The 111,736-nt window shown below is 68.0% G+C and carries 114 protein-coding genes and 1 tRNA gene (2 of these 115 running past the window's edge); 61 read left to right on the top strand and 54 right to left on the bottom strand.

The window, feature by feature from the left end; genetic code table 11:
- Positions 1-177: the 5' portion of a DUF4126 domain-containing protein gene (locus WKC72_RS32675; protein WP_011597743.1), read on the bottom strand. Its footprint begins 396 nt before the window's first position; the window shows 177 of its 573 coding nt (coding positions 1-177); its start codon is at positions 175-177; its stop codon lies beyond the left edge, outside the window.
- Positions 178-340: 163 nt separating this feature from the next.
- Here WKC72_RS32675 and WKC72_RS32670 point away from each other — a divergent pair, with 163 nt between their 5' ends.
- A complete protein-coding gene (locus tag WKC72_RS32670) occupies positions 341-652 on the top strand; it encodes a hypothetical protein (RefSeq protein WP_037243687.1) in 312 nt (103 codons plus the stop codon).
- Positions 653-660: 8 nt separating this feature from the next.
- Here WKC72_RS32670 and WKC72_RS32665 read toward each other — a convergent pair whose 3' ends face one another.
- Positions 661-1,305, bottom strand: coding sequence for a winged helix-turn-helix transcriptional regulator (locus tag WKC72_RS32665; RefSeq protein ID WP_037243689.1), 645 nt, complete (start codon positions 1,303-1,305; stop codon positions 661-663).
- 136 nt (positions 1,306-1,441) lie between these two features.
- On the opposite strand from WKC72_RS32665, the gene WKC72_RS32660 reads away from it, so the two are divergent.
- From WKC72_RS32660 to WKC72_RS32645, 4 genes are all read left to right on the top strand, one after another.
- Positions 1,442-1,855, top strand: a complete 414-nt coding sequence (locus WKC72_RS32660; protein WP_370180837.1) for a VOC family protein — start codon at positions 1,442-1,444, stop codon at positions 1,853-1,855.
- Positions 1,852-2,268, top strand: a complete 417-nt coding sequence (locus WKC72_RS32655) for a DoxX family protein (RefSeq protein ID WP_037243693.1) — start codon at positions 1,852-1,854, stop codon at positions 2,266-2,268. Before WKC72_RS32660 ends, WKC72_RS32655 begins: the two co-directional genes overlap by 4 nt.
- 63 nt (positions 2,269-2,331) lie before the next feature.
- Positions 2,332-3,717 carry a sigma 54-interacting transcriptional regulator gene (locus tag WKC72_RS32650; protein ID WP_005238585.1) on the top strand — a complete coding sequence of 462 codons (1,386 nt, stop codon included), beginning with the start codon at positions 2,332-2,334 and terminating at the stop codon, positions 3,715-3,717.
- Positions 3,717-5,690, top strand: coding sequence for a VWA domain-containing protein (locus WKC72_RS32645; protein WP_037243695.1), 1,974 nt, complete (start codon positions 3,717-3,719; stop codon positions 5,688-5,690). Before WKC72_RS32650 ends, WKC72_RS32645 begins: the two co-directional genes overlap by 1 nt.
- 50 nt (positions 5,691-5,740) lie before the next feature.
- Here WKC72_RS32645 and WKC72_RS32640 read toward each other — a convergent pair whose 3' ends face one another.
- Positions 5,741-6,763 (bottom strand): agmatine/peptidylarginine deiminase, encoded by a 1,023-nt coding sequence (locus WKC72_RS32640; RefSeq protein ID WP_037243697.1) that lies wholly within the window; start codon positions 6,761-6,763, stop codon positions 5,741-5,743.
- Positions 6,763-7,743: a nitrilase-related carbon-nitrogen hydrolase gene (locus WKC72_RS32635; RefSeq protein ID WP_128639460.1), complete on the bottom strand. Its 981-nt coding sequence runs from the start codon at positions 7,741-7,743 to the stop codon at positions 6,763-6,765. The genes WKC72_RS32640 and WKC72_RS32635 overlap by 1 nt, the downstream gene beginning before the upstream one ends.
- A 161-nt stretch (positions 7,744-7,904) precedes the next feature.
- On the opposite strand from WKC72_RS32635, the gene WKC72_RS32630 reads away from it, so the two are divergent.
- Positions 7,905-8,516: a TetR/AcrR family transcriptional regulator gene (locus tag WKC72_RS32630; protein WP_005238594.1), complete on the top strand. Its 612-nt coding sequence runs from the start codon at positions 7,905-7,907 to the stop codon at positions 8,514-8,516.
- On the opposite strand, the gene WKC72_RS32625 is transcribed toward WKC72_RS32630, so the two are convergent.
- The 8 genes from WKC72_RS32625 to WKC72_RS32590 form a co-directional block, all read right to left on the bottom strand.
- Positions 8,476-10,056 (bottom strand): APC family permease, encoded by a 1,581-nt coding sequence (locus WKC72_RS32625; RefSeq protein ID WP_037243701.1) that lies wholly within the window; start codon positions 10,054-10,056, stop codon positions 8,476-8,478. The genes WKC72_RS32630 and WKC72_RS32625 overlap by 41 nt on opposite strands.
- Positions 10,057-10,111: 55 nt before the next feature.
- On the bottom strand, positions 10,112-11,002 hold the full coding sequence (locus tag WKC72_RS32620; protein WP_112300791.1) for a universal stress protein: 891 nt from the start codon (positions 11,000-11,002) through the stop codon (positions 10,112-10,114).
- Between the two features lie 34 nt (positions 11,003-11,036).
- Entirely contained in the window at positions 11,037-12,491 is a 1,455-nt protein-coding gene (locus WKC72_RS32615) for an NAD-dependent succinate-semialdehyde dehydrogenase (RefSeq protein ID WP_037243705.1), read from the bottom strand.
- Positions 12,484-14,445, bottom strand: a complete 1,962-nt coding sequence (locus tag WKC72_RS32610; RefSeq protein WP_370180836.1) for a primary-amine oxidase — start codon at positions 14,443-14,445, stop codon at positions 12,484-12,486. Before WKC72_RS32610 ends, WKC72_RS32615 begins: the two co-directional genes overlap by 8 nt.
- An 81-nt stretch (positions 14,446-14,526) precedes the next feature.
- On the bottom strand, positions 14,527-15,867 hold the full coding sequence (gene gabT, locus WKC72_RS32605) for a 4-aminobutyrate--2-oxoglutarate transaminase (protein WP_037243709.1): 1,341 nt from the start codon (positions 15,865-15,867) through the stop codon (positions 14,527-14,529).
- A 51-nt stretch (positions 15,868-15,918) separates the two neighbouring features.
- Positions 15,919-17,349, bottom strand: a complete 1,431-nt coding sequence (locus WKC72_RS32600) for a gamma-aminobutyraldehyde dehydrogenase (RefSeq protein WP_037243711.1) — start codon at positions 17,347-17,349, stop codon at positions 15,919-15,921.
- 201 nt (positions 17,350-17,550) lie between these two features.
- On the bottom strand, positions 17,551-19,224 hold the full coding sequence (locus tag WKC72_RS32595; RefSeq protein WP_037244214.1) for an amidohydrolase: 1,674 nt from the start codon (positions 19,222-19,224) through the stop codon (positions 17,551-17,553).
- Positions 19,224-20,654: an APC family permease gene (locus WKC72_RS32590; RefSeq protein ID WP_370180835.1), complete on the bottom strand. Its 1,431-nt coding sequence runs from the start codon at positions 20,652-20,654 to the stop codon at positions 19,224-19,226. The genes WKC72_RS32595 and WKC72_RS32590 overlap by 1 nt, the downstream gene beginning before the upstream one ends.
- A 101-nt stretch (positions 20,655-20,755) precedes the next feature.
- On the opposite strand from WKC72_RS32590, the gene WKC72_RS32585 reads away from it, so the two are divergent.
- The gene (locus tag WKC72_RS32585) at positions 20,756-21,379 is read left to right on the top strand and encodes a TetR/AcrR family transcriptional regulator (protein ID WP_174484741.1); all 624 of its coding nucleotides are present in this window, start codon (positions 20,756-20,758) and stop codon (positions 21,377-21,379) included.
- Between the two features lie 9 nt (positions 21,380-21,388).
- Here the strand turns inward: WKC72_RS32585 and WKC72_RS32580 are convergent, their stop codons facing one another.
- Entirely contained in the window at positions 21,389-23,038 is a 1,650-nt protein-coding gene (locus WKC72_RS32580; protein WP_370180834.1) for an amidohydrolase, read from the bottom strand.
- Between the two features lie 17 nt (positions 23,039-23,055).
- Complete coding sequence (locus WKC72_RS32575; RefSeq protein ID WP_268791183.1) at positions 23,056-24,294, bottom strand: MFS transporter; 1,239 nt, start codon at positions 24,292-24,294, stop codon at positions 23,056-23,058.
- A gap of 288 nt (positions 24,295-24,582) precedes the next feature.
- Here WKC72_RS32575 and WKC72_RS32570 point away from each other — a divergent pair, with 288 nt between their 5' ends.
- The gene (locus tag WKC72_RS32570; RefSeq protein WP_370180833.1) at positions 24,583-26,109 is read left to right on the top strand and encodes a PucR family transcriptional regulator; all 1,527 of its coding nucleotides are present in this window, start codon (positions 24,583-24,585) and stop codon (positions 26,107-26,109) included.
- Between the two features lie 24 nt (positions 26,110-26,133).
- Here WKC72_RS32570 and WKC72_RS32565 read toward each other — a convergent pair whose 3' ends face one another.
- The 5 genes from WKC72_RS32565 to WKC72_RS32545 form a co-directional block, all read right to left on the bottom strand.
- Positions 26,134-27,495, bottom strand: coding sequence for an NAD(P)/FAD-dependent oxidoreductase (locus tag WKC72_RS32565; protein ID WP_037243721.1), 1,362 nt, complete (start codon positions 27,493-27,495; stop codon positions 26,134-26,136).
- A 52-nt stretch (positions 27,496-27,547) separates the two neighbouring features.
- Positions 27,548-30,730, bottom strand: a complete 3,183-nt coding sequence (locus WKC72_RS32560) for an NAD-glutamate dehydrogenase domain-containing protein (protein WP_370180832.1) — start codon at positions 30,728-30,730, stop codon at positions 27,548-27,550.
- Positions 30,731-30,879: 149 nt separating this feature from the next.
- Positions 30,880-32,040, bottom strand: coding sequence for an MFS transporter (locus WKC72_RS32555; RefSeq protein ID WP_112300800.1), 1,161 nt, complete (start codon positions 32,038-32,040; stop codon positions 30,880-30,882).
- Between the two features lie 4 nt (positions 32,041-32,044).
- Positions 32,045-32,509 carry a hypothetical protein gene (locus WKC72_RS32550; RefSeq protein ID WP_112300801.1) on the bottom strand — a complete coding sequence of 155 codons (465 nt, stop codon included), beginning with the start codon at positions 32,507-32,509 and terminating at the stop codon, positions 32,045-32,047.
- Between the two features lie 14 nt (positions 32,510-32,523).
- Positions 32,524-33,453: an AEC family transporter gene (locus WKC72_RS32545; RefSeq protein ID WP_112300802.1), complete on the bottom strand. Its 930-nt coding sequence runs from the start codon at positions 33,451-33,453 to the stop codon at positions 32,524-32,526.
- Between the two features lie 141 nt (positions 33,454-33,594).
- On the opposite strand from WKC72_RS32545, the gene WKC72_RS32540 reads away from it, so the two are divergent.
- The 3 genes from WKC72_RS32540 to WKC72_RS32530 all read left to right on the top strand — a co-directional run bounded on the left by WKC72_RS32540 (position 33,595) and on the right by WKC72_RS32530 (position 35,783).
- A complete protein-coding gene (locus WKC72_RS32540; protein WP_112300803.1) occupies positions 33,595-34,647 on the top strand; it encodes a serine hydrolase in 1,053 nt (350 codons plus the stop codon).
- A gap of 81 nt (positions 34,648-34,728) precedes the next feature.
- Positions 34,729-35,118, top strand: coding sequence for a DUF6153 family protein (locus tag WKC72_RS32535; protein WP_370180831.1), 390 nt, complete (start codon positions 34,729-34,731; stop codon positions 35,116-35,118).
- A 71-nt stretch (positions 35,119-35,189) separates the two neighbouring features.
- Entirely contained in the window at positions 35,190-35,783 is a 594-nt protein-coding gene (locus WKC72_RS32530) for a DUF305 domain-containing protein (protein WP_370180830.1), read from the top strand.
- Between the two features lie 61 nt (positions 35,784-35,844).
- On the opposite strand, the gene rpsR is transcribed toward WKC72_RS32530, so the two are convergent.
- Genes rpsR through rpmB form a run of 4 tightly spaced genes read right to left on the bottom strand, consistent with a single transcriptional unit; the run spans position 35,845 to position 36,830 of the window.
- Positions 35,845-36,099 carry a 30S ribosomal protein S18 gene (gene rpsR, locus WKC72_RS32525; RefSeq protein WP_370180829.1) on the bottom strand — a complete coding sequence of 85 codons (255 nt, stop codon included), beginning with the start codon at positions 36,097-36,099 and terminating at the stop codon, positions 35,845-35,847.
- Between the two features lie 9 nt (positions 36,100-36,108).
- Positions 36,109-36,414 carry a 30S ribosomal protein S14 gene (gene rpsN, locus WKC72_RS32520; RefSeq protein WP_005259913.1) on the bottom strand — a complete coding sequence of 102 codons (306 nt, stop codon included), beginning with the start codon at positions 36,412-36,414 and terminating at the stop codon, positions 36,109-36,111.
- Positions 36,415-36,426: 12 nt separating this feature from the next.
- Positions 36,427-36,594, bottom strand: coding sequence for a 50S ribosomal protein L33 (gene rpmG, locus WKC72_RS32515; protein ID WP_037243738.1), 168 nt, complete (start codon positions 36,592-36,594; stop codon positions 36,427-36,429).
- Positions 36,594-36,830: a 50S ribosomal protein L28 gene (gene rpmB, locus WKC72_RS32510; RefSeq protein WP_005238644.1), complete on the bottom strand. Its 237-nt coding sequence runs from the start codon at positions 36,828-36,830 to the stop codon at positions 36,594-36,596. The genes rpmG and rpmB overlap by 1 nt, the downstream gene beginning before the upstream one ends.
- Before the next feature lie 318 nt (positions 36,831-37,148).
- Between rpmB and mrf the strand changes: the two genes are divergently transcribed.
- From mrf to WKC72_RS32450, 12 genes are all read left to right on the top strand, one after another.
- Positions 37,149-38,324 (top strand): ribosome hibernation factor-recruiting GTPase MRF, encoded by a 1,176-nt coding sequence (mrf, locus tag WKC72_RS32505; protein ID WP_370180828.1) that lies wholly within the window; start codon positions 37,149-37,151, stop codon positions 38,322-38,324.
- Positions 38,321-38,575, top strand: coding sequence for a type B 50S ribosomal protein L31 (locus WKC72_RS32500; protein ID WP_037243740.1), 255 nt, complete (start codon positions 38,321-38,323; stop codon positions 38,573-38,575). Before mrf ends, WKC72_RS32500 begins: the two co-directional genes overlap by 4 nt.
- Before the next feature lie 64 nt (positions 38,576-38,639).
- A complete protein-coding gene (rpmF, locus tag WKC72_RS32495; protein ID WP_112300807.1) occupies positions 38,640-38,813 on the top strand; it encodes a 50S ribosomal protein L32 in 174 nt (57 codons plus the stop codon).
- A gap of 24 nt (positions 38,814-38,837) precedes the next feature.
- Positions 38,838-39,446, top strand: a complete 609-nt coding sequence (locus tag WKC72_RS32490; protein WP_005238652.1) for a trimeric intracellular cation channel family protein — start codon at positions 38,838-38,840, stop codon at positions 39,444-39,446.
- A 68-nt stretch (positions 39,447-39,514) separates the two neighbouring features.
- On the top strand, positions 39,515-40,201 hold the full coding sequence (locus WKC72_RS32485) for a response regulator transcription factor (RefSeq protein ID WP_005238656.1): 687 nt from the start codon (positions 39,515-39,517) through the stop codon (positions 40,199-40,201).
- On the top strand, positions 40,201-41,679 hold the full coding sequence (locus WKC72_RS32480; RefSeq protein WP_037243744.1) for a HAMP domain-containing sensor histidine kinase: 1,479 nt from the start codon (positions 40,201-40,203) through the stop codon (positions 41,677-41,679). The genes WKC72_RS32485 and WKC72_RS32480 overlap by 1 nt, the downstream gene beginning before the upstream one ends.
- Before the next feature lie 122 nt (positions 41,680-41,801).
- On the top strand, positions 41,802-43,289 hold the full coding sequence (locus tag WKC72_RS32475; protein WP_370180827.1) for a trypsin-like peptidase domain-containing protein: 1,488 nt from the start codon (positions 41,802-41,804) through the stop codon (positions 43,287-43,289).
- Positions 43,289-43,849, top strand: coding sequence for a molybdenum cofactor biosynthesis protein B (locus tag WKC72_RS32470; RefSeq protein ID WP_005567398.1), 561 nt, complete (start codon positions 43,289-43,291; stop codon positions 43,847-43,849). The genes WKC72_RS32475 and WKC72_RS32470 overlap by 1 nt, the downstream gene beginning before the upstream one ends.
- A 799-nt stretch (positions 43,850-44,648) precedes the next feature.
- Positions 44,649-45,269: an MspA family porin gene (locus tag WKC72_RS32465; protein WP_370180826.1), complete on the top strand. Its 621-nt coding sequence runs from the start codon at positions 44,649-44,651 to the stop codon at positions 45,267-45,269.
- A 65-nt stretch (positions 45,270-45,334) separates the two neighbouring features.
- A complete protein-coding gene (locus WKC72_RS32460) occupies positions 45,335-46,036 on the top strand; it encodes an MspA family porin (RefSeq protein ID WP_037243748.1) in 702 nt (233 codons plus the stop codon).
- A gap of 251 nt (positions 46,037-46,287) precedes the next feature.
- Positions 46,288-46,908 carry an MspA family porin gene (locus WKC72_RS32455; protein WP_112300809.1) on the top strand — a complete coding sequence of 207 codons (621 nt, stop codon included), beginning with the start codon at positions 46,288-46,290 and terminating at the stop codon, positions 46,906-46,908.
- Positions 46,909-46,990: 82 nt separating this feature from the next.
- Positions 46,991-47,692: an MspA family porin gene (locus tag WKC72_RS32450; RefSeq protein ID WP_112300810.1), complete on the top strand. Its 702-nt coding sequence runs from the start codon at positions 46,991-46,993 to the stop codon at positions 47,690-47,692.
- Positions 47,693-47,760: 68 nt separating this feature from the next.
- Here WKC72_RS32450 and mscL read toward each other — a convergent pair whose 3' ends face one another.
- The 4 genes from mscL to WKC72_RS32430 all read right to left on the bottom strand — a co-directional run bounded on the left by mscL (position 47,761) and on the right by WKC72_RS32430 (position 50,114).
- Positions 47,761-48,228: a large conductance mechanosensitive channel protein MscL gene (mscL, locus tag WKC72_RS32445; protein ID WP_037243754.1), complete on the bottom strand. Its 468-nt coding sequence runs from the start codon at positions 48,226-48,228 to the stop codon at positions 47,761-47,763.
- A gap of 82 nt (positions 48,229-48,310) precedes the next feature.
- Positions 48,311-49,024, bottom strand: a complete 714-nt coding sequence (locus WKC72_RS32440; protein WP_268791170.1) for an SAF domain-containing protein — start codon at positions 49,022-49,024, stop codon at positions 48,311-48,313.
- A 97-nt stretch (positions 49,025-49,121) separates the two neighbouring features.
- Positions 49,122-49,430: an FmdB family zinc ribbon protein gene (locus WKC72_RS32435; protein ID WP_005238679.1), complete on the bottom strand. Its 309-nt coding sequence runs from the start codon at positions 49,428-49,430 to the stop codon at positions 49,122-49,124.
- A gap of 105 nt (positions 49,431-49,535) precedes the next feature.
- Positions 49,536-50,114 carry a 5-formyltetrahydrofolate cyclo-ligase gene (locus WKC72_RS32430; RefSeq protein ID WP_112300812.1) on the bottom strand — a complete coding sequence of 193 codons (579 nt, stop codon included), beginning with the start codon at positions 50,112-50,114 and terminating at the stop codon, positions 49,536-49,538.
- A gap of 105 nt (positions 50,115-50,219) precedes the next feature.
- Here WKC72_RS32430 and WKC72_RS32425 point away from each other — a divergent pair, with 105 nt between their 5' ends.
- From WKC72_RS32425 to WKC72_RS32390, 8 genes are all read left to right on the top strand, one after another.
- The gene (locus WKC72_RS32425; RefSeq protein ID WP_009478891.1) at positions 50,220-51,140 is read left to right on the top strand and encodes a UTP--glucose-1-phosphate uridylyltransferase; all 921 of its coding nucleotides are present in this window, start codon (positions 50,220-50,222) and stop codon (positions 51,138-51,140) included.
- A gap of 19 nt (positions 51,141-51,159) precedes the next feature.
- Complete coding sequence (glp, locus tag WKC72_RS32420) at positions 51,160-52,419, top strand: gephyrin-like molybdotransferase Glp (protein WP_128639424.1); 1,260 nt, start codon at positions 51,160-51,162, stop codon at positions 52,417-52,419.
- A 25-nt stretch (positions 52,420-52,444) separates the two neighbouring features.
- The gene (locus tag WKC72_RS32415) at positions 52,445-53,080 is read left to right on the top strand and encodes a GNAT family N-acetyltransferase (protein ID WP_037243762.1); all 636 of its coding nucleotides are present in this window, start codon (positions 52,445-52,447) and stop codon (positions 53,078-53,080) included.
- A 274-nt stretch (positions 53,081-53,354) separates the two neighbouring features.
- Entirely contained in the window at positions 53,355-54,095 is a 741-nt protein-coding gene (gene glpR, locus WKC72_RS32410) for a gephyrin-like molybdotransferase receptor GlpR (RefSeq protein WP_037243764.1), read from the top strand.
- A gap of 97 nt (positions 54,096-54,192) precedes the next feature.
- Positions 54,193-54,268 (top strand) — tRNA-Ala (locus tag WKC72_RS32405).
- Positions 54,269-54,832: 564 nt separating this feature from the next.
- Positions 54,833-55,738, top strand: a complete 906-nt coding sequence (locus WKC72_RS32400; protein ID WP_370180825.1) for a cell surface protein — start codon at positions 54,833-54,835, stop codon at positions 55,736-55,738.
- A 2-nt stretch (positions 55,739-55,740) separates the two neighbouring features.
- Positions 55,741-56,241, top strand: coding sequence for an ImmA/IrrE family metallo-endopeptidase (locus WKC72_RS32395; RefSeq protein ID WP_011597782.1), 501 nt, complete (start codon positions 55,741-55,743; stop codon positions 56,239-56,241).
- Positions 56,241-57,260 carry a hypothetical protein gene (locus WKC72_RS32390; protein WP_370180824.1) on the top strand — a complete coding sequence of 340 codons (1,020 nt, stop codon included), beginning with the start codon at positions 56,241-56,243 and terminating at the stop codon, positions 57,258-57,260. Before WKC72_RS32395 ends, WKC72_RS32390 begins: the two co-directional genes overlap by 1 nt.
- On the opposite strand, the gene WKC72_RS32385 is transcribed toward WKC72_RS32390, so the two are convergent.
- On the bottom strand, positions 57,241-58,659 hold the full coding sequence (locus WKC72_RS32385) for a glucose-6-phosphate dehydrogenase (NADP(+)) (protein WP_370180823.1): 1,419 nt from the start codon (positions 58,657-58,659) through the stop codon (positions 57,241-57,243). The two genes, WKC72_RS32390 and WKC72_RS32385, sit on opposite strands and share 20 nt — an antisense overlap.
- A 132-nt stretch (positions 58,660-58,791) precedes the next feature.
- A complete protein-coding gene (locus WKC72_RS32380) occupies positions 58,792-59,208 on the bottom strand; it encodes a helix-turn-helix domain-containing protein (protein ID WP_005238699.1) in 417 nt (138 codons plus the stop codon).
- A gap of 644 nt (positions 59,209-59,852) precedes the next feature.
- On the opposite strand from WKC72_RS32380, the gene WKC72_RS32375 reads away from it, so the two are divergent.
- Both WKC72_RS32375 and WKC72_RS32370 read left to right on the top strand, forming a co-directional pair.
- Positions 59,853-59,996 (top strand): hypothetical protein, encoded by a 144-nt coding sequence (locus tag WKC72_RS32375; protein WP_005561362.1) that lies wholly within the window; start codon positions 59,853-59,855, stop codon positions 59,994-59,996.
- Positions 59,997-60,136: 140 nt separating this feature from the next.
- Positions 60,137-60,976 carry an SDR family oxidoreductase gene (locus WKC72_RS32370; RefSeq protein ID WP_037243772.1) on the top strand — a complete coding sequence of 280 codons (840 nt, stop codon included), beginning with the start codon at positions 60,137-60,139 and terminating at the stop codon, positions 60,974-60,976.
- Positions 60,977-60,979: 3 nt separating this feature from the next.
- Here the strand turns inward: WKC72_RS32370 and WKC72_RS32365 are convergent, their stop codons facing one another.
- The 7 genes from WKC72_RS32365 to WKC72_RS32335 all read right to left on the bottom strand — a co-directional run bounded on the left by WKC72_RS32365 (position 60,980) and on the right by WKC72_RS32335 (position 70,729).
- Complete coding sequence (locus WKC72_RS32365) at positions 60,980-63,028, bottom strand: ABC transporter ATP-binding protein (protein WP_370180822.1); 2,049 nt, start codon at positions 63,026-63,028, stop codon at positions 60,980-60,982.
- A 76-nt stretch (positions 63,029-63,104) separates the two neighbouring features.
- Positions 63,105-63,734, bottom strand: coding sequence for a hypothetical protein (locus tag WKC72_RS32360; RefSeq protein WP_370180821.1), 630 nt, complete (start codon positions 63,732-63,734; stop codon positions 63,105-63,107).
- Positions 63,735-63,810: 76 nt separating this feature from the next.
- Positions 63,811-65,046 (bottom strand): RNA polymerase sigma factor, encoded by a 1,236-nt coding sequence (locus WKC72_RS32355; RefSeq protein WP_370180820.1) that lies wholly within the window; start codon positions 65,044-65,046, stop codon positions 63,811-63,813.
- On the bottom strand, positions 65,043-65,447 hold the full coding sequence (locus WKC72_RS32350; protein ID WP_037243780.1) for a YciI family protein: 405 nt from the start codon (positions 65,445-65,447) through the stop codon (positions 65,043-65,045). The genes WKC72_RS32355 and WKC72_RS32350 overlap by 4 nt, the downstream gene beginning before the upstream one ends.
- A gap of 107 nt (positions 65,448-65,554) precedes the next feature.
- The gene (locus tag WKC72_RS32345) at positions 65,555-66,994 is read right to left on the bottom strand and encodes an HAD-IB family hydrolase (RefSeq protein WP_112300819.1); all 1,440 of its coding nucleotides are present in this window, start codon (positions 66,992-66,994) and stop codon (positions 65,555-65,557) included.
- 4 nt (positions 66,995-66,998) lie between these two features.
- Positions 66,999-69,257, bottom strand: coding sequence for a glycerol-3-phosphate 1-O-acyltransferase (locus WKC72_RS32340; protein ID WP_370180819.1), 2,259 nt, complete (start codon positions 69,255-69,257; stop codon positions 66,999-67,001).
- Between the two features lie 17 nt (positions 69,258-69,274).
- Entirely contained in the window at positions 69,275-70,729 is a 1,455-nt protein-coding gene (locus WKC72_RS32335) for a wax ester/triacylglycerol synthase domain-containing protein (protein ID WP_037243786.1), read from the bottom strand.
- A 124-nt stretch (positions 70,730-70,853) separates the two neighbouring features.
- Here WKC72_RS32335 and WKC72_RS32330 point away from each other — a divergent pair, with 124 nt between their 5' ends.
- Together WKC72_RS32330 and WKC72_RS32325 are read left to right on the top strand one after the other, a co-directional pair.
- Complete coding sequence (locus WKC72_RS32330; protein ID WP_037243788.1) at positions 70,854-71,297, top strand: GNAT family N-acetyltransferase; 444 nt, start codon at positions 70,854-70,856, stop codon at positions 71,295-71,297.
- A gap of 50 nt (positions 71,298-71,347) precedes the next feature.
- Positions 71,348-71,842, top strand: coding sequence for a DUF2505 domain-containing protein (locus WKC72_RS32325; RefSeq protein ID WP_370180818.1), 495 nt, complete (start codon positions 71,348-71,350; stop codon positions 71,840-71,842).
- Between the two features lie 3 nt (positions 71,843-71,845).
- Here the strand turns inward: WKC72_RS32325 and soxR are convergent, their stop codons facing one another.
- Entirely contained in the window at positions 71,846-72,325 is a 480-nt protein-coding gene (gene soxR, locus WKC72_RS32320) for a redox-sensitive transcriptional activator SoxR (RefSeq protein WP_112300822.1), read from the bottom strand.
- Between the two features lie 42 nt (positions 72,326-72,367).
- Positions 72,368-72,898 carry an FABP family protein gene (locus WKC72_RS32315; protein WP_037243794.1) on the bottom strand — a complete coding sequence of 177 codons (531 nt, stop codon included), beginning with the start codon at positions 72,896-72,898 and terminating at the stop codon, positions 72,368-72,370.
- 107 nt (positions 72,899-73,005) lie between these two features.
- Here WKC72_RS32315 and arcA point away from each other — a divergent pair, with 107 nt between their 5' ends.
- Positions 73,006-74,223, top strand: coding sequence for an arginine deiminase (gene arcA / locus WKC72_RS32310; protein WP_370180817.1), 1,218 nt, complete (start codon positions 73,006-73,008; stop codon positions 74,221-74,223).
- An 11-nt stretch (positions 74,224-74,234) separates the two neighbouring features.
- Here arcA and arsC read toward each other — a convergent pair whose 3' ends face one another.
- Entirely contained in the window at positions 74,235-74,591 is a 357-nt protein-coding gene (gene arsC, locus WKC72_RS32305) for an arsenate reductase (glutaredoxin) (RefSeq protein WP_037243798.1), read from the bottom strand.
- 86 nt (positions 74,592-74,677) lie between these two features.
- On the opposite strand from arsC, the gene WKC72_RS32300 reads away from it, so the two are divergent.
- From WKC72_RS32300 to WKC72_RS32285, 4 genes are all read left to right on the top strand, one after another.
- Positions 74,678-75,361: an NAD(P)H-binding protein gene (locus tag WKC72_RS32300; protein ID WP_115948471.1), complete on the top strand. Its 684-nt coding sequence runs from the start codon at positions 74,678-74,680 to the stop codon at positions 75,359-75,361.
- A 58-nt stretch (positions 75,362-75,419) separates the two neighbouring features.
- Positions 75,420-75,794 carry a GntR family transcriptional regulator gene (locus WKC72_RS32295; RefSeq protein ID WP_016883479.1) on the top strand — a complete coding sequence of 125 codons (375 nt, stop codon included), beginning with the start codon at positions 75,420-75,422 and terminating at the stop codon, positions 75,792-75,794.
- A gap of 50 nt (positions 75,795-75,844) precedes the next feature.
- On the top strand, positions 75,845-76,276 hold the full coding sequence (locus WKC72_RS32290) for a DoxX family protein (RefSeq protein WP_037243802.1): 432 nt from the start codon (positions 75,845-75,847) through the stop codon (positions 76,274-76,276).
- Positions 76,277-76,366: 90 nt separating this feature from the next.
- Positions 76,367-77,998 carry a BCCT family transporter gene (locus WKC72_RS32285; RefSeq protein WP_370184603.1) on the top strand — a complete coding sequence of 544 codons (1,632 nt, stop codon included), beginning with the start codon at positions 76,367-76,369 and terminating at the stop codon, positions 77,996-77,998.
- A gap of 63 nt (positions 77,999-78,061) precedes the next feature.
- On the opposite strand, the gene WKC72_RS32280 is transcribed toward WKC72_RS32285, so the two are convergent.
- On the bottom strand, positions 78,062-79,570 hold the full coding sequence (locus tag WKC72_RS32280; protein ID WP_370184601.1) for a dolichyl-phosphate-mannose--protein mannosyltransferase: 1,509 nt from the start codon (positions 79,568-79,570) through the stop codon (positions 78,062-78,064).
- A 74-nt stretch (positions 79,571-79,644) separates the two neighbouring features.
- Here WKC72_RS32280 and rsmI point away from each other — a divergent pair, with 74 nt between their 5' ends.
- The gene (gene rsmI / locus WKC72_RS32275) at positions 79,645-80,475 is read left to right on the top strand and encodes a 16S rRNA (cytidine(1402)-2'-O)-methyltransferase (protein WP_037243806.1); all 831 of its coding nucleotides are present in this window, start codon (positions 79,645-79,647) and stop codon (positions 80,473-80,475) included.
- A 14-nt stretch (positions 80,476-80,489) separates the two neighbouring features.
- Here rsmI and WKC72_RS32270 read toward each other — a convergent pair whose 3' ends face one another.
- From WKC72_RS32270 to WKC72_RS32260, 3 genes are all read right to left on the bottom strand, one after another.
- Positions 80,490-81,665, bottom strand: coding sequence for a DUF2786 domain-containing protein (locus WKC72_RS32270; protein ID WP_370180816.1), 1,176 nt, complete (start codon positions 81,663-81,665; stop codon positions 80,490-80,492).
- A 108-nt stretch (positions 81,666-81,773) separates the two neighbouring features.
- Complete coding sequence (gene metG / locus WKC72_RS32265) at positions 81,774-83,333, bottom strand: methionine--tRNA ligase (protein ID WP_112300525.1); 1,560 nt, start codon at positions 83,331-83,333, stop codon at positions 81,774-81,776.
- A 53-nt stretch (positions 83,334-83,386) separates the two neighbouring features.
- Positions 83,387-84,280: an SDR family oxidoreductase gene (locus WKC72_RS32260; RefSeq protein WP_370180815.1), complete on the bottom strand. Its 894-nt coding sequence runs from the start codon at positions 84,278-84,280 to the stop codon at positions 83,387-83,389.
- 35 nt (positions 84,281-84,315) lie between these two features.
- Between WKC72_RS32260 and WKC72_RS32255 the strand changes: the two genes are divergently transcribed.
- On the top strand, positions 84,316-85,158 hold the full coding sequence (locus WKC72_RS32255) for a TatD family hydrolase (protein WP_370180814.1): 843 nt from the start codon (positions 84,316-84,318) through the stop codon (positions 85,156-85,158).
- 138 nt (positions 85,159-85,296) lie between these two features.
- The gene (locus tag WKC72_RS32250) at positions 85,297-85,737 is read left to right on the top strand and encodes a DoxX family protein (protein ID WP_370180813.1); all 441 of its coding nucleotides are present in this window, start codon (positions 85,297-85,299) and stop codon (positions 85,735-85,737) included.
- A gap of 50 nt (positions 85,738-85,787) precedes the next feature.
- Here WKC72_RS32250 and WKC72_RS32245 read toward each other — a convergent pair whose 3' ends face one another.
- On the bottom strand, positions 85,788-86,558 hold the full coding sequence (locus tag WKC72_RS32245) for an amino acid ABC transporter ATP-binding protein (RefSeq protein ID WP_112300521.1): 771 nt from the start codon (positions 86,556-86,558) through the stop codon (positions 85,788-85,790).
- Entirely contained in the window at positions 86,555-88,024 is a 1,470-nt protein-coding gene (locus tag WKC72_RS32240) for an amino acid ABC transporter substrate-binding protein/permease (RefSeq protein WP_370180812.1), read from the bottom strand. Before WKC72_RS32240 ends, WKC72_RS32245 begins: the two co-directional genes overlap by 4 nt.
- A 241-nt stretch (positions 88,025-88,265) precedes the next feature.
- Here WKC72_RS32240 and WKC72_RS32235 point away from each other — a divergent pair, with 241 nt between their 5' ends.
- From WKC72_RS32235 to WKC72_RS32215, 5 genes are all read left to right on the top strand, one after another.
- Positions 88,266-89,381: a resuscitation-promoting factor gene (locus WKC72_RS32235; RefSeq protein ID WP_037243820.1), complete on the top strand. Its 1,116-nt coding sequence runs from the start codon at positions 88,266-88,268 to the stop codon at positions 89,379-89,381.
- Positions 89,382-89,403: 22 nt separating this feature from the next.
- The gene (locus WKC72_RS32230) at positions 89,404-90,531 is read left to right on the top strand and encodes a transglycosylase family protein (protein ID WP_370180811.1); all 1,128 of its coding nucleotides are present in this window, start codon (positions 89,404-89,406) and stop codon (positions 90,529-90,531) included.
- Positions 90,532-90,541: 10 nt separating this feature from the next.
- Positions 90,542-91,432: a 16S rRNA (adenine(1518)-N(6)/adenine(1519)-N(6))-dimethyltransferase RsmA gene (gene rsmA / locus WKC72_RS32225; protein ID WP_112300518.1), complete on the top strand. Its 891-nt coding sequence runs from the start codon at positions 90,542-90,544 to the stop codon at positions 91,430-91,432.
- A 79-nt stretch (positions 91,433-91,511) separates the two neighbouring features.
- Entirely contained in the window at positions 91,512-91,697 is a 186-nt protein-coding gene (locus WKC72_RS32220) for a hypothetical protein (RefSeq protein ID WP_128639394.1), read from the top strand.
- Between the two features lie 213 nt (positions 91,698-91,910).
- Positions 91,911-92,114, top strand: a complete 204-nt coding sequence (locus tag WKC72_RS32215) for a cold-shock protein (protein WP_005255446.1) — start codon at positions 91,911-91,913, stop codon at positions 92,112-92,114.
- A gap of 89 nt (positions 92,115-92,203) precedes the next feature.
- Here the strand turns inward: WKC72_RS32215 and WKC72_RS32210 are convergent, their stop codons facing one another.
- Together WKC72_RS32210 and WKC72_RS32205 are read right to left on the bottom strand one after the other, a co-directional pair.
- The gene (locus WKC72_RS32210; protein ID WP_370180810.1) at positions 92,204-92,638 is read right to left on the bottom strand and encodes a hypothetical protein; all 435 of its coding nucleotides are present in this window, start codon (positions 92,636-92,638) and stop codon (positions 92,204-92,206) included.
- A 107-nt stretch (positions 92,639-92,745) separates the two neighbouring features.
- Positions 92,746-93,714, bottom strand: a complete 969-nt coding sequence (locus WKC72_RS32205) for a YafY family protein (protein WP_268792218.1) — start codon at positions 93,712-93,714, stop codon at positions 92,746-92,748.
- 227 nt (positions 93,715-93,941) lie between these two features.
- On the opposite strand from WKC72_RS32205, the gene WKC72_RS32200 reads away from it, so the two are divergent.
- Positions 93,942-94,784, top strand: a complete 843-nt coding sequence (locus WKC72_RS32200; RefSeq protein WP_370184599.1) for a YdcF family protein — start codon at positions 93,942-93,944, stop codon at positions 94,782-94,784.
- Here the strand turns inward: WKC72_RS32200 and WKC72_RS32195 are convergent.
- Positions 94,778-96,163: a cation:dicarboxylate symporter family transporter gene (locus tag WKC72_RS32195; protein WP_037243830.1), complete on the bottom strand. Its 1,386-nt coding sequence runs from the start codon at positions 96,161-96,163 to the stop codon at positions 94,778-94,780. The genes WKC72_RS32200 and WKC72_RS32195 overlap by 7 nt on opposite strands.
- A 138-nt stretch (positions 96,164-96,301) precedes the next feature.
- On the opposite strand from WKC72_RS32195, the gene WKC72_RS32190 reads away from it, so the two are divergent.
- The 8 genes from WKC72_RS32190 to WKC72_RS32155 all read left to right on the top strand — a co-directional run bounded on the left by WKC72_RS32190 (position 96,302) and on the right by WKC72_RS32155 (position 103,447).
- The gene (locus WKC72_RS32190) at positions 96,302-96,604 is read left to right on the top strand and encodes an urease subunit gamma (RefSeq protein ID WP_037243832.1); all 303 of its coding nucleotides are present in this window, start codon (positions 96,302-96,304) and stop codon (positions 96,602-96,604) included.
- Positions 96,605-96,612: 8 nt separating this feature from the next.
- Positions 96,613-96,927, top strand: coding sequence for an urease subunit beta (locus WKC72_RS32185; RefSeq protein WP_128642177.1), 315 nt, complete (start codon positions 96,613-96,615; stop codon positions 96,925-96,927).
- Positions 96,924-98,645, top strand: a complete 1,722-nt coding sequence (locus WKC72_RS32180; protein WP_128639390.1) for an urease subunit alpha — start codon at positions 96,924-96,926, stop codon at positions 98,643-98,645. Before WKC72_RS32185 ends, WKC72_RS32180 begins: the two co-directional genes overlap by 4 nt.
- On the top strand, positions 98,645-99,277 hold the full coding sequence (locus tag WKC72_RS32175; protein WP_112300515.1) for an urease accessory protein UreF: 633 nt from the start codon (positions 98,645-98,647) through the stop codon (positions 99,275-99,277). The genes WKC72_RS32180 and WKC72_RS32175 overlap by 1 nt, the downstream gene beginning before the upstream one ends.
- A 34-nt stretch (positions 99,278-99,311) precedes the next feature.
- Positions 99,312-100,001, top strand: a complete 690-nt coding sequence (ureG, locus tag WKC72_RS32170; protein WP_112300514.1) for an urease accessory protein UreG — start codon at positions 99,312-99,314, stop codon at positions 99,999-100,001.
- On the top strand, positions 100,001-100,654 hold the full coding sequence (locus WKC72_RS32165) for an urease accessory protein UreD (RefSeq protein WP_128639388.1): 654 nt from the start codon (positions 100,001-100,003) through the stop codon (positions 100,652-100,654). Before ureG ends, WKC72_RS32165 begins: the two co-directional genes overlap by 1 nt.
- A 73-nt stretch (positions 100,655-100,727) precedes the next feature.
- On the top strand, positions 100,728-101,663 hold the full coding sequence (locus WKC72_RS32160; protein WP_037243841.1) for a 4-(cytidine 5'-diphospho)-2-C-methyl-D-erythritol kinase: 936 nt from the start codon (positions 100,728-100,730) through the stop codon (positions 101,661-101,663).
- Positions 101,663-103,447, top strand: a complete 1,785-nt coding sequence (locus tag WKC72_RS32155) for an ABC-F family ATP-binding cassette domain-containing protein (RefSeq protein ID WP_037243842.1) — start codon at positions 101,663-101,665, stop codon at positions 103,445-103,447. Before WKC72_RS32160 ends, WKC72_RS32155 begins: the two co-directional genes overlap by 1 nt.
- Positions 103,448-103,460: 13 nt before the next feature.
- Here the strand turns inward: WKC72_RS32155 and WKC72_RS32150 are convergent, their stop codons facing one another.
- On the bottom strand, positions 103,461-104,639 hold the full coding sequence (locus tag WKC72_RS32150) for an FAD-dependent oxidoreductase (protein ID WP_370180809.1): 1,179 nt from the start codon (positions 104,637-104,639) through the stop codon (positions 103,461-103,463).
- A gap of 52 nt (positions 104,640-104,691) precedes the next feature.
- Here WKC72_RS32150 and WKC72_RS32145 point away from each other — a divergent pair, with 52 nt between their 5' ends.
- Complete coding sequence (locus WKC72_RS32145; protein ID WP_370180808.1) at positions 104,692-105,252, top strand: PadR family transcriptional regulator; 561 nt, start codon at positions 104,692-104,694, stop codon at positions 105,250-105,252.
- Between the two features lie 10 nt (positions 105,253-105,262).
- Here WKC72_RS32145 and WKC72_RS32140 read toward each other — a convergent pair whose 3' ends face one another.
- A complete protein-coding gene (locus WKC72_RS32140; RefSeq protein ID WP_370180807.1) occupies positions 105,263-106,759 on the bottom strand; it encodes an acetyl-CoA acetyltransferase in 1,497 nt (498 codons plus the stop codon).
- 428 nt (positions 106,760-107,187) lie between these two features.
- Here WKC72_RS32140 and WKC72_RS32135 point away from each other — a divergent pair, with 428 nt between their 5' ends.
- The 3 genes from WKC72_RS32135 to WKC72_RS32125 are packed head-to-tail and all read left to right on the top strand — an operon-like array spanning position 107,188 to position 108,829.
- Positions 107,188-107,664 (top strand): nuclear transport factor 2 family protein, encoded by a 477-nt coding sequence (locus tag WKC72_RS32135; protein WP_009478940.1) that lies wholly within the window; start codon positions 107,188-107,190, stop codon positions 107,662-107,664.
- A gap of 45 nt (positions 107,665-107,709) precedes the next feature.
- A complete protein-coding gene (locus tag WKC72_RS32130; protein ID WP_005238756.1) occupies positions 107,710-108,123 on the top strand; it encodes a glyoxalase/bleomycin resistance/extradiol dioxygenase family protein in 414 nt (137 codons plus the stop codon).
- A gap of 28 nt (positions 108,124-108,151) precedes the next feature.
- The gene (locus tag WKC72_RS32125) at positions 108,152-108,829 is read left to right on the top strand and encodes a pyridoxal 5'-phosphate synthase (RefSeq protein WP_005238757.1); all 678 of its coding nucleotides are present in this window, start codon (positions 108,152-108,154) and stop codon (positions 108,827-108,829) included.
- Between the two features lie 19 nt (positions 108,830-108,848).
- On the opposite strand, the gene WKC72_RS32120 is transcribed toward WKC72_RS32125, so the two are convergent.
- From WKC72_RS32120 to WKC72_RS32105, 4 genes are all read right to left on the bottom strand, one after another.
- Positions 108,849-109,355 carry a hypothetical protein gene (locus WKC72_RS32120; RefSeq protein WP_037243851.1) on the bottom strand — a complete coding sequence of 169 codons (507 nt, stop codon included), beginning with the start codon at positions 109,353-109,355 and terminating at the stop codon, positions 108,849-108,851.
- 110 nt (positions 109,356-109,465) lie between these two features.
- The gene (locus tag WKC72_RS32115) at positions 109,466-110,263 is read right to left on the bottom strand and encodes an IclR family transcriptional regulator (RefSeq protein WP_128639380.1); all 798 of its coding nucleotides are present in this window, start codon (positions 110,261-110,263) and stop codon (positions 109,466-109,468) included.
- Between the two features lie 72 nt (positions 110,264-110,335).
- On the bottom strand, positions 110,336-111,496 hold the full coding sequence (locus tag WKC72_RS32110) for an enolase C-terminal domain-like protein (RefSeq protein ID WP_370180805.1): 1,161 nt from the start codon (positions 111,494-111,496) through the stop codon (positions 110,336-110,338).
- 27 nt (positions 111,497-111,523) lie between these two features.
- Positions 111,524-111,736: the final stretch of a sugar ABC transporter substrate-binding protein gene (locus WKC72_RS32105; RefSeq protein ID WP_370180804.1), read on the bottom strand. The gene runs 1,110 nt beyond the window's last position; the window shows 213 of its 1,323 coding nt (coding positions 1,111-1,323); its start codon lies beyond the right edge, outside the window; its stop codon occupies positions 111,524-111,526.

The raw sequence follows: 111,736 nt of genomic DNA, 5'->3' as shown, positions 1-111,736 counted from the left end.
CGACAGCGCCACCAGCGCCCCGGTCGAACCGAGCCACCGCATCGACTCGTTCAGGGTCACCCCGAGCACCTCGAAGTGCACCGCGGCGCTGAGCATCAGCAACGGCAGGAACGTGCGCAGTCCCGAAGCGGCGGCGAGGCCGAGGCCGAGCAGTCCGGGCAGAACCCAGGTCTCCATGCACGGAGTGTAGAAGCTCGGCGATCACGGCAGGCGGGCATCGCGGCCGAGATCTCAGAGAAGCATCACAGAACTCACACAATCGACGATTAGCGTCTGCATCACCAGTTGTTCCAACGGATTACGTCCGAGACGAACCCCGACTCCAGGAAGGTGCCGCATCATGAACGTCGTCCAGCTGACCACCGGTGATTTCGTCGCCGCCATGTTCTCCCTCGACTTCGTCGACGGCGGATTCCGCCGGGAGGCCGTCGAGCGGATTCACCGGGGAGCGATCGACGAGTGGGTGTCTGCGCTCACCGGGTCGGGTCTGTTCTCGAACCGCGCGGTCACGGACGTCGTCCGGGCATGGCGCGACGATCCGCGAGTCCTGCTCGATTCCCTTCTGGCGGAGGCTGATCCGGTGACGTTCGAGCGCTACCGTTCCGCCTGGTACGAGTTGGACGCCGCGACCGCGTACGGTGCCGCCGCGTAGGCAGACCCTCAGGGGATGCTGAAGACCTCGGCGAACGTGGCGAGCAGCGCCGGATCGCCGGTGACGGACACGCTGCCGAGGGCGATGGCGTCCTCCGGGGTGATCTCGCGTGCCATCAGCGCCTTCACCGCCGGCCCGGTCTCGATCACGAGATCGGGCCGGTCGGCCGCGCCCTCGACGACCTCGAGTTCTCCGCGGTCGATGCGGGCGGACAGCACGATCGGCCCGAGCCGCAGTTCGTAGGTGACGGTGACGTCCCGCGCGACGTCGGGGTGGAACGTCGACCGCAGGGCCATCACCATCGAGTCGACGGTTACCGCGTCGTCCGGGTCGGCTTCGCCGAGAGTGCGGGCGCCCCACCGGCCCAGCGACTTCACGGCGTCCTCCAGTGCGTTGCCGTAATCGGTGAGTTCGTAGACCACGGCGTTCGACGGACGGGGCAGCGCGCGGCGCGCGATCACGTCGGCGTCCTCGAGTTCCTTCAGGCGGGCCGACAGGATATTGGACGGGATGCCCGGCAAGCCGTGCTTGAGGTCGGTATAGCGCCGCGGTCCGACGAGCAGATCTCGGACGATGAGCAGTGCCCAGCGTTGTCCCACGATGTCCAGGGCATGCGCGAGTCCGCAGTACTGCCCGTATGCCTGTCGTGCCATGGTTTCAACTATAGACCGAAGTTGCCTATTGATATCAATAGGTTTCTTTTTGCAACATTGGTACGTGATCTGCTCCACAAGGTCGCACGGCTCGTCACCCGAAAACACTCGGCTCCACCGAAGGAAAGAGAATTCGATGTCGACCATGATCTTCGTGAACCTCCCCGTGAAGGACCTCGGCACGTCGACGGCCTTCTACGAGGCGCTCGGCTACCAGCGGAACCCGCAATTCTCCGACGAGAACGCGTCGTCGATCGTGATCAGCGAGCAGATCCACGTCATGCTGCTGACCGAGAAGTTCTTCTCCACCTTCACCAAGAAGGCCGTCGCGGACGCCACCACGACCACCGAATCCATCATCTGCATCTCCGCCGACAGCCGTGAGGCCGTCGACGCGCTGGCCGACACGGCGCTCGCGTCGGGCGGATCCTCCTCCAACGATCCGATGGACGAGGGATACATGTACGGCCGCAGCTTCCAGGACCCGGACGGTCACCTCTGGGAGATCATGTGGATGGATGTCGATGCGGCGCAGGGGCAGGAGTCGTGAGCACCGCGACCACTTCCGTGACGGCGGAGTCGGGAACCGCGCGCAGGGTGGGCTGGGTCCTCAGCGGCCTCGTCGGCGCCTTCCTCCTCTTCGACGCGGTCGGCAAGCTCCTGAAGATCGGACCGGTCGAGGACTCGGCCGCCGAACTGGGACTGCCGGTGCACATCATCGTGCCGATCGGCGTGGTGCTGCTCCTCTGCACGGTGCTCTACCTGGTGCCGCGAACGGCCCCGCTCGGTGCGGTGCTGCTGACCGGCTACCTCGGTGGGGCGGTACTCACCAACTGGCGCGTCGAGAAGCCGTTGTTCAGCACGGTGCTGTTCGCGGTGTACGTCGGAATCGCGGTCTGGGCGGGTCTGTACCTGCGCGACCGCAAGGTCCGCGAACTGCTCCCGCTGCGCCGCGAGGGCTGACCCGGGCGGGTCGGCACGCATTAACCGCGTGCCGATTCGCTCGAACCCTCGTAGCGTGGAGTGGTGACGTCATCGGAACACAGACCTTCCACCGTCGGCGAGCTCCGCGAGTCGGGCCACATTCAACGCACCGTCAAGGAAGAGATCCGCGAGAATCTGCTCGCGGCCCTACGCGACGGTCGTGATCCGTGGCCCGGCATCGTCGGTTTCGAGGAGACGGTGGAACCACAGCTCGAACGGGCTCTCATCGCGGGTCACGACGTGGTGTTGCTCGGCGAACGTGGTCAGGGCAAGACCCGCCTCCTCCGCACCCTCAACCTGCTCCTCGACGAATGGACCCCGGTGATCGCCGGTTCCGAACTCGGGGAGCATCCCTATGAGCCCATCACCCCGGCGTCGATTCGCCGGGCGCAGGAACTGGGCGACAGCCTCCCCGTCGCGTGGCGGCACCGCAGCGAGCGGTATTCGGAGAAACTCGCGACCCCCGACACGTCGGTGGCGGACCTCGTCGGCGACGTGGATCCGGTCAAGGTCGCGGAAGGCCGGAGTCTCGGCGACCCGGAAACCATTCACTTCGGGCTCGTTCCCCGCGCGCACCGGGGCATCGTCGCCATCAACGAACTCCCCGACCTCGCCGAACGCATCCAGGTGTCGCTGCTCAACGTCATGGAGGAACGCGACATCCAGGTTCGCGGGTACACCCTCCGGCTCCCGCTGGACGTCCTGATGGTGGCCAGCGCGAACCCGGAGGACTACACGAACCGCGGTCGCATCATCACCCCGCTGAAGGACCGGTTCGGCGCCGAGATCCGGACGCACTACCCGACCCGGCTCGACGACGAAGTCGCGGTCATCCTGCAGGAAGCGCATCTCACCGCGGAGGTGCCCGAGTACCTCCTCGAGATCCTGGCCCGGTTCACCCGTCTGCTCCGCGAGTCGACGTCGGTCGATCAGCGGTCGGGTGTGTCCGCCCGCTTCGCGGTGGCAGGCGCCGAAACCGTCAGTGCCGCTGCGGTGCATCGCGGCGCCGTGCTCGGTGAGGCCGACCCGGTCGCGCGGCCGGTCGACCTCGAGACCGTCGTCGACGTCCTGCGAGGCAAGGTGGAATTCGAATCCGGTGAGGAAGGGCGCGAAATCGAGGTCCTGGAGCACCTGCTCCGGCGAGCGACGGCTGACACGGTCCGCACCCGGCTCGGTGGCATCGACCTGGCGGAACTCGTGGACGCGGTCGAACAGGGCGACCCGGTGGTGACCGGCGAGCGGATCACGGCGAAGGCCCTGCTGAACGAGCTGCCCGAACTCGAGGTCCTCGACGAGCTGGCCGAGCGTCTGGGCGCGGAGTCCGACGGCGAGCGGGCCGCGGCCGCCGAGTTCGCCCTCGAAGGGCTGTACCTGGCGCGGCGGATCTCGAAGAACCCCGACATCAACGGACAGACGGTGTATTCGTAATGTCCCGCAAGGCGGAGCGCGGACCGCACAACGCGCGGTACGGGCCGTACGAGGGCGGTGATCCGCTGGCACCGCCGGTGGACCTGCGTGAGGCCCTGGCCGCGATCGGTGACGACGTGTTCGCGGGAACGTCCCCGCGGCAGGCGCTGCGCGAGATGCTCCGGCGCGGCAACCGGGACATGCGCGGCCTGGACGAGCTTGCGGCCGAGGCGAATCGGCGTCGCCGTGAACTGCTGAAGCGGAACAACCTGAACGGCACACTCGAAGAGGTCCGGGAACTCCTCGACCGCGCGGTGCTCGAGGAACGCAAGACGCTGGCCCGCGCGCTCGACGACGACGCCCGCTTCTCGGAGATGCGCCTCGAGGAACTGCCGCCGTCCACCGCGCAGGCCGTGCAGGAACTCGCCGACTACGACTGGCGCAGTTCGGAAGCCCGCGAGGACTACGAGAAGATCCGGGACCTCCTGGGCCGCGAAATGCTGGACCAGCGGTTCGCCGGCATGAAACAGGCCCTCGAGGGCGCCACGGAAGAAGACCGCGAACGCATCCGGGAGATGCTCGCCGACCTCAACGACCTGCTCGACAAGCATTCGCGCGGCGAGGACACGCAGGAACAGTTCGACGAGTTCATGGACAAGCACGGAGAGTACTTCCCCGAGAACCCGCAGAACGTCGAGGAACTGCTCGATTCGCTGGCGCAGCGGGCGGCGGCGGCGCAGCGCCTGCGGAACTCGCTGTCGCAGGAGCAGCGCGACGAACTGGATGCGCTGGCGCAGCAGGCGTTCGGCGATCCGTCGCTGATCGGACAGCTGGACCGTCTGGACCAGCATCTGCAGGCGGCGCGGCCGGGTGAGGACTGGCAGGGCGCGCAGCGGTTCCGCGGCGACGACGGCATGGGCCTGGGCGAGGGTACCGGGGCGTTGCAGGACATCGCGGAACTCGAGTCGCTCGCCGAGCAACTGTCGCAGCAGTACGCGGGCGCACAACTCGACGACATCGACGCGGACACTCTGGCCCGGCAACTGGGCGACGAGGCGGCAGCCGATGCGCAGACCCTCGCCGAACTCGAGAAGGCCCTGCGCGATCAGGGCTTCTTCGACCGCGGGGCGGACGGCCAGTGGCGCCTGTCGCCCAAGGCGATGCGCCAACTCGGTCAGACGGCTCTGCGGGACGTGGCGCAGCAGCTGTCTTCGCGTGGCGGGCAACGGGAGACGCGCCGCGCCGGGGCGATGGGGGAGCCGACGGGTGCGTCCCGCGAGTGGGCGTTCGGCGACACCGAGCCGTGGGACGTCACGCGCACGATCACCAATGCCGTGCTGCGGGCGGCATCCGATCCGGTCGAGCGCGGTCGCGTCCCGGTCCGGTTGTCCGTGTCGGACGTGGAGGTGATGGAGACCGAGCAACGGTCGCAGGCGGCGGTCGCGTTGCTGGTCGACACGTCGTTCTCGATGGTGATGGAGGGCAGGTGGGTGCCGATGAAACGCACCGCCCTCGCCCTGAACCATTTGGTGAGCACCCGGTTCCGCAGCGACGAACTGCAGCTCATCTCGTTCGGCAGGCACGCGCAGGTGCTGACACCGTCGGAGCTGGCCGGCCTGGACGGCGCATGGGACCAGGGCACCAATCTGCACCACGCGTTGCTGCTGGCGGCCCGGCATCTGCGCAGGCATCCCAACGCCCAGCCGGTGGTCCTGATCGTCACCGACGGTGAGCCGACGGCCCACCTGGAGCCGGACGGCTTCGCGTACTTCGACTACCCGCCGAGCGCCCGGACCCTCGGTCTGACGGTCCGGGAACTCGACACCCTCGCCCGGCTCGGCGCTCACGTCACGTTCTTCCGGCTCGGTGAGGATCCCGGGCTCGCGCGGGTGGTGGACCGGATGGCCGAGCGGGTCGGCGGACGCGTCGTGGCGCCCGGGCTGGACGGTCTCGGCGCCGCCGTCGTCAGCGACTACATGCGTCGCAGGCGCTAGCCCGTGAGTACTTGTCAACCGCCCGCGGTTGACAAGTACTCACGGGTGCGTCAGCGCACGGCAGGCTGGTGCTGGGTGATGCAGTGGATTCCGCCGCCGCGCGCGAACAGTGGGCGGGCGTCGACCGACACGACCGTGCGTCCGGGGTAGGCGGCCGACAGGATCGCGACCGCTTCCTCGTCCGCGGGATCGTCGAAGCTGCATGCGATGACGCCGCCGTTGACGACGAAATGGTTGATGTAGCTGTAGTCGACGAAGCCCTCGTCGTCGCGCAGGACCGTCGGCGCGGGGACGGTGATGATCTCCCACGACTCACCGCGGGCGTCCGTGGTCTGCTTCAGCACGTCGATGACGGCCTTGCTGACCTCGAAGTCGGGGTGTTCGGGGTTGCGCTGGTCGTGCACCAGGACGACGCCGGGTGACGGGATGGCGGCGACGATGTCGACGTGCCCGCGCGTGCCGTACGTGTCCTGGTCCCGCGTCAGTCCGCGTGGCAGCCAGATCACCTTGGTGGCACCGATCGTCCGGGCGAGCTCGGCCTCGATGTCGGCTTTCGACAGTTCCGGGTTGCGGCCGGGGTCGAGTTGCACGGTCTCGGTCACCAGCACGGTGCCGAGGCCGTCGACCTGGATGCCGCCGCCCTCGTTGACGATCGGCGAGTCGACGAGTTCGGCCCCCGACCGCTCGACCACCAGTGCGCCGATCTTCGAGTCCTTGTCCCACTGAGCCCAGTCCTGGCCGCCCCAGCCGTTGAAGATCCAGTCGACGCCGCCGAGGCGTCCGTCCTCGGACAGCACGAAGGTGGGTCCGATGTCGCGCATCCAGGCGTCGTTCAGCGGCGCCTCGACGATGTCGATGTCGGCGGAGAGGTACTCCTCGGCCGCCGACACCTGACCGGGATCGACGACGACGGTGACGGGCTCGAACCGGGCCACGGCGTGTGCCACCTCGGCCCACGTGGTGCGGGCCTCGTGGTGCTCCTCGGGGGTGTCGCCCAGGGAGTAGCCCTCACTGGGGTAGGCCATCCAGGTGCGTTCGTGCAGTTCGCCTTCCGCGGGCATGCGCCAGGTCATCAGGCCCTCCCGAACGGGGAGGCGTGATCGACCGGCTCGGTGAGGACGCCGTACGTGTCGGGGCGCCGGGTCGCCAGGAACGGGAACAGGGCCAGCCAGTCCTCGCGCTGCTGGAGGTCGAGGTCGGCGACCAGTACCGCGGATTCGTCGCGTGGGGCCTGCGCGAGGATCCGGCCGTAGGGATCGGAGATGAACGACGAGCCGTAGAACGTGATGAGGCCTTCGCTGCCGTGGCGGTTGGGGACCACCATGAACGTGCCGTTCGCGATGCCGTTGCCGACGATCACCTGCTGCCACAGCGGCTGGGTGTCGAACTGCGGGTGGTCGGGCTCCGAGCCGATCGCGGTGGGGTACACCAGGATCTCGGCGCCGCCGAGGGAGTAGGCACGGGCGACCTCGGGGAACCACTCGTCCCAGCACGTCGGCAGTCCGAGCTTCGCGCCGCCGAGTGCCTCGGCAGTGTGGACGGGGTACGGATCGGTTGCGGGACCGCCGCGGAAGTAGGTGTCCTCGTAGTAGCCGGCGGTCACGGGGATGTGCAGCTTGCGGGTGCGGGCGAGCAGTTCACCGGAGGGGGCGACGAGGATGGCCGTGTTGAAACCGAGCCCGTCCTCGTACTGCACACCGTCCTCGGTGTCGTTCCGCTCGTACATCGACGCGTGGACGAGGATGCCGTGTTCCGCGGCGGCCTTGGCGGCGAACGTGAACGTGGGGCCGGTGAGGAGGTCCTCGGCGGTACGTCCCGGGTTGTCGCCACCGGGAGTCGACGCCGGGTAGCGGCTCAGCGTGAGTTCGGGGAGGAACACCACGCGCGCCCCGAGTTTCGCTGCCTCGGCAATGCCCTCGTCGAGTTCGGCCCGCAGATCCTGATCGTTCTCGTGCCAGCGGTGCTGGACGAGGCCGACGCGGAGCGGGGTGCGTCCGGTCTCGCGCGTCCTCGACAGGGACTCGGGAGGGGTGAGGGCGGTAATCGTCAACATTGTGTTTCCTCGGATGTTCGGTTCGGCGAGCGCCTAAAACGAATTGGATTCGTTAAGTATGGTGGGTGAATGCTCGGCGATCAAGGGGTGGGACGTGACGATTTCGATTCCTTCGGTATCGACCCTGGTCGCCGTGACGCACACCGACCAGGAGGGCACCCATGCCACGGCCATCACAGCGACTGCTGTCGCCGGAGATCATCACCGAAGCTGCCATGCGCATGGTGGACCTCACCGGTGATTTCACGATGCCGGGTCTCGCCGAACGGCTGAAGGTACGGCCCTCCTCGCTGTACAACCACGTGTCCGGGAGGGCGGAGATCATCGAACTGATGCGTGCCCGCATGATGGCGGGCATCGTGGTGGCGGACCCCGACGGCAAGTGGAGCGAGACGGTGGCCGGCCTGGCGCGCGAGTATCGGCGCAACTACGCCGAGCATCCTCGGCTGATTCCTCTGTTCACCGCGCACACAGTGCAATCCGGTGTGGCGTTCGGGCTGTACAACGCGCTGGCGCAGGCATTCTCGGACGGTGGCTTCACACCCGAGGAGATCCTGCACGCCATCACGACGGTGGACAGCTTCGTGCTGGGGTCGGCGCTGGACCTCGCCGCCCCCGAAGTGGTCTGGGCGACCGCGCCGGAGGCGAACGAGGCCATGCTGGCCGCCCTCGCCACGTCCGGGCCGAACCCCGGACGGGCGGATGCAGCATTCGAGTTCGGGCTGCGGACGCTTATCGCGGGCTTGGTGGCGCAGGCTCCGATCGAGCCGTGAGATCGCCCTCGTCCCGCAACGCGGACGTGTCGCGGTTGAGGGTCTCACCCCGGAAGAAGGCGGGACTGCGGAAGCGCATGACCATCATCAGCACTGCGCCGAGCAGAAGGATGCCGAAGCCGAGGTAGAAGACGAGCCCGATGCCGCCGATGGACGCACCGCTCGCGTTCTCCGGGTCCATGCTCTCGTCGATCGAGATGACGAACACGGCCAGCAGCATCAGCCCTCCGAGCAGCGGGAACGCGAACCGGAAGACGGCGTTGCGCACGCTCGTGAACAACCTGTCCCGGAAGTACCAGACGCAGGCGAACGCAGTGATGCCGTAGTACCAGCAGATCATGATGCCCAGCGCGGCGATCGTGTCGAGCAGCGTGCGCTCGGACAGGAACGTGACGACGGTATAGAAGACCGCGGTCACCACGCCGGCGACGACGGTCGCGTAGGAGGGCACCAGGAATCGCGGCGACACCTCGGCAAGTTTCTTCGGGAACGCGCCGTAGGCGCCCATGGCCAGCATCGTGCGCGCCGCGGGCAGGAACGTGGTCTGCAGGCTCGCGACCGAGGAGACGAACACGGCGAGGAACAGCAGCATGCCGCCCCAGTTGCCGAGAACCGGATCGGCGAGGGCACCGAAGACGTTCTCGGAGTTGTCCGGGTTGCCGAGGCCGAGACCGTCCTCGCCGACGCCGGCGTACATCATCGCCGCGACCGACACGAGCAGGTACGTCAGCAGAATCGTCGCGACGCACAGCAGTCCGGCGCGACCGGGGGTCTTCTTCGGGTTCTTCGATTCCTCGCCGAGGGTCAGGCAGGTGTCCCAGCCCCAGAACGCGAAGATCGAACCCGTCAGGCCGATCACGAACGCGCCGAGCGCCAGTCCCGTGAACGGGTTGAACCAGCTCAGGTCGAACGAGAGCCCGGCGGGGGCGTCCCCGTTGCCGACGTGAACCAGCGCCACCACCGCGAAGGCGATGAGCAGCACCATCTGGAAGCCGACGAGCGCGACCTGCAGGCGCTCGCTGGTGGTGATGCCGCGGCTGGCGATCCAGGTGGCCAGCGCGATGAACACGAGCGTCGTCCCGACGTTCACGAATTTGTTGCCGGGGAGATCGGCGATGCTCGGGGCGTCGAACAGTTTCGCGATGAACAGATAGAAGAACTGGACCGCGATCGCCGCGAGGTTCGAGAGCACGATGATCGTGGCGATCACCATGCCCCAGCCGCACATCCAGCCGACGTACGGACCGAACGCCTTGGTCGACCACGTGAACGACGCGCCGCAGTCGGGTGATTCGGAGTTGAGCTCACGGTAGGCGTAGGCCGTGAGGAACATGGGGATGAAGCCGGCGATGAAGATGGCGGGCATCTTCAACCCGACCGCCGCGACGATCAGTCCGATGCTGGCCGTCAGCGTGTAACCCGGTGCCACGGAGGAGATCCCGAGGATCGCCCCGGAGAAGGTCCCGACTGCGCCGGTGGCCAGCCCCTTGGCGCTCACGGCGCCGTCGGCCGACGCCGGTGCGCCTTCGCTGTTCGTCATGTCTGAACCTCCGGTCGGGAACGAGCGTGGATCCGGGGCGGGTGTCGCGGACGGTTTACTCACTGTTTTGGAACTCCTGCTTGGGGACGACCACCATGGGCACCGGCAGGACGCGGAGCATCTTGGCCGCGGTGGATCCCAGGAACAGTCGATGAGGTTGGGCGAGCCGGCTGGAGCCGACCATCACGAGGTCGCCGTCCTGCCAGTCGAGTTTGCGGACCGCCGATTCCACGGAGGATCCGTCGGCGATCGTGACGGACACGGGAAAGTCTTCGGGAAGAGCGGATTTCGCCACTTCGAGGGTGCTCTGGGCGTGGGCGACGGCCCGGTCGCGGATGTCGTCGGGGGTGTCCCGGTGATCGCGGAGGTCGTTCTGCGGGTCGAGTGCGACGAGCGAGACGAGGCGGAGCGGGGTCTTCATCCGCTCGCACGTCCGCACCGCCGTCCGCAGCAACACGTCGGCCCCGGTCCGGGTCCCGAGCGCGCAGGTGACCTCGCGGATCTTCTTCGCGGAGGAGTGCCGCGCCCCGCGAGGTGCGAGGGCCAGCGGAACGTGCGCCGAGTGCAGCAGTTCCGTCGAGACGGAGCCGACGGAGTGCCGCCCCAGCAGGCCGTCCCCGGCGGCGCCGACGACGATCGCCTGCGCCCCCAGCCGGGACACCTCGTCGATGAGACCCTGCGCGAACGATTCGTGGAAGCTCAGGTGGACGTCCACGTCGATGTCGCTCGGCACCGACGACTTCGCCTCGTCCAGCCAGCGCTGGGCGCGGGAGGCGAGGATGTCGTCGTAGCCGGTTTCTGCCGGAACTCTCGCCGGGACCGTCCGGTCCGGCGGGAGCACCATGCAGATGTCGAGCTGTGCGCCGAGACTGCGGGCGAGCTGCGCCCCGAGGGCCAGACCGTCCTCCCCGCTGGGGGTGGCGAGATATCCAACGACCAAACGCATGGTGACGGTTCCGATCTGTCTCGGGGCGGGTGGTTTACGCGAAGCCGACGTACTTGGTCTCGAGGTACTCCTCGATGCCTTCGGTGCCGCCTTCGCTGCCGAGTCCGGACTGCTTGACTCCACCGAACGGCGCGGCGACGTCGGAGATCACTCCGCGGTTGACGCCGACCATGCCGCTCTCGAGCTTGTCGGCGACGCGGAACGCACGGTCGACGTTCTGCGTGTAGATGTACGCGGCGAGACCGTATTCGGTGTCGTTCGCGGCGGCGACGCCCTCGGCCTCGGTGTCGAAACCGGTGATCGCGGCGACGGGTCCGAAGATCTCCTCGCGGACGATGCGCGCGTTCGCGGGCACCTCGTCGAGGACGGTGGGCTGGAAGAAGTACCCGGGACCGTCGACGGACTTGCCGCCGGTGCGGACCCGGGCGCCCGCGGCGACGGCGTCGTCGACGAGGGACGCCACGTTGCGGCGCTGCTTCTCGTTGACGAGGGGACCGACGTTGGTGCCGTCTTCGCTGCCCGGTCCGACGGTGAGCGCGGCGATCCGGTCGGTGAGCTTGGTGGTGAATTCCTCGCGCACCGAGTTGGCCACGATCAGGCGGTTGGCGGCGGTGCAGGCCTCGCCGCCGTTGCGCATCTTCGCGGCCATCGCGCCCTCGACGGCGGCGTCGATGTCGGCGTCGTCGAACACCACGAACGGGGCGTTGCCGCCGAGTTCCATCGACGTGCGCAGAACCTGCTGGGCGGACTGCTCGATGAGGATCTTGCCGACCCGGGTGGATCCGGTGAACGTCACCTTCCGCAGCCGCGGATCCGCGAGCAGCGGTTCGGTGACGGCGGCGGCGTTCGATGCGGGCAGCACCGACAGCACACCGGCGGGCAGGCCTGCCTCGGCGAAGATCTCGGCGAGCAGCAGCATGGTGAGTGGGGTGTCCTCGGCGGGCTTGACGATGATCGTGCAGCCGGCGGCGAGCGCGGGGCCGATCTTGCGGGTGCCCATCGCGAGCGGGAAGTTCCACGGCGTGACGGCCAGGGTGGGTCCGACCGGAACCTTGGTGACCATGATCCGTCCACTGCCCGACGGTGAGGTGGTGTAGCGGCCCTGGATGCGGACGGCTTCCTCGCTGAACCAGCGCAGGAACTCGGCGCCGTAGTTCACCTCGCCGCGGCTCTCCGGCAGGGCCTTGCCCATCTCCATCGTCATCAGCAACGCGAGGTCGTCGGTGCGCTCGATGACCTTCTCCCACGCCGAGCGCAGGATGATCGACCGCTGCCGCGGCGCGGTCGCCGCCCAGTCCTCCTGGACCGCCGCCGCGGAGTCCAGTGCGCGCATCGCGTCCTTGCCGCCCGCGTCCGCGACGTCGGCGATGAGGGTTCCCGTGGCCGGGTCGTAGACCGGGAACGTGCCGCCGTCGATCGGGTCGGTCTGGGCGCCGTCGATCCACAGACCGGTGGGCAGGGTGGCGCGGAGCCGTTCGAAATCAGTCATCGGAGTCCTCGTGGTGGGAATTGTGGTGATCGCACGCCTCCGGGGTGGGGGCGACGTCGAGGGCGGGGTTGCGGTCGAAGAATCCGACCGGCTTCAGCCAGAAGGACACGGTGTCCGCAGGCATGATCGGCCAGTCCTCCGGCCGGGGAATGTGGTGGATGCCGAACGTGTACCAGAGCACCACGTCGGTGTTCTCGATCGGCCGGTTCGCCTCGGTCCAGGCGGGAAGCCCGTGATCGACCTTGCTCTGGTTCACGAATTCCCCGGCGGGCCAGCGCTCGTCGGGTGAATTGGGTGTCACCCAGACGGTGTGGCCGATCGCGCCGGTGCGCTGGAAGATCGGCGACGCCGGGTCGAACATCGACGGGATCGCGCCGCCGGGAACGAGCTTGTAGGCGGGGGCGGTGCCGAGCCCGGTGGTCGTGTTGTCGTTGACCACCTTCCACGCCCGCTGGCTCTGCCAGTCGAAGTCCTGCCGGCCTTCGAGTTCGGTGCGCAGCGGGGTGTTCTTCTGCCGCAGCGCGAGACCCAGGGGGTTGTCCGGGCCCATCGGCACCACCTCGGTCTCGGTCGCGTACACCGTGTTCTCGGTGCCGTCCACGTCGAGATCGAGGCGGGCGACCAGGAAGTGCTGGTGGAACGGCGCGTACGTGCGGTTGTCGACGAGCGTCCCACTGGGGTGCTCCCCGCCTTCGGGGAAGTGGCTGACCACCATGATCCCGGTGGCCCGGACCTCGCACTCGATGTTGCCGTCCTGGTAGAACCGCCAGTAGACGAGATATTCGTAGTTCGCGACCGTCACGTGTGTCGACACCGTCAGCCGCCGCATGCGGCGCACCTCGGCGCCCGCATCGTGGTCGACGTGCTTCCAGAGGACGGCGTTGTCCTCCTCGTGGATACAGATCGCGTTCTCGATCGTGAACGGCACACCGTGGCTGTCGTGGAGTACTGCGTCGAGATACCGGATCTCGCCGAGGCAGTCGCAGCCCAGGGTGAGCGAGGTGGTCATGAACCCGATGCCCCACTCGCCGATGTCGAAGGCGGTGCGGCGGTAGTGATCGGTGCTGGTGTCGCGGTACGGCACCGCCATCTCCGCGAACGACATCCGGTTCGCGATCGAGCGCACCCGGCCGTTGTCGTTGTAGGTCACCGCGTGGAGGGTCATGCCCTCGCGGTAGTTGAATCCCACCCGCAGCGACCAGTTCTGCCACTCGAGCTTGTTGCCCTCGAGCGTGAACGACGGTGCCTCCGGCTGGACGATGTCCAACGGCTTCAACGGCGGCCGGGTGCTCGCGGCGCGGATCCGTTCCGGGATGTGCCGGGGCACGTACTCGCCCATGACCTCGGGACGTTCGACGCTGAACGTGTCCTCGATCTCGAGCAGTTCCATCTTGTTGACGTCGATCACGCAGTGGAAACCGTTGACCGGGCCCGCATACGGGTTGGCGCCCTCGGCCGCCCGGACCCAGGTGTCCGACCAGCCGAGCCGGCGCCCCTTGTACCTCTCCGGGGTCACCGCGTCGCCGTACGTCCAGACGTCCATGAACACCAGGCTCATGTCCGTGATCCCGCGCTTCGCGAGCGCCGCGATCACGTCCGGGTGCCCGCGGAGGAAGGCGTCCGACTCTTCCCATTCGTCCACCGTGAAATTCGCCTGGACGTCCGGGATGTGTTCCCAGGAGACCACGTTGTCTCCCGTGAGCGAGACGAGCGCCTTGTAGGTGTCTCCGCTGCCGCGGTCGAAGCACACGACGACGGCCCGGCGGTCCGGGACGGTGCCGGACGTATCGAACGCCGACACCTCGGCCTTGGCCGGTTCGGCCAGTTCGATCGACGCGAACCGCCAGCCGTCCCCGACCCCGTGTTCCCGGGCGAGGACGGCCGCGGCCTGCGCGAATTCGTCCGCCCCCAACGGGTCCAGAGGATGGAACGTGCCGGTGGTCGTCCGGGTCATGGTGTCTCCTCTGGTCGTGGGGTGGGCACTTCGTGCTCGTGCGCCTTTTCGGTCGCAATGACTACCGAAAAGGCGCACGGGTCAGACGAGCGAGCGCACGATCTGCTCGATGACGGTGAGGGCGTCGTCGAGCAGGTCGTCGCTGATCACCAGCGGCGGAAGCAGTCGGATGACGTTTCCGTAGGTACCGCACGTCAGCAGAATGACACCTTGTTCGAGCGCATGTGCGGCAATCGCCTTCGTCAGTTCGGCGTCCGGCTCGTCGGTGCCGGGCTTGACGAACTCCATCGCGAGCATCGCGCCGCGTCCGCGCACGTCACCGATGACGCCGACGTCGGCGGCCAGGGCCTTCAGCCGCGGCAGGGCCAGGTCGCCGATGTGCTGTGCGCGAGCGGGCAGGTCGAACTTCCGCATGCTGTCGATCGCGGCGAGCGCAGCGGCACACGCGACGGGGTTGCCGCCGTACGTGCCACCCAGACCGCCGGGGTGCACCTTGTCGAGGAGGTCGGCGCGGCCCGTGATCGCGGACAGCGGCATGCCGCCCGCCATGCCCTTGGCCATCGTGATGATGTCCGGGACGATCTCCTCGTGCTCGCACGCGAACCAGGCGCCGGTGCGGGAGAACCCGGTCTGCACCTCGTCGGCGATGAACACGACGCCGTTGGCGCGGGCCCAGTTCACCAGGGTGGGGAGGAATCCCTCGGCGGGAACGATGAATCCGCCCTCGCCCTGGATCGGCTCGATGATGATCGCCGCGAGTGAATCGGCGCCGATCTGCTTCTCCATCTGGCTGATGGCGCGCTGGGCGGCCTGCTCGCCGGTCAGTCCGTCCTGGTCCCGGTAGGGGTAGGACATGGGGAGCCGGTACACCTCGGGAGCGAACGGACCGAAGTGGGCCTTGTAGGGCATCGACTTGGCGGTGAGGGCCATCGTCAGGTTCGTACGACCGTGGTAGGCGTGGTCGAACGCGACGACGGCGTCGCGGCCGGTGGCGAGGCGAGCAACCTTGATCGCGTTCTCCACCGCCTCGGCGCCCGAGTTGAACAGGACGGTGCGCTTCTCGTGGTCGCCGGGGGTGAGGGCGGCGAGTTCCTCCGCCACGCGGACGTAGCCCTCGTACGGGGTGACCATGAAACAGGTGTGGGTGAAGTGCCCGACCTGCTCCCGGACCGCCTCGGCGACGGCCGGATCGGACGCGCCCACGCTGGTGACCGCGATGCCCGAGCCGAGGTCGATCAGGGAGTTGCCGTCGACGTCGACGACCACACCACCGTCGGCATCCGCCGCGTACACGGGGACGCTGGAGCCGACGCCCGCGGCCACGGTGGCGCGGCGACGTGCGGTGAGGGCCGCCGACTTCGGGCCGGGGAGCTCGGTGACCAGGGCGCGCTTCTGCGGCAGCCGGTACTGGATGTCGTTCATGATGGTGCAGTCCTCAGGGTCGTGACGTGGATGGGTAGGGGGTGGGCGACGTCAGTCGTTGGAGCTCATGACGTGCTTGATGCGGGTGTAGTCCTCGACGCCGTAGCCGGAGAGGTCCTTGCCGTAGCCGGAGTACTTGAATCCGCCGTGCGGCATCTCGGCGACGAGCGGGATGTGGCAGTTGATCCACACGGCACCGAAATCGAGTGCGGCCGAGAGCCGTTGCGTGACGCCGTGATCGTTCGTCCACACACTCGACGCCAGACCGTACCGGACGTCGTTGGCGAGGGTGACGGCCTCCTTCTCGTCGGAGAAGCTCTGCACGGTGAGGATGGGACCGAACGTCTCCTCCTGCACGATGTCGTCGCGCTGGTCGACGCCGGTGATCACGGTGGGTTCGAAGAAGAATCCCTGCTCTCCCGAACGCTTTCCGCCGGTGACGATCTTGGCCGAGGTGGGGAGCGCGGCGATCTTGGAAGTGACCGCGTTGAAGTGGTTGACGTTGTTGAGCGGGCCGTAGAACGTGTCCGGGTCGTCCGGGAGGCCGGGCTTGAGCGTCTCGGCCTTGCGGACGAGCGCGTCGACGAGCTGGTCGTGGATGGACTCGTGGACGAGGACGCGGGTGGCGGCGGTGCAGTCCTGGCCGCCGTTGAAGAAGGCGGCCTCGGCGATGCCACTGGCGGTCTTCTCGATGTCGACGTCACCGAAGACGATCGCAGGGGCCTTGCCGCCCAGCTCGAGGTGGGCGCGCTTGAGCTGGCGTGCGGCCGAGACGGCGACAGCGATGCCCGCCCGAACGGATCCGGTGATCGACACCAGTCCGAGGGCCGGATTCTCCACGAGGGTGGCGCCGGTCTCACCGTTGCCGAGGACGACGTTGAAGACGCCGTCCGGCAGGATCCCCTTGGTCAGCCGAGCCAGGACGAGCGTGCTGTTCGGGGTGGTGTCGCTGGGCTTGAGCACGATCGTGTTGCCTGCCGCGAGCGCGGGGCCGATCTTCCACAGCGCCATCATGAACGGGTAGTTCCACGGGGTGACCTGACCGACGACGCCGATCGGTTCGCGGCGCACGTACGACGTGAAGCCGTCCATGTACTCGCCGGCGGCCTTGCCTTCGAGCATGCGGGCCGCGCCCGCGAAGAAGCGGAGCTGGTCGGCGCCCACCTTGATCTCTTCGTCGGCGATGACCTGCTTGGGCTGCCCGGTGTTGCGGCATTCGGCCTCGACGAGTTCGTCGCTGTGCGCCTCGATCGCGTCGGCGAGCTTCAGCAACGCGGTCTGCCGCACGCTCGGAGTGGTCTTGCCCCACGAGACGAAGGCCCGCTCGGCAGCCTCGACGGCGGCATCCACGTCGGCCTTGGTGGAGACGGGCGCACGCCCGACGACGCTCTCGTCCACGGGGCTGATCAAGTCCAGCGTCTCCGTCGCGGATGAGGCGACGAACTCACCGTTGATGTAGTTCTCGAGTACGTCGATCGACATTCGTACCGGTTCCTCTCGTGGGGTCGAAACTCGTGGGGTCGAAACTCGTGGGCCGGAACGGACCGTCGGTCGAACGGTCCGGCCGTGTCCCGCAGTTGCAGAACATCTGAAAACAAGTGTGCGCTGCCTCACAAGCCGAGGGCAGCTGACAAAATGGTGAAAGACGCGCCCCCCGCCGCGCCGAGTTGTCCACTCCGGAGGTCACCCGTGCGAGCAGGTGTGCCCGGCGGCGCCGGAGCCGGCGAACGGCACGTCCGCGCCGGCGCTCACGGAGTCGGCGTCGTGCACGACAGCGCCGCCGACGAGGGTGAGATCGGCCCGCTGGTCCAGCAGTTGCCCGGGCTCGAGCCTGTAGAGGTCCGCCGACCAGACGACGAGGTCGGCGCGGGCACCCGGACGGATCACTCCGAGCTCGTCCTCGGCGTGCCACGCCCACGCGCCGCCGCGGGTGTACGCCCGCAACGCCGAATCCAGGTCCATCCGCTCGAACGGCGTCCAATCGGTCCGGCCGTCCAGACCGGAGCGGGTGAGGGCTGAGTACAGGCCGACGAGCGGATCCATCTCCCCGACCTGCCAGTCGCTCGAGAACGCCAGCGCCGCCCCCGACTCGGCGAGCGAACGGAAACGCCACGCCCGGTCCCACCGGTCCTCGCCGACGTTCTCCATCCACGTTCCCGCGACGAGGTCGGGCGAGCAGTGCCGCGGCTGCATCGCCGCGACCACGCCGAGTTCCCGGAACCGGGGAAGGTCCTCGGGATGGAGGCATTCGACGTGGACGATGCCGTGCCGTCGGTCGGCCGTGCCGTTCACGCGGCCGGCGTGCTCGATCGAGTCGAGCGCCAGCCGGATACCCCAGTCGCCGGTCGCGTGGGTGTGCGTCTGGAAGCCGAGGCGGTCGAGTTCGGTGAGCATCGCGGTGAACTCGTGCGGCGGCAGGCTGGGCGCGCCGCGGTGCCCCGGCCGGTTCGCGTAGTCGGAGAGCATGGCGGCGGTGTGCGGCTCGATCACGTCGTCGGCGTACAGCTTCACCGGTCCGAGCCGCAGCATGTCGTCGACGGGTGCGCTGTCGACAGCCTCCCGCAGGTCCCGGCGGAACTCGGCGTCTGCGCCGACGGGGTGGAACAGGGCGGTGATCACCCGCGAGTTCATCCGTCCCTCGGCGCGGGCCCGGTACATCAGATCGAGTTCGGCCAGCGGGACCTGCGGTTCGACGACGGTGGTGATGCCGCTCGCGGTCGCCATCTCCAGACTGGACGTGATGCGCCGATAGCGGCGGTCGGGGGAGTACATCGGGATGTCGCGCTGCAGACCGGCCAGACCGGCCCGCGTCATCGCGCTGGTGTAGAAGTCCGTCACCCAGCCGGTGGGCAGGCCGCCGTCGTCGAATTCCGGTCGTCCCCAGGGGATCTGGGTGCCGCGGTCGATTCCGAGCACCCGCAGCGCGGCGTCGTTCAGCCACACCGAGTGCTGATCGTAGGTCGTGATGAAGACCGGGCGGTCCGTGAGGCCGCGGAGGTCGGCGGCGTTCGGGCGGCGCCCGGTCACCACGGAGTAGACGGCGTTCTCGGCGCAGATCCAGTCGAGGTCGGGGCGGGTGGCCGCGTGCGCGCCGATCCGTCGCCGAACCTCGGTGAGGTCCTGTGCGCCTTCGAGGCTCACGGCGTCGGGATCGAATCCGAGGAGCAGATGGTTGTGGCTGTCGATGATGCCGGGGGTGACCAGTCGGCCCCGCAGGTCGATGGTGCGCAGGGCGACGGGGGCGTCCGCGGCGGCCCCGACGTACCGGATCAGGCCGTCCTCGATGCCGACGGCCTCGGCCCGGCAGGTGGGGTCGAACGTGCGCACGACGCCGTTGGTCAGAAGCAGGTCGAGCATCAGCAGTTCTCCTCGGGGGCGGCGTTCAGCAACAGCAGGTGGGTGTTCTTGCGCGGTCGCAGGTACAGGGCGTAGTAGACGAACCCGGCGGCGACGAGTCCGAGGGAGATGCCGAGGCTGAGCCACTGGTCCGGGTCGAGCAGCGTGACGACGAAGACGAGGCCGAGTGCGGCAATGCAGACTCCCGGGGCCAGCGGCCACAACGGCATGCGGTAGCCGGTTCGGGTTGCTCCGCCGCGGCGGTGGTTGATCGCGGCCAGCGCGATGAACAGGTACGTGAACGTCAGGGTCGACCCGGTGGCGGTGAGCAGGACGTCCAGCGGGACGAAGCACGCGGCGAACGCGATGGCGCCCATCACGACGGTGGCGAGGACGGGGACGCGGCCCTTGGTGCTGACGGTCTGCAGCGGCGCGGCGACGGTCCCGGGGAGGGCGCGATCGCGGGCGGCGGCGTAGAGAAGCCGGCCTGCCTGCAGGGTGATCGCGATGATCGCGTTGATCACGGCGAGGGCGATCGAGAGCAGGACCACCATGGCGACGGCGTGACCGGCGCGTTCGGTGAGGAACGCCTCGACGGGAAGGCTGGAACCGAAGAGTTCGGTTTGCGAGCGTGCGCCCACCAGGATCGCGATCAGCGGGACGAGTTCGGTGGCGACGGTGATGGCGGCGCTCCAGATCACGGCCTTCGCGATCGAGCGGGCGGCGTTCTTGGTCTCCTCGGCGAAGTAGACGGCGCCGCCGTACCCGTTGTACGCGAAGATTCCCTGGGTGACGGCCAGCATCAGTCCCGAGATTGCCAGCGGTGCGAGGTTGCCGGTGCCGGGATCGAGAACCTCCGCGCTGAGGAGGCTGGTCAGCGGACGTTCCATGTGGACGAACCCGAGGACGGTGAGCAGAGCCAGCGCCGCCATTTCCACGCCCAGGAAGACCCCGGTGAGCCATGCGTTCGTGCGGATGTCGAAACATGCGGTCACGGTGGTGATCACGACCACGGCGAGTGCGGTCTGCTGCGGGGACAGGCCGTGGATCGCGACGCCCAGGTAGTCGGCGACCCCGAGGGCGAAGACCGCGATGATCAGCGGCAGGGAGATGAGGCTGATGAAGAACGTGGCGATGCCGAAGGCCGGTCCGAGTGCTCGCGACACGAGCGAGTAGTCACCGCCGGCAACGGGATACGCGGAGGCGAGTTCGGCGTAGCAGAAGGCGATGAGAATGCTGACGATGCCGGCGATGAGGAAGGCCCAGAACACACCGGTGCCGAACAGGGCGAGCGCCGAGCCGCCGAGGATGAAGACGCTCGACGCCGGCGAGATCGACGACAGGGTGATCAGGATGTTTCCGCCGACGCCGATGCTCCGGGAGAGCGAGGCCTCGTAGGTGCCGGGTGCGGCGGGGGGAGTGGCGGTGGGTGGCCGGGCGGTCTGGTCCATGAGCTGTCCGTTCGGGGTGGTGAGGTGCGAAAGAGTTTTTTGACAGATCCGTCAAACAACTGGGCCGAGTGTCACAGATCACGTGGGCTAGTGTCAACGGCATGGCACGACCGAACACTCAGAAGCAGCGGCGTTCCGAGCTCATCGAGGCGACGCTGCAGGCGGGATCCGCGCACGGGCTCAGGTCGCTGTCCCTGACCGATGTCGCGAAGCGAGCGGGGCTGACGCGCGGCGCGCTCCTCTACTACTTCGACGATCTGGATTCGCTTCTCGTCGAGGCGCACCGGGCAGGCACCGAGCGCTACTGCGACCTGCGCGACGAGGCGGTGGCCGCGCAGACGTCGTACGCCGCCAAGCTGCGGACGGCCATCGACGCCGGGCTGCCGAGCGGTCCCGACGACACCCTGATGCGATTGCTCTACGAATTCGACTTCATGACAGGCACTTCGGCGCTGCACGACGAACTGGTGCAGAAGATGTACCTGCGGCAGCTCGCGACGTACCGCGCCATCCTCGGTGACGGACACAGTTCGGGGGAGTTCGCCGTGCGCGGCGACATCGACCAGGCGGCAATGAATCTGGTTGCCCTCGAAGACGCGTACGGCCTGCACATCGTCGGCGGAAACAGTCTCATCACCGTCGATGCCGCGCGCACGGCGATGCTGGGGTTCTGCGAGCAGATCGGCTGCGGCGTCACGGAAGACGCCGCAGCCGAACGGGACTGACCGGGAAGGCTACGCAGGGTGGCTGCCCGCCACCTCCACCTCGTGACGCACCGCGCCGGCCACCACGGTCAGCTGCACCCGCGCGGTGAGGAGGGAATCGGCGCCTGCGGTGAACGGATCCCCGTCGAGGACGACGAAGTCGGCGGCCTTGCCCGCGACGAGTTGACCGGTGAGGTCGTCCCAGCGGCACGAGTAGGCGGCGTCGCGGGTGGCGTGCGCGAGCGCGTCCGCCATCGGCAGGGCGTACTCGGGCAGGTTCGGCGCGAGCACCGGATCGATCGCGGACTTGCGCGTCGTCGCGATGTACATGTTGGGCAGCGGAGGATGCGGCGCCGTGGGGGCGTCGGAACCCAGCGCGAGGACGGCGCCCGCGGCGGTCATCTCGGGCCACGGGAACGCCCGCTCGACCCGATGGTCGCCCAGCATCGCCCGCCAGTTGTCCTGGATCGCCGGGTCGGCATGGACCGGCTGCATCGATGCGACGATGCCGAGGCGCGCCAGTCGCTGCACGTTGTCCTTCGTGATCGTCTCCAGGTGCTCCATCCGGTGCCGACGCGGGCGAATCCCGTTGGCGGCGATCGCCTGTTCGAGCGCGGCGAGCGCGATCTCCGACGCCTCGTCGCCGATGGCGTGCAGGGCCACCTGCAGGCCGGCGGCATCCGCCGCGACGACCACCGGTGCCAGCGAGGCGAGGTCCCAGATCGGTTCGGCATTCGTGCCGTCCGAGTACGGCTCCTTCATCGCCGCGGTACAGCTGTCGATGACGCCGTCGATGATGATCTTGATCCCGGCCATCCGCAGCCACGGACCCTGCAGGCGTCTCTGATGCTCCACAGCCTCGTGCACCTGGCGGACGTTCTCCTCGTCCGAGTCGGTTCGTTCGATCAGCCAGTGCCCGGCCACCCGGAGCGGCAGCGTGCCCCCGCCCGCGGCCAGTGCGCGCTCGAGAGCCTCGACTTCGTCCGCGCCGAGCGCCATGTCGACCGCCCCGGTGACGCCGTCCGCGAGATACTGCTCGAACGCTGCCGCGAGGGCGACATCCCGCTCGGTGTCGCTGACCAGCTTCGCGAGGGTGGGCCACACGATCTGGGTCACCGCCGTCTCGTAGAGCATGCCGGTGGCCTCGCCGGTGACGGGATCGCGCTCGATCCGGCCACCGATCGGGTCCGGGGTGTCCGCGTCGATCCCGAGTTCGCGGAGCGCGGCCGTGTTCACCCACGCCGAGTGCACATCGTTGGAATCGAGGTACACCGGTCGGTCGGCCTCGGCCGCGTCGATCATCTGCCGTGTCGGCGCGTGCCCGTCGAGTGCGGGAAACAGCCAGCTGCGTCCCAGGATCCGGGGTGCGTCCGGGTTCTCGGCGGCGAACCGGCGGAGACGGTCCTGGATGTCGTTCAGATCCGCGGCGCTCTGCAGGTCCACCTTCTGGAGGGCCTGGCCCATCATCAGCAGGTGGGTGTGGGCGTCGATGAAGCCGGGCAGGACGAAGGCTCCGCCGAGTTCGACGACGCGGGCGTCGCCGGACAGCGTGTCGGCGGTGGCGGTGTCGCCGACGTACGTGAGGCGATCGCCCTGGACGATCATCGACTCGGCCCAGGCGGGTTCGGCGGCGGTGAAGATCCGGCCGCCGCGGTAGTGGGTCGTCGTGTCGGTGTTCATGGTGTTCTCTCTTTCCGTCAGACGACGACCGAGGTGGTGTACCGGGCAGTGGGATCCTGTCCGGGTGACGCGGACGCGCGCTCGGTGCGCGTCGACAGGCGGGCGATCGACACGATCGGCACGAGCAGGACGAGGCTGATGCCCGCCAGGACGAACCCGAACGCGACGTAGCCGACTGCGCCGGTCACGAGGGTGCCGAAGAGCGGGGCGAACGCGGACCCCACCAGATACGTCCCGAGGAGCGGGGCGGACCAGCGGCCGGACGAGTCCAGCGCGGCCGCGATGGCCACCACGTAGATGAACGCCGCGGCGTACACCGTGTTCCAGGCGATGATGAGCACCAGATACGTCGTCGAATCGGTGGCGAGGCACGAGCCCAGTTTGAGGGCCGCGCCGAGTACGAGGAGGACGGCGGTGGGGACGGTGCGTCCGAGGCGGGAACCGAGCGCGGTCAGGACGAGGGCGGCGCCGATGCCGCCTGCGGTGGAGAGGCTGAGGGCCAGACCCATCTGCTGTTCCGTCAGGGCGGCGTGTTCGGCGCCCATGATGCCGGACACGGCCCACAGCGAGTCCTCGCCGATCGCCCAGATCGCGAAGAGCACGAGCAGGGTGAATCCGGCGACGGCCAGCTTCTTCTCGGTGACGCCCTCGGGCAACGGGGTCCGGGTGCGCGCGGTGCTCGCCTCGTCGTCCTCGACGGCGGGGGCGGACGGCAACCAGGTGATCGTGAACACCGTCGCCACCGCCAGCACCGCGACGATCCCGAAAGCATTGGTCATGTGCAGGCCGAGGATCGGGATCAGTGCCAGGATCCCGGTGACCGCGGTGCGGTTGACGAGCCCGTTGATCCCGGACACCCGGTTCGGATTGTTCAGCGCGGCCAGGGCCGCCCCGCCGACCGCGACCGCGCCGCCGGCACCGATCCCGCCGACGATGATCGCGGTGCACGCGATCGGCGCCGAGTGGATTGTGGCGGCGACGGCGAATCCGGCGGCCATCACGACGAGGCTGACGCGGCCGAGCAGGTGGCGCGAGCGCCCCGCCGCCCACCGGGTGGTCGCGAGGCAGACGAGCGCGGTAGCCAGCAGGGAGCCGGTGAGGACGGCGCCCGCGACGGTCTGGGTGATGCCGAGATCGTCGACCATCGCGATGATCATGAGCGGGATCAGATTGGCCGTGATGTAGCCGACGACGAAGACGCTGAACGTGGCGATACCGCGGCCGAGTGTCAGTGGGACGCGGACGGCGGCGGTCACGTGGGATTCCTGGGGTGGGTCAACGACAACTCCGTGTCTCGGGTGGCGGCCCGCGTGAGACGTGGGTCACTTAGCGAATTGGATTCGTTAAGTATGCGGAGGGCGCGCGCCATACGCAAGGGGGCAAACGAACTCAATTCGTTAATGTTGGGTTTCGGCGTTGCCCGAGGTCGACGTCTGACACAATGGAGTAGTCGCTCGGGCCCCGCTGGCCAACTTGTCCAGCGCCATCCCGATTCCGACCGGTCAGGGTGGCACGGACCCGACCGCAACTGCGCAGGAGCCGACATGACCGTTGCCGTTCGCTGGATGTTGTCCCAGCCGGACCTGGCTCTCGAGTTGAAGGGCGGCGCCGGCGGTCTCGGCAACGAGATCACGTTCGCCCACACCACCGAACTGCAAGACCCCTTCCGGTGGCTCTCCGGCGGAGAATTGCTCCTCACCACCGGCATCCGGCTTCCGCTGACCGCCGCCGACCGGGCGCGATACCTGCGCGGCCTCGGTGAAGCCGGGGTGGCCGCGGTCGGGTTCGGCACCGGCCTCTCGCACCCGGAGGTGCCCGAGGACCTGGTGGCCGTCGCCGACGAGATCGGGCTGCCGTTGCTCGAGGTGCCGTTGCCGACACCGTTCGCGGCCGTGGTCAAGCGGGTCATGAACCGACTCGCGGAGCAGGAGTACGAGGCGGTGCTGCGCGCGTCCCGGGCGCAACCGCGGATGACCCGCGCCGTCATCCAGGGCGGCACCGGCGCCACCGTGCGCGAGCTGGCCGTCGCCACGTCGGCCACCGTCCTGCTCCTCGACCTGTCCGGCCGGGTGCTGGAGTCCCATCCGGCGCAGCCCGCGGAGGACGTGCTCGGGGAACTGCGGGAAGTGCTCGAGGCAGGCGCCGGCGGAGCGTCGAGCAGTGTGTCGCTTGCACGGTCGGGCGCGTCGATCACGGTGCAGCAGATCAGTGTCGGCAGCACCCCGCACGGACATCTCGCCGTGATCAGTCCCACCGCGCTCAGCCACGTGGACCAGATCCTGCTCGGCCACGCGAACTCGTTGCTCGCCTTGGATTTCGAGAAACCGGTACGGCTCAGGACCGCACAGAACCGGCTCAATTCGCACGCCCTCGGCCTGCTGCTCACCGAGGACCGCGACCTCGCGCCCGCCTGGTCGCAGATCCGGCACGCCGCGGACGCGGACGGGATGGTCCGCGGACTCACGGTCGTGGCCGAGACACCGGCACTCGCGGAACGGGTGGAGTCGGCGGTCGCGGTCGCCATGAACAAGGCCGGACGGCAACTCTTCTCGCGCCGTCACGATACGCGGGTCACCGTTCTGCTGCGGGGCACCGACGACGTCGACTTCGCGCGGGCGATGCTGCGCGGACTGCCCGCGCCGGCGCGGAAGGCGATCCGTGCGGGGTTGAGCGGGAGGCGGGAGGTCGCCGGTCTGGTGGCGGCCATCGAACAGTCCCAGCTGGCCGCGTCGGCCGCCGAGGCGGGGGCGGAGCCGTTGGAGTTCGCGGCGCTGACCGGTAGCGCGCTGCTCGCCTTCAGCTCGACGCGGGAGGTGCTGAACTCCCTGGCGGACACGATGATCGCGCCGATCGACGATTACGACCGCACCAACGGCACGGAACTGCTGGGATCGCTGCGGGCGTTCCTCGAGGCGAACGGGCACTGGGAGTCGGCGGCGGCGGCGATGGGCGTGCACCGGCACACCCTGCGCAGTCGCATGGCGCGGATCGAATCGTTGATCGACTGCCGGTTGGACGTGGCGCGGGTGCGGGCCGAACTGCTGCTCGCGATCATCGCCCGGCAGTCGTGACTGCCGGGCGATGATCGGACGGGACTACTTTCCGAGGCGGGCGACGATGTCCGCGGCGGTGCGCTGACCCATCCGCACGGCGCCGTCCACGTGCTGGTAGCCCTCGGCGGCGATGTCCGAGCAGGAGAAGTGGAACGGTCCGACCGGCGTCCGCGAGTCCTTGCCGTACCGGTGCAGGCCACCGAGGTCGAAGCTCGCGGCGTACGCGCCCCGGGTCCATTCCTCGGAGCCCCAGTCGGACTCGTAGTAGACGACCGGCTCGGCGGCCTTCGGTCCGAGGTAGCGGGCGAGCGAACCGAGAATGGTGGCGCGACGCTCCTCCTCGCTCAGCTCGAACATCGCGTCGGCCTTCTCGTCCGACACGAACGCGACGAGGGTTCCCCGGGTGTCCTCGTGGTTGGTGTTGTCGTACACCTCCTGGACGACCTCGGACGCGCCGAATCCGGTGCCGGCGAGGCCGTCTTCACGCCAGAACGGGGTCTCGTACACGGCGTGCACCTTGATGACGAGTCCCAGCGACTGGTGCTGGTGCATCTGGTGCTGGCGGCGCGGCAGCGGCGGGTCGTAGGAGATGCGGGAGTACAGGTTCGGCGGGACGGCGAGCACGACGCGGGACGCTTCCACGCGAATGTCCCCGTCCGCCAGCACGACTGCGCCGTCCTCGCTCCACTGGACGGTGCGCACGGGCGCGTTCAGGAAGACGTCGTCGCCGAGGGCGGCCGCCATCCGGATCGACACCTGCTGCATGCCGCCGATGACGCGCTTGTCGAGGATGAAGTCCTCGTCCACCAGGTGCGAGAACGATCCGGCGGACGCGGCCATGAGCACGGCCTGCAGCGCCGAGAACGAGTGCGCAGGCTTGGTCAGCATGCCGCCTGCGATGAACAGGCCGATGTTGTCGCGGGCCTCCGCGTCGTCGGACTGCTCGATCAGCCAGTGCTTGAACGAGATCGTGTCCAGTTCGCGGGCCAGCGGGTGCGCCCAGGGCTCCTCGGCCCCGACCTGCGCGGCGAGGTCGTCGAGGATCTGGATCAGCCGGTCCATCTCCTTGCGGGTCGTCTCGTCGACGGGGAAGGATTCGCCGGTGTAGCGGGTGCGTTCGCCCGCGGCGGAGATGTAGACGGACTCACCCTCGCGGTACCGGTCGAACGTCTCGAGGCCGAGTTCGTCGAGCAGGGCGATGAGCGTCGTCTGGTCGGGGGAGACCCACTGGCCGCCGATCTCCAGCATCGCGCCGTCGATGGTGTCGGTCCAGGTCCGACCTCCGACGCGGTCGCGCGCCTCCAGGACCGCGACGGACAGCCCCGCCTTGCGCAGCGCGGTGGCTGCGGCCAGGCCGGACGGGCCGGCGCCGACGATGGCGACATCACGTTGGAGAGTAGGCACTTTCGAGCTCCTTTGGTTGAAGTGCTGACGGGTTCGTGAAAAGGGGGTTCTGTTAGCAGCGGGTGAGCGCGAGCGACAGCTCGGCATCGATGACGCAGATGCTCGAGTTGTCCACGCGGTCGTGGCTCCGTAGCTCGCCGAGCATCTGTGCCAGGCGGTCCGCGGCGGTGGTGTGTTCGGTCAGCCACTGGGCGACGGCGTCGGCGGCGGACGTCGCGGGCGAGGCGTCGCGCAGCACCAGTCCGATCAGGCCGTGCCAGTGCTCCTGCAGGTTGTCGACGAGGACGGCGCCCGCCATCGCCTCCCAGTAGGCGGTCCCGGTCTCGCCGACGGAGAACCGTTCCGACAGCCAGTCGAGGCCCACGACACGGCCGAATTCGCGGTACGTCTCGGCGACCTGGGTGATCGGCAGGTCGAGTGACTGCGCGGTGGTCTCCAGTGCGAAGGCCTGCGCGAGGATCCGCAGCGTGCCCAGGTCCTGGGCGGGGGCACCCGTGAGTCGGGGCAGCGCCGCGGCGAGTTCCTGGACCGGCTTCGCGAAGCGCTCGATCAGCTGCTGCGCGTCCGTGCCCGCGGCGCGATGCCGCAGCAGCCAGGACGTGGTGCGCTCGATCAGGTCCTGGATGCCGAAGTGCAAGTTCAGCCGGGTCCGGTGGGACGCGCCGGGCAGGGTGAGGACCTCGTTCCACAGGCGGTCGATGTCGAACACCTGCCGCACCACCGCGTACGCGACGGTGATCTCGGGGGTGCCGACGCCGAGCCGCTCCTCGAGGCGGTGGATCAGGCCCGGTCCGACACGGTCGATCATGTCGCCGGCCACGATGACGGCCACGATCTCCCGGGCGAGCCGGTGACCGCTGATCTGCTGGGGAACGCGTTCGCGGATGGACGCCGGGAAGTAATCGGCGAGAACACCGTCGAACACGGCGTCGTCGAGCACGGGGGAGGCGAGCAGTTCGGTGACGACGAGGTTCTTCGACTGTGCGAGCAGAACCGCGATCTCCGGCCGGACCAGTCCCTGGCCGGCGCGGTGCCGCGCGGACAATTCCGCCGCCGACGGCAGGACCTCCGCGGCCCGGCTGATCCCGGCGTCCCGCTCGAGGTTCTCGATCAGCCGCTCGTGACGTCCGAGCAGGAACGGTGCGTGGACCTCGGCGAGGCTGATGGCGAGCGTCTGGGAGGCGGCGTCGGCGAGCACCGATTCGCCGATCTCGTCCTGCACGCGGGCGAGCAGCGTGTTCCGTTCCGCGGCGGGCAGTTCGCCCGCCGCCACGGCCGCGTCCAGCGCGACCTTCAGGTTCACTTCCCGATCCGAGGTGGCGACCCCGGTGGCGTTGTCGATGAAATCGGCGTTGATCCGGCCGCCGTTCAGCGCGTACTCGATCCGGGCGCGCTGCGTGAGACCGAGGTTGCCGCCCTCGCCGATCACCGCGGCGCGCACGTCGCTCGCCTCCACCCGGACGGCGTCGTTGGCCGGGTCCGCGGCGTCGGCGTGCCCCTCGGTGGAAGCCTTGACGTACGTGCCGATTCCGCCGTTCCACAGCAGGTCCACGTCCGCGGTCAGCAGTGCCTTCACCACCTCGTGCGGGGGCAGTTCGGTGGCGGTGACGCCGAGGCGTTCACGCACCTGCGGCGACAGCGGGATCTTCTTCGCGGTCCGCGGCCACACGCCGCCGCCCGCCGAGACGAGGTTCCGGTCGTAGTCGTCCCAGCTGCTGCCGGACACGGATGCGAGGCGCTCGCGTTCGCGGTAGGAGGCCTCGGAATCCGGTTCGGGGTCGAGGAAGATGTGCCGGTGGTCGAACGCGCCGACCAGTCGGATGGCGCGGCTGAGCAGCATGCCGTTGCCGAACACGTCGCCGGACATGTCGCCGATGCCGACCACGGTGAACGCGTCCGTGTCGACGTTCTTGCCCATCTCCGCGAAATGCCTGCGGACGGAGACCCATCCGCCGCGCGCCGTGATGCCCATCGCCTTGTGGTCGTAGCCGGCGGAGCCGCCGGACGCGAACGCGTCGCCGAGCCAGAATCCGCGGCGCGTCGCGATGCTGTTGGCCAGGTCCGAGAATCGGGCCGTGCCCTTGTCCGCGGCCACCACCAGATACGGGTCGGCGTCGTCGTAGATCACCGTGTCGCGGGGATGGACCACCTCACCGTCGACGATGTCGTCGGTGACGTCGAGCAGTCCGTCGATGAAGCTCGTGTACGCCGCGCGGACCGCGTCCGGGGTCGTCTCGGTGCGCACCACGAACGCGCCCTTCGCGCCCATCGGGACGATCAGCGAGTTCTTCACGTGCTGCGTCTTCATCAGACCCAGAACCTCGGTGCGGAAGTCGTCCTTGCGGTCCGACCACCGCAGGCCGCCGCGCGAGACCGGACCGCTGCGGACATGGCTGCCCTCGACGATCGGCGAGTGCACGAAGATCTCACGATATGGAGTCACGGCCGCGGACAGCGACAACAGCGACGGGTCGATCTTGAACGCCGCGGGGGCGGCGCTGATCGTGCGGTCGTGCTGGAACCAGTTGGTGCGCAGCACGGCCGACGTGAACGACAGCAGGCCGCGGAGCAGACGGTCCTCGTCCATCGTCGCGGTGCGATCGATCGCGGTGAGCAGCACGCGCTCCGCGTCCGCGACGGCGCTGTCGCGGTCGGTGTCGGTGACGGCGGGGTCGAAACGGGCGGTGAACAGGTCGCGGAATCCGCGCACGAAATCGGTGTGCCGCAACAGGATCGCCACGATGTTGGGTTCCGACAGTCCCAGCCCCACCTGGCGGAGGTAGCGGCAGGCCGCCCGGACCAGGACGGCGTCCGTCCACGTCAGGTTCGCCGCGGCGACGAGCCGGGTGAATCCGTCGACCTCCAGATGACCGGCGGCCGCGGCCTCGAACGCGTCGGACAGCAGGCCCGGAGTGTCCGCGTCCCAGGCGAAGTCGCCGGTGCTGAAGTCGAACCGGTGGACCAGCGGGCTGCCGGGCTCACCCGCGGGCAGTTGTTCGTGGGACGCGACCCGCAAACCGAGGTCCGCGAACAGCGCGACCAACTCGGCGAGCAACGGGGTGCCCTGCGGCCAGACCATGACGGCGGCCGGTTCCGGCGGTGCATCCGCGGTGTCGACGAACCGCAGCCGCGGAGTGGTCCCTCCGGACGCCAGGACCGCGCTCGACACGGCGGCCTCATCCTGGCGTGGACGGGGTGTGTCGGTCGTGCTCGGAATGACACCGGTATAGCTCATCGTGTGGCTCCTGACCCCTGATCTGGCAAACGCGTGACTTGGGAACCAGTGTGTCGAGAAGAGACGCACGCCACATCCGACGAAGTGGAGCGTCGTGCCGCGGCGGACGCGACGTTTCGGAGCTGTGAGTACTTGTTAACCGCGGGCGGTTAACAAGTACTCACAGCTCGCCAGGTGGAGACCGCTGCCGTGCCGAGCAGCCCGCCGGTGATCACGAAGATCGACGACGTGCCCGCGACCCCCGCCGCGGCGCCCGCGGTCAGCGGAATCAGTACCTGCCCGAGCCGGTTACCGGTCAGGCGCAGCGACAGCGCCGCCGCCCGGTTGGCGGCGGTGACGAGCCCGGCCACCCACGTCATCGTCAGTGGTTGACCGATGCCCCAGAAGAATCCGGCCACGACGAGGAGCAACGCCATCCCGACCGGGTCTGGGACAAAGGGCAGCAGGGCGGTGGGCAGTGCCGAGCACAGCGTGGCGGAGATCAGCAGTTTCTGCCGCGGCACGCGGGTGAGCAGCCACGGCAGGAACGCGCGCGACACGATCGACGCCGCGGTCCGCGCGGTCAGCAGCAACGTCACCAGCAGAACGCTGAACCCGAACTCGTGCCCGAGAACGGGGAGATACGCGACGACGACGTCGACCGACGCCAGCACGATCAGGCTGCTGAACACGGCAGGCCGCATCCCTGTCGTCGAGATCATGCTGACCACGGACTGCCGGTCGCCCTTGGACGCCGACTCCGCCGGCTGCGGGCGTTCGCGGATCGGCCAGGCGAACGGGATCGCGGCCAGCGACACCACCCCCATCACCGTCAACGCCAGAGTGGTCTCGACGCCGCCGCCGTCCGAGCTTCCCGCCGCGATCAGCCCGACCAGCGGAACTCCGACGGCCTGGCCGACCGAGACGCCGAGCGTCAATCCGGCGAATCCCCGGTCCAGCTCACCGGGTGGGGAGAGGAGCGTGACGAATCCCTGCGCGGCGACGGTCACGAGGATCTGGCCGAATCCGAGGATCACGTTGCCGAGCCCGAGGACGATCAGGTCGCTGCTGACGGCGATCACCAGGACACCGAGCGACGTCAGCACCACACCGGTCCGCAGGATCGCGGCGGCGTGCCGCCGGTCCACGGCGCGTCCGATCCGGACCGCCACGAGCAGCGGTGCCAGCGAGAACAGGGCGGTGACGATGCCGATCGTGACGGCGTCGCCGCCGAGCGCGAGGACGCGGTAGGAGACGAGAACGCGGACGGCGTGATAGACGGCCTGGAGCAGAGCAGTGGCGATGCAGACGTTGAGGAACCAGTGCTTCACCGGGTCATCCGTTGATCACCTGGCGATTGCCGAGTGGCGCCTGCAACGGGACTTCGAGGGTGCCGAACACGGCGACGAGAATGCACATCTTGTCGGCCGCCTCCGGGAGAGTGCCGGTGCGCAGCGAGATCGTGACCGTGGTGTCGGTCTCGGTGACCGTCGCGGCGGCGCCGTAACACTCCGGGGTTCCGGTGACGAAGTGGATCGCCACCATGTTGCCGTCCGTACGGGACCACGACTCGAACGGCGTCGGATTGGCCCGGACGATGTCGGGGCGCGACTCGAAGACGGTGCCGAACTCGTCGCCGGGCACTTCGGAGGGAATGGGCATCCCCGACGACGGATTGGTCGGGCTGGGATCCACTGCGGACGCGATCTCCGGGGGAATCGTCGGTTCGTCGGTGCTCGAACCGGACCCGCATCCGGCGAGGGCGAGGCAGGCCAGCACTGCGAGGGCGATTACGCGCATATGCCACGGTAACCTCATCCCGCGAGGAGGCCGGAGACCAGCGCAATCCCCGGAATCGCAGCTAAAGTGGTGACGAAAGCGGTGTCCCGCGCCAGGACGGTTCCCACCCCGTACCGGCTGGCGTAGACGAAGACGTTCTGTGCCGTCGGCAGCGTCGCCACCACCACGATGGCGAACAGTTCGTGGCCGTCGAGCCCGAGCAGATAGCGCGCCATCAGGTAGGCCAGCACCGGTTGCACGACGATCTTGAGCACCGACGCCAGCGCGACGTCGCGTCGCGGACTCGTCCCCTTCTCCAGCACCCGCACCCCGTAGAGCGAGATGCCGAATGCGAGCAGCGCACCCGGAACCGACGCGCCACCCATGAGCCGGAACGGCTGCATCAGGGCTTCCGGGGGTGTCCAGCCGAGGAGAGCGATCAGCAGTCCCGCGGCGCCCGCCACGACGATCGGGTTCTTGAACGGCGCGGTGATCGTGTCGAGTCGCGACGCACCGCGGCGGAGCGTGGTGACGTCGAGGATGGTGAGGGCGATGGGGGAGTACGCGATGATCTGGAACAGCAGCAGCGGCGCCACGAACGACGCGTCGCCCAGGACGAACACCGCGATGGGAATCCCGAGATTCGCGGAGTTCACGTACGACGCCGACAGTGCGCCGATCGTCAGTTCCGGAAGGGACCTGCGTAGCCACACCCGCGCGACGAACATGTACAGTGCGCCGACCGTCAACGCCGTGACAGCCGCGACGGCCAGAGTGGGCGAGAAGATCACGGAGAGGTCGGACGATGCGAGCGAATCGAACAGCAGCGCCGGTGTGGCGACGAAGAACACCAGCCTGCCCAGGACGGATTCGCCCTCCGCGCCCAGCGTCCCGCGACGGCCGAGCATGTAGCCGATGGCGATGATGACGAATATGACGGTGAATCCCGCAACCACTCCCGACACGCTGCGGGGCACCTCCTCGACAGGTCAGCCTCCTGTCGGCAAACCTTCCGAAGTCTAGTGCTCGGCATTCGGGTGGGTGACAATAGCCTCCGGTCGGGGAGATCGTCTGTGCGCGTGTTCCGTCGCGCTCGAGGAGTCGCAATGCTGCGTCGAACGACCGTCCTCTGTGCGCTGTTCTGCGCGTGGACCCTCGCCTGGGGTGCCGCTCCCGTGGCGTCGGCGCTCGCCCCGCCGTCGAGTGGGGATCCGCAACTGATCGCACTCGCCGGGCAGGTCCTCGGCCGCAGCTACCGCGAGAACGCGAGCGTCGCGTACATCGACGCGTCCGGCACCCGGTTCGCGAATTTCGGGGCCACCGAGGACACCGACTTCGAGATCGGTTCCGTCACCAAGACGTTCACCGCGGAGCTGTTCGTCGACGCCGTCGCCCGGGGCGAGGTGCGCGAGGACACGAAGGTCGGAGATTTGCTGCCGCTGCAGGGCGCACCGGTCGGCGACGTGACGCTGCTCGAGCTGGCATCCCACACGTCCGGGCTGGCGCAGTTCCCGATGAGCACCGACACCGTGGTGGCCGTCGGGCACTGGGTGGTCGCGTCCAACCCGTTCACCTACGACCGGGCGACGCTGCTGCAGCAACTGCAGTCGGCGCCGCTCACCACCCGCGGCAGCTACTCGTATTCGACCGTCGGCTTCGCGCTGCTCGGTCAGGCGCTGGCCGCGGCCGCGCACACCGACTACCCGTCGCTGCTCCGCGAGCGCATGCTCGTCCCCCTCGGACTGTCGCAGTCGTGGATGCCGCTCACCGCCGCCGACCTGCCCCCGAACGTCACCCGCGGATTCGACGTCCTGCACCGGTCGCAGGACCCGTGGCCGCTGGACGCGTACGCCCCGGCCGGCGGGTTGCGGTCCACGGCGAACGACATGTCGACGTACGTCCGGGCACTCCTCGACGGGACGGTCCCCGGCGCCGCGGCCATGGACCCGCGGTGGATCGGCGACAACTACCGCGCGCTGACGTGGTCGATCGTCCCGTTCGAAGGTCGCGACTACACATTGCACGGCGGCGCGACCGGTGGTTTCCAGTGCACCGTCGTGCTCGACCGCGCGAACGACCGCGGGCTCGTCATCCTCACCGACACCATCGGCGGACTCGAGCAGCAGGGTCTGGAGATCCTCGCCCACACCCCCATGTGAGTGCTTCCGCGTCCCGGGACACACAACGCCACTCACATGCGCTGATACCCCCGCTGGGTATGTCCGGTTACAGTGGGTCGTGTGGAGACGGCAACCGGGCGGAGGCGCACAGTCGTGGCGCGTGCCGCGCTGCTGATCGCCGTCGCCGCCGGGGTGCTCCTCATGCACAGCCTGATCGCGCCGACCGCGATCGCGGCGGTGCACGAGCAGCCCCCGGCCGCCGCGTCCCACGCCGAGGACCCCCACGGTTGCGGCGGGGACGGCTGCGAGCAACCCCATCTCACCGGACATCAGTGTGCCGGGGTGATCGTGGTGATCGCCGCGCTGACGTCGGTGATGTTGCTGTGGGGGCATTCCGCCGATCCCGTCGGCCGACGGTCCCGGGTGAGCGCCGCCCGTGTGCAGTCGGGGCGCGGTCCACCACCGTGGACGGTGTTCTCTTTGGCGGAACTCTCGATTCTGCGGGTGTGACAGGGAGCCCGGGGCGTGTGCCCCGGCGGATCCGACTGTCATTTTCCCGAACTGATCTCGAGGAGTTCCTCATGCGTACCACCAACACTGTCCTGATCGCCGCCGCTGCAGGCGCGGCTCTCGTCCTGACCGGCTGCGGCACCGACTCGGCAGGCACCTCGTCGACGTCCGGTGCCTCGACGTCCGTGGTCGAATCGCAGGCGCGGTTCAACGACGCCGATGTCGCGTTCCTGGAAGGGATGTACCCGCATCACGCGCAAGCGGTCGAGATGGCCGACCTGGTCGCCGGCCGCACCGACAACGCCGACGTGGTTGCTCTCGCCGCCGCGGTCGAGGCGGCGCAGCAACCCGAGATGGACCGGATGACGGCCTGGCTCCAGCAGTGGGGGAAACCGGTTCCGACGCCCGACATGTTCGGCATGCACGGCATGAGTCACGGCGACGGAATGATGTCGGCCGATCAGATGGACGCCCTGACGGCACTGTCGGGCACGGAGTTCGACCGGCAATGGCTGACCATGATGATCGAGCACCACGAGGGCGCGATCGACATGGCGAACACCGAACTGGCCGACGGTGAGAACCCGGAGGCCAAGCAGATGGCCACCGACATCGTGACCGCCCAGCAGAAGGAGATCGCCGACATGCAGGCCGCGCTCGGCTGACCGGAATGACGAAAGGCCGCGTAATCCGTGGATTACGCGGCCTTTTCGGTGCCTACGTGAGTTACCGGCTCGTGAAGGGCAGCAGAGCCATCTCGCGAGCGTTCTTGACGGCGACGGCAACCTGACGCTGCTGCTGCGGGGTCAGGCCCGTGACGCGGCGGCTACGGATCTTGCCGCGGTCCGAGATGAACGTGCGGAGGAGGTTGATGTCCTTGTAATCGACGTACTCGATCTTGGCCGCGAACAATGGGTTCTTCTTGGGCTTGCGGCCCTCGACGGGACGCGGCTTCTTCGACGGTGTTCTCTTGACTGCCATCTTCTTCCTTTACCAGCTCGACTTGTGGACGCCTGGCAGCTCCCCGCGGTGCGCCATCTCGCGAACACGCACGCGAGAGAGCCCGAACTTCCTCAGGTGGCCGCGCGGACGTCCATCCGCAGCGTCTCGATTGCGCAATCGTACCGGACTCGCGTCGCGGGGCAGACGCTGCAGTGCCGCCCGGGCCTCCGCGCGCTCGTCTTCGCTGCTCGACGGACGGCGGATGGTCTCCTTCAGCTCCGCGCGGCGCTCGGCCCAGCGTGCCACGACGATCTTTCGCTGCTCGTTCTTTGCGATCTTCGACTTCTTGGCCATGTGCGGTGTCTGCTACTTCTCTTCTCGGAAATCGACGTGCTTCCGCACGACCGGGTCGTATTTCTTCATCACGAGACGATCGGGATCGTTGCGGCGGTTCTTGCGGGTCACGTACGTGTACCCGGTGCCTGCCGTCGACTTCAGTTTCACGATCGGGCGGATCTCGTTGCGGGTGGCCATCAGATCTTGTCCCCGCGGGCGCGGATGCGGGCGACGACGGCCTCGATGCCGTCCCGGTCGATGGTTTTGATGCCCTTGGCGGAGAGCGTGAGGGTGACCCGCCTGCCCTCACTGGGCAGGAGGTAGGTCTTCTTCTGGATGTTGGGATCCCAGCGCCGGTTGGTTCGCTTGTGGGAGTGCGACACGGACTTGCCGAATCCTGGCTGGCGTCCGGTCACCTGGCAGTGCGCCGACATGGTGTTCCTCTCCTGTCCCCTCGCGGAACCGCCACGAGAGGTTATGACAATCATTTTCGACAACGACGAGATTCCAATGTAGCGTTCTGCCCACGTAATGACAATCGTTATCGAAAGGGTGCTCGTGAGTGAGATACTCGACGGCCGGACGCCGCTGATCCTGGTTTCCGGGTGGAACGGCCCCACCGAGGGCGCGGCTCGGTCGCTGCTCCGCGAAGGCACCGTGCCGCCGCCGGGTCGGCCTGGCGGCGGGGGAGCGCGAGAGGTGAGCGAGAAGCGGTTGGGCAGGTGCGGGAACGCGTCTCGACGCCGCCGAGAATGCGCAGGAGCGTCGTCTTACCGGCACCGTTGACCGTCGTCGTGCATCACGACCTCGACCTCGTGCACGAAGGCGTCGTCCGCCGGACCGTCACCACGCTGGAGTCGGGGGCGCCGCTCGAGCGCCTCGGCGTCCTCGAACTGGCGCACGGCTGCATCTCCTGCACGCTCCGCGAGGACCTTCTCCCGCTGCTCCGCCGCCTGCACACCCGCAGTTCGGTGCAGCGCATCGTGCTGCACCTCGACCGCAGGCTCGAACCCGAGGCGGTGTGCTGGGCGCTCGAGCACGTGGCGGTGTCCGGCGTGGTGGGGCAGATCGACGGTCCGGCATCGCGGGACGTGCGCGTCGACGGCGTCGTCACCTGCCTCGACGCGGGATCGTGGCTGGCCGACGCCACCGGCGACGAAGCGCTGGACGACGACCGCACCGTTGCGCAGGTCACGGTCGGGCAGGTGGACTTCGCCGACGCACTGGTGGTGTCGGGCAGTGCGGGCGACGGCTGGCAGCAGGCCCGGCTCCACGCCGTCCTGTCCCGGCTCGCACCGGGCGCGCCGATCGTCTGGGGCGGGGACCCGCCCGACGTCGAGCGCCTGCTCCTCGACATCCCGGCCGGCGCGCGGCGGGGTGAACCGTCCCACGCCCACTCACCACTGCTGCGCGGGCAGCCGCCGCTGTCCCACGACTGCGGCGTCATGCTCGTCGAGTTCACCGCCACCCGGCCCTTCCATCCGGAGCGACTACACGAGGCCGTCGACGTGCTCCTCGACGGAGTCGTCACGTCTCGCGGGCGCATATGGGTCGCGACGCAGCCCGACGAGGCGCTGTGGCTCGAATCAGCCGGTGGGGGACTGCGGGTGGCCGGTGCCGACCGATGGCTGGCCGCGATGACCCCGGAGGAACAGGAACAGGTCGGGGTCGCGCGCCGCGCGATGGCAGCGCTGTGCTGGGACGAGCGCTTCGGCGACCGGCACACGTCGATGGTGGTGCTGGTGCATGCCGCCGACCCCACCGAGATCGACCGCACGCTGCAGTGGGCGCTCGTCACCGACGACGAACTCGCGGACGAGGCCGCCTGGCAGTCGTGGCCCGACCCGTTCGGGCAGTTCCACGAAGACCCCTGCGAGAGCAGCGAATCACCCTACGCAGAACCCGAATCGAGAGAGGGACACGAATGAAGCCCCACATCCACCCCGACTACCACCCCGTGGTGTTCCAGGACGCGAGCACTGGAACGACGTTCCTCACGCGGTCGACGGTGACCAGCGACCGCACCCTCGAATGGGCGGACGGTAACACCTATCCGCTCGTGGTCGTGGACGTGACCAGCGAGTCGCACCCGTTCTGGACCGGCGCGCAGCGCGTGATGGACACCGCGGGCCGCGTCGAGAAGTTCGAACGCCGCTACGGAGTGCGCAAGCGCCCGTGAGTACTTGTTAACCGCGGGCGGTTAACAAGTACTCACGGGTCGACGACGAAGGAGGAGACACACCATGGCAGTACCGAAACGCAGAATGTCGCGGTCCAATACGCGCAGCCGGAGATCGCAGTGGAAGGCCCAGGCGCCCGACCTCGTCGACGTGACGGTGGGCGGCGCCACGCATCGCGTGCCGCGCCGGCTGGTGAAGGCCGTGAAACTGGGATTGGTGGACCCGGCCGGGAAATGACGCTCCTCGTGCGAACCTTGGCGGGTGCTGCTGTACATCCTGGAACTGGTGGGCATCGCGGTGTTCGCGGCCTCGGGCGCCCTGGTGGGGGTGACGAAGCGCCTCGACATCTTCGGTGTGTGCGTGGTCGGTGTCTTCACCGCTCTCGGTGGCGGCATCGTCCGCGACGTCCTGCTGGGCATCCACCCGCCGACGTCGCTGGGCAGCTGGCCGAACCTCGGCACGTCGTTCGGCATGTCGTTGCTGGTGTTCTTCCTGCATTCGACTGTCGGGCGACTGCGCCGGGAGATCCTGGTGCTCGACGCTCTGGGCATGGGCCTGTTCGCGAGCACGGGCGCGGTGATCGCGCTCGACCACGGGGCGAGTCCGCTCGCGTCGTGTCTCATCGGCGGGACGGCGGCGATCGGCGGCGGGATCTTGCGCGACGTGCTGGTGAACGAGGTCCCGTTGCTGCTGCAGCGGGACTTCTACGCAGTGCCGGCGCTGCTCGGTTCGGCGCTGGTGGTCGTGGTGAGCGAGTGGGGTTCGGGCACCGACGTGGCGCTGGTGGTGGGCACGGTGTTCGCGTCGGCGCTGCGGGTGCTGGCGCTGTGGCGGAACTGGGGTCTGCCGGGCCCGCGGGTCCTCGAGTGACCGGCGCCATCGCACTTCGATGATCCCTTCTCAGACATATCTCAGTTGATCGGGCCAAACTGTCGGGTATGCGCATTTTGGTGGTCGACGACGATCGCGCCGTGAGGGAGTCCTTACGGCGGTCTCTCAGCTTCAACGGATACTCGGTGGAACTGGCCGTCGACGGTATCGATGCCCTCGAGAAGGTGGCGAACGCGCGCCCCGACGCACTCGTGCTCGATGTGATGATGCCGCGCCTGGACGGTCTCGAGGTGTGCCGACGGCTGCGGAGTACCGGCGACGACCTGCCGATTCTCGTCCTCACGGCACGCGACTCCGTGTCGGAGCGGGTGTCGGGCCTGGACGCCGGAGCCGACGACTACCTGCCGAAACCCTTCGCCCTGGAGGAGTTGCTGGCCCGGCTGCGCGCACTGCTGCGCCGCGCCGCGCCGGAGCCGGGCATCGACTCGGAGAAGATGACGTTCGAGGACCTCACGCTCGACCCGGTCACCCGCGAGGTGACGCGTGGCGAGCGGTCCATCAGTCTCACCCGCACCGAGTTCTCGCTTCTCGAGATGCTGATGGCCAACCCGCGCCGGGTGCTGACCCGCGGCCGCATCCTCGAGGAGGTGTGGGGTTACGACTTCCCGACGTCCGGCAACGCGCTGGAGGTGTACGTCGGGTATCTGCGTCGCAAGACGGAGGCGGACGGAGAGACCCGCCTGTTGCACACCGTCCGCGGAGTCGGCTACGTGCTGCGGGAGACTCCTCCGTGATGGCAGTTCCGTTCCACAAGACCGCCGACAAGTCGGGGTCGGCGAAGCACGACTCGCACCACATTTCCCGGCACCCCACAGGTCCGATCCCGTTACCACCCGAGATGCGGCCTCCGATGCCGTTGACGCGGTCGGTGTCGCTGCGGTGGCGGGTGACGCTGCTCGCCGCGTCCGTGGTGGCCATCGCGGTGGCCGTGATGGCCATCGCGGCGTACGCCGTGGTGTCGCGGGCGCTGTACGCGGATGTGGACAACCAGCTGCGCACCCGGGCGTCGGCGCTCATCGACAGCAATCTCGTGACGTTCGATCCGCGCTACATCGCGGGCGCGACGCTGTACACGACGGATATCAGTGTGGCGCTGATCTTCCCGGACCTCGACACGTACACGCCGCCGGGGTCGAGTGTCCCCATCGGCGAACCCGAACTGTCGGTGGCCCGCGGCGAGCGCGACACGTCGTTGCGGACGGCGGAGAATCAGCGGGTGCTGGCCGAGCGCACCCAGGACGGCAGCACGCTGGTGATCGCGCAGCGACTGGCGCCGACGGGTGCCGTGCTCGACCGGCTCGCCTGGGTGCTGTTCATCGTCGGCGGGTGCGGAGTGGTCCTCGCGGCCGCCGCCGGAACGACGGTGGGGCGCACCGGTCTGCGTCCGATCGCCCGGCTCACCGCCGCCACGGAACGGGTGGCCCGGACCGACGACCTGACGCCCATGCCGGTGACGGGCAACGACGAACTCGCCCGGCTCACCGAGAGTTTCAACACGATGCTGAGGGCGCTCGCGGAGTCGCGGGAGCGGCAGAGCAGGCTCGTCGCCGATGCGGGACACGAACTGCGGACCCCGCTGACGTCGCTACGCACCAACATGGAGTTGCTGATCGCATCGAGTCGTCCTGGCGCACCGCATATTCCGGACGAGGACATGGCCGAGTTGCGTACCGACGTGGTGGCGCAGATCGAGGAACTCTCACAGCTGGTGGGCGACCTCGTGGATCTTGCCCGTGAGGACGCGCCGGAAACCATCTTCGAGAGAGTCGATCTCAGCGAAGTGGTGGAACGGAGCCTCGAGCGGGCACGCCGCCGGCGCAACGAGATCGACTTCACCGCAGTCACCGTGCCCTGGTTCGTCTACGGCGACCACGCGGGACTGTCGCGGGCGGTGCTCAACGTGCTCGACAACGCGGCCAAGTGGAGTCCCACCGGTGAGCAGGTGCGTGTGGCGATGAAGCCGGCAGGCGACGGACTTCTCGAACTCACGGTGGACGACGCGGGACCGGGCATTCCGGAGGAGGATCGGGAGCTGGTGTTCGACCGTTTCTACCGGTCGACGGCCTCGCGCTCGATGCCCGGCTCCGGGCTGGGGCTGGCCATCGTCAGGCAGGTCGTGGTCAAGCACGGCGGCACGATCGCCGTCGACGTCTCCGAACGGGGCGGTGCGCTCATCCGGATCGTCCTTCCGGGCGAACCCGAAGCGGAATAGTCTCAGGGTCTCGGCTAACTCAAAGGCCGGTCTCAGGACCTTCTCAGTCCCACCGGGCACTCTCGTACACAGAGACGGTGCGACTGCCCCTGCGGGCGGTCGCGGGAGATGGAAGTGATGCGATGACCGAAGATCGAAACAGTCACGACGGCAGCAGCCGCGACAATGCCGGTGGCGACCAGGGCGCGCGCCCCGATCAGCCCGCCCACCCGCAGTCGACGCCGGGTTACCACCCGACCGAGCAGTTTCCGGCCACTCCGCAGAACCCCGCGGGCGGTCCGATGGGGCAGCAGGCCTACGGCGCGGCCGGGTACCCCCAGGGCAATCCGTACGGTGCGCCGCACCAGCCCACACAGCAGTTCGGACAGCCTCAGCACGGCGCCCCGGGACATCCGGGTGCCCAGCACGCGGCCGGGCAGCACGGTGCGCCTCAGGGCCCGTTCCCCGGCCTTCAGGGCCCCGGACAGGCCGGGGAGGGATCGACGGCGACCGTGACCAAGCGTCCCGCCCGCACCGCCATCGTGGTGGGCGCTGTGGCGCTCGCCCTCGTGAGCGGTGGCATCGGTGGCGTCGTGGGCTCTTTGGCAACCGACCGGAACGGTAGCGGCGCCGCGGTGACCAACTCCCTCGACGCCCCCAAGAACAACACCGCGACCCCGGCCGCGAACGCACCGGCCGGTTCGGTGCAGGCGGTCGCGAACAAGGTGGTCCCGAGCGTCGTCCAGATCGAGGTGGCGACGGCGGGCGGTTCCGGTGGAGAAGGATCCGGCATCGTCATCTCGTCCGACGGCATGATCCTCACCAACAATCACGTCGCGGGCGCGGCCGCCAAGGGTGGCAAGCTGACGGTCGCCTTCTCGGACGGCAGCACGGCGGACGCCAAGCTGGTCGGCGCCGACCCCGTGTCCGATCTTGCGGTCATCAAGGTGGACGGCAAGACCGATCTCACTCCGATCGAGCTGGGAACGTCCGGCAACGTGCAGGTCGGACAGCAGGTCGTGGCGATCGGGTCGCCCCTCGGCCTGGCCGGGACCGTCACCGAGGGCATCATCTCGGCGCTCAATCGCCCGGTGTCCACCAGCGGTGAGTCCGGCAACCAGAACACCGTCATCGACGCCCTCCAGACGGACGCGGCGATCAACCCGGGCAACTCCGGCGGCGCCCTCGTCAACATGGACGGCCAGCTGATCGGCATCAACACCGCCATCGCGAGCATCGGTGGTTCCGGTGCGGGTGAGCAGAGCGGATCCATCGGACTCGGCTTCGCGATCCCGGTCGACCAGGCCCGGCGCATCGCGGACGAGCTGGTCAAGACGGGCAAGGCCACCCAGGCTGTCATCGGGATCCAGGTCCCGTCGCAGGACGCCGCCAACGGTGCCACCGTCGTCGAGGTCACGTCGGGCAGCCCGGCGGAGAAGGCGGGAATTCCGAAGGGGTCGGTGATCACCAAGGTCGACGATCGCGTCATCACCAGCGGCGACGCACTTATCGCCGCCATCCGTTCACACGCACCGGGAGACAACGTGTCCATCACTTACACCGACGGGAACGGATCCAATACGAAGACCGTCGACGTCACGCTCGGAACCGCCGAACAGGGTGGCCGCTGATGAACACGGGGATTCTCGGGCAGGTCGAGTCCGTTCTGAACGGGGCCACTACGGTAGGGACCATGGACATCGAAGCCTCGCTGGCCGGCCGCGCGCTGGTGGTAATCGTCGACGACCGCACCGCTCACGGTGACGGCAAGGACTCCATCGGGCCTCTGGTGACGGAACTGCTGAACGAGGCCGGCTTCATCGTCGACGCCATCGTGGCGGTGGCGGCCGACGAGGTGGAGATCCGCAACGCGCTCAACACGGCCGTCATCGGTGGCGTCGACCTCGTCGTCTCCGTCGGCGGCACCGGCGTGTCGCCCCGTGACGTCGCTCCCGACGTCACCGCCGAGGTCCTCGACCGCGAGATTCCGGGAATCTCGGAGGCCCTCCGGTCTTCGGGTCTCGCCGCCGGTTCCCTGGACGCTGGGCTCTCCCGCGGGCTCGCCGGAGTGTCCGGCAGCACACTCGTGGTAAACCTCGCTTCCTCCCGCGCCGCGGTCCGGGACGGCATGGCCACCCTGACGCCGCTCGCGGCGCACGTGATTTCCGAATTGTCCGGTCTGGAAGGCTGAGACGATTTCTCGTTCCGACGAGCCGGACTCGCCCAGCGAGCCCGACGAGCAGGCAGTTCCGAGCCGGGCCCCGATCGACAGGGCCCGGCTCGAACGCATCTTCGGGGACGTCTTCCCCGACACCACCGCGGACGAACGCGAACCCGGGGACGGGCCCGGCGCCGCTGCCGGCGACGAATGGCTGCGCCGTCAGCGCCCCCCACATCACGGGTAGTTATCTTCGAAACCCTCACCTTAAGCGAATCGTGATCTGCGGTCGCGCCCTGCGATCACCCTGAGTTTTTGTGCGTCTGCCCGAGCGGAATTTTCCCGGGCGCGGGGTGCTCTTCAGCGTTCTTTCAGGCATCACATTCCGGTCAGAACAGACATCCTTCGAGCTTGTGAACCGAATGTAAACGTTACCGAACTTAACGTGAACAGCCAGTGAACCTGCAGGTCAGGGGAGTGGCAAGTGGTCGGAATTCTCGCGCAAATCCCACACGTTGGACACGTTTTCGGGTGTGGCATACATCACGATTCCGTTTCCGATGGAATTAATTGCTTAGGCAACCACCTGCCGGTTACTGTCCTCGGCGAGTCAGTACTGGAGATGGAGGGCAGGGTCGATGTGCCGTTGCCCAGTCGGAACTCTGACAGTTCGTCAGTGATTTCGTCTTCAGCGCGGTTATCGAGCTGTGATCATCCGTAGTTCACTCTGCGGACATCACAGCTCTGGATACTGCGCTGGGCCCGACATGGACCACTCCTCAGTCTCGAAGGTCGTGACTGGGAACCAGCAGAATCCTGATGAGGGGAACGAATGAGCGAGAACCGAAAGACCGGCCTGCGCCGTGGAGCCCGCATTGCCGGCCTTGGTGCCGCTGCGGCTATAGTCCTCGGCCTGATGTCCACGGGTGCGGCCAACGCCGACACCTTCGTGCCGCTGCCGGGTGGCGAAAAGGTCGTCAACGCGGGAAGCGTCACGGCCAAGATCGCCCGCAACGCGGAGAGCGCTCTGGTTTCTCCGTCGCTCGCCGCCAATGGTGCGGGCCGCACAGCATGGGTGTCGGGTGACGTGTTCGCCGAGCTCGGCGGCGAGATCCCGGAGGAAGGCGCAACGCTGACCACCGGTTACATCGTGGGTTGCCAGGCCGACATCACCGGCCTCGAGGGTGGTCTGAGTGCCGATCTCGGTCTCGACTCGCTCGGCCTGGGTGGTTCGCTGTCGATTCCGATCAGCGCCGGTGAGGTGAAGTTCGCGAAGGTGAAGTCCAAGACGGACCTGAAGCCGGGTGTGTCCGCGATTCAGTACCGCGACCAGCAGATCGAGGTCCAGGGTTGCGGCGGCTACGCGCAGGCTCGTGCGTACACGGTCCTCGAGATTCCGGGGAACCACTACGTCAAGTCGACCCTCTACGGGCAGCCGTTCAGCATCGGCTGATTGCTCGTAAGCAGATCCCACTTCACGACTTCTCGCGTCAGCGACTTTCACCCTAGAGGGGAACAATGAACAGCAAGACCCTGCGCCACGGCGCCAAGGCTGCCGGCGTGGTCGCCGCGGCCACCGTCGCGATCGGCCTCTTCTCCACCGGTGCGGCCAACGCCGACACCTTCGTTCCGTTGCAGGACGGCACCGTCACGCAGACGCTGCTCGACGGCACCGTGGTGACCGTGCGCCAGACCGGCAACACCGCGAACATCAGCCCGTCGATGGGTTCGACGCCGCTGCACCGCAACGTGTGGACGTCGGGCTCGATCGACGTCTCGCTCGAGGGTGGCACCGCCAAGGGTGGCACCATCGACGCCGGTTACATCGTGGCGTGCCAGCTCAACTTTGGCGGCTCCGTCGACGCCGAGGCCGGCGCGAGCATGGCGCCGTCCGACCTCATCGGCGCAGCCACCGGCGGCGCTGCTGCCGCGATTCCGGCCGAGGGTGGTGCCGGCAGCGGCATCACGATCGGACCCGGCCAGGCCACCAACGTGCCGATCCTCGACATCGAGTACGAAGACGACTACGGCGCCGAGGCTCACAAGAGCAGCTTCAAGTTCACCGGCAAGAGCGGTGGATTCACGTACTCGGACGAGACGTTCGGTATCTCCGGTTGCGCCGGCTACGCGCAGGCCCGCTCCTACGTCAAGGTCGCGGTCTCGACCGACTCGGTCGACGGCACCGTCACCCTGTGGGGACAGCCCTTCAGCCTCGGCTGACGCAATGACGCCGAAGAAAAATTGAACAATGTAGTACCTCGAGGTTGGGGGCGTACGGCACTTCCGTACGCCCCCAACCTCGCTCTATGCGCTGTTGTGCATGTCACAGTTAGGACACGGGGGCTGGCGCGGAGGCAGATTCGGACACGTGGCTATAACATTTGGACGTTGTTTCAGCTAACTTTATCCCGTCAAGAGGTAAAGACTGCCTAACCGAACGCCGGGTAGGTGGTACCTGATGAGGGGAAAGAATGAGCGAGATCCGTAAGTCAGGCCTGCGCCGTGGGGCCCGCGTTGCCGGCCTCGGTGCTGCCGCGGCTGTTGCACTCGGCCTGATGTCCACCGGTGCAGCCAACGCCGACACCTTCGTGCCGCTGCCGGGTGGCGAAAAGGTCGTCAACGCAGGAGGCGTCACTGCCAAGATCGCCCGCAACGCCGAGAGCGCTCTGGTGTCGCCGTCGCTGGCCGCCAATGGTGCGGGCCGCGTTGCGTGGGTGTCGGGTGACGTGTTCGCCGAGCTCGGTGGCGAGGTGCCCGAGGAAGGCGCAACGCTGACCACCGGTTACATCGTGGGTTGCCAGGCCGACATCACCGGCCTCGAGGGTGGTCTGAGTGCCGATCTCGGTCTCGACTCGCTCGGCCTGGGTGGTTCGCTGTCGATTCCGATCAGCGCCGGTGAGGTGAAGTTCGCGAAGGTGAAGTCCAAGACGGACCTGAAGCCGGGTGTGTCCGCGATTCAGTACCGCGACCAGCAGATCGAGGTCCAGGGTTGCGGCGGCTACGCGCAGGCTCGTGCGTACACGGTCCTCGAGATTCCGGGGAACCACTACGTCAAGTCGACCCTCTACGGGCAGCCGTTCAGCATCGGCTGATCAGCGCGCACCCGAACAACCAACCTTTTCGAGTCGTGTGGGCTGCCACTGTGCCCACTGTAAGAAACCCTAGAGGGGAACAATGAACAGCAAGACCCTGCGCCACGGCGCCAAGGCCGCCGGCGTGGTCGCCGCGGCCACCGTCGCGATCGGCCTCTTCTCCACCGGTGCGGCCAACGCCGACACCTTCGTTCCGCTGCAGGACGGCACCGTCACGCAGACGCTGCTCGACGGCACCGTGGTGACCGTGCGCCAGACCGGCAACACCGCGAACATCAGCCCGTCGATGGGTTCGACCCCGCTGCACCGCAACGTGTGGACGTCGGGCTCGATCGACGTCTCGCTCGAGGGTGGCACCGCCAAGGGCGGCACCATCGACGCCGGGTACATCGTGGCGTGCCAGCTCAACTTCGGTGGCTCCGTCAATGGTGAAGCAGGTGCCAGCCTGACGCCGTCCGAGGTGATCGGTGCAGCTACCGGCGGTCCTGCCGCATCGATCCCGGCCGAGGGTGGCGCCGGTAGCGGCATCACGATCGGACCCGGCCAGGCCACCAACGTGCCGATCCTCGACATCGAGTACGAAGACGACTACGGCGCCGAGGCTCACAAGAGCAGCTTCAAGTTCACCGGCAAGAGCGGTGGATTCACGTACTCGGACGAGACGTTCGGTGTCTCCGGTTGCGCTGGCTACGCGCAGGCCCGCTCCTACGTCAAGGTCGCGGTCTCGACGGCTTCGGTCGACGGCACCGTCACACTGTGGGGACAGCCCTTCAGCCTCGGCTGATAATTCGTTCCACCCATGACTCCGGGCCCGTGCACGCAGCTGCTGCACGGGCCCGGAGTCGTCGGAAGCTACTCGCGAGTCTGCTCGAGGTTCGCTGCCTTGTCGGAGGTCATGGCATGCGCTCCGTCGGAACTCGCTGCCGCTCCGTCGGGTTGGAGGCTCACTTCGAGGATGTCGCGGATCTGGATCAGCAGGTCGGCCTCACTGGCCTTCTTGTCTGCGGGCTCGGTGATGAACCGCTTCTTCGCGGCGTTTGCCGGGACGATGAGAATGAAGTACACGACCGCGGCGATGATCACGAAGTTGATCACGGCCGTGATGACGGCGCCGATGTTGATGAAGGTGGCCGGGTTGTCGGAGAGAATCTGGTAACCCCAGCCCAGATCGTTGGCGCCGCCCGCAACGGCGATCAACGGATTGATCACGTTGTTCGTGAACGCTGTGACGATGGCGGTGAACGCGGCTCCGACTACGACCGCGACGGCGAGGTCGAGGACGTTCCCCCGGAGCAGGAAGTCCTTGAATCCCTTGAGCATGTCGACGTCTCCTCGAGTGGGGGGCAAGTCATCCAGCACTATTCGGAGAAAAGCCTAGATCAGCGCGGCTCCGCGTGACGGATCACTGAAAGGTCACGGTGATCGCGCTCGTGAGGGATGCGGCGGCCACCGTCGTGGCCTCGGATGCCGGAAGGGCCAGCATTACCACGCGTTCGCGCTGGTCACGTCCATTCTCGGACGGTGTCACCAACACCACGACGGCGCGGGACGCCAGTACGGTGGCGCCGGACCGCCGGTCCGGATTCGCTGGTGTGTCGGGATCGACCGTGAGCACGTCGACGCGATCGCCCTCACGCAGAAGTTCCGTGACCGCGGGATCGGCGAGCCGGACGGGGACGATCCGGGCGTCGTCCATGCCCGCCGCGGCCGCGGCCAGGCGGGGTCCCAGTACTCGGACGTCGGTGAGGGCTTCACCGGCGCGTGTCGGTCCGGCGAGGGTGCGCCCGTCTATGTCGGACACTGCGGTGACGGCGCCGTCGGGCAGGGTCCCGACCTCGAGTTCCACCAGTTTCACGTCGGCCTGCGTGAGAACGACGCCTGGTTGCAGATCGTGGGCGGCCACCACGACTGCGGAGCGGGCCGAGTCGGGGTCTCCGCGGGCGAGGAGAGCCAGTGCGAGGCAGACCAGCGCGGCGGCCAGGACGCGTCTGGCGACGAGGGCGCGGGCCCAACCGGGATGGGCGAGATCCGACAGCCGGTCGGCCCACGACGGGCTCAGACTTCGGTGTGCTCGGTTCGACCGGCGGCGACCGGTCTGGACAGGGTCGAACGACATGGTTCGACGCTACGAGACCGGCGGGCCCGTGGGTACGCCGAAAGGGCCCGCCTGTGGATGGACGAGAAGTTGTGGATAACTCGCGGAGAAGCGAGAACTAGCTGGCAGCGGCCTTGGCCGGTGCGGCAGTCGCGGTGCTCGACGAGCTGGACGAGGCAGTCGACGAACTTTCCGACTTCGCGGCGGGAGCAGAATCGGTCTTGGCCGGCTCGCTTGCTGCGCCGGACGTGCCGCGGCTGTCGGTGCGGTAGAAACCGCTGCCCTTGAAGACGATGCCGACGGAGTTGAACAGTTTGCGAAGCTTGCCCGAGCATGCGGGGCAGACGGTCAGGGAGTCATCACTGAACGACTGGACGATGTCGAAACGGTTGTCGCATGCCGTGCACGCATATGAATAAGTGGGCACCGGGGTTCCTCCGCACTGTGTAGTCAAACCGCAGGTTTTAGCACTCTACAGTCGACAGTGCCAACAACGCTAATCAGAGAACTATTCCGGGCGGGAAACGCGTCGTCAGCGGTCGCCGAGCGGGACGAGGCCCGATCCGGGGGTGAGTGCCCATCCCATACGTACGTCATGGGGATCCTCGGGCAGCTCCGACACCAGTTCCTCGTCGCGGACCACCGTGATCAGCCGCGCGTCGGAGGCGGCGAGGCCGAGCGTCCGGTCGTAGAAGCCCGCGCCGCGGCCGAGCCGCACGCCCCGCCGGTCGACGGCCAGGGCGGGAACGAAAATGGTTTCGGCCGAACGTATCTCGTCGGGTTCCCACACCGGACCGGTGGGCTCGCGCAGGCCGTAACTCGCGTCGGTGAGACCGTCCGCGCCGGTGAACTCGGACCAGTGGAGCGGACCCGGTTCACGGGTGACGGGCACGAGGACACGTCCGGCGACCTGTCGGAGGGCGTCGAGAAAATCCACCGATCCGGGCTCGAGCGCGGTGGGAACGTAAGCGCAGACGGTCGCTCCGCCGGCGATTCCCTGTGTGACGAGTGCGACGAGCGCCCGGTCCTCGGCGGTGCGGAGTTCGGGGGTCAGAGCGCGCCTCCCGGAGAGCACCAGTTGCCGCCACTCGTCCTTCGTTCGTGCGTGCATGCCCCAACCTTAGAGCCGGCCGGAGAGCGCCCCCGACGGGTTCCGGGAGGTTACTGACAGGATCTTGGTGACTGTCGAGTAGGTCCGCACAGTTATGGTGTGGGCATGACAGACGCCGCACCGCACACCGCCAGCGCCTTTCGCACGGCTGTAGTGCCCGCAGCGGGAATGGGTACGCGATTCCTCCCCGCGACCAAGACCGTGCCGAAAGAGCTGCTCCCGGTGGTGGATACCCCGGGTATCGAACTCGTGGCCGGAGAGGCCGCGGATTCGGGTGCCGGCCGGCTCGTGATCGTGACGTCGCCGGGCAAGGACGGAGTGGTCGCCCACTTCGTCGAGGACCTCGTTCTCGAGAGCAAGCTCGAGGCCAGCGGCAAGTATCACCTGCTCGAGAAGGTGCGCAAGGCTCCCGGCCTGCTCGAGGTGGAATCCGTCGTCCAGGACGAACCTCTCGGCCTGGGCCACGCGGTCGGCTGCGCGGAGTCGGTCCTCGACGACGACGAGGACGCCATCGCCGTGCTCCTCCCGGACGACCTGGTGATGCCGCGCGGAGTGCTCGAGACGATGTCGCGGGTCCGCCGCAAGCGTGGCGGCACCGTCCTCTGCGCCATCGACGTCCCCAAGGATCAGGTGAGCTCGTACGGCGTCTTCGAGGTCGAGACGGTTCCCGACGCCACCAACCCCGACGTCCTCAAGGTCATCGGCATGGTCGAGAAGCCTGCTATCGAGGATGCGCCGTCCACGTTCGCCGCCGCAGGTCGCTATCTCCTCGACCGCGCGATCTTCGATGCGCTGCGGCGGATCGAACCCGGCGCAGGCGGCGAGCTCCAGCTCACCGACGCCATCGCCCTCCTCATCAAGGAAGGCCATCCCGTTCACGTCGTCGTGCACCGAGGCACGAGACACGATCTCGGAAATCCCGGCGGCTACCTCCGAGCTGCGGTTGACTTTGCGTTGGACATGGACGAGTACGGCCCATCGTTGCGCGAATGGCTGATCGACCGATTGAAGCGGACGGATTCCTAGAAGCTCGGGAGGCAAGAACTTGCGGTCGGTCGAGGAGCAACAGACGATCGTGACCGCGGCCGCGGTGGCGCCGCGGCCGGTCCGTGTGGCGATCTCCGAAGCCCAGGGGCTGCTGTGTGCCGAAGAGGTGGTCACCGAGCGTCCGCTTCCCGGTTTCGACCAGGCCGCGATCGACGGCTATGCCGTCCGCAGCGTCGACGTCCAGGCTGCCGGAACCGATATCCGGGACGACGACGGTGTTCCCGTCGAACTGTCGCTTCCCGTGGTCGGCGAGGTCACGGCCGGTTCGCGGCAGCCGATCCGGCTGCAGCCGCGTCAGGCCGTCAAGGTCGACACGGGTGCTCCGCTCCCGACGCTCGCCGACGCCGTCCTTCCGCTCGACCGCACGGACGGTGGCCGGGCCCGCGTCAAGATCTACAAACCGGTCCGGTCCGGCGACTACGTGCGCCGGGCCGGCGACGACGTGCAGCCGGGAGACGTCGCAGTCCGGGCAGGCACCATCATCGGAGCCGCGCAGGTGGGGTTGCTGGCGGCGGTGGGTCGCGACAAGGTGCTCGTGCATCCCCGGCCCCGGCTGTCCGTCATCTCGGTCGGTGGCGAACTCGTCGACGTCGACCGGACCCCCGGTCCCGGCCAGGTCTACGACGTCAACTCCTACGCTCTGGCCGCCGCCGCCCGCGACGCAGGAGCCGACGTCAACCGGGTAGGTATCGCGAACGCCGACGCCCGCCGCCTGCGCGAGGTGGTGGAAGGTCAGCTGATCCGGTCCGAGATCGTCGTCATCGCGGGTGCCGTCGGCGGCGGCGCCTCCGAGGACGTGCGGGACGCACTCGCCGATCTCGGCAACCTCGAGGTCGACCGGGTCGCGATGCATCCGGGATCGGTCCAGGGTTTCGGTCAGCTGGGCCGGGACGAGGTCCCGACGTTTCTGCTCCCGTCCAATCCGGTGAGCGCGCTGGTGGTGTTCGAGGTGATGGTGCGCCCGCTGATTCGCATCGCGCTGGGGCGCAGGCAGCCGATGCGACGCGTCGTCACCGCCCGCACCGTCGCACCGATCACGTCCATCGAGCACCGCAAGGGGTTTCTGCGCGGTCAGCTCATGCGCGACGAGGCCACGGGGGAGTACCTCGTCCAAGCTCTCGGCGGGGCGCCGGGCGCCTCCTCGCACCTGCTCGCCACGCTGGCCGAGGCCAACTGCCTCGTCCTCATCGACCCCGAGATCACCGAGGTCCGGACCGGTGACCAGGTGGACGTGGCCTTCCTGGCGCAGCGGGGCTGATGACACCGCGACAGTGTGAGACGGGATGACACAGCATCCGGGTTGGCCGCCGCATCTCGGGCCCCTGCGGGTGAAGGGTGGCGTCGTCACCGTGCGCGCCATCAGGTTGCGTGACGCGGCCGCGTGGAGCCGTCTGCGCACCCGTGACCGTGCGCACCTCGAACCGTGGGAGCCGACGGGGGAGGCGCCCTGGGAAGCGCGCCACCATATTTCGGGATGGCCCGGACTGTGCAGCAGTCTGCGTTCGGAGGCCCGGAAGGGTCGCATGCTGCCGATGGCCATCGAACTCGACGGCAATTTCTGCGGCCAGATCACGATCGGCAACGTGGTGCGGGGTGCACTGCGCTCCGCCTGGATCGGTTACTGGGTAGCCAGCGACGTCAACGGGCTCGGGGTGGCCACGGGCGCACTCGCGCTGGGGCTCGACCATGCGTTCGGGCCCGTGGGTTTGCATCGCGTGGAGGCCACCGTGCGGCCGGAGAACCTGGCGAGCCAGGCGGTGCTCCGCAACGTCGGCTTCCGCGAGGAGGGTCTCCTCGAGCGCTACCTGGATGTCGACGGGCAGTGGCGCGATCACATCCTGGTCGGCATGACCGTCGAGGACGTGCCCGGCACGGTCGCGGATTCGCTCGTGCGGAGTGGCAAAGCCACCTGGGCCTGACCGACGTAGCGGACATGGACAAACGTCCAGCTACGCGGCAGTTATCTCACGGTATCAAAGCTTCCCGACCGGGACTCGGCTTTCGGCGAGTCTTTGCCGGATCGTTTCCTCTGCCTCCTCGAGGCATGTCGAGCACCACATTTTCACGTTACGCATGTGACACCTGAGTATGGTGAGATCGGCGCGTCTGCGAAGATGTGCGTGTTCATGCGGTTAGCCTGGGTGGGTCAACAGCGGTATCCATGCTGGTAGACGATTGGGAGGAGGTCGCCGTATGCCGAACTCGTTTCTCTGGATCGGGCTCGTCGTCGTGTGGCTCTTCGTCCTGGTCCCGATGCTGGTGAACAACCGCCCCCGGATTCGGCAAACCAGTGACGCAGCACTCGCGACGCGTGTGCTGCACCGCGGTGACGAACGTCCCGTGCAGCGTGGACCCGCGGCTGGACACCGCAGCGACCCGTACTGGCAACCGGAACCGGACCACTACGGCTACGACGCGGAGGACCTTGTGGACACTCACGCAGAGGAAGACGAGTTCGACGGTGAGCGGGCACCGGTGGGTGAGTACGTACCGGCGCGCCGGGGGCGTGGCGGCTTCGATCCCGAGGCCGATGCCATCGCGCGCGAGGCCCGGTACGCGTTCCGCCAGCGGTCGGTTCTCGGACTGGTGTTCGCGACGATCATGTCGGCGGCGCTCGGGCTGATCATCTCCCCGCTGATGTGGTGGGCGTTCGCGGCCGGTGTGATCGGACTCTTCGGCTACTTGGCGTATCTGCGCCGGCAGGTTCAGATCGAGCAGGAGATCCGTCGTCGGCGGACCGCGCGTCTGAATCGTTCGCAGTTGGGTGTCGAGTCCCGCAGTGACGAGGAGCTCCGCCTCATCCCGGCCCGGTTGCGGCGTCCAGGTGCCGTCGTCCTCGAAGTGGACGACGAGGACCCCGAATTCGATCATCTCGAACACTTCGACGACGCGCCGATGCAGCAGGCCACGATGCGCCGAGCTGCCGGTGAGTAGCCGGCCGAATCGGGCCGAAAGCCACGCCGGTGTAGGCGATTCGCTCCCGCCGCGGGTGGCCTGCTAGAGTTTGCCGAGCGGATCGCAGGATCCGCACGGGGCTGTGGCGCAGTTGGTAGCGCGCTTCGTTCGCATCGAAGAGGTCAGGGGTTCGATTCCCCTCAGCTCCACCACAGAAGAGGCACTCACTCCATCCGGAGAGAGTGCCTCTTCTGCATTCCGGCGCCCTTTTCTGGGTTCCGGCCCAGGTGGGCGCCGTCGCCGGGGGTGCAAGAGCGTGGCGCAGCGCGAACCCCCGCCTCTTGGATTTGCCAAAAGGTAACTGAATGCTGTGTACTGTCCGTAGGTCATCAAAGGGTCGATCGCACGGGGTGGAAATACATGCAGGCAATGGACAAGATCTCGAAGTTCTTGGAGCCGGCGACGGTGGTCGCGACCATCACCGCGACGATGTTGCTGGTGAACGTCCTGTGAACTCCGGCCGACCAACCGACGTCGCGAGGGCCGCGTCGGAGACGCCGACCTTCCGCTGACCGATCCGCATCTCCAGGCGGCAACGCCGAACCCGCAGGGGTTCTCGGAAGCTGCTCGAGTCCCACCTGGCTCGGGCACCGCTGGTGGTGCCGGTTCCCCGACACCGGCACCACCAGCACCTCCGCTCGGTTCGCTCGATACCATGACACCGGCGACGTCGCCGTAGACGTGGTGTCGTGTCGTGAATACGAGGGGGGTGCACAGTGAGCGCGCGTCGTGTTGTTCGAAGGCTGACCATGGTCGGACTGGCGCTGGCCTTCTTGTCCGGGCTCGGCTGGGTCACCGTCTCGGTGTTCCCGTCCGACGCATCCGCCGACCCCCAGTACCACGACTGCGCCGGCAGCCGTTGCGACGACGGTTCCTCGGAGTCCACCGGCGGCGGCAAGCCTCAGCATCCTCACCCGCCGTGCGAGAGTCGTCGCGGCTGCGGGGGCGGAGAGCCCAGCGAGACACGGGAACCCAGCGAGACCCGGGAACCCAGCGAGAGCACGAAACCGTCCGAGACGGCCGAGCCGTCGGAGACCACGGAACCGTCCGAGACCGCCGAACCCACGGAGACGCCGACTCCTTCCACGTCACGGGTCGTTGTCGCCCCGCCCCGTCCGATCAAATTGCCGCCGGTGGCCGAACCGAACATCGCGCGCCCGGACACGTCCGGGGACGGTGATTCCGGAAACGACTCCGGTTCCGATGCTGCTGATGCCGCCCCGGGCTCCGAGGGTCCTGCCGCACCCCCGGCGTCCGGGGGAGCGCCGGCCGGAGGTACCGGCACCGGTCCCGGAGCCGCCGCGGCAGGCCAGGGGGCGAGTGGTCCCGCGGATTCCGCACCCCAGGATCGTTCTGCCGGGGAGACCCCGGGCAGCGGCGGACCGCCGCCCGCCGCGGAGGCACCGGCTCAGGGCGATCCGGCTGCTGCGCCGCCGGGAATGGTTCCGGTGGTCCACAGCGAGCCGTTGCCTGCGATCACCGTTCTCGGTGGGGTCGGCGTGCTGCTGTGCTTCGCCGGCGGCGCGGGTGCGCTGACCTTCAAGGGTGCTCGCGCACAACAGGCGCGCATCGCGGCCGCGCGGGCGGAATTCTTCCCGCCCGCTTCGAGTGGAGGGATGTAGTCGTGGGGGCGAACAGATCTCATCGTCGGGTGGCAGCGGCCGTGGACGCGGTGTGTGACGCGGCGGCCCGGGCCGAAGCGGTGTCACTCCGGCACGTGGTGGACGCGGTGGCCCGCGAACGGCAGCGTCCCATCGAATTGGATTTCACGAAGCCGATGGCGCCCGGAGTGTGCGGCCAGAGGCGCGCGTACCCGGATCGGGACGTGATCGTGCTGGCGCCGGGCCTACCGGACCTCGACCGCACGCTCGCGCATGAGCTGGGTCACATCGTGTTTCGGCACGAGGGAGCCGAGATCGTCGCCGCGACGCTCGAAGCCGGCGACGATCTGATCGCCTACATGCTCAGCCAGCGGTCGCGGCGGCGGGGAGACGAGCAGCCGTCCGACGAGGTGGCCGAGTGGGAGGCCGAGACGTTCGCGTCGATGCTGCTCATCCGGTTGAACACGATGCAGGGGCGCGGAACTCCCGTGTCCGTGCTCCGCTACGACGAGGCGATCGGCTGATGGGCTGGCTGGTTGCGCTCGTCGTCTGGACTGCCGCGGGTGCCCGGATCGGCCGGGTCGCCGCGCGCCAGCCGACGCCGCTGCGCGTGGCGATGGTGGTGGCGGTGTCCAGTGCGGCCCTCGCGTCGACGCTGGCAGTCCCGGACGTCGCCGGGCGCCTCGACACCGTGGCCCCGACGGTCGGCCTGTCGGAGATCCTCCTCGAACTGGCGTGGACGCTGTTCGCCGCCGCGAGCGCGGTCGGCGCGGTCTCCGTGTGGCCGATACTCCCGCGTCCTGCGCTGCGTGCCGTCGCCGTGGTCGTCTACACCGTGGCAGTGGTGCTCGGAATCGGGCTGGCCGGTGGGTATCCCGTTCCTGCGCTCGTGTTCATCGTGATCGCACTGACCGCGGTGGTCGTGACCGGGATCCGGCACGTCGCGTGGACACCCCTCGGCCGCGGAATCTCACTGATCGTCGTCGGATCGGCGATCGTGCTGGCGGCGGCGGTCGTGGGACTGGTGCGTGAGGTGTCGGGGGAGACGTGGGCGGTCGGCTCCTCCTCGGCATACACCGTCGCGGCCGCGGTCGTGTCGGTCGGAACCGTCTGGGTGCTCGTCGAAACCTGGCTGCGCGCACGGCAGGACCTGCGCCGCATGGACACTCTGCATTCGGTGCTCGTCGCACGGTTCCCCGAGGTGGTCGAGGGCGACGGCAAGGGGAGCACGACCGTTCTCCGCGCCTCCGACGCCGTCGCGCACGTCATGGATGCCCTGTACCTGCAGGCGGGTGCGGGCATGCTCGATACGGACGAACAGGATCTTCCGGAATCGACGGCCGAACGCGCCCGGATTCTCGCGCACTGGATCGACGACCCGGTCGCCTCGGACGTCCTCGACACCGAGTGGATCGCGCCGCCCCAGGGCACGTCGCCGCGCCGATGGGTGCTCGATCTGGCGGACGCGTACGCCGAGTTCCGGAAGTCGGCCCCGGTTCCTGCGGACCAGTCGGAGCCGCCGGTCAGTCCGGCGAACCGGTAACGAGCCACCCGCAGGGCGAGGCGAGGTCTTCTGCCTCCGGCGGTCCCATGGATCCCGCGGGGTAGGGCTTGGCAGGGGGAGGGTCACGCAGCAGCGAATCGGCGACGGTCCAGACGTGCGCCAAGCCGTCGGGGCGCGTGAACAGCGACCGGTCGCCGTGCAGGACGTCGAGGATGAGCCGCGAATAGGGTGCGAGGGCGTGGGCGAGCGGCACCGTGTCGAGGGGCAGGCCCAGATGGCCCACCGACAGGCTGTCGTCGGGTCCGGGTTCCTTGACGACCATGGAGATGTCGATCTCGCCGTCCCCGGACAGATCGAATGTCAGGACGGCGCCGTCCGGCGGAATGTCCGTGAGCGGTCCCTGGGGACTTCGGAAGACCAGACTGACCCGTTGCCTGCTGACGCCCAGCATCTTTCCGGTCCGGAGGAGGAACGGCACCCCACGCCAGCGGTCCGTGTCGACCCACAGCCGGGCGGCGACGAACGTCTCCGTCGCCGAATCGTCCGCGACGCCGTCGACGTCGCGGTACCCCTCGTACTGGCCGAGCACCACGTCGGCCGTGTCGAGGGGACGGAACGCCCCGATCACGGATTCCCGGGCGGATTGGAGGTCGTCGGCGCCCAACGTCTGCGGCGGCTCCATCGCGATCTCGGCGGCGACCTGGAACAGATGGGTCACCAGCATGTCGAGGACGGCGCCGGTGGCGTCGTAGAACCGGGAGCGGTCGTCGATGTCGAGCGTCTCCGGCACGTCGATCTGCACCTGCTCGACGTGTTCCCGGTTCCAGACGCCCTCGATCATCCCGTTGGCGAAGCGCAGGATGTGCAGATTCTGGGTGCTCTCCTTGCCGAGGAAATGATCGATCCGATAGATCTGCTTCTCGTCGAGGACGTGGTGCACGGCTTCGTCGAGTTCGGTGAATGCCGCCTGGGACGTCCCGAACGGCTTCTCGTAGACGACGCGTGCGCCACGGGCCAGGTCGTGAGCGCCGAGCGCACGGGTGGTCTCGGCGAATGTACTGGGGGGCAGGGCCAGGTAGTGCACCAACTGTGCGTCTGCCGCGTGAAGGTCTTCCCGCGCCTGCCGAACGGCTGCGGGTAGCGTTCCCGGGTTGTCGGGGGTGAAACCGCCGCCGGCGAATCTCAGCCGCCGCGCGAACGCCTCCCAGTCGGTGTCGTCGTGCGGTACTCCGAACTGGTGCAGGACGTCGCGCACGTGGTCACGGAACTGATCGTCGGAGACGTTGCCGCGGCCCGTGCCGATCAGCATCCACTCGGAGTTCAGGAGCCCTGACTGGGCGAGCTGGAAGAACGCGGGGATGACCATGCGTTTGGACAGGTCCCCGGTGGCGCCGAAGAGGACGAAGATCGTGGGACCGAGCTGCGGTCTGTCAACCATTGCTCCATCATGCGCCACGTGGACACACCGGGCAGGGCATTCCGGCGGTGTCGTCTTGTGCGCCCGGTGACTTCTACCCGGATGCCGGGTGCGACCTGCGGCGAACTCGTTGCCGCCCAACGGCTCCGGTGATCAGCGGGACGCGTCCGGTGGGACCTCCGGCAAACCCTCGCTGGCGCGGAGTTTCTCGGCCATCGTGGTGAGCAGGTTCTGCGACTCTTCGGAGAGGTCGAACGCGCGGCTGGAGAGCTTGCGAAGTCCGTATCCCTGGAGTTGAGAGAGAAGCTCGAGATCGTGGTCGATCTTCGCGGCGTAGATGTCGTTGAAGAAGTAGTCGGGCTTCACCTTGAAGAAGCGAGCGAATGCCGCGACCGTTTCGTCGGAGGGATTGGTGCGTTGTCCTGATCGGAGCTGGGAGATGTAGGGCTTCGAGATCTGATGCCCGTCCGCGATGAGTGCCGCCGCGACCTCTGCGTTGGTATGCGGTTTACGTCCCGGAGGGTGGACCGTGTCGAAGAGCTTGTTCAACCGCGCAGCAAAATCTGCCATTGTGAGCCGCCGGGTCCTCTCTCGTGCGCGCGTCAGTCGTGTGAACGACACCGTACCACGATGATAACCGATTGATAACTCACGGACATAGAGGCAAAACGTCGCTCGTCGACGCCGGGCTTATCTCATATATGTTTCAACGATCGCCTGCTCCTCGCTCGCGGATCGCCGACAATTCGGGCGCCCTCTGTGCTCGTCACGCGCGTTCTACCGTTGAAAGTTCAAGAGAGGCGTTGGTGCAGGGCGCGAGACGGCGGCCTCGTCGGTGGCGGCCGCCGGCACGACTGCGTGGTTGCCCTTTCAATCACTGGGAGTTAGCTGGCAACGTCGCAGGGGTGTCGGCCGTCGGGTTGCGGTGCCTATACCCCCAGTTCAGGGCAATTGTGTTGCGTTGCGCATCGCAACGTCGAGAGGTCGCTCGCGGCCCGCGGGGCTTTGTGAACAGTACTGTGAAGGAGGGGCAACCGCACGGGCGCCGGGCCGCGCGCCGCCGATCCGCCCCCCGTTCGCCGGGTGATCCCGGTGGATTCCCTCCGTCCAGCTGGACGATTGTCCAGCTCAGGTGGGGTTCCGCCACTGCGGCGCACCCCTCGAGTCTGGCCAAATCTGAAGCCGTCGGGGATGATTGTGATATGGAACACAGAATGAGTGACGCCGAGCTTCGGAAGGCGATTCGAGTTCTGCGCGAGCGCGCCGACGACGCCCGGCACCGAGGAAACGACGACGACGCCAACGGAATCGAGAGGACGATTCGCACCTATCAGGAAGAAATGACCCAGCGGTTGTGAACCGTCACGAACCGGCCCGGAGAGGGCCGGTTCGCGTTTTTCCTCGGGAAAGGCGCCCGTGCAGTTGCGTGCGCGCAATCAGATTGCGTGCGTAGACTTCCAGCCGACACGGATCGGTGACGACGGGGGCGCGCACGGCTATGGCGATCAAAACTCTGGACGGCAAGAAGTGCCTGATCACGGGTGCAGGTAGCGGGATCGGGCAGGCGACCGCACTGGCGGCCGCGGCGGAGGGCGCCGAACTCTTCCTCACCGACATCAACGAGGTCGGCCTGGCGCAGACGGTCGAACAAGTCGGCAGCCGCGGGGGCACCGTCAGTTTCTCGCGCGCCCTCGACGTGTCCGACTACGACGCCGTCGCCGCATTCGCCGCCGATGTCCACGATCAGTTCGGCAGCCTCGACGTCGTCATGAACGTCGCCGGTATCTCCGCGTGGGGGACCGTCGAGAATCTCGAACACCGCCACTGGAAGTCCATGGTGGACGTGAATCTGATGGGTCCGATCCACATCATCGAGAGCTTCCTGCCGCCGATGGTGCGGGCGGGACGCGGCGGTCACCTGGTCAACGTCTCTTCCGCCGCCGGTCTGCTGGCACTCCCGTGGCATGCGGCTTACAGCGCAAGCAAATTCGGGCTCCGCGGAGTGTCCGAGGTTCTGCGGTTCGATCTCAAACGGCACGGTATCGGCGTGAGCCTCGTGGTTCCCGGGGCGGTCAAGACGCCGCTGGTGGGCACCGTCGAGATCGCCGGGGTCGATCGCGACGACCCGCGCATCCAGAAGGCGATCCACCGCTTCGAGAAGCGGGCCGTCACGCCCGAGAAGGTCGCGTCCTGCATCATCGCCGGCGTCAAGAAGGACCGGTACCTGGTGTACACGTCGCCGGACATCCGGTTCGGCTACTGGTGGGCCCGCAAGTTCTCGCCGCCGTACGACTTCGTGATGCAGAGGGCCAACGACCAGTTCAGCAAGTTCCTGTAGAACCTAGAACTCTCCGCCCCGGGTGGGGGCGCTCGGGGCGAGCACCGTCCCGTCGGTGAATCGGACGCCGTCGGTGCACCGGCACTCGACCTGACCGCCGCCGAACTGCTCGGCGTGGAGCCGTGCGTACAACCCTTGCCGTGCAAGGAGTTCGGTGTGCGTGCCGCGCTCGATCAGCGTTCCTTCGTCGATCACGAAGATCACGTCGGCGTGCTGAATGGTGGACAGCCGGTGGGCGATCGCGAGGGTGGTGCGTCCGCGCATCACCTCACCGAGAGCTCGCTGGACGAGTCGCTCGGAGACCGTGTCGAGCGCGGACGTCGCCTCGTCGAGGATCAGTACGCGGGGGTTCTTCAGCAGCACCCGCGCGATGGCCAATCGCTGCTTCTCCCCACCGGACAGGCGGAATCCTCTTTCGCCGACCAGGGTGTCGTATCCGTCGTCGAATCCGAGGATGCGGTCGTGAATGTTGGCGGCCGCGGCCGCGGCCTGCAGTTCGGCATCGGTCGCGTCCGGTTCGGCGTATCGAAGGTTGTCGGCGATCGAGGCGTGGAACAGATACGGGTCCTGAGTGACCATTCCGACCGCCTCGGCGAGCGAGCTCATGGTCAGGTCGCGCACGTCGTAGCCGTCGACCCGGACGGCGTCACTGTCCACCTCGTACAGGCGCGGCACGAGGTAGCAGAGCGTGGTCTTGCCCGCGCCGGACGGTCCGACGAAGGCGGCGAGCTGACCAGGCTCGATCTCCAGGGACGTGCCCGCGACCGCCCAGCGCCGGCTGCGGCGTTCCGCGGGTTCGGTTTCGGGCGCCGCCGCTGCCGGAAGGCGAGGTGCGACGGTCGCGACGCCGCGCATGCCGCCGCCCCCGCCGCCGCGACCCAGGCTGCGCAGTGCCACCGGGTCGGGATCGGCGGTGGCCAGCCGGACGGGCGCGGGATACGCGAAGTACACGTCGTCCAGCTCCACCCGTCCGGGTGAGTCCGCGGGCAACTCGACGGCGTCCGGGCGGTTCACGATCGCGGGTTGCAGGTCGAGGTACTCGAAGATGCGGCGGAACAACGCCATCGACGTCTGGACGTCGAGGGTGACCCGCATCAGCGAGACCAACGGTTGCAGCAACCTGGCCTGCAGGGTCGAGAACGCGACGAGTGTGCCCGCCGAGAGCGCCGCGGAACCGCCACTGACGAGATAGCCCGCCAGCAGGTAGACGAGAGCGGGAGTGATCGCCATGAACGAGCTGACGACGGCGAAGAAGCCCTGACCCGTCATGGCCTGCCGCACCTGCAGTTCGGTCTGCCGGGCGTTCTCGATTCGATACCGGTCGAGTTCGGTGTCTGCCTGGTTGAACACCTTCGTCAGCAGCACACCCGAGACGCTCAGCGCTTCCTCGGTGATTGCGGTCATGTCCGACAACGACTCCTGCGTCTTGCGCGCGAGAACCCGTCGACGGGCGCCGACCCGCCGCTGCAGGTACACGAAGCCGGGGAGCAGCGCGACCGCGAGAAGCGTCAGCTGCCACGACAGCAGCAGCATCGCGATGAGGGACGCCGTGACGGTGACGACGTTCGACAGGATGCTCGACGCCGTGGACGTGAGGACCGACCGCACCCCACCGACGTCGTTGGCCAGACGCGATTGGATCGAGCCGGTCTTGGTGGACGTGAAGAATGCCAGTTCCATCTTCTCGAGGTGGGCGAACAGGCGTTCCCGGAGATCCGCCATCGACAGGTTGCCGACCTTGGTGGTGAGGTAGCTCTGGCCGACGCCGATCAGCGAACCCGCCAGCGTCACCGCGATCATCGCCACGACCAGCCACAGCAGCAGTGTCAGATGGACACCGCTGCCGTCGGTGGGAAACAGGGCGCGGTCGAACACCGCCTTCGTGAGGAACGGGTTCACGATGCCGAGCAGTGAGGACACGACGATGGCGGCCGCGACGAGCACCAGCCACCCGCGGTAGGGACGCAGGAGCGCCCAGATGCGGGGGAGCAGCGAAGGCTCGGCGGGTGCCTCCGGGGCCTGCTGGGTGGATGTGGGACCGGTCGCGGGCATCTCCCCATCGTGCCCATCCGCCGCGGTCCTGGCGAGCGGATTGGACGCGACCCGTCCTGCTGCATCGGTCCGGTGGTTACGGAAGGTCCCCGTGCTCGGGGATGCCGAGCTCGTTTCGCACCGCGGTGAGGAAGTCTTCCTGGGCGCTGATCCCGGCCTGGAAGTGGTCGGCGAACTGTTGCTGACTGGCGGCCAGGGCGTCCGCAGCCACGACGTCATCGGTCGCGAAGTCGGTACTCAGCCAGCCGATCGTCTCGGATCCGGCGAAGTATTCGACCACCATTCGCCGTGCCGATTCCACGACCGGTTCAGAGCCGATCAACTCCACCGCGGTGAACTTCGAGCCGAGGACGATGTTCTGCCGAGGTAGCGGGCGGAGGACGTCGACGATCATGGTCTGGAGGTCGGTGCCGTCGAAGCGATCGAAGGCCACCGAGACGGAACCCGAGGTGATGCGCACCTCGTTGGCCGCGGTCAGGAGTTCCGAGTAGATCTGCTGCCGCTGCGTACGCAGGAACTCGTTCGAGGATTGGTTCACCGCCGCCTCGACCTGATTCGACGTGTTCAGCAAGGTGAACACCCCTCCACACACGGAGCCGATCAGGGTGCCGACGACGGCCATCGAGGCCACGAGCACGCTGAGCCGAAACTCGTGGCGCCGCACGTCCGTTCGGTAGAGGGGTTTGACGCCGTCACGCTCGTTCATCGTCCTGCTCCTTTCGGCCCACCACCGCTTTCCCCTGACCTTCCCGTGCGGCCGGCGTCCCGTCGCGCGTAGTCGACTACTCAGGTTGTGACACCCCGTCGAGAGCGCTGAGCCGGGCCACCTGCGCCGCGAGGTACTGCTGCTCCGGCACACTGGTGGTGCGGTTGGCCGCCGAGCGGTAGTGCGTGCGGGCCGATTCCGGGTCGCCGGCCATGTCGAACAGGTGAGCGCGCACGGCGTCGAGGCGATAGTGCCCGGCCAGGGTGTCGTCGAGGGGCTCGAGCATCGTCAGCCCCGTGGCCGGTCCGTGCACCATCGCGGCGGCCACCGCGCGGTTCAGTGTCACCATCGGGTTGTCCGACATACGCTCGAGCACACCGTACAGCGCGAGGATCTGCGCCCAGTCGGTGTCTTCGACCCGATCCGCGTCGTCGTGCACCGCCGCGATTCCGGCCTGCAGTTGGTAGGCCCCGATCGAGCCGTGGGCGACGGCGTCCATGACCACCCGCTGACCCTCGACGATCAGTTCCCGGTTCCACAGCGTGCGATCCTGCTCGGCCAGCGGGATCAGCTCGCCGTGCGGGCCGGTACGGGCGGGGCGGCGGGCATCGGTCAACAGCATCAACGCCAGCAGCCCACCCACCTCACCGTCGTCCGGCAGCATCGCGTGCACCGCCCGCGTGAGCCGGATCGCCTCGGCGGACAGTTCGGTGCGATGCAGCCGATCGCCGATGCTGCTGGCGTAGCCCTCGTTGAAGATCAGGTACAGCACGTGCAGCACCGACCGCAGGCGTTCCGTCCACTCGTCACTCGTCGGCCGTCGGAACGGGATCCCCGACGCCGTGATGCGTTGCTTTCCGCGACTGATCCGTTGTGCCATAGTCGCTTCCGGAACCAGGAACGCGTTGGCGATCTCGGCGGTGGTGAGCCCCCCGACCGCGCGCAGTGTCAACGCGATGGCCGAGGCCGGCGTGAGCGCAGGATGGCAGCACAGGAACAGCAGGAGCAGCGTGTCGTCGCTGTCCGGCACGTCCGGCGCCGGCGGCACCTGCCGGGCGACCACTTCCTCTCGCGTACGGCGGGCGATCTCGCTGCGGATCTGATCGGTCATCTTGCGGGTGGCGGTCTGGATCAACCAGCCACGCGGATTGGCCGGCAACCCCTCCTGCGGCCAGTGCCGGGCCGCCGCGAGCAGCGCCTCCTGCACCGCGTCCTCGGACCCCTCGAAATCACCGGACCTCCGCACGAGCGCGCCGAGGACCTGCGGCGCGAGTTCGCGCAGCAGGCCCTCGAGAGCGGCGTCGGTTCTCACAGATCGCTGTCGGGAGCGCCCATCACCTGCCGGACCTCGATCGGTTGCTGGATCGGCAGCCCGTCGGGGCCCGGTGCCGCCGACGTCCGCGCGGCGATCTCCAGCGCCCGCTCCTCGGATTCGACGTCGATCATGCGGTACCCGGCGAGCAGTTCCTTCGATTCGGGGAACGGTCCATCGGTCACCACCGGAGCGCCCTTGCCGTCGAACGTGACACGTTTCGCGACGTCCGGTCCGGCGAGCCCCTGCGCGTCGACGAGTTCACCCTGCGCGACGAGCTCCGCGTTGAGGTCCTGCTGAAACCGGATGTGCGCCTGCACGTCCTCCGGCTTCCACTCGGTCATCGGCACGTCGCACCCCGCGCCGCCCTCGTAGTGCTGCAGCAACATGAACTTCGGCATCTCTGTCTCCTCACCCGGTGTGGCGCCCATTCTGGCGCTTTCAGGAACAGGACGGAGCACATCCGAGGTTCTCTACACACTTCGGGAAATTTCTTCGAAGAATTTCTTCAGCGGTGCCCGGCGTGCAGACAGTCCTCGAACAGGGTCCGCACCTCGTCGACGTGCCGGTCGAGATCCGCGAGGTCCCAGCCGTCGGTCGGCACGGGTGCGAGCACGTCGACGTCGACGGTGCCGGGATGCGCGACGAGGGAGTTCCGCCACATCCGTTCGCCCGCGTTGTGGATGACGATCGGCACGATCGGCACGCCCGCCTGCATCGCCAGGTGGAACCCGCCCTTCTTGAACTTGCCGAGGCGCGGAGTCGGCGAGCGGGTGCCCTCGGGGGCGATCGCGATGGAGATCCCGGACTGCAGTTTCTCCACGGCCGGGCGGAGGGCAGCCCTCGCCTTCGTGCTGTCCGCCCTGTCGATGTACGCGACGTCGAGCAACGCCCCCACGGGAATGAACCGGGGATCGCGCGCGGCCTCCTTCTTCGCGACGCCGGTGACATCGCGACGGATGACGCTGCCGATCACCAGCATGTCGAGCGAACTCTGGTGATTGAACATGAAGACCGCGGGCCTGGCCGACCACGCATTCTCCTTGCCCTTGATGCGCACGTTGATCCCGCAGATCGCGAGCGCGAGATCCGGGCCGAAGCTGCCGACCAGGTTGGCGCCCGTCTGCCGGTTCTGGGTGAGCAGGCCGGCGGAGACGCCGAACGCGGCCGCCCCCATCAGGGCGCCGATCGCCGTGGTGGTGCGGGCGATGGACATCGGGTCGGCGCCGCTCTCCGGCGGTCGCAGATTCACCGACGGCCACCCGTTCTGCCGCGCCGTCGCCGCCAGCTTGCGGTCGGGGTTCAGTGCCACGGGATGTCCTACCGACTTCAGCATCGGAACATCTTCTGCGCCGTTGGAGTACGCGAAGCTGTCACCCAGATCCGCTCCGTACTTCTCGGCGTACTCGCGCAGTGCCTCGGCCTTGGCCGGACCCCACAGCGGCGGCGATTCGAGCTTCCCGGTGAGCATCCCGTCCAGAACCGCGGGCCGGGTGCACAGCACGTCCTCGGCGTCGATGTCGAGGTCCGCGGCCACCGACAGTGCCTGATAGGGGGTGGCGGAGGTGGCCATCACCACCCGGTGACCGGCGTGCCGGTGCGCGGCGAGCAGTCCGCGGACCTCCGAGAAGATCATCCTCGCGATCTCCTGGCGGAACAGCCGCTGCCCCCACTCCTGCATCTCGTCCTCCATACGCCCCGCCAGGCTCTGCACTCCGATGCGCATCAGGTTGCCGACATCGGCGCCCCGGAAGCGGGTCTCCACCGCGGCGCCCGTGGTGCGCAGAAGCTCGGCCACGCTGATGTCGAAGCGACGCAGACGGTCCCGGTAGACGACGCTCGCCGAGTACCCGCTGATCAAGGTCCCGTCCAGGTCGAACGCGGCGAGGGTGCCCGGGCCGGGAACGGCGGCCGCGATGTCGTCGTGGAGACTGCGGAGATCGCTCATCTACTCACCTACCACCCATCTGGTCGAGATTCTCGTGCGCGATGGCCCGGATGCGCAGCACCTGATCGATCAGGGTCTGGAGTTCGGCGTCGAACTCGACTCGCCGTGCCGCCATGTTCTCGGCGTTCGGTTCGACGAGCCCCCGATTTCGTGCCAGCTTGAGCGCAGTTGTGAAGAGTTCGGCCGAAATCGACTCGCTGCTCCCGATCTGCTGCCGGAGGCGCCGCTGCTCGGCGAGCGCGAGGCACGACGTCATGAACGCCTTCTCGTCGAACTTCCGGTCCACGGGAGTGCGGAGCAGCTGACCCGCGACCACGGCATACGCCTCCAGGAACGGCTGCAGAACCCGGTGTGCCAGGTGAATACGCATACCGGACAACAGGTTCGCCGCATGTTGCGGGTCACCGAGATTCGACTCCCATGCCGGGTCGATCAGATCCAACTCGGCTCGCAGTTCCTTCCGGAAGCTGTCCTTCTCGCTGAAGAAGAATTCGAACTTGAGGAGATCGCGAATGCGCAGCGCCGCATCCCATCCGTCGTTCAGCGGATCGGTGAACTGCTGATCGACGGCCGCCCGTAGCACCATCTCCGCGATCGCGCGCATCACCAGGAAGTGAATCGTGTTGTTGCGGTAGAACGCTGCCACGAGATGCTGATCCCGGCCGAGGTAGAACACCCGTTCGCTGCCCTGATCGAAGCTCTTCAATACCCCGGAGTCGAGGTGGGTGCGGACGGCCTTGCGGATCACCTGCGGATCGGTCAGGTCCACGTCGCCGGCGGTCGGCAGCGAGCGCGCCGTGATGTAGTCCACGAGGGGTCCGAGAATGGCACCGACCTCGGCGACGGTGAGCGCCCGGTCCTCGATGCCGAGGAACGCGAGCATGACGAGCGACGACGCCGTGACAGGGGTGACCTCGTTGATGCGGTGACACACCTCGAACGCCGTCTTCTGCACCGCCAGCCGCAGGTCGTCCTCCTGGCCCAGGTAGTCCGCCAGCGACATCGGCCTGCCGACGTTGACGTGCGCGACACCGTGCCGTTGACCCTGGGCCCGAACGTATCCGAAGAGCCAGCGCAGACTCTCCTTGCTCTTCGCCTGGCCGTGCGCCTCCGCCGCCATCGCCCCGACCTCGTAGAGCTGGTCGTACGTCAGCGACACCGGGACGAGGTACACGTCGGACATCCCGCTGTCCTGGAAGGCTTTCGCGAGGTAGTTGAGCAGACCGAACCGCGGCGGCCGCAGCTTCCCGGTGCGGCTGCGCCCGCCCTCGATGTACCACTCGAGGTTGAACCGCTTCGTGAGCAGGTAGCGCATGTACTCGCGGAGCGTCCACTTGTAGATCTCGTCGCCCTCGATCTTCCGGCGGATGAACACGGTGCCGCTGCGCTTGCCGATCGGTCCGATCGGCCAGAAGTTGATGTTCAGACCGCCCATCACGTGGTTGAGCGGAAGGTCGTTCGCGAGCAGCGCCGGGCGCAACACCAGAGGGTCGAGGTACGAGCGGTGACTGGGCAGGAACACCAGGGAATGTTCTTTGTTCAGCTCCCGCAGCTCGTCGAGCCGGGTGGTGTCGACGTCGAGTCGGTAGGCGCGGGAGAAGTAGCGGCCCAACTGGTCCCACAGCGCGATGGCCCGCCTGCTCTGCGCGGCGACCATCTCGTCCAGCGCCCCCCGGGCCCGGCGATCCACCTCGGCGACGGGGAGGTTCAGCTTCGCGGACAGCTCCCTGGTGCCGGCGTGGTACCGGCTGGCGTCGGTGATCTCGTCGACGACGAACTTCGACACCTTGTACTGCGTGCCCAGGAGGGTGCGTTCCGCCCGCTCCAGGGTCAGCGCTGCCTGGCGGCGGATGAAGTCCGGAAGCGACCCGCCACCGTTCTCGGCGAGCCGGCGTTCGAGGTCGCTGAGCGGGGCCGGGTCGCCTTCCAGGACCTGGCAGCGGGCCGGGTCGTCGCGCATCACCCGGCGCTGCATGTTCTGGCCGGGGTGCAGCGGATCGCGCAGCGACAAGGTTTCCCGGAATCGCTGCGCGCCGTCCGGATGGGTCTCCTTCGGCAGCCAGACCACCCGGAGCGGGGTGAGCAGCGGGTCATCCTTCCGGCGTACGAGTTCGGCGAGGGCCTGGTCGGTGACGCGGACCGTCGGCGGCGGCTGACCGGAGTCGTTCGCCTGCCGCTCCAGCCACGTGCGGAGAACGTCGTCCTCCATGTCGCTCATCGTCTCGATGAGATAGACCCGCGGCCGTGTCGTCTGCTCGTCCATCGCGCCAGCCTTCCCTTTCACCCGCGGCCCAGTTCGACGATCTCGTCGAGACTCTCCTGCAGGCACATCATGAACCGCGCCGGCTCAGTGACGGCGGCGGTGTCGAGATTGACGCCGATGCAGCACGTGCCGACGTGGGAGACGAGGGTGGCCATCACCGCGCAACCGGGGGCCGGGCCGAACGGGAACATCCGCTCGATCCGGGCGCCCGCCAGGTACACGGGCACGGGGACGCCGGCGACGTTGCTGGCCTGCAGATCGAGACCCGTCGACTGCGAGAGGTACCAGTTCGCCAGCACCACCGTCGGAAGCCGGACCAGGAGCGGGGCGGCCGAATCCAGCAGTCCGAGTGCGGGTTCCTGGCGCAGCCCCAGGATGATCGCGCGCACCTTCTTGATTCGCGCGACCGGGTCGCGCTCACCGACCGGTCCGGCGAATCGGGCCGCCGCGAATCGGTTGCCGCCCGTCGGATCCGACGCCGAACGCATGCTCACCGGCATGCCCACCGGAATCGTCTCGAGGTCGTGGCCGAACGATTCGTGGTAGCGGCGGAAGCCGCCCAGCAGGGCCGCCACGTACGCGTCGTTCAGTGACCCTCCCGCGACGTGAGCGGCGGAACGCAGTTCGTCGACACTCACCTCCAGCACCCCGAACCAGCGTCCGAGCCCGCGGTCGCGCAGCAGGTCCGAACCCGTGGTCGGGGGAGGGGTCACCACCCTGCGGATCGAGTTCGCGTAACCGGCGACCTCCGTGACACTGCCCACCGGGTCGCCGACGACGGTCATCGCCGTCCGCACCGCGCCCCGGATCAGGCCGCCGAGTCGGCCGGGGGCGCTGCGCACGTTGTCGAGCGCCTGCTCGAACAGGGCGCCGCCGCCCGACATCTGCTCCGGCAACGGCGCGGGCCGATCCGGTTTGTCCGGCGACGGTTCGGGGCGCCTGCTGTGCAGCAGCGTCATCAACTGGATGCCGCCGAGTCCGTCGGTGATGCTGTGGTGCGTCTTCACCACGTAGACGGCGCGGCCGTCGTCGAGTCCCTCGATGAGCATCGCGCTCCACGGCGGCCGGGCGCGGTCGAACGGCTCGGTCGCCATGTGCCTGCACATCCGCAGCGCGTGGTCGAACGTCGCAGGCTCCGGCAGCCGCACCCGCGACAGGTGATAGTCGAGGTCGAACTCCGGGTCGACCGACCACATCGGATTGCCCAGCCGCAACGTCGGCTCCACCACCCGCATCCGGATGCGCGGCACCATGTGCGACGCCCACTCGTGGGCGCGCACCAGCCGGTCCCAGTCCGGCGGTTTGTCGAGGACGTCGACCGCGACAATCGGTGAGCGCAGCTTCGGCTGCACCTCCTCCATCCGCCACATCCCGGTCTCGAAGTCGGACATCGTACGGTCCGCTCCCCAGGCGACGTCGGAGAAATCCACGTCGACGGCACTCGGCGGTATCAGAGGTTCGCCGTCGGCCATGCCCACCCTCATTCGGTTGCTCGAGTTGCCCTCAGCTGCTGCTTTTCCAGTGTGGACCCGCCCCGCAGATCGCGCCCCTGGTTCCGGCGGATTGCGCACCGGACTTTCTGTCTAAGGTGAGGACGTGCCGACTCTCCACCACGCGACGCTCGACAGGATCGACCCGGCCACGCTCTACCGGATCATGGTCCTGCGGACCGACGTGTTCGTCTTCGAGCAGGGCATCGTGTCGGAACCCGAACTCGACGGACGCGACCTCGAACCGACCACCACCCAGTTCTGGGCGGAGGAGGACGGCGAGGTTCTCGCGACTCTGCGGGTGCTGGCCGACGAACCGACACTGCACCTCGGACGCGTCGCCACCGCAGCCCACGCCCGCGGTCGGGGACTCGCGGGGCAGCTGCTCGAAGCCGTGTTCGAGGCGTTCCCGGGACCCATCGAGATCTCCGCTCAGGCCTACCTCGAAAACTGGTACGGCCGTTACGGTTTTCGCAGAACCGGCGAGAACTACCTCGAGGTCGGCATCGACCACCTGCCGATGAGGCGCTCCGCGCCCGTGCGTGGCTGACGAGTCTCCGGACTCCTTCGCCGCTCACGGAGTTGTCGTAGGCTGCCGTCATGGCGAAGAGCTTCGAATACTCCGAACAGATCGCGTACCCCGTCGAGCGCGTGCACGCGACCGTGACGGATCGGGCGTTCTGGCAGCACCGGTTCGAAGAGGCGCCGGAGAAACTCACCCTCGACGACAGCCGCGGCCCCGGCACGCTGACGGCGACGATGCGCGACACCATCGGCTCGTCCTCCCTCCCCGGGCTGGTCCGCAAGGTCGTCTCGGGTGAACTGAAGGTCGAGCGTGCCGACGAATGGGGCGCCCTCGACGGCGACCACGCCGACGGCCGGATCAGTGGCAGCTCCACCGGGATCCCGGTGAAGATCGAGTGCACGTCGGTGCTCCGTGCGTCGGGCGACGTCACCGTCCTGGACGTCGCCGGATCGGTGCAGGTCAAGATTCCGCTCGTCGGCGGACAGATCGAGTCCCTCGTCAGGAAACTGGTCGGCGACATGGTCGGCCAGGACCGCGACGCGATCGAGAAGTGGCTCGGCGACAGCTGACGTTCATGCCCCGGACACCGGGCGGTCGAGTTCGACGTCCAGCGTGCGGGCACCCGGCCCCGCCGTGCCCAGCCGGTCGTGGGAGTTGACGATCGCGCAACTCCCGAGCGACAGGCACCCGCAGCCGATGCAGCCGGTCAGGTTGTCGCGGAGCCGGATCAACTGCTCGATCCGCTGATCCAGATCCGCGTGCCACCGCGTCGACAGTTTCTCCCAGTCCTTACGGTTCGGTGTGCGGCCCTCGGGAAGGGTCCCGAGGGCGTCCCGGATCTCGGCCAGCGGAATCCCGACCCGCTGAGCGATGCGGATGAACGCGACCCGCCGCAGCGTGTCCCTGCGATAGCGACGCTGATTGCCGGACGTCCGCCTGCTGGTGATCAGCCCCTCGCGCTCGTAGAAGTGCAACGCCGACACCGCCACGCCACTGCGCTCCGACAGCTGTCCCGGCGTCAGTTCCTTGGCTCTCCACTCGGGCATCTCCACGACAGGCAACCTTTCACGCGGTTACCTGAACAATACTCGAGGTCAGTCGCGGCGGAGATGTCCGTGGAGGTGGTGTGTGAGCGGAGTCAGGTCGTGCGCCATCCACAGGTCGTACGTGAGGTCGCCGCCACGCACCGACAACTGTCGCCGGATGCTGTGCACCGGTTTCGCGTCCGGGGACGCGCTCAGCGCCACCATCGACAACTCGATGGTCCCCTCCCGGATCTGACCACGGTGGATCTCGGTGAACCCGGTCGGCTGGGCCACGAGCAGTTCCGCCTCGTCCTCGGCGACGAGCCGCAGAAACCCGGACTCCGAGTGCAACGGCCGCCCGCTGCCCGACTCCCGCGTCCGAGACCGGTACGCCAGGAACGGTTTACCGGTGGGGGCGAATTCGATCTCCTCGGTGTACGCGAACTCGTCGATCGTCGGGTACGCGCCCTCACCCTCGCCGCGCCACAGACCGGCGAACGGCGCCAGGGCTGACGGCACCGACGGAAAGGGGGGCGTGTCCGCAGACGAACTCGCCGCCGCATCCGAGTGCGCCGGCGAGAGAGTCGAGTTCTCGTCCATGAGATACCTCCGCCGTTTCACGGTACTCGCCTGCGGCGCCGAGGGACACGGTCGGCAGCGGAGCGTTTGAGCGTGCCTGCCGGGCCCGCCGGCATTACCGTCTAGACATGAACGCGTCCGGTTCTGCACCGCTGGGAGCCAACTCCGAAGTCGGGCGGCTGCGTGCCGTCCTCCTGCACCGGCCCGGGGACGAACTGAAGCGGCTCACGCCCCGCAACAACGACCAACTGCTCTTCGACGGACTGCCCTGGGTCGACCGCGCGCAGGAAGAGCACGACGCGTTCGCGGACCTCCTGCGCAGCCGCGGCGTCGAGGTCCTGCTGCTGTCCGACCTGCTCACCGAGACACTCGGCGCCAGCGGCGCCGCCCGCATACAGGGCATCGGCGCGGCCGTGGACCCACGCAAACTCGGGCACACCCTGGCACAGGAACTGGCTGCACATCTCCGCGGTGTCCCGGCCCCCGAACTCTCCACCATCCTCACCGCGGGCATGACCTTCGACGAACTACCCGTCGCCGCCAACACGGCGTCGCTGGTCCGTCGCATGCACCACGGCGGCGACTTCGTCATCGACCCGCTGCCCAATTTGCTGTTCACCCGGGACTCGTCGTTCTGGATCGGACCCCGCGTCGCGATCACGTCCCTCGCCCTGCCCGCCCGGGTCCGCGAAACGTCCCTCACCGACATCATCTACGCCCATCACCCGCGTTTCCGCGGCGCCCGGCGCGCCTACGAATCCCACACGGCCCCCGTCGAAGGCGGCGACGTCCTGCTCCTCGCACCGGGAGTCGTCGCCGTCGGGGTGGGGGAGCGCACCACACCGGCCGGTGCCGAGGCGTTGGCGCGCAGCGTCTTCGAAGACGAACTGGCGCACACCGTGCTGGTGGTGCCCATCGCGCAGGCCAGAGCGTCGATGCACCTCGACACCGTGTGCACGATGGTCGACCACGACGCCGTCGTGATGTACCCGGTCATCCAGGACACGCTGTCGGCGTTCACCATTCACCGTGAGGACGAGGGCGTGTCGATCCGCGGAGCCGATCCGTTCCTGGCCGCCGCCGCCGAGGCCATGGGCATCGGCAAGCTGCGCGTCATCGACACCGGACTCGACAACGTCACCGCCGAACGCGAACAGTGGGACGACGGAAACAACACGCTCGCACTCGCACCCGGCGTCGTCGTCGCGTACGAACGGAACGTCGAGACCAACGCCCGGCTCGAGGCGTCGGGCATCGAGGTCCTGCGGATCGCCGGTTCCGAACTCGGCTCGGGCCGCGGCGGCCCCCGATGCATGTCCTGTCCGGTGGCCCGCGACCCGCTGTAGGCGCGAAGCGCCTAGAGGACCTCGCGGACCTTCTCGGCCGGGCGGGCGAGGACGGTGCCCTTGTCCGTCACGACGATCGGTCGCTCGATGAGGATGGGGTTGTCCACCATCGCTTCGAGCAGTTCGTCCTCGGACGCCTCGGCGAGCCCCAGTTCCTTGAAGACGGTCTCCTTCTTACGGATCGCCTCGCTCGGCTTCAGACCGGCGTCGTCGAGAAGTTTGCGGAGCCCGTCCCGGGAGGGCGGCGTCTCGAGGTACTTCACGACGGTCGGTTCGATGCCCGCGTCCCGGATCAGCCCGAGGACGGTGCGGGACGTGTTGCATCGCTGGTTGTGGTAGATGGTCGCGGTGTTCGCCATACCCGACATTCTGCACCGGGGAACAAACGCGCCCGCAGGGAGCGCTGAACCAGGGGTAGTAACTCGTGAATAGTCGACGAAAGAGGAGATCGATCATGGCCGAGCACAGGGACGCGACTCCGCGGCGCATCGTCATTGCGGGTGGGCACGGGAAGATCGCCCGCCACCTCGTCAAAATTCTCACCGCGCGCGGTGATCGGGCGGTCGCGCTGATCCGCAACCCCGACCACGAACACGAGGTGGCGGCGCTCGGCGCCGAACCGGTGGTGATCGATCTGGAGACGGCGAGCGCGGACGACGTGGCGAAGACCCTCGTCGGTGCGGACGCGGCCGTGTTCGCCGCGGGCGCAGGCCCGGGCAGCGGCATCGCCCGCAAGGACACCGTCGACCGCGGGGCCGCGGTCCTCCTCGCCGACGCCGCAGAGAAGGCGGGAACGCGGCGATTCGTTCAGGTCGGTTCGTTCGGGGCAGGGGAGCCGATCCCCGAGGGCACCGACGACGTGTTCGCCGCCTACCTCGTCGCGAAGACCGCCGCCGAGGAAGACCTGCGCGCCCGCACCCACCTCGATTGGACGATCCTCCGTCCGGGCGGTCTGCTCGACGACGACCCGACGGGTCACGTCACGCTCACCGCGCCTCCCCTCGAACGCGGCACCGTGACCCGCGCCGACGTCGCCGCAGTGGTCGCGGCGCTCCTGGACCACCCGGAGACGGCGAAGAAGACGCTGATGCTGACGTCCGGCCCGACGCCGATCGAGGATGCCGTCGCCGCGGTGTAAGCATTGCGGCGCCGCAACCGCGCAACTACGGTCTGATACAACGCGTGGAACAACGGAGGTGGCGCCGGCCGTGGACATCGACATCGATCCGGATTCGTCGACCGCCCCGTTCGATCAGTTGCGATTGCAGATCATCGAGCAGGTGCGCAGTGGGCAGTTGATCGCGGGAACCAAGATTCCCACGGTCCGCGCGCTCGCCGTCGAGGTGGGTCTGGCCCCGAACACGGTCGCCAAGGCGTACCGGGAACTCGGCGAGCAGGGTGTCATCGAAACCCGGGGCAAGCAGGGCACGTTCATCGCGAGCGGCGGTGACCCCATTCGCGCCGGGGCCGAGAAGGCCGCAACACGGTATGTGCAGGACCTGCGGAAGCTGGGGGTGTCCGACGAGGAGATCCTCGGCTTCGTGCAGTCCGCTCTCCGCGGCGCCGAATGAGGACGGCGCCGCATCCAGAAGGTGTGACCCCAGAAAGGTAGACGCTCGGTATGGCTTCCGCACTCTTCCGCGACCTCGCACTACTGATTGCCCGGATCGGACTCGGCGTCGTCTTCGTCGCGCACGGCTGGCAGAAGTTCTTCGACTACGGAGTGAAGGCCACACAGGCGTCGTTCGCCGACATGGGCGTCCCACTGCCCGACATTTCGGCTGTTGCGGCCGCCACTATCGAACTCGCGGGTGGATTTGCTCTCATCGTGGGGGTGGCCACACCGATCGCCGGAATCCTGCTGTTTCTCGACATGCTCGGAGCGCTGATTCTGGTGCACGCGGACAAGGGCGTCTTCGTCGCGAACGGCGGGTATGAACTCGTCGTCGCACTGGGCGTCGGGTCGCTGCTTCTCGCCGTGATCGGTGCCGGACGCCTCAGCATCGACGGGCTTCTCGGAAGAGGCTCGGGATGGGGAAAAATCGCAGCGTAACGATGCCGTAGGCTGGGTCTCGATTCGGTGTGAAGCGGTGGGCTAGCTTGCTTTTACCATCGAAAATGACCAACGTAGTTGTTCATGGCAATGAATACTGATCTGCCTGATCAAGGTTCCGAGACCGCTGACGCGAGCGTCGGCGGAGGGCTCAAACGGGTCGGTGTTCGCACCGACCACGTGGTGTTCTCCGCCGCTGCCGCCGCGGTCTCGGCAATCGTCGTCTGGGGGCTCGTGGCCCCCGACAATCTCGACTCCACGACCGGTAAGGCGCTCGACTGGCTGGTCACCGACATGGGCTGGTTGTTCGTCCTGTCGGCGTCCGGGTTCGTCCTCTTCTCACTGTGGCTCGCGTTCAGCAAGTTCGGCCAGATTCCGCTCGGCAAGGACGGCGAGAAGCCCGAGTTCCGGACAGTCAGCTGGATCGCGATGATGTTCAGCGCCGGCATGGGCATCGGACTGATGTTCTTCGGCGTCGCCGAACCGCTCGCGCACTACGTGACACCCCCTCCGGGTTCCAACGGGGGCATCGGAACTGCGATGGCCACCACCATGTTCCACTGGAGCCTGCACCCCTGGGCGATGTACGCGGTTGTCGGACTGTCGATCGCGTACGGCTCGTACCGCAAGGGTCGCAAGCAGCTGTTCAGCTCCGCATTCATCCCGCTGCTCGGCCGCCGCGCGGAGGGGCCGATCGGCAAATTCATCGACGTCCTCGCGATCTTCGCGACACTGTTCGGCACCGCCGCTTCGCTGGGTCTCGGCGCACTGCAGATCGGTTCCGGCTTCCAGGTCGTCGGGTGGATGTCGGAGGTCAGCACATTCCTGTTGGTCGCCATCGTCGCCCTGCTGACCCTCGCGTTCGTGGCGTCCGCCGTGTCGGGTGTCGCCAAGGGCATCCAGTGGCTCTCCAACACCAACATGGTGCTCGCCGTCATCCTGGCCCTGTTCGTGTTCGTCGTGGGACCGACGGTCCTGATCCTCAACCTGCTGCCCACGACGATCGGCGCCTACGCCGCGCAGCTCGCGCAGATGTCCGCCCGCACCGGAGCGTCGTCCGATCCGGCGACCGGCGAATGGCTGTCCTCGTGGACCATCTTCTACTGGGCGTGGTGGATTTCCTGGACCCCGTTCGTCGGCATGTTCCTGGCCCGCATCAGCCGCGGCCGGACAATCCGCCAGTTCGTGGTCGGCGTGATCGTGGTCCCGAGTGCCGTGAGCCTCGTGTGGTTCGCGATCTTCGGTGGTGCCGGAATCAGCGAGCAGCGTGACGGAATCGACCTCGCCGGACAGGACACCCAGGAGGGGCAGCTGTTCGGCATGCTCAACCACCTGCCGCTCACCGGCATCACGACCGTCCTGGTGATGATCCTCGTGGGGATCTTCTTCGTCTCCGGCGCCGACGCCGCGTCGATGGTGATGGGCACCTTGTCGCAGCGCGGTTCGCTGGAACCGCAGCGCTGGGTGGTCGTGTTCTGGGGTGTGCTCACCGGTGGCGTGGCCGCGCTCATCCTGTGGACCGGCGGCGACACCGCGCTCGACGGACTGCAGACGATGACGATCATCGCCGCGGCGCCGTTCGTCCTCGTGATGATCGGGTTGTGCTTTTCGCTCTACAAGGACCTGTCCCGTGACCAGATGATCGTCGACGGCCGGGAAATGCGGAGAGAGATGCGGAGAGTGGCGGCGAAACGTCGTCGCGACCGGATCTCGTCCCGCTAGAGAAACAGTCTGCGAGCCGCTCGGTGTCCCACGGGGACCCGGGCGGCTCGACTCATTCCGGTGTCAGCGCCAGCTGGGGAGCCACAGTTGGTGCTGCCACGTGTCCGGGGTGATCGGGACGGCCGTGAGGATCGGCCACAGCCAGATGAAGTTGGCGACCACGAGCCCCACATAGAGGCAGACGGCGAGCAGGCCCGTGGTGCGGCGTTCGAACGACGCCTTCGCGCTGCCCAGTATGTCGCCAAGGATCAGCGCGAGACCCATCACCATGAACGGCGCCAGCGCCACCGCGTAGAAGTAGTACATCTGGCGGTCCAGGGTGGTCAGCCACGGCAGGAACGCGGCGCCGTAGGCGGTGAGGAGGGTGGCGTAACGCCAGTCCTTCCGCACCACGGTCTGCCAGAGCGCCCACGCGAGCATCGGCAGTGCCAGCCACCACATGGCGGGCGTCCCGATGAGCATGACGGCCTTGACGCAACTCGACGCGCCACAGCCGGTGACGTGATCACCCTCGGCGAAGTAGTACAGCATCGGGCGCAGACCCATCGGCCACGTCCACGGCTTCGACTCCCACGGGTGATGATTGCCCGCCGAATTGGTGAGGCCCTCGTGGAATTCCAGGACGTTCCCGCTGTAGTACCACAGTGAGCGGAGCGCGCCCGGCACGAACGACCAGGTGCCGCCCGTTCCGATCTCATTGCCCACCGCATGCCGGTCCACACCCGTCTCGCTGGCGAACCACGCCCAGTAGCTGGCGAGGTACACGAACAGCGGCACGACGACGAGCGCGTACAGGGCCGGGCCGACATCGCGGACGCCGGCACCGAACCACGGGCGCCGCACCCCGTAGGCGCGCCGGGCCGACACGTCGAACGCGACGCTGAGCAGTCCGAAGAACACGATGAAGTAGACGCCCGACCATTTGGTGCCGCACGCCAGACCCAGCATGATCCCGGCGCCGAACCGCCACCAGCGCACACCGAGTCGCGGTCCCCAGTCGCTGTCGCCGATCCGGCCCTCGTCGTACGCGCGGGCCATCCGCTCGCGGACCTGGTCGCGGTCCACGATCAGGCAGCCGAGAGCGGCGACCGCGAACAGTGCCAGGAAGATGTCGAGCATGCCGAGCCGGGACGACACGAACGTGACGCCGTCCGCGACCAGCAGGATCCCGGCGAGGCCGCCGATCAGAGTGGATCGGGTGAGCCGGCGGACGATGCGGATCACCAGCAGGACCATGATCGTGCCCGCCACCGCGGAGGCGAAACGCCAGCCCCAGCCGTTGTAGCCGAAGATCGCCTCGCCCATCGCGATCAGCTGTTTGCCGATCGGCGGATGCACCACCAGCCCGTAGCCGGGGTTGTCCTCGAGCCAGCCGCCGGTGAGCACCTGCCATCCCTGCGGCGCGTAATGCTTCTCGTCGAACACGGGAGTGCCCGCGTCCGTCGGGTAGCCGAGCATCGTGAACCGGGTGATCGCCGCGATCGCCGTGACGAACAGGGTGACCACCCAGCCGCGGGCGCGGTCGACGGGACCGAAGTCGGGGGGCGGCACGAGCGGCGCCGGTCCGACCATGGACGGCTGTCGTGCGGAGGGCGTCGGTCGCTCGTCCGTCAGCATCGTCACGCCGCAATCGTAGGCTGTGGGTCATGACTGGTCGCCTAGTGCTCGCCGCAACACCGATGGGGGACGTGGGTGACGCCTCGCCGAGGCTGCGTACGGCGCTCGGGACGGCCGACGTCGTCGCCGCCGAGGACACCCGCCGCACCAAAGCTCTCGCCTCCGCGCTCGACGTGACGATCACCGGCAAGGTCGTCAGCTTCTACGACCAGGTCGAGACGGCCCGGCTGCCCGCCCTCGTCGCCGACGTCGCGTCCGGCAAGACCGTTCTCCTCGTCACCGACGCCGGCATGCCCTCCGTCAGCGACCCCGGGTACCGGCTGGTGTCGGCGTGCGTGGCCGAGGATCTGGCGGTGACGTGCCTGCCCGGACCGTCGGCGGTGACGACGGCGCTCGCGCTGTCCGGACTGCCCGTCGAACGGTTCTGCTTCGACGGTTTCCCGCCCCGGAAGCAGGGGCAGCGCAAGACGTGGTTGCAGGCCCTGGTCGCCGAGCAACGCGCGTGCGTGTTCTTCGAGGCGCCGCATCGGCTCGCCGACTGTCTGGCGGACGCGGTCGAGGTGCTCGGGGGAACCCGTCGCGCCGCCGTCTGCCGGGAACTGACCAAGACGTACGAGGAGGTCCGCCGCGGCACTCTCGCCGAACTCGCCGAGTGGGCCGCCGAGGGTGTCCGCGGCGAGATCACGGTGGTGGTGGAGGGTGCCACCCTCGTCGCGTCCGACCCCGCCGACCTCGTCGACGAGGTGGAGCGACTCGTCGCGGACGGCACCCGGCTCAAGGATGCATGCGCGCTCGTCGCCACCACCGGCGTGTCGAAGCGGGAACTCTACGAAACGGTGCTGGCGGCCCGGAAGGACTAGACGGCCAGCGGGCCCTACCGCCGGAGGGCGCGCTCCCCGGGAGCCAGGGAGGCGTCGTCGGCGGCCGCCTGCCCGGCGTACCAGCCGTTGGCGTCGACGGCCCTGCCTCGTGCCTTCTTGGTTCGCGGAAACAGACGGTCGAACTCGGCGTCGACGGCCTCGGACTTGGTGGCCAGAATCGGGAGCAGAGCGTCGACGGGAATCGACGCCTCGTCGGCGGCCTCGGCCGTTGCCCGGCTGTCGGCGTCGCGCAACCGCTGCCCGATGCGGCTGGCGAAGCCCGCGAGGAAACCCTTCCGGAACGACGTGGTGCGTGAACCGCCGCGACTGTCGGCGTCCGCGAATTGCATTGCGCGCGTCGCCTGCACGAGCAGCGACGTGAACAGCATGTCGACCTGCTGGAGGTCGAGGGGGGTTCCGACCACGGTCGCGATGGCGAGAGAGCTGAACCACACGGTGCGCACCCGGTTGGAGTCACCGATCTCGGTGAGAAGGTGCACCTTCTCCTTGACGTACGGATTCTCCAGGTGGATGCGGCGACTGTGCACCGCCGTGTTGCCCACCCCGTTCTGGGTGTGGAGGAGGGCGGCGTTGATCGCGTAGCGCGTCATCAACTCCTGCGCCTTCGCGGTGAAGATCTCCGCCTCCTCAGCGAAGTCGGTGGCCTCGGCCTTCGCGAGCAGCCCGCGGATCCTGTTGAGCACCTTCGCGTCGGCCTCGGTCTCGCCCGGCACGGCCGCGGTGGGGTCGGCGACCCGCACGACGGGCCACGTCGACGGCGGGGGAGCGAGCACCGTCCAGCCGGGCAGATTCGTCCACGTCAGGGACAGGTCGGTGAGCTGATAGACGGAGTGGTACGGATCTTCGAACAGCAGCCCGGCGGCCAGGGCCCGAACGTCGGGACCATCGACCGGAACCCGCCCGGCCAGGTGCGACGCACCCGGGTACTGCTCGCCGATGGTGCGGAGTTGCTCCACCCAGTCCCGCGGCGCCCGGTACGCGGCCCGCGTGCGCTCCGCCTCGTGCAGCACCAGGGCTGCCGCCAGCGCCGCGTCGGACGGCTCCTTCGATCTCCGCGCCAGATGCACGACGTCGGCGGGCTGCCACCCACGCTCGTACGCGGCCGACAACTCACCCATCAGGGTGTGGACTGCCGCGGCGGCCTGGGGGCTCACTTCGTCGTCGAACACGCGCGCTCCGTTCCCGAATCCACCGTGAGGAGATCGAATGTATGTTCTATTCGGCGTCATGGGGGAGAGTGTGCATGCGGGGTCCGACAAGAACGAACCCCGCCCGGATCAGTCCTCCACGTAACGCGGGAACACGCCCGACGGCGCGGGCAACGGGGTGCCCGCCACGATGCGCGTCGGAAGGTCGCCGAACTGCCGCGCGTCGGCCTTCTGACCCAGCAGGTCGAGGATCTTCTCCGCTGCGTCCGGCATCACCGGCTGCACGAGGATGCCCACGATCCGCACCACCTCGAGCGTCACGTACAGCACCGTCGCCATCCGCTCCGGATCCGTCTTCCGCAGAACCCAGGGCTCCTGCTTGGAGAAGTACCGGTTGGTCTCGCCCAGAACCGACCAGATCGCCTCCAGCGCGAGATGCAGTGCCTGGACGTCGTATTCGGCGCGAACCCGCTCGAGCAGCGCATCCGCCTGCGCGAGCATCGCCGTGTCGTCCTCCGTCAGCTCGCCGGGGGCCGGGACCTGGGCGTCGCAGTTCTTCGCGACCATCGACAGCGACCGCTGCGCGAGGTTGCCGAGCTCGTTCGCCAGGTCGGCGTTGATCCGGGTGACGATGGCCTCGTGGCTGTAGCTGCCGTCCTGACCGTAGGAGATCTCGCGGAGCAGGAAGAAGCGCACAGCGTCGAGGCCGTACTGCTCCACCATGGCGACGGGGTCGACGACGTTGCCGACCGACTTCGACATCTTCTCGCCCTTGTTGTAGAGGAATCCGTGCACGAAGACGCGCTTCGGCAGTTCGATTCCCGCCGACATCAGGAACGCCGGCCAGTACACGGTGTGGAACCGGGTGATGTCCTTGCCGATGATGTGCAGGTTCGCCGGCCAGTACTTGCCGAACTGCTCGGAGTCGGTATCCGGGTATCCGGCGCCGGTCAGGTAGTTGGTGAGCGCATCCACCCACACGTACATGACGTGCTCGGGATGGTCGGGAACGGGAACGCCCCAGTCGAACGTCGTGCGGGAGATCGACAGGTCCTTCAGTCCGCCCTTGACGAAGCTGACGATCTCGTTCCGCCGCGTCGCGGGGGCGATGAAGTCGGGGTTCTCCTCGTACAGCCGGAGCAGCTTGTCCTGGTACTCGGACAGCTTGAAGAAGTACGTGGACTCCTCGGTCCACTCGACCGGGGTGCCCGTCTCGGTGGACAGGCGTGAACCGTCGTCCTGCAGCGTGGTCTCGGCCTCGGTGTAGAACGCCTCGTCGCGGACCGAGTACCAGCCCGAGTACGTGTCGAGGTAGATGTCGCCGTTGTCGAGCATCTTCTGCCAGATCGCCTTGCTGGCCTCTTCGTGATCGGCATCCGTGGTGCGGATGAACCGGTCGAAGGAGATGTTCAACGTCTTGTCCATGGCCTCGAACACGTCCGAGTTCCGCGCGGCGAGCTCACGGACGTCGATGCCTTCCTTGGCCGCCGTCTGCTGCATCTTCAGACCGTGCTCGTCGGTTCCCGTCATGAAATAGACGTCGAACCCGTCCAGACGCTTGAAGCGTGCGAGGGCGTCGGAGGAGATGTACTCGTAGGCGTGGCCGATGTGCGGGACGCCGTTCGGGTACGCGATCGCCGTCGTCAGATAGAAAGGTGGCCGCGAGGCGGTGGAATCAGCAGCATTCATGGTGCGACCACTCTATCTGCGCGCCGCCGTTTCGTGACGCGCAGATTCGGGTTCTAGGCCGGTCCGGTGCCGTCCTCGTCGGTGACGGCGCGTGACTCGTACGCCGCGCGGGCCGCCTTGTTCGTGGACCTGACCTGGTCGGGGACCATCCGTCTGATCGCGAAGTCGCGGGCGAACTGCGGAAAGACGGTGACCAGCCGGGCGAGCGGGCCGACGTACCGGGGGATGGTCACCTCGAACCGGGGCCGGTGGATCACCGCGACCACGGTCTTCGCGACGTCGGCGGGGGTCAGCAGTTTTGCCGCCCCCGTCGCCGTTCCGGCGGCGAGTTCGGTGTCGACGACACCCGGCATGATCACCGAGATCTGCACGCCCGACCCGCGCAGCTCCTCGCGGACACCGGTCAGGTAGCCGAGCACGCCGTGTTTCGTCGCGGCGTACGTCGACTCGCCGGGTGGTGCGACCTTCGACGCTGCCGACGCGACCGTGACGATCTGACCGTGGCCGCGCGCACGCATCGCCGGCGCCGCCAGTCTCACCCCGCGGATGACCCCGTGCAGGTTCACGGCGAGCTGCCGGTCCGTCGCGGATTCGGGTTCCTCGTCGAACCTTCCGACCCACATGACGCCCGCGTTGTTGACGAGCACGTCGATCGGGCCCCAATGGTCCTCGACGGCCGTGAGGAATGCCGAGAACGACCCGGTGTCGGTGACGTCCAGTTCGAGGCCCTCCACCGTCTCGCCCGCCCGGCCGAGTTCGTCCGCGGTCCGGCGGGCCGCGGCGCCGTCGACGTCGCCGATCGCGACCCGTGCACCGGCCAGTGCCAGCTGTCGGGCGATCTCCCTCCCGATTCCCCTCGCACCGCCGGTCACCGCGATCACGCGGCCGTTCATCGAGCTCGAAGTCATGGACACGGCTCCCTCCCCGTCCGGGAGAAAGTACCGCATGTGACACGTGCGGCGGCGGCGTCGACAATGTCCGCATGAGCAAAGACCGTCCCGCCCCGGATGCCCCTGCGCCGCTGTTCCCGCTCGTCGATTCGCACACCCATCTCGACGCGTGTGGAGCATCGGACGCCGCGAGCGTCACGGCGATCGTCGACCGGGCCGCCGCGGTCGGAGTGGAGCGGGTGGTCACGGTGGCCGACGACCTGGCGGCCGCGCAGTTCGCCGTCGACGCGGCCCACTGGGATTCCCGCGTGTACGCGGCCGTGGCCATCCACCCGACCCGGGCGAATGTGCTCGACGACGCGACCAGGGCGGAGATCGAGCGGCTCGCCGGTGATCCCCGGGTGGTCGCGGTGGGGGAGACGGGACTCGACTTCTACTGGCCCGGGAAACTCGACGGCTGCGCCACGGTCCCCGAGCAGACCGAGGGTTTCCGCTGGCACATCGACCTCGCGAAGCGGCTCGGGAAGACGCTGATGATCCACAACCGGGAGGCAGACCAGGCGCTGCTGCAGGTGCTGCGCGAGGAGGGTGCGCCGGAGTCGGTGATCTTCCACTGCTTCTCCTCGGACGCCGAGATGGCGCGCGAGTGCGTCGACGCCGGTTACGTCCTGAGCTTCTCCGGCACCGTCAGCTTCAAGAACGCGAAGGCCTTGCGGGAGGCGGCCCCACTGGTGCCGTCGGATCAGCTGATCGTCGAGACGGATGCGCCGTTCCTCACCCCGCATCCGTTCAGGGGCGCTCCCAACGAGCCGTACTGCCTCCCGTACACGGTCCGGGCGCTCGCCGAGATCCGGGGCGAGGATCCGGACGACCTGGCGAAGGCGTCCACCGCGACCGCCGAGCGTGTGTACGGCCTCCGGCCCGTGAGTGGTTAGCGAGTCCCTGGACTCGTCGGGCGCGCACAGGGCCGATTGCCTTATGTTGAAGTTTCAAGTTAGAGAACTTAGGATCGTTGCTTGTTCAACCAACGGTCGTCCCGGTCGCGCGGGGACACCTCGATGAAAGGCACATCCATGAACAACCCCGCAGTTCGAAGCCTGGGAATCCTCGTCACCCGCGTGGGCATCGGCATCATCTTCCTCGCCCACGGCTGGCAGAAGGCCTTCACCAACGGACTCGACGCCACGACCGCCGGCTTCGAGGCCATGGGAGTTCCGCTTCCCGGCGTCTCGGCGTTCCTCGCGACGTGGATCGAGCTGATCGGCGGGATCGCACTCATCATCGGGGCGGCCGTCCCGATCTTCGGCATCCTGCTCTTCCTCGACATGGTCGGCGCCTTCTTCCTCGTGCACGTCGACAAGGGAATCTTCGCGAGCGAGGGCGGCTACGAGCTGGTGCTGGCCCTCGGCGTCGGCTCGCTGCTGCTCGCCGTCGTCGGATCGGGCCGGTTCGGTGTCGACGGACTGCTCGGCGACAAGGTGCCGTGGGCCGCGAAGGAACGCGCCACCGTCTGATCCCGATGTGAGTGGCGAAGCGTGCCCCGGCACGCTTCGCCACTCACGTGTCAGAGGACCTTGTTCAGGAAGTCCTGGGTGCGGGGCTGCTGCGGGTTGCCGAAGATCTGCTCCGGAGTTCCCTCCTCCACCACGTAACCGTCGGCCATGAAGATCACCCGGTCGGACACCTCGCGGGCGAAGCCCATCTCGTGCGTGACCACGACCATCGTCATGCCGCCCTTCGCGAGGTCGCGCAGAACCTGCAGCACCTCGCCCACCATCTCGGGGTCCAGAGCGCTGGTGGCCTCGTCGAACAGCATGATGTCCGGGTTCATCGCCAGGGCCCGCGCGATCGCGACGCGCTGCTTCTGCCCACCGGACAGGTTCGCCGGTTTCGCGTCCGCCTTCTCCGCCAGCCCGACCTGCTCCAGGAGCCGGACCGCCGTCGCCCGCGCCTCCTCCTTGGAGGCGCGCTTGGTCTGCACGGGCGCGAGCATCACGTTCTCGATCGCCGTCATGTGCGGGAACAGGTTGAAGTGCTGGAAGACCATGCCGATGTGCTGACGCACCTGATCGATGTCGATCTTCTTGTCGCTCACGTCGAACCCGTCGACCACGACGTTGCCGTCCGTGATGTCCTCGAGCCGATTGAGGCAGCGCAGGAACGTGCTCTTGCCGGAACCCGACGGCCCGATCACGCAGACCACTTCACCGCTCGCGATGTCGACGTCGAGACCCTTGAGGACCTCGTTGTCGCCGAACGACTTCTTCAGACCCTTCACCCGGATCTTCGGGTCGGCGGTCTCGGCCTTGTTCTCTGTCACCGGTGTCTCGGTCACTTGTTGATCCTCTTCTCGAGCCGGTTCGACAGCTTCGTCAACGCCATGATGATGATGAAATACATCACGCCGATGATCAGCCACATGTTGAAGGACTGGAAGTTGCGGGCGATGATGATCCGCCCCGTCTGAGTCAGCTCGGCGAGCCCGATCACGGACAGGATCGACGTGTCCTTCAGCGTGATCACGAACTGGTTGATGTACGACGGGATCATCGTCCGCACGGCCTGTGGCATCACGACCTTCCGCATCGACTTCAGGTAGCTGATGCCGAGGCTTCGCGACGCTTCCATCTGCCCCTTGTCGACGGACAGGATGCCGCCGCGCACGATCTCGGCCATGTACGCGCCGGCGTTGAGGCTCAGCGTGATGATGCCCGCCGTGAACGCCGACATCTGGAAGTCCAGTGCCGCCGGGATGCCGAAGTAGATGAAGAAGGCCTGCACCAGCAGCGGGGTGCCGCGGAACACGTCCACGTATGTGGTGCCGATGCCGCGCAGGACGATGTTGGTCGACACCCGGAACAGGCCGAAGATCGCGCCGAGGACGAGCGCGATGGCGATCGAGATCACGGTCAGGACGATCGTGAGCCACAAACCCTCGAGCAGCAGCGGGTAGGTGCTCTTGATCAGGCCCAGGATCGAGTTGTCGTCGTCGGATGCGTCGGAGTTGAGGTAGGTGTCGAGGATCTCGTCGTACTGGCCGCTGGCCTTCAGGTTGGCGAGGCCGGTGTTGAACTCCTGCAGGAGCTGCGCGTTCTGGCCCTTCGCGACGGCGAACCCGTAGCTGGCGCCCGGGACCTTGTCGGTGACGGTCTTGAAGCCGTTTCCCTGCTTGATGCCGTACGCGAGGACGGGGTAGTCCTCGAACACGGCCGCCGAGTTACCCGTGCGGACCTCGTCGAACATGCTCGACGAGTCGGCGAAGTACTTGGTGGTGAAGCCGTACTGGTCCTTGATGGACTCGGCGTACGTGGCGCCCTCGGTGCCGTTCTTGACCGCGACGGACTTGCCGCGCAGGTCCTCGTACGAGGTGATCGAGTCGTTGCTCTCGAGCACGCCCATCTGAACACCCGACTCGAAGTACGGATCGGAGAAGTCGAACGTCGCCTTGCGGGCGTCGGTGATCGACATGCCGGCGATCATGCCGTTGGCCTGACCGCCCGTGACCGCCTGGAGTGCGGCGTCGAATCCGACAGCGTTGACCTGGTAGGTGAACCCCTGGTCCTCGGCGATGGCGGCGAGGAGGTCCATGTCGATTCCGACGAGCTTGCCGCTCTCGTCCTGGAACTCGAACGGGGCGAACGTGATGTCGGTGGCGATGGTGTAGTTGTTGCCCGGAGCGGGCTCTTGTGCGCCGGCGAGGCCGGGCGCGACGAGTGTGACGAGCAGCGTCAGCGCGGCGATCACCGCGGGCACTCTCGGACGTCTGACGAGTCTCAGAAGTCGATCGGATCTGCTGCGCACGGAACCCCAGCTTTCTCAGTCAGTAGTGCCCGGTCGCTTCCGGGCTTCTTGGTGCATGTCGCAAGATACTGCGTTCCGGGCGTGGTCCGGACCAGAAGGGATCCTTCGCGGTGAAGCGAAAACTGTCCCCGATCTCAACCTTTTCGTGATCTCGCACGCAGGTCGTAGCGGCAAAGTTGCCAGACCATCGCCGATTCGTTACCGTACCGTGATCAAACCTTCGCCAGCCTTGGGATTTCATGTGTCGCCTTTAGCCAGAATCAACAACGCCAAATCGCCCCTTCTCTACGTAGTCGTCGCGGCACTGCTCGCGACGCTCGTCGTGGGCGGTGCGCTGGCAGTGGCGCGGCACAAGACCGTCACGCTCGACGTCGACGGTGAGACCATCTCGCTCGGCACGATGGCCTCCGACGTCGGCGGCGCGCTCGACGACGCCGGGTACCCCGTCAGCGAGCGTGACGCCGTCGCTCCCGCAGCCGACGCATCACTCTCCGACGGCGACACCGTGGTGTTGCGGCGGGCCCGCGAGATCGACCTCACGGTCGACGGGCAGCCGAAGACCGTGTGGACCACCGCCCTCACCGTCGACGACGCACTGAAGCAGTTCGAACTCGCCGACGACGTCCACGTCTCGGCGTCCCGCTCCGAGCGCCTGCCGCTGGAAGGCACCTCGCTCGAGGTCGTCAACGCCAAGCTCGTGAAGGTCGCCGACGGCGGCGCACCGCTCACGGACGTCCGACTGGCAGCCCCCACCGTCGGTGAGCTCCTCGCCGCCAACGGCGCCCCGCTCGAGCAGGCCGACACCGTCGTTCCGCCCGCCGACGCCCCCGTCGTCGAAGGCACCGAGATCCACGTGACCCGCGACCGCACCGAGACCCGCACCGAGACGCTGCCCATCGCACCGCCCGAGAACCGCGTCGAGGATCCCGCGCTGGACAAGGGCAAGACCGTCGTCGAGAACCCGGGAGCCCCCGGCGAGCGCACCGTCACCGCATCCGTGAAGACGGTCAACGGTGTCGAGGCCGGACGTCAGGAGCTCAGCTCACAGGTGCTCCGCGAGCCCGCGCCGGCACTGGTCAAGGTCGGTGTGAAGGAACTCGCCATCTCCAACGCCTCCACCTGGGATTCGATCGCGCACTGCGAGGCCACCGGCAACTGGGCCATCAACACCGGCAACGGGTTCTTCGGCGGACTGCAGTTCACCCAGAGCACCTGGGAGGCGTTCGGCGGAAGCCAGTACGCCGCCCGCGCCGACCTCGCATCCCGCGAACAGCAGATCTCCGTCGCCGAGAAGGTCCAGGCGGCGCAGGGCTGGGGCGCATGGCCCGCCTGCACCAGCAAGCTCGGACTCCGCTGACGGTCTGAAGTAAAGGAACACGATGTCGCCCTTCGCGAAGATCAACTCGGCTCGCTCGCCGCTGCTCTACACCGTGGTGGCCCTGCTTCTCGCCACACTGATCGCAGGCGGAGTGATGGCCGTGGTCCGGCACAAGAACGTCACACTCGACGTGGACGGCGAGAAGATCTCGCTGAGCACCATGACCACGAGCGTCGACGCCGCCCTGTCCGACGCCGGCTATTCGATCAGCGACCGCGACGCCGTGGCACCGGAACGCGACGCGACCCTGTCCGACGGGGACACCGTGGTGCTGCGCCGCGCGCGTGAGGTGTCGCTGACGGTGGACGGTCAGCCCAAGACGGTATGGACCACCGCGCTCACCGTCGAGGACGCGCTGAAGCAGTTCGAACTCGGCGAGGACGTGCACGTGTCCGCATCCCGTTCGCAGCGACTTCCGCTCGACGGTGCGGCCCTCGAGGTGCTCAATCCGCTCGTCGTGAAGCTCGCCGACGGCGCGCTGCCGGCCACCGACGTGCGCATGGCCGCGCCGACGGTCGGCGAGTTCCTCGCCGCGCACGGCGCACCGCTCGAGCAGGCCGACACCGTCGTCCCGGCCTCGGACACCCCGCTGACCGAGGGCATGGACGTGACCGTCACCCGCGACCGCACCGAGACGAAGGTCGAGACGCTGCCGCTGGCTCCGGAGGAGCAGCGCATCGAGGATCCGACGATGAACAAGAGTCGCACCGTGCTCGAGAACCCGGGAGTGCCCGGCGTCCAGGACGTTACGTTCGCGGTCAACACCGTCAACGGCAAGGAAGTCGGACGCAACCAGGTGTCCGCGACGGTCACGACGCCCGCCCAGCCGAAGGTGATCCGCGTCGGCGCGAAGCCGGGCACCGAGGTGCCGCCCGTCGAGAACGGTTCGGTCTGGGACGCGCTCGCCCAGTGCGAGGCCACCGGCAACTGGGCCATCAACACCGGCAACGGATTCTTCGGCGGCGTCCAGTTCGACCAGAACACGTGGGAGCGCCAGGGCGGCCTCAAGTACGCGCCGCGCGCCGACCTCGCGACCCGCGAGGAACAGATCGCCGTCGCGTCGCAGACGCAGAAGACGCAGGGCTGGGGAGCGTGGCCGTCGTGCTCGGGCAGGCTCGGCGTGCGTTAAAGTTCGCCTGGTGTCCGAAGCCGAAGTACCCCCCGTCGCTCGAGGTCAGGCCGCACTGCTCGGCCCCGCCGAGGTGCGCGCGTTAGCCGAGGAGTTCGGCGTGCGCCCCACCAAACAGCTGGGGCAGAACTTCGTGCACGACGCGAACACGGTGCGCCGCATCGTCGCGACCGCAGGCGTGGGACGCGAGGACACGGTCCTCGAGGTCGGGCCCGGCCTCGGTTCGCTGACGTTGGCGCTACTCGACGTCGTCGACAAGGTGATCGCCGTCGAGATCGACCCCAACCTCGCGGCGCGGCTCCCGGTCACGGTCGCCGACCGTGCTCCGGAACTCGCGGACCGGCTGACCGTGGTCGGCGCGGATGCGATGCGGGTCAAGCCGTCCGAGATCCCCGGTGAACCCACGGCGCTCGTCGCGAATCTGCCGTACAACGTGGCGGTGCCCGTGCTGCTGCACCTGTTCTCCGAACTTCCCAGTCTCCGAACCGCTCTGGTGATGGTGCAGGCCGAGGTGGCCGACCGGCTGGCGGCGTCCCCCGGCAGCAAGATCTACGGCGTGCCGAGCGTGAAGGCCAATTTCTTCGGCGCCGTGCGGCGCGCGGGCGCCGTCGGGCGCGCGGTGTTCTGGCCCGTCCCGAAAGTCGAGTCGGGTCTCGTGCGCATCGACCGGTACGCCGAACCGCCGTGGCCCGTCGATGACGCACACCGGCGCCGCGTGTTCGCCGTGATCGACGCGGCTTTCGCTCAGCGCCGCAAGACTTTACGAGCCGCGCTCGGTGGTTGGGCGGGATCGCCCGCCGAGGCGGAGCGACGGCTGCTCGAGGCCGGCATCACGCCGTCCACCCGCGGCGAGACTCTCGACGCCGCAGCCTTCGTACGCCTCGCCGCCACCCAGCCGTGAGTACTTGTCAACCGCGGGACGTTGACAAGTACTCACGGGGGCCGGTTCCGGGACAACCGGGGCCTCGGGTTCGTACCGGGTGAGCAAGGACTTTCCGCAGTTCGCCGGCTTCTACGACGAGCGCGTCGTGCCCACCGGCAGCGGGACCGTGGTGGTGTCGGTGACGGGGAGCGTGACCGTCCTCCCCGGTCAGGGTGCGCCGTGGGCGCCGGAGGGGATCGTGGCGCCCGTTGCCCCCGGTGTGTACGCCAATTTCATCCCCTGACCTGCGCGAGTTCGGCCCGGGGGAGACAACCGACCAGATGTGTGGTTCACTATTGGAGGTCGTAAGTTTTGTGTTTGTGTTTCCCACGCTCGCAAATCGATGGTTGCGAGCGTTTGGACGTCCTCCACAGGAATTGTCATAGACGGTCGTGTTCAATGACCCAGGTAACCGAGCCGGTTGCCTGAAGAAGTTACTGTGTTAGAGGAGATTTACATGGCAGAGGGCATCGTGAAGTGGTTCAACTCCGAGAAGGGGTTCGGCTTCATCGCCCCCGAGGATGGCAGCGCTGACGTGTTCGTCCATTACTCGGAGATCCAGAGCGGCGGCTTCCGCACGCTCGAGGAGAATCAGCGCGTTTCGTTCGAGATCGGCCAGGGCAACAAGGGCCCGCAGGCCACCGGCGTCACCCTGATCTGAGAACGGCCATGACTTCCCGGTTCGCCGGGACATGACGTTCGAGCAAGGCCCCACTCGTCAGAGTGGGGCCTTGACTCGTTTCTGCCCGGCTACGCCGACCGCAGGTGAGCGGCCTGGTACCCGAGATTCATGGCGCAGACCAGCCAGAGTTGCAGCGCGGAATTCTCCGACGGACCGAACAGCCCGATCACCGCAGCGGCACCGAGCGCCGCGGCCACGAAGAACGTGGCCGTGCCGAGCGCCCGCCGGGGCGTCGACGAGAAGATCACCACACCCGTCACGAACAGCGCCCACAGTGTGGTGGCGAGGATGGTCGCGGTGACGAACCAGGCCGTCGAATACCTGCTCGGCCACGTCCACGGCTGGGTTCCGTTGTCGAGGGTGCACACGAACGCCAACGAGAACGCCATGATCACCACCGTTGCGCCCCCGAGCGCCAGATGGCCCCCGACGAGCACCCTCCCGACTGTTCCCGTCCCCGCAGGCGCCCGCGCGCGCCCCTCCTCGACAATCGTGTGCTGCATCCCCGACTACCCCGACCTTTCCTTGTCGTCTCCTGAGTTGGACGCCGCGCAGGACCGTTCGGTTCCACGGATTTTCGGTCCACGGCGACGGCTGAACGGCGTCTCGGTCAGGCGTTACCGTAGCGGTCGGCGAAGAGGCGGTGACGCTCACCCACCCGTCGGCACTCTTCGCGCAGCTCAGGAGGGTCGAGGACGGTGAAGTCGACGCCGAATGCGCTGAGCCAGTTGGCTATCGACGGCACGGAGTCGCCGCCGAGCGCCACCGCGCATCGTCCGTCGGGCATTTCTTCGAGGGTTCCCCAGTCTTCGTGTACCAGGGCTGCCATCTCGTCGATCGACGCGTGCAGCAGCACCCGTGCGCGGATCCGGGTGACGGCGCGGTTGATGCCCCGTGCGACGAATTCGGCGGCGCCGCCGGGTGGCAGTTCGCGGGGCACGAACCGCGGTCCCGTCGGGATCTTGGGTGTCAGGCGGTCCAGCCGGAACGACCGCCAGTCCGCGCGGGTGAGGTCCCAGGCGACGAGGTACCAGCGCAGCCCGGAGCGGACGAGCCGGTAGGGCTCCACTTCACGGCGGCTCTCGGTGCCGTCGTGGGTGCGGTAGTCGAACCGGAGTCGTTCGTGGTTGTGGCACACCGAGGCGACGGCTGACAGGACCTGCGCGTCGACGGCGCTCTTCGCGGGCTCGCGGTGGACCACGTCGACCTGCAGCGCCTCGAGGCGGTGCCGCAGGCGGGACGGCATCACCTGCCGGAGTTTGGTGAGCGCTCGTATGGACGCCTCCCCGATGCCGACCACCGAGCCGGTTGCGCCGGATTGCAGGCCGAGTGCGACGGCCAGGACCTCTTCGTCGTCGAGCAGCAGGGGCGGCATTTCCGCGCCCGCGCCGAGCTGGTAGCCACCGCCCACCCCGACCGTCGCGTCGACGGGGTACCCGAGGTCGCGGAGTTTCTCCACGTCTCGCCGGACCGTGCGTGGGGTGATGCCGAGCCGGTCGGCGAGTTCTGCCCCGGACCAGTCCTTTCGGGTCTGAAGCAGGGACAGCAGCCGGAGGAGTCGTGCCGAAGTTTCCCGCATGCGTTTCAGGATGCCATCGATAGCGGACATCTTCTGTCCTCTATCGGCGGCGGGTAACGGTAAGTAACGATTTTCCCACCAGCCCCACGAGTGTCACTACACTGGCGCCGACGCTCCACGGACCATCGCATGTGTACTTCGTGAAAATCCGACGGAAAGGTCTCAGCGTGACGCAGTTTCGTGTTCGGCCCATTTCTTCAGCAGTCAGGGCGCTGCTCGCCACCGTCATGACCGCCGCCTTCTGCCTGGCTCTGGCGGTCTCGACCACCGCGACGGCGTCCGCCTCGGCCGCCGACCTCTTCAACAGCGCGCAGGGCAGATTCGCTGCCGGTGACACCCGTGGCGCCCTGGCGGACATCGGTGGCGCCGTCGCCGGAGAACCCGGCGACACCAATGCGCTGGCATTGCAGGCCATCTACGCCGACGCCGCGGGCGATCTGATCACCCGGGAGACCGCGGTCGCCCGGCTGGGCGCTATGGACGGTGGGATGCGCGCCGGCGTCGACGGGATGCTGAACGCGATCAGAATTGCGTCGTTCACGCCGCCGAACCCACTTCCGGCCATCCAGGGTCCGTCCACCGCGATCATCGTCCTCGGTTACGGGCTGCTTCCCGACGGCGCGATGCGACCGGAATTGATCAACCGACTGCAGGCCGCGCTCGTCCAGTCGTGGGCCTCGCCGATGTCGCCGATCATCGTTACCGGCGGCAACCCGCAGAACGGCATCACCGAGGCGGCCGCGATGCAGGGCTGGTTGCAGTCGCACGGCGTCCCGGCGCAACGCATCCATCCCGAGCATCGTGCCGGATCGACGGTGGGCAACGCGCTCAACTCGGTTCCGCTCGCGCGCTCGCTCGGTGCGGGCGGCGCGATCATCGTCACGTCGGCCAACCACATCCGCAGGGCAACGGTCGATTTCAACGTCGCCGGACTACCGGTGGTCGGGGCGATGAGCGCGATCACCAGCGCCGGTCAGCTGATCGCCGAAGTCATGCCCCTGACCAAGGACCAGCAACTCGGAATGTACCGCGACGCGATCCGGGTGTTCGGCATCCCCGCCGGCTACTGACGCGACTCGTACCCGGCCACGACCGGCGGCTGCTCGACGGGATCCGCGCCGCCGGGGCTGAGCCTTCCGTGGACGGCGTCCTGCATCTTTTGCTTGTCGAGCTGGCCTTCCCAGTTCGAGACGACGAAGGTGGCGACACAGTTGCCGAGGAGGTTCACGAACACCCGCATCGAGTCCATGATCCGGTCGGCGCCGAGCAGCACCGCGACGGCCGCGACGGGGAAGATTCCGAGCGCGGTTGCGGTCGCCGACAGCGCGAGGAACGACGATCCGGGTACGCCTGCCATCCCTTTCGACGTGAGAAGCAGGATGAACAACGCGCCGAGCTGGTCGGCGACGGACAGGTCGTGGCCGGTGGCCTGGGCGAGGAACAGCGTCGAGATGGACAGGTAGATCGCGGCCCCGTCGAGGTTGAACGAGTATCCGGTCGGCACCACGAGCCCGGTCGCGGCCTGCGAGTTCCCGGCCCCGACGAGCTTGGTCATGATGCGGGGAAGCACCGCCTCGGACGAGGCGGTTCCCAGGGCGAGACCGAACTCCTCCTTGGTGTACCGGATGAACGTGAAGATGTTCAGTCCCACGGCGAACTTCGCGATCAGCGCGAGGACGAGGACGAACAGGGCTCCGGCGAGGTAGCAGCAGGCGATGAGCTTGGCGAAGCTGCCGAGTGTGGAGATTCCGTACTGGCCGATGATGAACGCCATCGCGCCGAACGCGCCGATCGGGGCGAGCCGCATGATCCAGCCGATGATGATGAAGATGATGTGGCTGAGGTGGTCGACGAATTCGAGGACCAGCGGGGGACCGTGCTCGCCGTACTTGGCCAGCGCGATGCCGAAGAGCACCGCGAAGAAGAGGACCTGCAGCAGTATGTTGTCGGCGAACGCGCCCACCACACTGGTGGGGACGATGTCCATGAGGAACTCGACGGCGCCGGGGAGTTCGCCACCGCCGGTCTTCTCCGCGACCTGCTCGGTGCCGTCGGCGAGGGTGGCCGGGTCGATGTCGAATCCGGCGCCCGGCTTGACGATGTTGCCCATGACCAGCCCGAAGAGCAGGGCGAACCCGGTGACGGCGGTGAAGTAGATCAGTGCCTTGACGCCGATTCGTCCGACGGCCTTGACGTCCCCGACCTTGGCGATTCCCGTCACGACCACCGTGAAGATCAACGGTGCGATGAGCATCTTGATCAGCTTGACGAACGTGTCGCCGATCGGTTTGAGCTCCGATCCCACCGTCGGCCACAACCAGCCGAGAGTGATGCCGCCGACGATGCCGAGGAGAAGCTGGACGAACAGGTTGGTGTACCAGGGCGATCGCGTCCCGGTCGTCGACACGTTGCCGCCGGGTGGGGGATGGGCGTCAGTGGAGATGGCCATGGGGGAACGCTAGGAAGGTGCTGTGACAGGTTCGTGTCACGAATGTTTCCGCGGTGAGAACGGCGCCCGTTCCGGGCGTGGGCGGTGCCACACTGCAGTTCGTGGCAGTATTGCGACGCACCGACCGCAGGAGGACACATGCGCTTGTCGCCCCACGAGCAGGAGCGTCTGCTCCTGAGCTACGCCGCGGAACTCGCGCGCAGGCGCCGGCAGCGCGGTCTCGTGTTGAACCACCCGGAGGCGGTGGCCCTCATCACGGATCACATCCTCGAGGGGGCCCGCGACGGCCGGTCGGTGGCGGACCTGATGGTGTCCGGTCGCGAGGTGCTCACCCGGTCCGACGTGATGGAAGGCGTCCCGGAGATGCTGCACGACGTGCAGGTGGAGGCCACGTTCCCGGACGGAACCAAGCTCGTCACCGTCCACGATCCGATTGCGTAGGGGTGACCGTGATTCCAGGTGAAGTCGTGTGCGCCGAGGGCGTGATCGAGCTCAACGAGGGTTCTCCCCGCACCGAACTCGAGGTGGTCAACACCGGTGACCGTCCGGTCCAGGTCGGGAGCCACGTTCATTTTCCGCAGGCCAACCACGCCCTGCGGTTCGACCGTTCCGCCGCCCACGGGCTACGGCTGGACATTCCCGCCGGCACCGCAGTGCGTTTCGAACCGGGTATCGCGCAGACGATTTCACTCGTTCCCCTGCGCGGGACCCGTGAAGTGCACGGGCTGAGCCTCACTCCTCCCGGAAAGCTGGACGCGTCATGACCGAACTCAGCCGCGCACGCTACGCCGAGCTGTTCGGTCCCACGACCGGTGACCGCATCCGGCTCGCCGACACCGACCTTCTGATCGAGATCACCGAGGACCGCAGCGGCGGTCCGGGACTGGCCGGCGACGAAGCCGTGTTCGGTGGCGGAAAAGTGTTGCGCGAGTCCATGGGTCAGGGGCGCGCGACCCGCGCCGAGGGTGCGCCGGACACGGTGATCACCGGCGTGGTGGTCGTCGACCACTGGGGAATCATCAAGGCGGACATCGGTATTCGGGACGGACGCATCGTCGCGCTCGGCAAAGCGGGCAATCCTGACACGATGTCGGGGGTCCACCCCGATCTTGTGGTGGGTCCGTCCACCGAGATCATCGCCGGGAACGGCAAGATCCTCACTGCCGGTGGTATCGACTGCCACGTGCACTTCATCTGCCCGCAGATCATGGACGAGGCGCTGGGCGGCGGCATCACGACGATGATCGGCGGCGGCACCGGCCCCGCCGAGGGCAGCAAGGCCACCACCGTCACCCCCGGTTCGTGGCACACCGCCCGGATGCTGGAGGCACTCGACGGCTGGCCGATGAACATCGCCCTGCTCGGCAAGGGCAACACGGTCAGCTCCGAGTCGATGTGGGAGCAGTTGCGCGGCGGCGTCTCCGGGTTCAAGCTGCACGAGGACTGGGGTTCGACTCCGGCGGCCATCGACGCGTGCCTCACCGTCGCGGACGCTGCGGGAGTGCAGGTGGCCCTCCACTCGGACACGTTGAACGAGGCCGGCTTCGTCGAGGACACTCTCGCGGCCATCGCCGGCCGGGCGATCCACGCCTATCACACGGAGGGGGCGGGCGGCGGCCACGCGCCGGACATCATCACGGTGGCCGCGCACGCGAACGTCCTGCCGAGTTCGACCAACCCGACCCGCCCGCACACGGTCAACACGCTCGACGAGCACCTCGACATGCTCATGGTGTGCCATCACCTGAGCCCGAAGATCCCGGAAGACCTGGCGTTCGCGGAAAGCCGCATCCGGCCGTCCACCATCGCGGCGGAGGATCTGCTCCACGACCTCGGCGCCATCTCCATGATCGGCAGCGACTCGCAGGCGATGGGACGCATCGGCGAGGTCGTGTTGCGCACGTGGCAGACGGCGCACGTGATGAAACGCCGACGGGGTTTCCTGGCAGGCGACAACGGCGCCGACAACCAGCGCGTCCAACGCTACGTGGCGAAGTACACGATCTGCCCCGCCGTCGCGCACGGGCTGGAGGACGAGATCGGATCGGTCGAGGTCGGCAAGCTCGCCGACCTGGTGCTGTGGGATCCGGCGTTCTTCGGTGTCCGGCCGCACGCGGTGATCAAGGGCGGGATGATCGCCTGGGCTGCGATGGGAGATGCCAACGCGTCCATACCGACTCCGCAACCGGTGCTTCCGCGCCCGATGTTCGGGGCGGCGCCCAAGGCGGCGGCCGCCACGTCCGTGCACTTCGTCGCACCGCACGCGCTCGAGGACGGACTGGCGGATCGGCTCGACCTGAGCCGTCGGCTGGTGCCGGTCGCGAACGTGCGGTCGCGGGGCAAGGCCGACATGCCCCGCAACGACGCGCAGCCGCGGATCGAGGTGGACCCGGACACGTTCACGGTCCGCATCGACGGCGACGTGTGGGAAGAGCAGCCGGCGGCGGAACTGCCGATGGCCCAGCGATACTTCCTGTTCTGATGCGCCTCGCTCACCTGATGTCCCTCGCCGACTCGAGGCTGCCCACGGGCGGTCACGTGCATTCGGGCGGCATCGAGGAGGCCGTCGCCAGCGGTGTCGTCCGCGACGTCGCCACGATGGAGGCGTTCCTGCGGCGACGGATCCGGACCGCCGGGCTCGTCGGGGGATCGATCACCGCGGCGGTGTGCGCCGGCCGTCTCACCGCCGAACGCGCCGACGCCGAGATGGATGCGCGAACCCCGTCCCCGGCGGCGCGGTCGTCGTCGCGGGCGCAGGGGAGAGGTCTGCTGCGGCTGGCCCGCACCACGTGGCCGGAGCACGACTGGTCGCCGGTCGGGATGCGTCCGCACCTGCCCGTGATCTCCGGGGTGGTCGGATCCGTCACGGCGGTCGGGCCCCGCGAAGCTGCGCTGGTCGTCGTCTACACCACCATGACCGGGTCCGCGATCGCCGCGCAGCGTCTGCTCGCTCTCGACCCCGCGCAGGTCGCCGCGTGCACGTTCGCACTGTCCGACCTGTGCGACGACGTCGCCGACCAGTGCGTGACCGGACTGTCCAGCGTGTCCGACCCCTTCATGGATGTCGTCGCCGAGCGGCACGTTCTACGGGATCGCCCCCTGTTCGTGTCGTGACACTCAGCTGTACCCCAGTAAGGAGAGATCAACCATGCCACCGCATTTCATCGATGGTGAACCCCACGACCACCAGCACGACCGTCCCCGGCGGGTCCGGGTGGCGGGGGAGCCGGTCCGGATCGGGATCGGCGGGCCCGTCGGATCGGGCAAGACGGCGCTCGTCGCCGCGCTGTGCAGGCAACTGCGCGAAGAGTTGTCGCTGGCCGTGCTCACCAACGACATCTACACCACCGAGGACGCGGACTTCCTGCGCCGCCACGCCGTGCTGCCGGACGAGCGCATCGCCGCTGTGCAGACCGGTGGCTGCCCCCATACGGCGATCCGCGACGACATCACCGCCAACCTCGACGCCATCGACGACCTGATCGCGGCCAACCCGCCGCTCGACCTGATCCTGGTGGAGTCGGGCGGCGACAACCTCACCGCGACGTTCTCCTCGGGCCTGATCGATGTGCAGATCTTCGTCGTCGACGTCGCGGGTGGTGACAAGGTTCCCCGCAAGGGTGGTCCCGGTGTGACGTTCTCGGATCTCCTCGTGATCAACAAGACCGACCTCGCCCCCATGGTCGGAGCCGACCTCGGGGTGATGCGCCGCGACGCCGAGCAGGTCCGCGAGGGGAGGCCCACGGCGCTGATCTCGTTGACGGAGGACCCGTCGTCCGGACCGGCTCTGGAGTGGGTGCGCGAGCAGGTGCGCACCCTCGCCGACGTGCACCAGTAGTGCGCACCGAACTGACGATCGTCGCGTCCCCCGATCGCAGTCCGCGGATCTCCGCGGTCGGGGGATTGGCGGCGCGGATCACCGGCCGCGACACGGTCCACGTGATCGGCACCGCCGCGACCCCGCTCGGCGGCGACCACTGGGACGTCACCGTCCGGGTGCTGTCGGGTGCCCGGCTGACGCTGCGCAGCGTCGCGGCGTCCCTGGCCCTGCCCGGCCGGGGTCGTGTGCTGTCCACGGCGCAGTGGTCGGTGGAGGTCGAGGACGACGCCGTGCTCGACTGCGCGCTCGAACCCACGGTGATCGCGGGCGGCGCGGAGCATCGCGTCGAGACGACGGTGACCCTCGCCGAGTCGTCCACCCTGTTGTTGCGTGAGCGGGTGCAGATCGGGCGGGCAGGGGAGACGACGGGACGCTGGGTCGGGGTCACGAACGCCGATCTCGGCGCCCTGCCGCTGCTCCGGCACCAGCTGGAACTCGGCGTCGGCACCGTCTCGCACGACGTCCTGGACGGCCCGGCGGCCGTCACGAGTGAACTGCGGTACCCGGACGATCGGCCCGCGGACGTCACGGGCGACATCCGGTCGGCGCGGACCCGTCTGCCCCTGGCGCGCGGCGGCAGCCTCACCACCCGGCTCGGCCCGCACCTGTGACGCAGGTGAGCGGCAAAGTGCGTGATGGTGCGCATTTCCGCACCCGTACCGGGAGCGCCTAAGCTCTACCCTTGTGCTTTCCGTCGTTCCTCGCCCCGTCGTAGTCAGGGCCCCGTCCAAGGTCAATCTGCATCTGGCCGTCGGGGACCTGCGCGACGACGGCTATCACGAGCTGAACACGGTGTTCCAGGCGCTCTCGCTCAGCGACACGGTGTCCGTGGTCCCCGCGGAGACGCTGTCGGTGACGGTCCGCGGCGAGGACGCCCGCGTCGTACCCACCGACAGCGGCAACCTCGTGTGGCAGGCCGCCGAGATGCTCGCGGCCGAGTCGGGGCGGCGCCCGGACGTCGAGATCGCCATCGACAAGGGCATCCCGGTGGCCGGGGGTATGGCCGGTGGCAGCGCGGACGCCGCAGCGACGCTGGTCGGGCTCAACGCGCTGTGGCAACTCGACCTGTCGCGTGAAGAACTCGACGGGTTCGCCGCGAAGCTCGGCAGCGACGTTCCGTTCTCCCTCCACGGTGGCACCGCGGTCGGGACGGGACGCGGCGAGCGTCTCCTGCCGGTGCTCTCCCGCAGCACGTTCCACTGGGTGCTCGCGCTCGCGAAGGGCGGCTTGAGCACACCGACCGTGTTCCGGGAGCTGGACCGGCTGCGTGCCGACGGGAATCCGCCGCGCCTCGGCGGACCCGAAGACCTGATGCACGCGCTCACGACGGGGGATGCCGCAACGCTGGCCCCGTTGCTGGGCAACGACCTGCAGTCGGCCGCGCTGTCGCTGAATCCGGGCCTGCGGCGGACGCTGCGTGCCGGGGTCGCGGCGGGCGCATTGGCCGGCATCGTGTCCGGGTCCGGCCCGACCTGTGCTTTTTTATGTGCTGAAGCGGATGCCGCGGTCCGGGTCAGCGCAGAACTCGCAGGTGCGGGGGTGTGTCGCACGGTGCGAGTCGCCAGCGGACCCGTACCGGGCGCCCGAATAATCAACGACGCGGCGGAGGGATCGCACTGATGGCGAATCTGATCAATCTCGAGCAGGTATCGAAGTCCTTCGGCATCAAGCCGCTGCTCGATTCGGTATCCCTCGGAGTGCAGGAAGGCGAACGCATCGGCGTCGTCGGCCTCAACGGCGGTGGCAAGACCACCATGCTCGAGGTGCTCGCCGGAGTGGAGGCGCCCGATTCCGGACGTGTCAGCCGGGTCGGCGGCCTGCGGATGGCGGTGGTGACCCAGCGCGGCGTCCTGCCACCCGGCTCGAGCGTCGGCGACGTGGTGCTCGGACCGCTCGGTGTGGCCGACCACGAGTGGGCGGGCGACGCCCGCATCCGGTCGATCCTGGCCGGCATCGGGATCGACAACCTGGGGCTCGAGGTGTCGGTCGACGGGCTGTCGGGTGGTGAGCGGCGGCGCGTCGCGCTGGCCGCCGCGCTCGTCCAGGACCTCGATCTGCTGGTGCTCGACGAGCCGACCAACCACCTCGACGTCGAGGGTGTGCAGTGGCTGGCGGAACATCTCGTCAGCCGGCGCAGCGCGCTCGTCGTCGTGACCCACGACCGGTGGTTCCTCGACACCGTGGCCAACCGCACGTGGGAAGTGGTGGGCGGCAAGGTCGAAAGCTACGAGGGCGGATACAACGACTGGATCTTCGCCCGGGCGGAGCGCTCCCGGCAGGCCGACGCGTCCGAGGAACGTCGCCGCAACCTCGCCCGCAAGGAATTGGCCTGGCTGCGGCGCGGTGCACCCGCCCGCACGTCCAAGCCCAAGTACCGGATCGAGGCCGCCGAGGCGTTGATCGCGGACGTCCCCCCGCCCCGCGACAACGTGGCGCTGGCGTCGTTCGCGCAGCGCCGCCTCGGCAAGGTCGTCATCGAACTCGAGGATGCGCGCCTGGAGACGCCGGACGGCCGGGTGCTCGTCGACGACCTCACCTGGCGGTTGGCCCCGGGGGAGCGTGTCGGTCTGGTCGGCGTCAACGGCTCCGGCAAGACGACGCTTCTGCGCACACTCGCCGGGGAGATCGCGCCGGCGTCGGGCAAGCGCATCCAGGGGCAGACGGTGCACATCGGCTGGCTCCGTCAGGAACTCGACGACCTGCCGACGAACATGCGGGTGCTCGAGGCCGTCAAGGATGTCGCCGAGCGGATCACGTTGGGCGACAAGGAGGTGTCGGCCGGGCAGCTCGCCGAACGGCTGGGCTTCACGCCGGCCCGGCAGCGGACCCCGGTCGGTGACCTGTCCGGTGGCGAGCGGCGCCGGCTGCAGCTGACCCGTGTGCTGATGTCGGAGCCGAACGTACTGCTGCTCGACGAGCCGACCAACGACCTCGACATCGACACGCTGCAGCAACTCGAGGACATCCTCGACGGCTGGGCGGGCACGATGGTCGTCATCAGCCACGACCGGTACCTGATCGAACGCATCTGTGACTCCACGTGGGCGTTGTTCGGCGACGGCAAGCTGACCAACCTGCCCGGTGGGATCGAGGACTATCTGCGTCGCCGGGCGAAGATGGTCGACACCGGCGCACCGTCGGTGGCGTCGACGGCCACCGGTGCGTCGGCCCCCAAGCAGGTGCGGGACGGGGCCGCCGAACGCACCGCGCGCAAGGAACTGTCGCGGCTCGAGCGTGCGGTGGCGAAGCTGGACGACCGGGAGCGGAAGCTGCACGAGAAGCTGGCAGAGGCGGCCACCGATCCGGACAGGCTGCAGAAGCTCGACACCGAGCTCAAGCAGGTCGTCGCGGAGAAGGAAGCCACCGAGGAGCAGTGGATGGAGCTGGCCGCCGAGCTGGACTAGCGACCCCGCCCGGTCACCACTCGATCCGGTAGTCGTACATCCAGCGCAGACTGTCGCGGCGGCCGACCATCCGCATGACGGTCGGCAGGGTCAGGTCGCGGATCACGCGCCCTACCGGTCCGGGTGCCTTGCCGCTGCCGTTTCGCTTGCCCTGGGCGACGATTCGCTCGACCCGGGTGCGGCGGGCGGTCTCGTACGCTGCGAGGGCGCCGGCGGTGTCCGGGTGTTCGCGCAGGCATCGCGCGAGCACGACGGCGTCCTCGATCGCCATGGACGCCCCCTGCCCGGACGACGGTGACGTGGCGTGCGCCGCGTCCCCGATGATCACCATCCGCTCGTTGCGCCACGTCGGCACGGTCGGAAGGTCGTAGGTGCTCCAGCTCCGGATGATGTGCTCGGTGGCGTCGATGATCTGCAGGGCCGGTCCGGCGTCACGGGAGAACAGCTCGGTCAGTTCGGCGCGCTGCTGCTCCGGCGTGATCGAGGCGAGTTCCTCGGTCGACGGTTCCGTGCGGCGCCCGGGGTTGGCGAACCACCAGACGTCACCGCTCGGATGGATGAGATAGCCGAAGAAGCACCGCTTGCCGAAGAGGAAGTGGGCCGCGCCGGGTTCGCCGTCCAGGGCGAGACCGGTCGCGAATCCGCCGGTGTTGAGGAGGCCGAGATACCGGGGGTCGGGTGCGTGCGGGTCGAGGACGGACCGGGTGCGCGACCGGAGCCCGTCGGCCCCGACGAGCAGATCGCCTTCGGCCGTCGTGCCGTCCGTGAAGTCGGCGTGGACTCGATCCCCGTCCAGGCGGGCGTCCCGGAGTTGCTTGCCGTACTCAATGCGTACGCCCCGTCGCACTGCCTCGTCGCGCAGGGTGCGGTAGAGGTCGGCGCGGCGCAGCGTCTGGGACGGCGTGCCGAAGGAGGTGAGGCCTCCGTTGTCGAATTCGGCCAGCTGTTTCCCGGTTCCGCTGACGATCCGCATTCCGCGGGTGTCCATCCCGAGTCCGGCGACCTGACGATCGAGATCCAGTAAGTGCAGTCCCTCCAGGCCGTTGGTCGCGAGGGTCAGGAATGCGCCCACGCCGTCCGCGCCGTGATCGTGCGCTTCGTACACCACGGGGTCGAGGCCGGCCCGTTGCATGGCCATCGCCGTGACAGGGCCGGCGATGCCTCCTCCGATGATCGAAACGGTGATAGTCATAATGTGACTATACATAGAATGACCAATTCGCATCTGCGGATATGCTCGACGAATGTCTTCACCACGTAGATCCGTGCTGGCGATGGCCGTGCTGTCGATGCTGTCGGAAGAGCCGATGCACGCCTACCGCATGCAGCAACTGATCAAGGAGCGGCACAAGGACGAGGTCGTCAACGTCGCGCAGCGCAACAGTGTGTACCAGACGATCGAACGCCTGCTGCGCGACGGATTGATCGAGGTCGAGTCGACGGAACGGGCCGAGAATCGCCCCGAACGCACGACGTACCGGCTCACCGGAACGGGCGCGACGACGTTGACGCAGTGGCTGCGGGGGATGGTAGCGGAGCCGGCCCGCGAGTTCCCGGAATTTCCGGCCGCGCTGGCATTCCTGCCGAGTCTCGGCTCCGACGACGCGCTCGGTGCCCTGCGTTCGCGGATCACGGTGCTCGAACAGCAACTGGCCGGGCTCGACGCCGGCCTCGCCGAGGCCCGGACGTTTCTTCCGCGACTGTTCGTCGTCGAGGACGAGTACCGGCGGGCGGTCCTGCTCGCCGAACTCGATTACGTCCGGTCGCTGGCCGACGACGTCGCGGCGGGCGAACTGCGCTGGTAGGGCCGGCCCGTCAGAACCGCACCGACAGGGTCCCGTCGCGGTCCGTGACGTGCACGGACCGCCCGATCGCCGACCGCGCCGGGGTCTGTGCGAACGCGGACAGCGCGACCGCCTCCTCAGGGCCGGTATGTCCGGCGAGACGCCTGCCGTCGGGGGTGTGGGCGACGACGAAGCCGGTCGCCGGGGCGCCGTCCCGGCCGTACTCCACCGTGGAGGTGACGATGTCGGCTTGCCCGTCGTAGCCGGTGACGAGTTCCGGCGCCTCCGACGCGAGTCGCGCCGGCTCCGGATCGCCGACGTAGCCGCCCGGATGCGGGGCGCCCGCCAGCACCACGACGTGCTGGTACGTCAGATAGCCGCCGTTGCCGTGGACCAGGGCCGGTCCCGCGCCCTCCCGCAGTCGGCGGGTGACCTCGGCGATCGAGTGCAGCGTGTAACTGTTGAGAGGACCACCGAAGAAGGAGTGACCGCCCGTCACGCTCGGCACGGTGCTTGCGGGCAGGCCGAGCGTGCGGACCAGTAGCTTCGGCACCACCGGGAAGCAGCTGTACGCGTCGACGATGTCGAGCGCCGAGGGGTCGATCGAGGCCCGCGACAGTGCCCGGTGCACAGCGTCCGTCATCGCCGCGGACGTGCCGAAACCGTTGCGGCTCAGTACGTCCACGGGATCGGTGGCTCCCGCGCCGCCCCACAGGTACACCGTGCGGTCGTCCGGAACGCCGTGGTCCCGAGCGACCGCCAGGGAGCACACCAGCACCGCGGCGGCCAGATCGACGAACGGCATGGCGTTGAGCATCAACGGGTACGGCTCGCACACCATCCGATTGCCCGGACCCACCGTGGCGATCTCCTCGGCGGAATACACCTCGGATGTCCACGACGCCGGGTTCTTCGCCGCCAGTTCGGAGAAGGCCGAATACATCCGAGCCGACTCCGACAGGGACTCGTCGGGGCCCAGACCCGATTCGTGCGCCACCCGGTTCTCGAACAACGGGTACACCCGGGTCGGAACGATCAGGCCGGCCCGCTGCATCGCGGAACTACCGAGATCCGCCGGATCGAAGGCGGGAGGACCGCCCGGCGCCGACGTCCAGCCCAGTGACGCCGGATCGGTGTCCGACTTCCGGAGCGCCGTCATGGTCGCCTGCGACTCACCGCCGACGAGGAGCGCTGCCGCCGACCGGCCCGCGGCGATGTCGTCACCGACGCGGTCGAGGAGCGCGGCGGGCCAGTGGCCGCCGATCGGGGAGGTGCTCGATCGTGGCGACGGCAGATTCAGCCGGGCGGCCAGCAGTCCGGGGAGGTCGTCGTACGACCAGCTGACGGTCTTCACCGCATGGATTGCGTCGATCCGGGAGCCGAGGTGCGCGGAGCCGCTGTCGGCGAGAGCGGCACGCGCGGCCTCGATGATCAGGTCGAGCGGTTCACGCGGGGCGGCCGGATCGCCTGCGCGGCCGGAGCGGATGTCGCCGACTCCGACGATCACCGGTATGCGGCTCGGATCCATGGATTCCCCTCTCGCGTGACCACGTCAGCGTCACGATAGCGCCGGACGAGATACCTGTGGATTAGGGGTCACAGCAATCTCGTCCGGCGTCCGGTCTTTCGGGTCCTTCGGCCCGGCGGAGATCGGCCGGATATCAAAAAGTACTGTGCAGCAGGTGAATTCGAACGACGGTGGGCTGGGGTGTGGAGTCCTCGGGCCGGCGGAAGTGCGCAGGCCCGGGCAGTCATCAGGTGAGGCTAGCCTAAGGTAGCGTGAGTGGCGTGCTGTTGCGCAGGCCATGCAGTCATTTCGTAACCTTTTCGTGTCCCGGATCACGGCCTGAATATGCATGATCCGGGCAAAACGGGGGAAACCAAGGCGAACCTGCAGATTATCCGACTAATCTGCAGTCCAGGGCTTGCATGTTCGCTGCACAGGAGGCGGGGGTCATGGATCTCGAAGCAATCAAACAGATCGAGCAGCTCAAGCACCGTTACTCACGTGCTCTCGACACGAAGTCGTGGGTGGAGTTCGCCGACACGATGGTTCCGGACGTCACGGCGACGTACAGCGAATACCTCACGTTCGATTCCCGTGACTCATTCGTGTCCTTCCTCGAGAACACTCTCGGGACCCACGTCATCACGGAGCATCAGTGCGGCCAACCCGAGATCACCGTCACCGGTGACACCGCGGTAGGGGTGTGGTTTCTCGCGGACACCACGCTGATTCCCGAGGACGGCATGCTGTTGCGCGGCTCTGCCTATTATCACGATCGTTATCTTCGGTGCCCCGACGGGAACTGGCGGATCACGCACACCGGCTACGAACGCACCTGGGAATCGGTTGCGGCGCTCTCCGATTTCCCGAGTTTCCGGCTCACCTCCAACAAGTGGGCGATGTTGCAACCTCCGGCGTCCGCCTGAGGGAGCACACTGGGACTCGACCCACACGGACACTGGGAGGTGACGATGGCTCCGGACGTCCCCGTTCCCGGCGCGCTGCCGTACCTGACGGTGCGGCGGGGTGTCGAGGCCATCGAGTGGTATTCCAAGGTGTTCGGCGCCGAGGTGGTAGGTGAGCCGATCGTCATGGACGACGGCCGGGTCGGTCATGCGGAACTGCGGTTGCCGACCGGCATGATCTATCTCGCCGAGGAGTTCCCCGAGATGGGCCTGACCGCGCCGGAATCCGGTTCGACGTCCGTGAGCCTGATGTTGTCCGTCGACGACCCCGATGCCGTCCTGGTGGGTGCCCGCGATGCGGGCGGCAAGGTCGAACGGTGGATCTCGGAAGGTCACGGACACCGCAACGCGACACTCATCGATCCGTTCGGTCACCGCTGGATGCTGGTGGGGCCGACGGATCCGGCCGCGTCGGCCTGAAGGTCCGGGCCGCGGCTACTGTCGGCACATGCCGACCACACCCGACCGTTCGTCGTTCCCGGACACCCGCGCATGGATTCGCGCCCTGCCCGCACTCGGCGGCGAGACACCTCCGCCCGTCGACACGCTTCCGGATGCGCCGACCACACTGTTCCTCGACTGGATCACGCAGGCCGCAGCGGCCGGAGTTCCGGAACCGCACGCGGCTGCGCTGTCGACCGTCGATGCCGAAGGCAATCCGGACGCGCGTTTCCTGCTCCTCAAGGACGTCACGGAGCAGGGTTTCTGGTTCTCGGGTGACACTCGCTCGCCGAAGGGTCGTGAGCTGGCCGCGAATGCCGTTGCGGCACTGTCGTTCTACTGGCGAGAACAGGGCAGGCAGGTGCGTGTGCGGGGGTCGGTCGTCGAAGGCGATCCGGCACTCTCCGCCCGCGACTTCCGCGAACGGTCGGTTACCGCCAGGGCCGTGGCCGCCGCCAGCCGGCAGAGCGAGGTCCTGGACGATCCCACCGAATACGAACGTGCCGTCGCGGCGGCGGTGGCCCGCATCGACGCCGACCCCGACTTCGTGTCGGGAACCTGGCGGGCATGGTGCATCGTCCCCGACAGTGTCGAGTTCTGGCAGGCGGATGCCGGACGCAGGCATGTGCGCCAGCTCTACCGCCGCGAGTCCGAAAAGTGGATCCGCGAGGTGCTGTGGCCCTGACCGCGCCCGGCGGCGGGGGTCAGCGCGCGGTCGCGGACGGCGAGCGCAGGTCGACGACGATCGACTGGCCGTTCAGCTTCGCATGGATCTCGGGGCGCTCGAACCCGGCTGCGACGAGGTACTCGCCGAGTAGCTCCAGCAGTTCGTCGGCGTCCACGGTGGGATCGGCGGAGTGACTGCTCGCCGACGCGAGGTGCTCCTCGAGCAGTTCGGTGTGTGCAAGACGGCCCGCGACTCGCACGGCTGCCACTCCCATCGCGTTGCGTCGCATGACGGTGCGTCCACGAGACTCGGGCGACGCCGTCGCGTCGGACGCCTCGGCCGGCTCCTCGGTGCTGTGTGAGCCCGAGCTGCGCGTCGGCAGCGGGAAGGTGAACGTCTCGGCGGAGCTCGTCGTGGACTTGCCGTTGCCGTTGCTGCCGGTCAGCCCGCCGGTGCTCGGTTCAGCGAAAGGGGAGTCCGTCGCCGAGCTCGTTCCGGCGGAGCCGTTGCTGCCCGATCCGTTGGGGGAAATGCCGTTCTCCATCGTGTCGCTTCCTGCTCGTGGCCAAACGGGTACCGCGCAAAGCCCGTCAGTGTGCTCGATTCGACCTGAAAGCTACCAGGAGGGTCCGGCGGGCCGCACACCTCGACGGCTCACCGAACCCCCTCGGCCCTCAACTCCCGGGCCCAGGCGGACGCGTGCTTCGTGAGCACGCCGGCGATCCGCTCCAGCTCACCCGGGTACGACGCGACCTCGGCGGGCATGGACACGCTGAGGGCGTCGGTGGCGGGGATGCGGTAGGGCACGACGGTGGCAATGCACACCACGCCGACCGTCCCCTGTTCTCGTTCCAGGGCCCACCCACGGTTGCGCACCTCGCCGAGTTCGGTGACGAGGTCGTCGACATCGACGATGGTGTTCTCGGTGAAGCGTTCGAGTTTCGCGGGCAGCATCTGCCGGACCTCGCTGGTCGTGAGCTCGGCGAGCAGGGCCTGCCCGAGCGCGGTGACGTGGCACGGCAGTTTGCGGCCGACGCGGTGCATGCGCCGAACCTCGACCTTCGATCCGCGGCTCGCGAGGTAGATGACGCTGGCCTCGTCACGCCGCGCGAAGTGGACGGTGTGACTGACCTCCGACCGGAGCGCCTCGAGCACCGCTGCTGCCCTCGAGACGACCGAGTCCTTGTCGAGGTACGACGTGCCTGCGAGCAGGGCATGGGTGCCGATGCCGTAGCGCGACCCCGACTCGTCGGCTTCGATCCACCGCAGATCCTTGAGCGTGCGCAGGAGAGCGTGCAGGCTCGAGCGCGGATACTTGCACGCTTCCTGCAATTCGCCGAGGCTCATCCGGGTCGGTGATGCGGCGAGCGTCTCGAGGATGTGGATGGTGCGCTCGGCAGATTTGACCGGTTGGGATTCCGGCGCTGCCCCACGCATGTCTTCTGTCACCATGAAGACACTATCTCTCATTCTGAACGCGATATCACCTACTGACCCGTGTTCGGTGCCGGCGACGCGGCGCACTCAGTACTCCGCGACGAGGTTGGCCGCGATGTACTCGAGATCGATGTCCTCGCCGAGGCCCGGTCTCTGCGGCATCGCCACCATGCCGTTCTCGTCGACGGGGTCGACGATGGACTTCAGATGCGGCGGCACCCAGTCGTAATCGACGTGCGGGTGCAGCAGGCCGCGCTCGTACCACTGGACGTTGTTGCCCGCTCCCACGAGTGCGAGGTTGGGGGCGCCGTTGCCGTGGATCTCGCACTCGAGTCCGAAGCCCTCGGCCATGTGCATCGTCTTCAAGGCCGGTGTGATGCCACCACCGTTCATGGCCCCGACGCGCAGGATGTCGCACGCGTCGTTCGCAATCCAGTCGGCACGAGATCGATGCCGGCCCGGGGTGGTCTCGGGTCCGATCACCGGGGTGTCGATCTGGTCGGCGAGCCACTTGTACGAGCGCAGCGAGAACTCGTCCATCGGCTCCTCGAACCAATCGAACTTCAGCCGGTCCAGCTCGCGACCGAGCTTCAGAGCGTCGGTGCGCGAGTACCAGTGGTACCCGTCGAGCATCAGCGAGAAGTTCTCGCCGACGGCATCACGCACCGCGGCACACGCGTCGATGTCCCGGGTCAGGCTCGGGGAGCCCGGCAGCGGAGGCATCCACGTGTGCAGCTTGATGCCCTGGTAGCCCCGCCTCTTCAGCGCGACCGCGAAGTTCGCGTAATCCTCCGGGGTGGCCAGGCCGCCTTCGACGTCGTCGCCGCACATGGTGCTGGCATACGCCTTGATCTCGGTGCGCGCACCGCCGAGCAGCTTCCACACCGGCGTGTCGAACTTGTTGCCCACCAGGTCCCACAATGCCTGGTCCAGGTAGCTGCAGCTGTGCTCGGGAAGTTCGACCGCCCGTGTGCGCTGACGGATCGCGAACTTCTTGTCCATCGCCTCGCGTGCCAGCGGATCGGCGCCGATCAGGACAGGCCGGAAGTGCTGCTCCACCTGATCCTGCCGAAGGTAGTTCGGCTTGCCCAGAACGTAACCGCTGACGCCGTCGGAGTCGGTGATCCGCAGGAGCGCCCCCGTCGAAGGCACGGACGGGCCGGGATGGCGATGACCGTACGAGTCGACCGAGGTGCGTGCCTCGGTCTTGAAAACCTGCACGGCGACTTCTGTGATCACGCTGGACATGATGATTCGCTTCCTGTTCGAAATCTTCTACTTGCCCTGGCGGGCGATGTACTTGGCCATGGAGCGATCGAGTTTCTCCGCGAAGTCGTCGGCGAAATCCTGTGCGCTGAGCTGCCCGATGAGCACCTTCTGCCACTGACCGAGCATCTGCACCTGAACGATCTTCCCGAAGTCGGGGAGGTAGTCCGGAGGCGTGACCAGTACGGTTTCCGGGTCGTCCAGTGCCGCGAGCGCAGCCTG

Source organism: Rhodococcus wratislaviensis, from assembly GCF_041228765.1.
Taxonomy (GTDB): domain Bacteria; phylum Actinomycetota; class Actinomycetes; order Mycobacteriales; family Mycobacteriaceae; genus Rhodococcus_F; species Rhodococcus_F wratislaviensis.
This window is presented reverse-complemented; position numbering and strand designations above follow the sequence as displayed.

Bases quoted from the DNA above. Each gene is read 5' to 3' on its own strand.
- WKC72_RS32615 (WP_037243705.1), bottom strand. From the start codon at position 12,491: ATGACTGATTTCGAACGGCTCCGCGCCACCCTGCCCACCGGTCTGTGG.
- WKC72_RS32385 (WP_370180823.1), bottom strand. From the start codon at position 58,659: ATGGTTGACAGACCGCAGCTCGGTCCCACGATCTTCGTCCTCTTCGGC.
- WKC72_RS32150 (WP_370180809.1), bottom strand. From the start codon at position 104,639: ATGACTATCACCGTTTCGATCATCGGAGGAGGCATCGCCGGCCCTGTC.
- WKC72_RS32580 (WP_370180834.1), bottom strand. From the start codon at position 23,038: ATGAACACCGACACGACGACCCACTACCGCGGCGGCCGGATCTTCACC.
- WKC72_RS32600 (WP_037243711.1), bottom strand. From the start codon at position 17,349: ATGTCGATCGACGTACTCGAGAACTACATCAACGGTGAGTTCGTCGCC.
- WKC72_RS32470 (WP_005567398.1), top strand. From the start codon at position 43,289: ATGAACACGGGGATTCTCGGGCAGGTCGAGTCCGTTCTGAACGGGGCC.
- WKC72_RS32585 (WP_174484741.1), top strand. From the start codon at position 20,756: ATGGCACGACCGAACACTCAGAAGCAGCGGCGTTCCGAGCTCATCGAG.
- WKC72_RS32115 (WP_128639380.1), bottom strand. From the start codon at position 110,263: ATGGTGACAGAAGACATGCGTGGGGCAGCGCCGGAATCCCAACCGGTC.
- WKC72_RS32280 (WP_370184601.1), bottom strand. From the start codon at position 79,570: ATGGTCGGACCGGCGCCGCTCGTGCCGCCCCCCGACTTCGGTCCCGTC.
- WKC72_RS32110 (WP_370180805.1), bottom strand. From the start codon at position 111,496: ATGTCCAGCGTGATCACAGAAGTCGCCGTGCAGGTTTTCAAGACCGAG.
- WKC72_RS32350 (WP_037243780.1), bottom strand. From the start codon at position 65,447: ATGCCGAAGTTCATGTTGCTGCAGCACTACGAGGGCGGCGCGGGGTGC.
- arsC (WP_037243798.1), bottom strand. From the start codon at position 74,591: ATGTCGGGTATGGCGAACACCGCGACCATCTACCACAACCAGCGATGC.
- WKC72_RS32665 (WP_037243689.1), bottom strand. From the start codon at position 1,305: ATGGCACGACAGGCATACGGGCAGTACTGCGGACTCGCGCATGCCCTG.
- WKC72_RS32570 (WP_370180833.1), top strand. From the start codon at position 24,583: ATGACCGTTGCCGTTCGCTGGATGTTGTCCCAGCCGGACCTGGCTCTC.
- WKC72_RS32140 (WP_370180807.1), bottom strand. From the start codon at position 106,759: ATGGATCCGAGCCGCATACCGGTGATCGTCGGAGTCGGCGACATCCGC.
- WKC72_RS32550 (WP_112300801.1), bottom strand. From the start codon at position 32,509: ATGCGCGTAATCGCCCTCGCAGTGCTGGCCTGCCTCGCCCTCGCCGGA.
- WKC72_RS32260 (WP_370180815.1), bottom strand. From the start codon at position 84,280: ATGCGGTACTTTCTCCCGGACGGGGAGGGAGCCGTGTCCATGACTTCG.
- WKC72_RS32430 (WP_112300812.1), bottom strand. From the start codon at position 50,114: ATGCACGCACGAACGAAGGACGAGTGGCGGCAACTGGTGCTCTCCGGG.
- mscL (WP_037243754.1), bottom strand. From the start codon at position 48,228: ATGCTCAAGGGATTCAAGGACTTCCTGCTCCGGGGGAACGTCCTCGAC.
- WKC72_RS32475 (WP_370180827.1), top strand. From the start codon at position 41,802: ATGACCGAAGATCGAAACAGTCACGACGGCAGCAGCCGCGACAATGCC.
- WKC72_RS32425 (WP_009478891.1), top strand. From the start codon at position 50,220: ATGACAGACGCCGCACCGCACACCGCCAGCGCCTTTCGCACGGCTGTA.
- WKC72_RS32135 (WP_009478940.1), top strand. From the start codon at position 107,188: ATGGATCTCGAAGCAATCAAACAGATCGAGCAGCTCAAGCACCGTTAC.
- WKC72_RS32300 (WP_115948471.1), top strand. From the start codon at position 74,678: ATGGCCGAGCACAGGGACGCGACTCCGCGGCGCATCGTCATTGCGGGT.
- WKC72_RS32595 (WP_037244214.1), bottom strand. From the start codon at position 19,224: ATGCTCGACCTGCTTCTGACCAACGGCGTCGTGCGCACGTTCGACCCC.
- WKC72_RS32130 (WP_005238756.1), top strand. From the start codon at position 107,710: ATGGCTCCGGACGTCCCCGTTCCCGGCGCGCTGCCGTACCTGACGGTG.
- WKC72_RS32500 (WP_037243740.1), top strand. From the start codon at position 38,321: ATGAAGCCCCACATCCACCCCGACTACCACCCCGTGGTGTTCCAGGAC.
- WKC72_RS32480 (WP_037243744.1), top strand. From the start codon at position 40,201: ATGGCAGTTCCGTTCCACAAGACCGCCGACAAGTCGGGGTCGGCGAAG.
- WKC72_RS32205 (WP_268792218.1), bottom strand. From the start codon at position 93,714: ATGCGGGAAACTTCGGCACGACTCCTCCGGCTGCTGTCCCTGCTTCAG.
- WKC72_RS32250 (WP_370180813.1), top strand. From the start codon at position 85,297: ATGAACAACCCCGCAGTTCGAAGCCTGGGAATCCTCGTCACCCGCGTG.
- WKC72_RS32215 (WP_005255446.1), top strand. From the start codon at position 91,911: ATGGCAGAGGGCATCGTGAAGTGGTTCAACTCCGAGAAGGGGTTCGGC.
- WKC72_RS32620 (WP_112300791.1), bottom strand. From the start codon at position 11,002: ATGCGTTTGGTCGTTGGATATCTCGCCACCCCCAGCGGGGAGGACGGT.
- WKC72_RS32450 (WP_112300810.1), top strand. From the start codon at position 46,991: ATGAACAGCAAGACCCTGCGCCACGGCGCCAAGGCCGCCGGCGTGGTC.
- rpsN (WP_005259913.1), bottom strand. From the start codon at position 36,414: ATGGCCAAGAAGTCGAAGATCGCAAAGAACGAGCAGCGAAAGATCGTC.
- WKC72_RS32530 (WP_370180830.1), top strand. From the start codon at position 35,190: ATGCGTACCACCAACACTGTCCTGATCGCCGCCGCTGCAGGCGCGGCT.
- WKC72_RS32640 (WP_037243697.1), bottom strand. From the start codon at position 6,763: ATGACCTGGCGCATGCCCGCGGAAGGCGAACTGCACGAACGCACCTGG.
- WKC72_RS32440 (WP_268791170.1), bottom strand. From the start codon at position 49,024: ATGTCGTTCGACCCTGTCCAGACCGGTCGCCGCCGGTCGAACCGAGCA.
- rpmB (WP_005238644.1), bottom strand. From the start codon at position 36,830: ATGTCGGCGCACTGCCAGGTGACCGGACGCCAGCCAGGATTCGGCAAG.
- WKC72_RS32460 (WP_037243748.1), top strand. From the start codon at position 45,335: ATGAACAGCAAGACCCTGCGCCACGGCGCCAAGGCTGCCGGCGTGGTC.
- WKC72_RS32590 (WP_370180835.1), bottom strand. From the start codon at position 20,654: ATGGACCAGACCGCCCGGCCACCCACCGCCACTCCCCCCGCCGCACCC.
- WKC72_RS32145 (WP_370180808.1), top strand. From the start codon at position 104,692: ATGTCTTCACCACGTAGATCCGTGCTGGCGATGGCCGTGCTGTCGATG.
- WKC72_RS32670 (WP_037243687.1), top strand. From the start codon at position 341: ATGAACGTCGTCCAGCTGACCACCGGTGATTTCGTCGCCGCCATGTTC.
- WKC72_RS32645 (WP_037243695.1), top strand. From the start codon at position 3,717: ATGTCCCGCAAGGCGGAGCGCGGACCGCACAACGCGCGGTACGGGCCG.
- WKC72_RS32365 (WP_370180822.1), bottom strand. From the start codon at position 63,028: ATGCCCGCGACCGGTCCCACATCCACCCAGCAGGCCCCGGAGGCACCC.
- WKC72_RS32175 (WP_112300515.1), top strand. From the start codon at position 98,645: ATGCGCCTCGCTCACCTGATGTCCCTCGCCGACTCGAGGCTGCCCACG.
- WKC72_RS32120 (WP_037243851.1), bottom strand. From the start codon at position 109,355: ATGGAGAACGGCATTTCCCCCAACGGATCGGGCAGCAACGGCTCCGCC.
- WKC72_RS32195 (WP_037243830.1), bottom strand. From the start codon at position 96,163: ATGGCCATCTCCACTGACGCCCATCCCCCACCCGGCGGCAACGTGTCG.
- WKC72_RS32415 (WP_037243762.1), top strand. From the start codon at position 52,445: ATGACACAGCATCCGGGTTGGCCGCCGCATCTCGGGCCCCTGCGGGTG.
- rpmF (WP_112300807.1), top strand. From the start codon at position 38,640: ATGGCAGTACCGAAACGCAGAATGTCGCGGTCCAATACGCGCAGCCGG.
- WKC72_RS32335 (WP_037243786.1), bottom strand. From the start codon at position 70,729: ATGGCCGACGGCGAACCTCTGATACCGCCGAGTGCCGTCGACGTGGAT.
- WKC72_RS32340 (WP_370180819.1), bottom strand. From the start codon at position 69,257: ATGGACGAGCAGACGACACGGCCGCGGGTCTATCTCATCGAGACGATG.
- ureG (WP_112300514.1), top strand. From the start codon at position 99,312: ATGCCACCGCATTTCATCGATGGTGAACCCCACGACCACCAGCACGAC.
- WKC72_RS32485 (WP_005238656.1), top strand. From the start codon at position 39,515: ATGCGCATTTTGGTGGTCGACGACGATCGCGCCGTGAGGGAGTCCTTA.
- rpsR (WP_370180829.1), bottom strand. From the start codon at position 36,099: ATGGCAGTCAAGAGAACACCGTCGAAGAAGCCGCGTCCCGTCGAGGGC.
- WKC72_RS32380 (WP_005238699.1), bottom strand. From the start codon at position 59,208: ATGGCAGATTTTGCTGCGCGGTTGAACAAGCTCTTCGACACGGTCCAC.
- WKC72_RS32285 (WP_370184603.1), top strand. From the start codon at position 76,367: ATGAATACTGATCTGCCTGATCAAGGTTCCGAGACCGCTGACGCGAGC.
- WKC72_RS32630 (WP_005238594.1), top strand. From the start codon at position 7,905: ATGCCACGGCCATCACAGCGACTGCTGTCGCCGGAGATCATCACCGAA.
- WKC72_RS32635 (WP_128639460.1), bottom strand. From the start codon at position 7,743: ATGTTGACGATTACCGCCCTCACCCCTCCCGAGTCCCTGTCGAGGACG.
- rsmI (WP_037243806.1), top strand. From the start codon at position 79,645: ATGACTGGTCGCCTAGTGCTCGCCGCAACACCGATGGGGGACGTGGGT.
- WKC72_RS32370 (WP_037243772.1), top strand. From the start codon at position 60,137: ATGGCGATCAAAACTCTGGACGGCAAGAAGTGCCTGATCACGGGTGCA.
- mrf (WP_370180828.1), top strand. From the start codon at position 37,149: ATGCGCAGGAGCGTCGTCTTACCGGCACCGTTGACCGTCGTCGTGCAT.
- WKC72_RS32230 (WP_370180811.1), top strand. From the start codon at position 89,404: ATGTCGCCCTTCGCGAAGATCAACTCGGCTCGCTCGCCGCTGCTCTAC.
- WKC72_RS32290 (WP_037243802.1), top strand. From the start codon at position 75,845: ATGGCTTCCGCACTCTTCCGCGACCTCGCACTACTGATTGCCCGGATC.
- WKC72_RS32325 (WP_370180818.1), top strand. From the start codon at position 71,348: ATGGCGAAGAGCTTCGAATACTCCGAACAGATCGCGTACCCCGTCGAG.
- WKC72_RS32200 (WP_370184599.1), top strand. From the start codon at position 93,942: ATGACCGCCGCCTTCTGCCTGGCTCTGGCGGTCTCGACCACCGCGACG.
- WKC72_RS32660 (WP_370180837.1), top strand. From the start codon at position 1,442: ATGTCGACCATGATCTTCGTGAACCTCCCCGTGAAGGACCTCGGCACG.
- glpR (WP_037243764.1), top strand. From the start codon at position 53,355: ATGCCGAACTCGTTTCTCTGGATCGGGCTCGTCGTCGTGTGGCTCTTC.
- WKC72_RS32255 (WP_370180814.1), top strand. From the start codon at position 84,316: ATGAGCAAAGACCGTCCCGCCCCGGATGCCCCTGCGCCGCTGTTCCCG.
- gabT (WP_037243709.1), bottom strand. From the start codon at position 15,867: ATGAACGACATCCAGTACCGGCTGCCGCAGAAGCGCGCCCTGGTCACC.
- WKC72_RS32625 (WP_037243701.1), bottom strand. From the start codon at position 10,056: ATGACGAACAGCGAAGGCGCACCGGCGTCGGCCGACGGCGCCGTGAGC.
- WKC72_RS32155 (WP_037243842.1), top strand. From the start codon at position 101,663: ATGGCGAATCTGATCAATCTCGAGCAGGTATCGAAGTCCTTCGGCATC.
- WKC72_RS32345 (WP_112300819.1), bottom strand. From the start codon at position 66,994: ATGAGCGATCTCCGCAGTCTCCACGACGACATCGCGGCCGCCGTTCCC.
- WKC72_RS32210 (WP_370180810.1), bottom strand. From the start codon at position 92,638: ATGCAGCACACGATTGTCGAGGAGGGGCGCGCGCGGGCGCCTGCGGGG.
- WKC72_RS32375 (WP_005561362.1), top strand. From the start codon at position 59,853: ATGAGTGACGCCGAGCTTCGGAAGGCGATTCGAGTTCTGCGCGAGCGC.
- WKC72_RS32315 (WP_037243794.1), bottom strand. From the start codon at position 72,898: ATGGACGAGAACTCGACTCTCTCGCCGGCGCACTCGGATGCGGCGGCG.
- WKC72_RS32360 (WP_370180821.1), bottom strand. From the start codon at position 63,734: ATGAACGAGCGTGACGGCGTCAAACCCCTCTACCGAACGGACGTGCGG.
- metG (WP_112300525.1), bottom strand. From the start codon at position 83,333: ATGAATGCTGCTGATTCCACCGCCTCGCGGCCACCTTTCTATCTGACG.
- rpmG (WP_037243738.1), bottom strand. From the start codon at position 36,594: ATGGCCACCCGCAACGAGATCCGCCCGATCGTGAAACTGAAGTCGACG.
- WKC72_RS32190 (WP_037243832.1), top strand. From the start codon at position 96,302: ATGCGCTTGTCGCCCCACGAGCAGGAGCGTCTGCTCCTGAGCTACGCC.
- WKC72_RS32560 (WP_370180832.1), bottom strand. From the start codon at position 30,730: ATGAGCTATACCGGTGTCATTCCGAGCACGACCGACACACCCCGTCCA.
- WKC72_RS32610 (WP_370180836.1), bottom strand. From the start codon at position 14,445: ATGACCCGGACGACCACCGGCACGTTCCATCCTCTGGACCCGTTGGGG.
- WKC72_RS32390 (WP_370180824.1), top strand. From the start codon at position 56,241: ATGGGCTGGCTGGTTGCGCTCGTCGTCTGGACTGCCGCGGGTGCCCGG.
- arcA (WP_370180817.1), top strand. From the start codon at position 73,006: ATGAACGCGTCCGGTTCTGCACCGCTGGGAGCCAACTCCGAAGTCGGG.
- WKC72_RS32465 (WP_370180826.1), top strand. From the start codon at position 44,649: ATGAGCGAGAACCGAAAGACCGGCCTGCGCCGTGGAGCCCGCATTGCC.
- WKC72_RS32125 (WP_005238757.1), top strand. From the start codon at position 108,152: ATGCCGACCACACCCGACCGTTCGTCGTTCCCGGACACCCGCGCATGG.
- WKC72_RS32540 (WP_112300803.1), top strand. From the start codon at position 33,595: ATGCTGCGTCGAACGACCGTCCTCTGTGCGCTGTTCTGCGCGTGGACC.
- WKC72_RS32455 (WP_112300809.1), top strand. From the start codon at position 46,288: ATGAGCGAGATCCGTAAGTCAGGCCTGCGCCGTGGGGCCCGCGTTGCC.
- WKC72_RS32180 (WP_128639390.1), top strand. From the start codon at position 96,924: ATGACCGAACTCAGCCGCGCACGCTACGCCGAGCTGTTCGGTCCCACG.